Origin of the sequence: Paenibacillus sp. HB172176 (assembly GCF_011947265.1) — a bacterium.
In the GTDB taxonomy this organism is placed as follows: domain Bacteria; phylum Bacillota; class Bacilli; order Paenibacillales; family Paenibacillaceae; genus Pristimantibacillus.
Genome location: NZ_JAATHD010000011.1, coordinates 1 through 115,343, shown reverse-complemented (window position 1 = coordinate 115,343; position 115,343 = coordinate 1). Strand labels below are relative to the sequence as shown.

Sequence of the window (115,343 nt, the reverse complement as noted above, 5' to 3'; positions counted from 1 at the left end):
TGGAATGATGATCGCCCAGCGGGTATCCAGCAGGCCGAGATTGTTGACAAGCAGGAAGGTTGGAATCAAACCGCCTTCGAAGAACATCGTGAACACGATTCCGAACATGATGACATTCTTCCACATCACATCCCGACGCGACAAACCGTAAGCCGCCATGGCGGACAACACGATATTGATCGCAGTTCCTACAACGACATAGAACACAGTATTCAAATACGCAGTGCCTATATTGGGATTTTTGAACACCATTCGGTACGATTCCGCATCGAAGCCCTTCGGGTATAAGAGGAAGCCTCTGTTCTGCACCAACTGTCCGGGATCACTGAAGGAAGCGAACAGCACATAGACGAGAGGATATAAGGCCGCCAAGGACAGCAAGCATAGGGCCGCCACATTGAAGTAGCCAAAAATGCGTTCACCGGTTGTCTGCTTCATCACTGCGCCTCCTTACCATAATTTAGTCTCGCTCATCCTCTTCGAAATGGTGTTCGCGATGATGAGCAAGGTAAAGCTGATTAACGCATTGAACATGCCAACCGCTGCCGCATAGCTGTAATTCGTCTCCAATATTCCTTTGCGATACGTGTAAGTGGCAATAACATCAGCAGTATCGTACGTAATTGGATTATACATAAGCAGGATCTTCTCGCTGCCGACGGTCATTAGCTGTCCGATGTTCAGAATGAACAGAATAATAATCGTTGGCGCTATTCCCGGCAAGGTAACATTCCAGGTCTGCTTCCAGCGGCTCGCGCCGTCAATCTTCGCCGCTTCATAGATGGAAGGATCGATCGTTGATATGGCGGCCAAATATATAATGGAGCCCCAGCCGATGTTCTGCCATATGCCGGAGCCGATATACAAGGTTCGGAACCAGGATGCCTCTCTCATGAAGGCAACCGGCTCGGTGCCGATCAGGCTCGTAATGATATTGTTCACTAGGCCGTCTCTTGCCAGAAAGTCGAACATCATGCCGACAACGACGACAAGAGAGATAAAATGGGGCATATACGTGATCGTCTGCACAGCCCGCTTAAACTTGCTGTTTCTAACCTCATTGAGCAATAGCGCGAGCACAATGCCCGCCGGAAAGGCGAAGATTAAGCTCAATAAGCTGAGAAGAACCGTATTCTTCAAGATGCGGAAGAAGTAAAAGCTTCCGAAGAATTCTTTGAAATTATCGAAACCGATCCATGGGCTTCCGAGAAACCCGTCATTCACATAATAATCCTTGAAGGCAATCTGCATGCCATACATCGGGCCGTAATGAAAGAGCGCGAAATAAATGACGGCCGGACTCAGCATGAGATAAATCAGCTTATTCTTGTAGAAATCCTTGCGCACGCGATGACCGAAGCTTAACTTCTTCAATGCGCTGCTGCTTAATTCGCCAGTCGCGCGAATGGATGCTGAACCTGTTGTCTCCGCCTGCTCGCTTCTAATGACTGCCATGTGCATACTCCTCTCTGTAAGCCGCTTGGAAAGTCCGCGCCGAACTGTTCAAGGTCCGGCGCGGGAAAGCGTCAGCGTTAGCGCTTATTGAAGCGATCCAGCGCGTCTTGTTCAATCTTCACGACTTCGTCAATGCCCATCGACTTCAGAGTCTTCACATAGTCATCGAATTTATCCAGCGATTCGGAGCCCATAATGAATTTCAGCATCATCTCTTCACGGTATACCTTCAGATCCGTCATGATCGAAGCGACCTTGCGGCCTTCATCCGAAGTCAGAGTAACGAGCGGCATCTTCATGTCTGTGCCCGCTTTCTCCCAATTCACAAGAGCTTCCTTCTGGGAGTCAAGCGCCAAATATTGCTCGATATAACCGCGATCCTGCACGAACGGTCCGTTATAGGATGCGCGAATGTATTGCGACATCGCTTGCGTAATCGGCAAGCCGTCAGGATTGTTCATAATGACATCGGTATAGGTCGGCTCGCCGTTCTGCATCGTGAAGCTATCGCCTTCAACGCCGAAGTTGAATAGATTGTGACCCTCTGGTCCGTAAGCATAATCCAGCCATCTTACGATTTGTTCCGGATTTTTGGCGGCGGAAGTAATGGCCGCTCCAATGCCCGTATACGGGAAGTCGCGTTGTCCCCAGACGGCGTCTTCACCTTTGTTCAGAGTCGGATAAGGCGCGGAAATCAGCTCGAAGCTTGGATCATCTTTTTTCAGCCCCATATATTTGCCGATGCCGCTTCCCGTGTAGCTGACGAAGGCAAGCGTCTTGTCCGTCGTGATCTTTGAATCGCGCAATTGCGTGTCCATTGCGGCGAAATCCGGATCGAGAATGCCTTCCTTGTACCAACGGTTCATAAGCGTCAGATATTCCTTGTACGCAGGCTGCTCAGAGCCGTATTTCACAGTGCCGTTGTCATTATAGAATTCAAGCGGAATGCCGTAAGCGCCAATGAATGCGTTACCAATTCCAGTGTCGGACAAGGTTTGGAAGAATGGAGCCTGACCGCCGTTCATATCCTTGAACTTCAGCAGCATCGTCTCCCACTCGTCGATCGTGGTCGGAACCTCAAGACCCGCTTTGTCCAGCCAATCCTTGCGAATAATCGGACCGTAGAATACCATCAGCTTCTCGTCGCCGCGAATGAACGGGAAGGAATAGATATTCCCTTCATCGGTAGAGATCATCTTCTTAATCTCTGGATGCTCTTCCAGATAAGCTTTCAAATTCGGTGCGTACTGATCAATTAATTCATTCAAGCGAAGAATGGTGCCCGATTTAATTGCGTCGTCCGGACCGCGCGACACCGTCAGCCAGTTTCTCTCTATCACATCCGGCAGTTTCTTGGATGCAAGCATCAGATTGAATTGCTCGTCGATCTGCGAGCCTTCTCCCGAAGGATGGGTGAACTCAACTTTTGTTCCCGTCTCCTTCTCCAATTGCTGGTACAACTTGCTTTCTCCCAGATTGGCCATGGTAGCCGCCGCGTTCGGGTTAAGCTCTACCCAATAAGACAAGGAAGCGGGATAATCCGGTACGGTCGCCTCTCCTGTCGTGCCAGCGTCTGAGCTTGGCTTCGTTGTTTCAGCGTTTTGCTTGCCTCCATTATTATTGTTGTTGCTGGAGCATCCCGCCGTAATGACCGCCAGCAGGCAAATCATAACGAACACCGACTTCATCCATGCTTTTCCGCGTTTTCCATTCATACGTGTAACAATCCCCTCTCATCTTTAAATGATGATGCAGCCTGATTGGCTTGTTTCCATCGTATAGGCTGCGGCATGAATTTGAATACGGCTAATCCTTTAGAGAGGCTATTACAATGCTAGATTTGGGGCTATCCAATCTTTAGATGGACCGTCATTCTTCAAGAAAGCCCTTATTTTATGCGGTTTTACGAGCTTTGAGGCTCCACCATTTCACGATATTTGCCCGGCGTAATGCCTTCTGTTTTTTTGAAAACTCGGATCAGTCCGGTGTCATTGGTGAAGCCGACCTGCTGGGCGATTTGCGAAATCGTTAGAGCGCCCTCCGCCAAGTATGCTTTGGCTTGTTTAATTCGCAACCCTGTAATGACCTCGGTCAAATTTTGCCCGCTGTGCTTCTTATAGAAGGTTGACAAATAAGAGGGATTCAATCCGCAATATTCAGCAATGCTCGTCAGACTTAGCTCGTTGCTGGCGAAATGCTCTTCAATATAGGCTTGTATTTTCAAAAATTGCGCATCTCCGTGATCGGTTCTGTTCTCCTCCGCCTTCCGGCATATGATCTCATACATGCTCTTCAGCTTCTCCAGCATTTTCTCGGCGTTGCCGATCTTCGTCATCCACTTCACAGGATCCAGCTCGCCATCCAGAAATTGCTTCTCATCCAGGTGAAAAACGTTGAACAGCTTCATCACCGTGCTCATCAATTCCATGAACAGGCTCTTCCCCATCTCCGGCGATATGGCTCGGGTCTGGAAATTCGCTTGGAACACCTGATCCAGAACCTTGGACGCTTGCTGGTAATCGCCGCTCTTGGCGTAATTCATCAGTTGGGTTTCCGTTTCGATCGGATAGTAATAATAATGATGCTCCGTATTCTTGATCGCCTCGTAATAGATGATGACGCTCTGATCGGGCAAAAGCTTGTATTCCAGCGCCATCACCGCCTCCGCGTAAGCCCCGGCGATTCCATTCATCCCTTCGCTGAGGCTGCTGACCGCTATAGTGATGCTCGACAGGAATTTCTGCTCCACCTGCGTTTGCAACTGCTGCAGACGTTGATGCAGCTCATTCCCCGCGCCCGTCTTCGATAACGGATAATTAAGCAGAATGCCTACTCGATCCCTGTCCATTTCGATTGCATAGCCGTAGTCGTCAAGCAGTTCCTTGCTGAGATTAATAAGAATGAACCGCATCAGCGTCCATTCGCGCTCGGATTCGCCCTTCATAAATCTGCGGCAATCCTCGATCTGCAGAAGAATGACGCCGAAATGGGCGTGCTTGAAGCGCACGTTCATAAACTCGAAATCCTGCTCGGTCAGAGAGCGCGTGTCCACGTAGCCCTTCATCATCCTGCCGATAAAATCCGATTGAATAACGGCGGATTGCTGCGACAGCAGGCCCCGCATCGTTTTCTCTTCGTCGATTGAGGTCATCAGCTCGTCCCTGATGAAATCGAATTCATTGCGGATGCGCACGCCTCCCAAATTTTTGCCCTTCTTGATCGCATGGATGATTTCCCTGATTGGCCGATGATTCTTGTAGGCGAAATAATACGCCAGCGACATGCCCACAGCGAAGCAAATGAACACAAGCAGCAAAGCCAATGACTTCACTTCATTCACTTTCGCCATGAGAACGTCCTTCGGCAGCACCGAGATATAAGTCCAGTTATTCTGCATCGACTTCCGATACGAGATCATCATCTCGCCGTCCTCGGTCCGCATCGAGAAGTTGCCCACCGCCCCGTTCAGCTTCGAAGCGATAGAAGCCGTAAAGCCGTTATCCGGCTCCGTCGAGCTGATCAATTGATTCTGATCGTTCAGAATAAAATAATTCGCCGCCCGCTGATCCGCTTCCCTGAGCAGGTTAAGAATTTCCGACTCGTCGATCAATACGACGAAAGAGCCCTTCACATCCGTCGCATCCCCCATCGGCAGCGAGGTTACGACCGAGATCATATTCCGCTGCTTCAAGCCGTATTGTACGGGCTCGGAAGGGAGAAATGTTTTCATATGATAGGTTGACAATAGGTCCACCATTTCTTTGGACGTTCGGTTTTGATACAGCTCGATATGATTGAAGAACATATCCGAGTCCGTCTTGATCGTCCTTGTCAGAATTCGGTCCGGCTCCTTCAAATAAATATAATAATCATCAATGAAAGGACTCAAATTGCGGTAACGCTTAAAGCCTTTTATAAATTCGATATATTTGTATTCATCCAGATTCTCGTGATCGGATTCGCCGTACATGAGAATTTGCAAAGTCGGATCCAGCGTAATTTGAGAAGCCAGCTGATCGATTTCGTACATTCGATTGTCCAAGGTCAGCCGCGCTTTCTGAAGCAGGGTTTGATTGGATTCGTTCGCGTTTTCGATCATCGCTTGCTCCATCTTGTTGTACAACAGACTTCCAATAATAACAGGAATAAACAAGATACACATGAAGGACAACATCAGCTTGACGAATACCGATCTTCGGAAGGTTTCCCCTTCTCTGCGTCCCCTCTTCCAATGCATCATGACCATCCTCCTTCTTTTCCTTAGCCTTGGAGCAAACTTGCGATTTTTGCGTTCGCAGTCAGATACGTCCTCCCTCTAAATGTTAGCGTTTTCAGCTCATCATTCAATTATTATACTGATAATCAAATTCCATTACTATGTCAGAATTTATATATTCGCACTCAGATTGTTAGATTTTGGGTCGGGGAGGCGCATCGTTGCTTGCCATCGTCAACACACCATATCTCCCTATGATGAGTGGAATAAGCGCGCGCTGGGTTCCGTTAGCACAGGGAATGCCGCTTTTTGGCACAAATATACGAAGAGAACCTCTCGTTCCCAGTGGAAACGAGAGGTTCGGTATCGAAAATATCATTAAACATTGCCTGTTATCGGTCGCGTCGCGTCGAATCTATTGGTTTCTGCCCAAAAACCGCCAGAAGTTTTGATGGAAGAGATCATTCAAATCGCGTTTGATTTCATCTTCCGTTACTTGCCAGCCGCTGTCCTGCAGGCGCTCGTACTTATCTGCCAGCACATTGCCGATAATACGTCTCGAATGCTCCCACTTGTAGATGAGCTGCTCGAAGACGCGGCAATCCGAATGCTGCGGAATGACGGCCGTTCCAAGCAACTCAAGACGGAATCTCGTCATTTCCTCGACCATCGATTCAATATGAAGGAACCACCAGCAGCCGAATACCATCAAATTGCGGAACTTGCGCGCCAGAACGGTCAGTTCATGCTGATTTTCCCTCGCCAGCATCGTAATCAGGAATTTCTGGTCCGGATAACGGCGGCATAAAGCTTCCACTGCCGACACATCCGAGCGCATGCTCATGTCTCCGGCAAGTGACAAACCAGGATTAACCCGTCTGCGGACGCCGATCATAAGAGCGAATGGAATGCTGCGCTCCTGACAGACGGGTATCATAACCTCGTCGATCATCTTGCTGCGATGATCCTCGGCCGGATAGACGAAATCGCCGGGCATCGAAACGGCGAGATACAGGGCGTCCATGCGAACAATCCATTCGTTCAGGAAGCGGCGAGCCTCTTCCTTCGTGCGATCCGTCCAGGACGTCTCAACCCCGTAGCCGAGCGCTTGAAGCTCCTTAACGGCCGTTGGCCAATCATTCAGAAGCGTATCGACGCGAAGCGCCGCGAAGAATCTCTTGTCTTTCTTGCCGTTTCCAGCCTCCCAGACCTTTCGCTCAACCGCATCGAACGGGTCGTTCGTCATGACGATCTTCTCGACGCCGGCGATCTGCATCACCGCATCCACTTGCTCCTCCGTCGACTTCTCCGCGAAGGCCTTCCGGTAATCATCGAGATTACGGGAAGATATATCCATGCCCAAGCGATCCAGTATGGTGATGAAACCGTTCGCCGCTTCGCTGACCGGAGAATGGTCGAGGAAAAGGGCTTGCCAAATTTGATCCGCCTGCTCCCTCTTGCTTAGCGACCAGAATTTCTCGTATTCCTGGTCGGACCAGCGGAACGACTCCGAGATTAGATAATGATACGTTAGCAGCTCGTCAATTCCCCATAGCAGCAGCTCGCCGAATTCGGGCGCATACAGATGGGTGTGCATATCGGTAACCGGCATGGATGCGGCAAGCCGCTGCACCGTTTCGCGCAGCTCCGCCTTGCGGATTGCAGTTGCTTCGGTCATTTTGCTCAACTCCTCTGAACGTTAAATTTGAAAATTCCATATGTGCGGTGAAACATGAAACTATAGATTTCTGTAGACTTCCTGGTATACCGCTTCAAGCGAGACGCCATGCGCTCGCGCGGCTGCCGCAGCATCCTCATACTCGGGAGATTGCCGAAGCAATCGATCGCCATCGAGCGCTTGCTTCACGCGAATCGGACCGTAGCGGCTGTTCACTTCCATCCACTTGCGCTGCAATGCCCGCCGCTGCCACTCGCTGCTCCGGACGCCGATTGTGGAGGTCTCGAGAAGCAGAATATCCTCCAGTTTGGTTCTTTTCCCTTCATCGCTTAATACGGTAATCAAGATTCCGGGACGATTCTTCTTCATATACACGGGCGTGTAGAATACATCAAGCGCTCCCGCCGACAGCAGCTCGTCCATCGCGTGTCCAAGCGTTTCTCCCGTGCAATCATCCACTTGCGCCTCGAGTATAAAAATTTTCTCGCGCTGCGTCGTGGAGTGCGATGAGGGAATGGTTGCCGACGCGCTGGCGGCAAAGGATTGTTCGGCCTCGAATAAGACCGCCCTGACCACGTTCGGATGTTCAAAGTTCTTCGTTCCCGCGCCGTAGCCGATGCGTTCTATCGTGCCGGCGGGCATGGAGCCGAAGCCGGTCGCCAGAGCTTTCACGATGCCGGCGCCTGTCGGCGTCGTCAGCTCTCCCTTGGCTGTGAAAGTCGACAGCGGAATGCCGCGAAGCAGCTCAGCGGTAGCCGGCGCCGGAATCGGGTATAAACCGTGCGCCATGCGAAGTCTGCCTTCGCCCGTAGGTACGGGGGATACGATGATGGATCCTATGTTCAGATTCTCGAGCGCCAGGCAGACGCCGATAATGTCGAGGATCGAATCCATCGCCCCTACTTCGTGGAAATGAACATCCGCGGGATTCATGCCATGAATCTTGCCCTCCGCCTCGGCAATAAGCCGGAAGATCGCGAGACTTCTCTCCTTCACGCGCTCAGGCAGCCCGGACGCCGCGATCATGTCGAGAATATCCGATGCTCTGCGATGCTCATGCGAGTGAGCGTGGGAATGCGAGTGACTATGCTCGTGCGCATGGCCATGGTCAAGCGAATGATTGTGGTCATGCGTATGACCGTGGTCATGCGAGTGTGAGTGTCCATGATTATGCGCATGGTTATGTGCATGAGAATGATCGTCGCGGTTGTTTTCATGTGCTTGAGAAAGCTCATGCGTGTGACTATGATCATGACTATGATCGTGTGTATGAGAATGATCATGCGCATGTGAAAGCTCGTGATCATGATGTTCATGATGATGTGAATGCGTGTGTGTATGCTCGTGCGCGTGACTATGGCTTTGCACATGTTCATGCTCATGATCCTGCTCGAAGTCCAGCTTCAGCCATTTGGCCGTTATGCCGCGCCGATCTACGGTTTCGAACGCCATCGTGAATGGGTCGATCGGCAGCTGCTTCAATTGCCCGATTACATAATCGGGATCCGCGCCGAGATCGACCAAAGCGGATAACGTCATGTCTCCCGCAATGCCGGAGATGCAGTCGAGATAGATTTTCCTCATACCTAAGAGCCCTCCGCTACCAATTGAAGAATCGTCGCCGCTTGGAATGCAGCGCCGAAGCCGTTGTCGATATTGACGACCGATACGCCGGAAGCGCAGGACGTCAACATGGCGAGCATCGTCGTGACGCCTTGCAAATTAGCCCCATAGCCGACCGAGGTAGGCACGGCAATGACCGGCCTGCGTGCAAAACCGCCGACCACGCTGACAAGCGCGCCCTCCATTCCCGCTACCGCGATGATGACGGAAGCCTCACGGATGCGTTCTTTGTGGCTGAGCAGGCGCTCGATGCCCGCGACTCCGACATCATAGATGCGATCCACCTCGCAGCCCATCCATTCCGCCGTGCCGGCGGCTTCTTCCGCAACGGGAATATCCGATGTGCCGCCGGTCAGCACGGCAACCTTGCCGGGAAGCTTGCGTTCCTCTCCGCCAAGCGAGAGCAGGCGGGATGCCGCATCATAGCGGGCGTCGGAATAACGCAGCGCCACCCTGTCCGCCATCTCTTGCGAGGCCCTTGTCACAAGCGCTCTGCCGTGCACCTCGGCGAGACGCGAGAAGATCACCTCCACCTGGTCCACGGTCTTCCCGAGACCGAAGACAATCTCGGGAAAACCCGTGCGTTCCTCTCGTCCTACATCAAGCTTCGCGAAGCCCATATCCTCGAATTCGTTCATTGCGTCGCACCTCCATGCTGCAGCGCCTTGTTCATGCTGCCGCTGCGATAGCCGGTCAGATCCATCGATACGTAGACATAACCGAGCGATTTCAAACGCTCGGATATGCGATCCGCAGCCTTCAGCAGCTCCGCCATCGCGTCCGGCTCCACTTCAATTCTTGCCATGTCGCCATGGCTTCTTACGCGAACCTGACCGAAGCCGAGCGACCGGATATAACGCTCCGCTTCTCCGACCCGGCCAAGCTTCTCGATCGTAATTGTCTCCCCGTACGCAATGCGCGAAGAGAGACAAGCGAAGGACGGCTTGCTCCACGTAGGCAGTCCCTGCTCTCGAGACAGGTCGCGGATCTCTTCCTTGTACAAGCCGGCTTCCTGAAGAGGCCCTCTGACGCCATGCTCCTTGGCCGCTTTCATGCCGGGACGATGCTCGTTCATATCATCCGCAATCAGTCCGTATACAATATACTTATATTGTCCATCGGCTAGAAACGGCGCCAAATGCTCGAACAAGCTTTGTTTGCAGAAATAACAGCGATTCGCGTTGTTTTCCTTATAGCCGGGAATAGATAGCTCTGAGGTTTCGATAACCCGGTGATTCGCTCCGATTTGCTCCGCGAGCTTCTTGGCTTCCTCCAGCTCCTCGGTCGGATAGGTTTCCGAATCCGCTGTAACAGCCAATACACGATCTCTGCCCAGCGTTTTCACGGCTGTGTCGAGAAGAAAGGTGCTGTCCACTCCTCCGGAGAACGCCACCACTAGGGACTCCATTTCTCTCAGAATGCCCTGGAGCTTGATGTATTTGTCATGCATGCTTACCGCACCTCCCACTGTATTGCCGATTAGTTCGATCCTGCCGTTTCCCACGCTTCCAGCCGCGTAATATCTCTCATCTGACCTTTCAACTGTTCATAGAGACTGAGATAGATCGGCAGCAAGCTCTGATACCGCTCGGCGTTCGCCATGTTCGGTTCGTAGACGACCGCCCCTCCGTCCTTCCATCGCAGCAATTCACCCTCGCAGCCTTCGACGGCATACAAGCCCAACTGCGCCGCGCCGAGAGCGGAGCTTTCCACGGATTCCGGTATCGACACCGGCATGCCAAGCATATCCGCCATAATCTGGCACCATAGCGGGGAACGCGCGAAGCCTCCCGAGGCGCGAATTTCCTGCGGCGCTTCGCCCGCCTTTTTCATCAGATCCACAATCGCCGCGATTTGGAAAATAACCCCTTCCAGGGCAGCCCTCAGCATATGGGTCTCTTTATGCGCGAGCGTCAGGCCGAACATGACCCCCTTCGCTTCCCCATCCCAAAACGGCGCGCGCTCGCCGGAGAGCAGCGGCATGAACAGCAGGCCGTTCGCTCCCGCCGGAACCTCCGCCGCGAGCGGAATAATATCTTCCGCTCGCTTGCCGGGGAACAGCCGCTCCGAGATCCACTGCAGCACGATCGCGCCATTGTTGGACGGACCTCCGACGAGCCAATGCTCCTTCGCGAGCGCGTAGCAGAACAAGCGCCCTTGCGCGTCGAAGGTCGGCTGCTTCACCGACATACGCGCCGCGCTGGAGGTGCCGATCGTAACGGCCATAACGCCGTCCTCGACTGCTCCGATGCCGAGATTGGCGAGCACTCCGTCTTGCGCGCCCAGCACGAACGGGGTATCGACATTAAGCCCCATTCTGGCAGCCGCCCCAGGCAGCAAGCCACGAACCACCTCGGTTGTCGGCACCAGACGGGGCAGCTGCTCCGCGCGAATAGCCGCAACCTGCAGCGCCTCGGCGTCCCAGTCCAGCTTCTCCAGATTGAAGAGCCCCGTCGCGCTGGCAAGCGAATAATCCATCAAAGCATAACCGAACAGCTTGATCCACACATATTCCTTGATGCCGATAATGAGATGCGCGGCATCGAACAGCTCGGGGCGATTCTCCTTCATCCAGATCAGCTTTACGAGCGGCGACATCGGATGGATCGGCGTGCCTGTGCGGGAATAGATTGACACGCCTGTGCCGTTCTCCATCAAGCGTTGCGCTTGAATGGCGCTCCGCTGATCCGCCCATGTGATGCTCGGCGTCAGCAATCCGCCCCCTTCATCAAGCAGAATGAGGCTGTGATTTGCCGAGCTGAACGTCACGCAGATGATGTCTTCCCGCTTCCAGCCGCCGTCTGTCATTACCTTCACGATCGTATCCATGACCGCGTCGCTGATGATGTCGGGATCCTGCTCGGCATAGCCGGGCTGCGGCGTATTCAGCGGATAGCCGATCGCGTGGCTGTTGTAGATCCGCCCGCTAGCGTCGACCGCTAGCGTCTTCGCGGAGGTGGTGCCGATATCAACGGCTAATATAATGCCTGTTTCCTTGTTCATTTTGCCAAAAATCCTTCCTCGTCGAACTGCCATTCATAAGGACCTTCCAGTATCTCGATCCGATCGTTCGCCTTCGCTTCCTCGAGCATCGATTCGGAGATTTCAATGACGCCAAGATGCAGCGTATCCTTGATCCGTACGAGCCTGCAGGTCGTATAGTCGAGAATATTGCAGGTCTTGACCGCCGCCTTGATCGCGTCTCTGTCATTCGCGAGCGTGGTCGCTTGCTTCGTCGGCGCGCATACAGTGGAGGTCAGGCCGTTCGCATAAGTGCCCGGCCAATCCGTCTTGTCCACGAGTCGCTGGGTCGTGAAATCGGCTGTTCCTACGCCGTTCGCGTTGCCCTTCGATTCCGGCGTCAGATCCAGCACGACCATCTTGTTCACTTCAGGGCCGCCATGCGCATAAGGCGTCGGGTATCTTCCCGTAATATTCGGATCGGCGCCGTCGCCGCTTATGTTCTTGCCGATATAGTCCATAACGAGCACGTCGAATTCCTTGAACAGAATTTGCGGCAGGCGGCTCTTCGCTTCCACGAGAAGCTCCTTCTCGCGCGCTTCCATGATGTCGGGACCGAGCACTTCTACACGGCAAATTTGGTCAAAAGCGTTCTCCACCACGGCAACGCCGAACACGATCGGCAGCTTCTCAAGCATGATCCGGGCCATGGCCGGAACATTCTCCGCCATATATTTAAAGCCGAGCTGATGGCAGGCTTCCGCCCCCTTCTGCTTGCCAAGACCGATAGAGATCATCTTGAGCAGGCCGCTCTCAATTTCGCCGCGGAAGGCCGTATGCGGCTTGATGCGGTTAATGACGACGATGGCGTCCGCTTCGTCCACTGTAATCTTGTCGCAGTAGATCGGGAGTCCGTTCGGCAGACGATCCAGCAGCGCAACCTCCATCGAGGAGCGGACCGGACAGCCCATGCGCGCTTCGTCGATGCCGAGATGCGCCAGCACTTCGGTCTGCCCTTCCGCCGTCGCCCCGCCATGGCTGCCCATGCAAGGCACGATGAACGGCTCGGCTCCGATGCTCTTCAATTCGTCGATAACCGTCTTCGTCAGCTCGTTAATGCGCGAGATGCCACGGCTGCCGACGGCGACTGCAACCTTCTGGCCGGCTTTGACAGCCCCCATTCCGCTCGATGCGCGAAGCTGCTGCGACAGCTCGCCAAGCGGATCCTCCAGAATCGTGTCGTCGAAGGTTTGACGGATTTTGACCATCTTGGGGACGGGAATATGCTCAACAAGCTTGCGCAGAATATCACTCATATCGTAATCGCTCCATATCCGCCGTCTACGCGAAGGAACGAGCCCGTCACGAAGGAAGAAGCTTTCTCGGACGCGAGGTACACGACAGCGCCCTTCAGCTCATCCGGCGTGCCGAAGCGGTCCATCGGCGTATGGCGCATAATCGATTCGATGCGCTCCGGGGACAGAATCTTCTTGTTCTGCTCCGCGGGGAAGAAGCCCGGAATGATCGCGTTCACCCGAACGCGGCTTGGCGCGAATTCGCGCGCGAGGAATTGCGTCACCGAGTTGACGCCCGCCTTCGACGCGGAATAAGTGAATACGCGCGACAGCGGCGGATCCGAAGAAACGGAGGAGATGTTGATGATCGATCCGCCCTTCCCTTGATCAACCATATGCTTGCCGAACACCTGGCAGGCCAGAACGACGCTCTTCAGATTCACGTTCATGATGCGGTCCCATTCCTCCATCTCGAGCTCGAAGAACGGCGTCGCGCTGTTCGTACCCGAAGCGTTAATCAGCGTATCGACGCGTCCGCCCCATGCCAGCACATCCGCCAGCACCTTCTCCAGCTGCTCTTTGCTCGTGGCGTCCGCCTGGAAGGAGACGGCCGTGCCGCCGTTCTTCTCGATTTCCTCGCATACCGCCTTCGCCTTCTCCATATCGCGGCCGACGATCGCCACCTTCGAGCCGGCTTCCGCCAAGGCCGATGCCATCGCGCTTCCAAGCACGCCATTGCCGCCGATTACGACGGATACTGTATGGTCCAAATTAAACATGAATAATCCTCCATTCTATAATAACAACGTTGTTATTTTCATAATAAACGATTATACTTGACCTGTCTACTTCGAACAGATAAGGATTGCCAAGATTCCTAACGCTATTGTATCGAAAGCGCCTTTTCGTTAACCAAAGCAACCTGACAGCGTCCTTGAAAGCTTGCGTTTTGCTCTAACGGACATTTTGTCTTCTTAAACAGCTTTTTTCGCTGCCAATTTAATCTAACGGACATTTGGTCTCCTTAGCGATCGATTTGAACGCATATTCAACCAAATCAAACGGCTAAGAGGACAAAATGTCCGTTAAGAATCTGAGCTGGCTAAACCGAGCTTCTAAGGGGCGAAAATGTCCCTTACAGTCATGAGAAATCCTCTATCGAAGCCTTTCGAAGATAAGCGATAGCGCATTTTCGGATACTCCGAGAACTTATACAATCTTTTGTGATTACGAAGGAGGCAAGGCATGGTTACGATCAAAGATATCGCGGAACAAGCGGGCGTGAGCTTCTCCACCGTGTCCAAAGCGCTGCGGGACAGCCCGCTCGTGAAGCCCGGCACGAAAGCGCATATTCTGGCAATAGCGAAGGCTATGGGCTATCAGCCCAATCTCGCGGCGAGAAGTCTGGTGTCCAAGCGCAGCGGCGCCATCGGCATCGTGTGGCCGTCCATCGAACGCGCGGCCTTGTCTTCCTTGATTACGAAGCTCAGCAAGGAGCTGGAGCTGCAGCAATATGTAACTCTGCTGTCAATCAGCAATATCAGATCCGCTATTGAAACCTTCCGCCGCTATCAGCTTGACGCGATATTGATATTCGGCGATCAGAATCTCACTTCTGAAGATTTCGAGATGAATTCTCTGCATATCCCTATCCTGACCTACGGCGCTGCCGGCTATTCGCCCCATTCGGCCGTCGACGTAAATCGCGGGCAGGCTATCCGCCTTGCCGTTCGCCATCTTACCGAGCTTGGCCATCGGGATATCGCCTATGTCGGCATTCCGCATTCCTTGGACCCGCTTCAAGCCGTGAAGGCGGAAGCATTCCGCGAGGAACTCCTCGCCCTCGGACTCCCCTTTCGCGATTCGTCCATCCTCCGCATGGAAGGCTTGGACTTTCATGACGGCTACACCGCTGCCCGAACGATGCTGGAAGGAAACGACGGAACGCAGAGGCCCACAGCCATCATCAGCGGCGGCATCGATCTGACCCGAGGCATACTCCGGGCAGCGGGCGAGCAAGGTTTGCAAGTTCCCAGGGATTTATCCATTGTGAGCTACGACAATTTGCCTCAGATGGAGAGTCTTGAGGTGCCCGTAACCGCTGTCGGAGTCGCCATCTCCTCTATTGCCGATATCATCACCGCAACGCTGCTGGAGCTGATTGACTGCCCGGATGAAGTGAAAACCGTATATCTGGAGCCGGAACTGATCGTGAGAGCCTCGACTGCACGCCCTATCGCGTAAACGAACCGATTTTCTACAGCCTTATCTATGAACTTGAAAGGAGGATCATGCTCCGAGCGTGATTAAGCAGGAGAGCACGGCGCAAACAAAAGAAGAAAACAAGGCCGCCAACGCCCTCAGAGAATACTCCGAGGTTAATCAGCAGCCTGATGATTACATCTATAATCCCGTTCCCCTACTCTTGCGCCAATCTCTCGCGAAGATACTTCTTCACATCCGCCGACAGATCCTCGCGCTCCAAAGCAAAATCGATCGTCGCTTGCACGAAGCCGAGCTTATCGCCGACATCATGCCGCTTGCCATCGAAATTAAGCGCAGTAAGCGGCTTGATCCGATTCAATTCCTGCAGTGAATCCGTCAGTTGGATTTCCCCGCCCTTGCCGGGCTTTGCGACAGCCAATAAGCCGAATATCGCCGGATCGAGCACATATCGGCCTACAACCGCCAAATTGGAAGGCGCCTGTCCAGGAGCCGGCTTCTCAACGATATCAAGCACTCTGGACACTTTGTCGTCATTGTCTCCAATGTCCACAATACCGTATTTGTGCGTCTGGTCCCAAGGCACCTCCATCACCGCGACAACCGAGGATTGCGTTTCTTCATAGACATCCATCATCTGACGCAAGCATGGCGGATCCGAGACCAGAATATCATCGCCCAGCAGTACTGCGAACGGGTCGTCCGCTATGAATCTGCGCGAGCAAAGAACAGCATGCCCGAGTCCGAGCGGTTCCTTCTGCCTCACATAATAAATATCCGCGAGCTGAGAGATATCCTTCACGATGGAGAGCATCGTCTCATTGTTCCTCGCCTCAAGCTCCGCTTCCAGCTCCACCGATTTGTCGAAATGATCCTCGATCGCCCGCTTGTGTCTGCCGCTGACAATAATAATGCTTTCGATGCCCGATCGAACCGCTTCCTCCACAATATATTGAATGGCAGGCTTGTCGATCAGCGGCAGCATCTCCTTCGGCTGAGCTTTGGTAGCCGGAAGGAAACGCGTTCCGAGTCCGCCAGCAGGGATAATGGCTTTACGAATTTTATTGTCCACAGGATCATTGCCCCTCTCTATAAAGATGCTGTAAATCTACTCTTATGTACGCACTTTATCCATCATACCTTTTTTTGACTCTGCTTGCTAATCTTCAAAGCAAAATGAAGATTGGATGAACTGTATTTACTTCAATTACAGTTCGTGATACATTTAAGTCAGCAGAACAATCGTTGTTCCAACTTCCCTATTTTCAAGGAGTGATTCCTATGCACAAAACGATTATAATCGGTACCGGTCCCGCCGGACTTACCGCAGCCATCTATCTGGCCCGGGCGAATATGGAGCCGCTCGTTATCGAAGGCTGGCAGCCCGGCGGACAATTGACGACGACGACCGAAGTTGAAAACTTTCCGGGGTTCCCCGAAGGCATTCTGGGAAGCGAATTGATGTCGAATATGCGCAAGCAGGCGCAGCGATTCGGAGCGACGTTCAAGACGGGCTCCGTGAAAAGCGTCGATCTCAGCAAGCGCCCCTATACGCTCGAAGTGGAAGGACTCGGCGAATTACAAGCCGAATCGATCATCATCTCGACTGGAGCATCCGCGAAATATATGGGCGTGCCCGGCGAGCAGGACAATATCGGCCGCGGTGTCAGCACCTGCGCAACCTGCGACGGATTCTTCTTCCGGGGCAAAAAGATTATTGTGGTTGGCGGAGGAGATTCCGCGATGGAGGAAGCAGGCTTCCTTACCCGTTTCGCTAGCGAAGTGCGGCTGGTGCATCGCCGCGACGAGCTTCGCGCTTCGAAGATCATGCAGGACCGCGCGCAAGCGAACGAGAAAATCAGTTGGAGCCTGAACCGCACGCCGCTGGAAATTGTCGCAGGCGACAAAGGCCTGCAGGGGCTCCGCGTGCGCAACAACGAAACGGGCGAGGAAGAGCTTCTGGCAGCGGACGGCGTGTTCGTCGCCATCGGCCATACGCCGAACACCGGCTTCCTGGGCGGACAGATTGATACCGACGAACAAGGCTATATCCTTGTGAAGCCAGGCACCTCCGAGACGAATATTCCAGGCGTGTACGCCTGCGGCGACGTGCAGGACCATACGTATCGACAAGCGATTACCGCCGCCGGCAGCGGCTGCATGGCCGCGCTCGACTGCGAACGCTTCCTGGAGGCGGAGGCCCATAAGAACGCATCTATAACCGTTTAATCGAGTCTACATGATTAATCGAATAGAATATTGAATGATAGAGGCTGCTCCAGAGGTCATTAATGACAAGGGGCAGTCCTCTTTGTTTGCTGCGGCATTTTAAATTTCATATTGAAGACGCTCCATACAGATTACTTTCACAATATAGAAGCCTTTATTAAGGAAGAAGCAGCAAGCCTGCGCATTCAATCTGATTCGATGGTTCTCCTGATTGGCTCCGGCTCGTTTCCGAGAATGCCATTATTCCTGGCAAAACAAACGGGAGCCCGTACTTTAAAAGAAACGATAACTAACATCCATTACAGGAGACTGCTGCTGTCAGGTGCCAAAATCAAAATCGGGATAAACGTAGGGCGTCTCCGCCGGATCGATTCGCTTAATCTTCGTCGCTTTAATAACAATAATTTCATTCTCCATATAAGTTGTTACATCCAGCTTGCCTGTCACGGAAATCCATTCATCCTCATCGTACTCATTCGCCCTCGGCCATTGAATTAATAGACCGTACGGCAAGGCGTCAGCCGAGCAGCAGGTCATGGCGAATCGGCCTACAACGAGCTGGTCCTTATTCATATCTTCCTCTCTGTACGTAAATCCGCTTAAAGTCACTCCCTTGCCCATAAAAGCATCGCGATACAAATCCAGGGTTGTTAAGGTTTCGATAAATTGCTTCTCCGGCACAACAATGGAATCGAGCTTATACAGCTCTTTTCCATACTTGGCATAATCCTCCGTGTATTCGTCGAAGGTGAATAATTGATCAAGCTCCGAGTTTTGGAGATCATCTTTGGTTAAACTCTGATTGTCGCCTTCGGCCGTAGGCGAAAGTGTTGGAGCAGGGATAACAGGAGCGCTGTCCGCAATCTTAAGCCTGGCCGTATCTGTTCTGGCAACGGAGTTTTCCAATCTTGCGATCGACTCGCTTCCGCCCAGACTAATCCCCTTCTTGGCTGCCATCGCGCTGCCGAGCGTGCCTGAAGGCATAAGAAACACGAGCAGCAACGGCAGTATGAATAAACTGTAGGAAATGACATTTTTCCATCCAGACTTGGACGGAGTATGATCATGGCCGCAATCGCATTCGTCTGCCTCCCGTTGCCGTCCCTTCTTCAGTGCGGCATAAATTTGAAAAACAGCCAGCGCATATACCCCAATAGCCGACAGTTTAACGTACATCATCATTCGCGGAGCAATATACAGCTTAATATCGCCGTTGTTGATCAAGAACACGATGATCAGGGTAAACCCGGTATAGATCGCAGCTTTAAGTATATGATGCCTCATAGTATACCTCCTATTATCCAGCAGCTAATGCCTGTCAAGACCACAATAAGCAAGGTAAGCGCTGCTACAAACTTCAGTCGGAACGAGGAGAGCAGCATAAGCAGATTCTTGACATCCATCATCGGGCCCAAAACCAAAAACGCCAATATTGGACCGGAGTGAAAGATGCCCGTGAACGAAGCGGCAATAAAAGAATCCGATGTCGAGCAAATCGAGAGAACGAATGCAAAAGCCATCATGAATAGATAGGATAATACCGCATGATCGGCAAATTGCACAAACATCTCCCTGCTGACTACCGTTTGCATCATGGCGGTGAGCAAAGCCCCGAACAGCAAATATTTGCCCATGTCAAAAAATTCCTCTGACGCATGCGACAAGGCTGATCCTATTTTGGCAAAAAATCCGCTTGGCCTTGCTTCGTGCTCATGAGAGCGAGGAGGATGAGAATGCGTGTGCGAATGTGGCTTAGAATGTGCTTCTCGTTGCAAATGTTCGGTCTCCCCCGTTGTTCGACTCTCCTTCAACGGACTCTTCTTCATAAAGGCGTATAAGATAAATCCGATCGCCGCCGCCACCGCATACCCGAGAATCATTCTGGCATACGCGATCTCTGGCGTTGCGCGAAATGCTGTGAAGGTGGAGGCGTAGACGACAGGATTAACGATGGGGCCTGCGAGCAAATAGACAATCCCCATATAGGACGGCATTCCCTTGCGTATCAGCCTGCGTATGACGGGGATCATGCCGCATTCGCAAAGCGGAAACACCACGCCCAGCAAGCCGCCTATCAGCACGCCGGCGACTGGATTCTTAGGGGCAAATCTGCGTATGAAAGCATCGCTTACGAATACTTGTATCAAAGATGAGAATAATACCCCGATGAGTATAAAGGGCAGCGCCTCCAGCAAAATGCTAATGAATACGATTTTGAAGGATTGCAAAGCCGCCGCGTGTATCCAGTCCAGGTTGAACTGCCCCTGAAAAAAAATCATTGCAATCATGCCCATAATGATGATGGACAGCCCCGCAATAATGGAATTGAATACCCCTTGACGCAATACAACGCCTCCTTTCACCGACATTTAAAAGTAAACATTACGATTAACTTATCCAGTATATTCTATGTTCTGTCACCTGACAATAGGACAATCCTGTTGTGAGAAATTTCTCATATACGACAGATAGGACTTACTTGAACAAGGAAAATGGTAAAACGGGTTTTTAAACTTCGTAATTATGGGTAAAGATAAGGAGCACAGTAATAAAGGATTATTCAAAGGAGGATTCATATGACAACAACTACACCTGCAAAAACCGTTCAAACACTTCTAAATCGCCAAGTGGCGAACTGGAGCGTGCTTTTCATCAAACTCCACAATTATCATTGGTATGTGAAGGGACCTCAGTTCTTCACGCTGCATGTGAAGTTTCAAGAACTGTACGAGGAATCGGCAGTCATCGTAGATGATCTTGCAGAGCGGCTGCTGGCGATTGGCGGCCAGCCGATTGCCACCATGAAGAAGATTCTGGAGGAATCCAGCATCAAAGAGGCGACTGGAAAAGAGGATGCTGCCGGGATGGTGAGCCAACTGATCAAGGATTTCTCGACGGTTATCGAGGAACTGAAGGAAGGCATGTCGGCTGCGGAAGAGAAGAATGACGATACAACCGCAGATATGCTGCTCGCGATACATAAATCGTTGGAGAAGCATGTATGGATGCTGAGCGCGTTCAACGAGTAAGCGGAGGTTTATAGATATGGAATAAATGAACGGCATGGGCTAAGGCGCCCATGCCGTTCATTTGCGGTGCAAGCAAGGTGAAACAACGTTGCCTTCACAAGCAGCATTAGAGAAAACTGGTTTCGATCGGGGTTTCTGCCGCATTCGGAAATTCATCAGCAAATTGACTCCAATCCTGCTTCATTTCCTCATCCGTCAACAAGCAGGCATCCAGACTTGAAATCAGTTGCTTGCGATCCATCTCGATGCCGATAAAAACAACTTTATTAATCCGATCGCCATAATCAGGATCCCATGTTTCAGAAAGCTCGGAATCTTCCTCCAACACTGTTGCCCGTTCTTCCGGAGGCAGCGCCGCAATCCAATAACCGGAAGGACCAATTTGAATCGACGGACCCGCCTGACTAAAGCTTTGCCCCATTTCATTCCTTGTGGCTAACCACATCATTCCCTTGGCGCGCACCACCTCGGCCGGCCAGTCCTCCATCCACGCCATTAAACGTTCGGGATGGAATGGCCGCACTCTTTCATAAACAAATGAAGAAATTCCGTATTCTTCCGTTTCCGGTGTATGAACCGGCTTCTCCAGCTCCTTCAGCCATCCGGCCGATAGACTAGCCTCTTCGAAATCGAACAGTTCCGTATTTAGAATGTCGGTTGGATTGACATTTCCCTTAACGATCCGAATCAGCTTGGCTCTCGGCTGAAGCTTGCGAAGCACGCCTTCGAGCTCATCCAGCTCCTCTTCGGCAATGAGATCGCATTTGTTCAGCAGCAGGACATCGCAAAATTCAATTTGATCAATAAGCAGATCGACTACCTCTCGCGTATCTTCCTCTCCGACCGCCTGGTTTCGTTCGAGCAATGTCTCTCCGGAGGAAAAGTCATGCCAGAACCGATAAGCGTCCACAACGGTGACCAAGCAGTCCAGCCGACACAACCGGGATAAATCAATTCCTTGTTCTTCGTCAATATAAGTAAAGGTTTGAGCAACTGGAACCGGCTCTCCAACGCCTGTGGATTCGATCAAAATATAATCGAAGCGATTTTCTTTGGCTAATTGCTCAACCTCTCGGAGCAAATCTTCGCGAAGCGTGCAGCAGATGCAGCCATTGGACATTTCCACAAGCTTCTCATCGGTGCGAGAGAGTCCGCCCCCTTCTTTGATCAGCGAGGCATCGATATTCACTTCGCTCAGATCATTGACAATGACAGCAATTTTTAGCCCCAGCCGATTGTTTAGCACATGGTTAAGCACTGTCGTTTTCCCGACGCCCAGATAACCGCTGAGCACGGTGACTGGTATTTTGGATTGACTCATTTCTTCACCTTATCCTTATCTTTATTCATTAAGGGCTTTCTTTAAAGCCTCGAGATTATTTTTCATAATGCCAATGTAGTCCAGGTTGTTTTTTTGCTCCTCGTCGGTCAATCCTTCGAGCGGGTTAAGCACATCTGTTTTGGCGCCGATCTCATCCGCTACCACTTGGGCGATCTTCGGTTCGACAAGTGTTTCGAAAAAAATCGTTTTCACTTGATTCTCCTTGGCGAATGCTATAATATTCGCCAGATCGTCCGGAGCCGGTTCCTGTTCGGGAGAAAGCCCCGCGATTGGCACTTGTGTCAGCCCATATTGTTTGGCCAAGTAGCCGAATGCCGCATGCTGGGTTACAAATTCTTTGCGTTTGACATCTTTCAATCCCGCTTTGTACGTCTCGTCCAGCTCTTGAAGCTTCGCGATGTAGGCATCCGCATTTTTCTTATAGGCATCCTTATTAGCCGGATCGGCTTGCTCGAATGCTGCTTCAATGGAAGCGACTTCCTTCTGGGCCAGCACAGGATCGAGCCAAACATGCGGATCGAGAATGGGTCCTTCTTCCTCGTGCGCGTGTTCCTCTTCTCCTTCTTCTTCTTCCGGAAGACCTTCCATGAGCGAAATGCCATTGCTCGCTTCCACGACAACGCGCTTGTCATTGGCAGCGCTGGAAAGCGCATCGTCGACCCAGCCTTCCACAATTCCGTTGTACACGAAAATATCCGCTTCCTTCACCTTCACCATATCCTGCGCGCTCGGCTCCCAATCATGCGGCTCCGCGCCCGCCGGAATAAGCGCAGTGACATTCGCATACTCGCCTCCGACCTGTCTGCTGAATTCATACATCGGGTAGAAGGTGGTCACTACATTCAGTTTGTCGCCATCATTCGAATTAGCATTATTCTCGTTATTTCCGCATCCTGCCAGCAATACAACTAACCCTACTGATAAAAACATTGATTTCTTGAACCATTTCCGCATGCTTGCACATCCCCCAATAATCATTCGTTTATTATTCCTTCATTTCATTAATGCCGAGACATTTCTTTGACAGCCATGTGTCCGTGAATAGGCAATTCTTTCTCCTTCTCCTTGCTCCGGGTTCTCTTGCTGATTTCAAACAGGGCCTTCCTGACGCCGATTCCTGCCACCAGAATGATTAACAGCACAAAAGCAATCGTACCGCCGGGCGGCGTACTGAAGGCATAGGATGCTGAAAGCCCGGAAAAAACGCCAGTCAATCCGATTCCCATTGAGATAAATAACGCCGCCGAAAAACTCGGAGCGATACGGATTGCGAGCGCCGCAGGAAGCACAATAAGCGCCGACACCAGGAGAACCCCAACGATCGGCATAGCCGCCGCGACGATCATCCCCGTCAGTACGCTAAAACCGAGCGAAATCCATTTGACCGGAAGACCGTTCGTCTTCGCCGTTTCCTCATCGAACGTCATTTGATAGAGCGGCCTGCGCAAAAGATAGAAAAAAAGTCCGCCGATTAAAGCTACGAACGCCATGACAAGCAGTTCGGTTCGATTCACGGCCACTACCGATCCGAATAAGTAAGAAGAGAAGCTCTTATTCAGACTCTTGTTCAGACTCATCAATATGACAGCCGACGATAGACCGCCGACCATAATAATTGCAACGGATACTTCGCTATACGTTTTATATGATCTGCGAAGATATTCAACCGCTACAGCTCCGACGACAGCAACGACAAAGCCGCCCAAGGTTGGATCGATATGCAAGTATACCCCGCCGGCGACACCGGCCAGAGAAACATGCGAGAGCATATCGGCCATTAAAGCCTGCCTCCGCAGCATAAGATAAACGCCCAGCGTAGAGGCCAACAGGGCGATTATCCCGCCGGCACAAAATGCCCGTTGCATGAAGTCGTAGTGCAGCATTTCCACCGCCCATCCTCCCTCCTCTCGAGCGTAATGATTCGACTGAGGTAGCTCTCCGCCTCCTGCAAGCCGTGCGTGACCATAATGACCGTTCGTCCAGATTCGTTTGCCTGACGATGCAGCAATTCATAGAAGCCGAGACGACTTTCCATATCCATCCCCGTGGCAGGTTCGTCGAGCACCAACAAATCGGGCTCCTGCGCCAAGGCGCGCGCTATACAGATTTTTTGCTTTTGTCCGCCAGACAGCTCGCCGATCTTCCGTTGACGAAGCTCCCACATCCCCACTTGTCGAAGCGCCTGCTCGGTGAGCCTGTAATCCTCAGCGTTCAGCTTGCGCAGCCAGGATCCCCTCGTATGTCTGGCAGAACGGACAAACTCGAAAATCGTGCTTGGGAATGCGCCGTTAAATGCCGCAATCTGTTGAGGAACATAGCCGATCGTCAATTTTTCCCCTTGCGCATTTTTTGAAGCAAGCTGTATCTTTCCTTTCCAAGGCTTGAGCAGACCCAACATAAGCTTGAGCAGCGTTGTTTTTGCCGCCCCGTTCTGTCCCGTTACAGCGACAAACTCACCGGAGAGGATTTGAATATTCGCATCCTCCAGACAAGGAACGTCCTGATAGCCAAACTCAACATCCTGCAAGGAAACCATTAGCATGTCATTCTCTTCCTTCCTGCCTTCGCCATCCCTTTCATAGGCGTTCTCAAAGGACAGCACAGCCGCTTTGCCTAGTACGTAATCATTACGATTTGCATTCAAGAAAAAATCCGAGTTCCCTCGGATAAATCGTAATGTTTACGTACAACATTGTAACAAGTTCATGTTCTTTCGTCAATGCTAACTTAGAAGAGCTCTCCAAATGTTACGTTTGGTCAGCTTGACATCCTTCGCAAATGCCATAAACCTCAAAGCGATGACGCAATATTTTATAGCTCCCAGGCAGCTCCGGCCCTTGATCCATTGGGCAATAATCAAAGTCCAGCGTTTTTTCGCAATTGACGCAAATCAAATGATGATGATGATGCGGCGCACAGTTTTCTCGAAACTTCAGTCCGCCTTCCATAAAATAAAAATGCTCCAGAACGCCCATATCGCTTAACATGCGAAGATTGCGATAAACGGTGTCAAAGCTGACGCTGGGATATTGAACCGCCATTTGATCATAAACATCCTTGGGCGACAAATAACCATCATCATCGACAAAAATTTGCGCCAGCATTTTCCGCTGTTCGGTCACCCGCCAACCGTTTCTGGACATCGTCTCCAGCATGTCTTTCACCCTGTTGCGCTTTTCCTCCATATCATTTCGTCCCCTTCTCTGACAGTATATAGATACGGTTCTTGCATTCGCTCCGTTTGCGGCATGCCGTCTTTGTATTTTAGCAAGAAAAGGGGGCTTTTGTCATATCACAAAATCTGAAGCCGTTCTAAAACGTTGGCAGCGGATCGTTTAAGGAACGCCAGACACTTTTCATTTCGGCTTCCGTTAATAACGTTTTATCCAATGATCGAATAATTTTCTCCTTGTCCAGTCCTACCCCGATAAACACAAGCTTGGTCACCCGATCACCCCACTCCTCGTCCCAATCTGGCGATTTGGGAAATTCATGTTCACTTCCGAAGTAGGTGCTCCGCTCCTCTGCGGACAACGCGGCCACCCATAAGCCTGCCGGCGAAAGCTGCCGCGAGACGCCTGCCTGGCTGAAGGAAATCGCCATATTATTTCGGGTAGCCACCCACATGATGCCCTTGGAGCGAACAATCTCCTTCGGCCACTTCCCCATCCATTGAAGCAACCGTTCAGGATGAAACGGTTGCTTGCGCGTGTATACAAACGATGAGATGCCGTATTCTTCAGTTTCGGGCGTATGATGCTCCTTCTGCAGTTCTTGGATCCAGCCGGCGGATTGACTTGCAACCTCGAAATCAAATAGACCTGTATTCAAAATCTCTTTCGGATCAATCTTTCCCTGACTGGTGCGAATAATTTTGGCCCTCGGCTGCAAACCCCTGAGAGCGGCTTCCAGCTTAAGCAATTCAGCTTCGCTTACCATATCGCATTTGTTAATAATCAGTACATCGCAAAACTCCACCTGATCAGTCAGGAGATGAACAACGCCTCTCGTATCGCCATCTCCCGCCTCCTGCTTCCGATCCATTAATGTTTCCGGGGAATTGAAATCCTGCCAGAAGTGATAGGCGTCCACCACTGTAACCATGCAGTCCAAACGGGTTAGCTTGGATAGATCGATCTCCTGCTCCTCGTCGATGTAAGTAAAGGTTTGCGCAACAGGCAGCGGTTCGCCGATCCCGGTCGATTCAATCAGGATGTAGTCGAAGCGCTTCTCCCGAGCCAGCCGCTCGACCTCCTGAAGCAAGTCATCGCGAAGCGTGCAGCAGATGCAGCCGTTGGACATCTCCACCAGCTTCTCCTCTGTACGGCTCAAACCTCCGCCGTCCCGAACCAGATCGGCATCGATATTGACTTCGCTCAAATCATTGACAATGACAGCTACCTTCAGACCTTCCCGATTATTCAGCACATGATTCAATAGAGTCGTTTTTCCTGCACCTAAATAACCGCTCAGTACAGTTACGGGGATTTTCACTTCCTCTTCCTTGATGGGCACGCTCATGCTTCCTTCAACTCCTGCTTCTATTAGTAATGTAACTTGGCCTTTGAGCCGGGACCGCCTTAGGCTGCCACAAGCACGATAACTCCTGTTGATACGAGAGACGTAAGAGCTTGTTTGCCAGCCAGCGAAGCTGCAAATGACCAGCCGAGCTCCTTTCTTACCGTCCATAATGTCACCAGACAAGCGGTCAATGTGGAAGCCAGATACACCAGCGCAAACACTTGACCCGCATGCAGCGACTGCAACAATCCGCCTTCCCCTTGATTCAAAATCAGTAATCCGTCCTTGCGCAAAATAGAGAAGATAACGCCGCTTGCCGCCTCTGCAGGCAAGTGAAACCATTGCAGGACAGGCCCCGCGGCTTGGGACATCCAATCCAGAATGCCAGTCAGTTGCAGGACGGCAGCCGTCAAACAAATGATAATAAAGATGGGCATCGCCTGAAGCAGAAATTGCTTGATCACCGTACGCACCCGCCAGCTGACAGCGCGCAGTTCCGGCTTCTGCAGGAAGGTTTTGGTTTCGTACACTGGCGCGGCAAGCTGACCCGATGCTCCGTTCCAAAAACGCGTATGCAAAGCGCCAACAAAGCCTAGCGCAGCGATATACGGGACAAACAGCAACGGATGGCCGGCCGATCCAAACACCGACAAGGAAGCGCCGATCTGATAGCTGCATGCGGAACCGAATGTGATCAGCGATACGCATGATTTGCGGGTACACGCGCTGCATGCCCGGCTTTGGAATACCGCCACGACGTTGCAGCCGAAACCGGATAAGACAGGAATCAGATCGCGGCCGCTCAGGCCGACACGACGCATCCACACGTCCAACGAGTCGGTGATTCGATCCTTGATCCCGCTCTCCTCCGCCAGCGCGACGCTGACGCCGAGCAGCAGCACGACCGGGAACGCCCACAGAAAGGAATACCAGCCCAGCGTGACGATGCCGTAATCCCCAACGATCAGCGACTGCCAAATCAGGGGCGCGTCGTCAAACAGCGATTTGACCTCATCGATCACGCTGCTGTCTACAATTGGCTGCAGCCATGTCGACAGCAGGTAAGCAAGCAGTACCGGAACGGCGAATAGCAGGAGTGTCATCAGGAGCGACAAGGGCCGCCCCCACACGGGATGCTCGAACCAGGTCGATTGCGGTTGTACGCTCGGAAAGTTCGGTTTCAGCAATTCCTTGGCCTTGGGTCGAATCGGCTTTGCGATGGCCAGCGACAGGAGCAGCTCCGTTCTACCCGCTTCCGTCAACCGGCGCGCATCCGCCGTACGGACGGGAATGCCCAGCCAACCGCCGTAATATCGCGCCAGCTCCGTCAGATTTGCAGACATTTTATCCGCAAATGTCAGGACGAGAACCGCCCGTTTGCCCCCCACCCGCGCGGCCTCCAGCAGCAGCGGCAGCTCCACGGAGGCATGTGTGGCGCGCACGACAAGCACGACTATATCCGCATCGGTGACAGCCCCGACAGCCTCCTGCGTTGTTCGGCTGTCATCCTTGGCCCTGATGCCGGGCAAATCCGCAAGGTCGAGTTCAGCGGTCAAATGCCCGGTTCGTGACTGAATGGTCGAACCGCGAAAATTAGCTTCCTCCCCCGTTTCCTCCCCGGTGAGCCCGCGAAACAGCGCCGATTTGCCGGAGGATTCGAAGCCGATCAACACCGCCGTGCGCGGTTTTTCCAGCGCTTGGGTCAGCATGTGCAATCCTCCCCGCAGCAGCTCAGATCAGTCAGCATCATCCCCTGTTTGCGATATTCTTCCAATGGCTGCGCGTTCAGCCCAAGCCGCTCTGCAAGAGCTGCCGCCACCACGCCAAACCGTTGCCTGAATTTATAGATGAAGCAAAATAACAGATCGCCGTGCGTCACACTCGGACCGCTGACGAATAGCCCTGATGTTGTCGTCGATTCGTCATGCTCGGTAAGCAGCGTCACGCCGCTGGCGTCTTGCTCGAATAAATGTTGGATCATTCCCAGACTGCCTTTGAAGCCTGTGGCCAATATGGGCGGATAGCTCGCCTTTACGAATTGACTGTCACCGGAAGCGTCCTCGCAGTAGACCAGGTATCCCCCGTCATCAGCCGGTTCAATCCAGTGCACCTCATAACCGGCCAACAGCTCAATCGAATCGTCTTCCATTTCCTTCAGGCGATCCTTCGTGTAAGGCGACAGCTCGACGCTTGGGTCGCTGCTGCCCTTCTCCGTCCAGCGGCCGCTTCGGTCGATCAACGTCACCTTTTTCCCCAACCGGCTCAGATGAACCGCCGCGTCAGCACCGCTCTCGTAGCCGCCAATGACGACGATTTCTTCGCCCTCCACCTCCCGCCACTCCCGAATCAGGCTGTTATGGAGTGCGTATTCCGCTCCGGGAAACCCGTCCAGACGCGGATACTGAAATTCCCCGGCCGCCCAGATCACGTATCGGCTGCGCATCTTTCCTTGCGACGTGTCCAGCTCGAAGCCGCCTTCCGGCAGCGGCTCGATCGCGGTGACATCCACACCAGTTCGCACTGGAAGCTTTTTATACTCGGCTACGGCATGTAGATAGTCCGCATACTCCTCACCCGAAGGATGCTCCGTCCCGAGCGTATAAGCAGGGGATGTTCTCAGGGCAATCGCGTTAAGATCGATCATTCCATAAGCATTGCTCGTAAAGGATGGTGTAATCATGCGCATTTCCTGCGGCCACATGAGGAAGGAAGAACCAATCTCTCCCCTTTCGAGAATGCAGAATCGTTCGACTCCCAGCTCCTGCAACGCACATCCCATTCCGATGCCCGCCGCGCCTCCACCTACTATTAAACAATCAAAAATGTCCAAGTCTCACCCTCCAATTATATGTAATTATTACGATTATTCGTGATGAAACGATTATGTCTTGAGGATTATAATCTCGGAACGCGTCCTCTCTCTTTATTAGTAATAATTACGATTATTATAGCAAGTGTACACCTCCGTTGCAAACCATTTCTTGATCCATAGCTTATTCTTTGAAATTTCCATTTTTCATTTACACTCATGGATATTAATGGTACTGTTGGATCGTTAAAACTAAAGGGGAGATAGTTATTCGGAAACACAATTCTTACTGTCTCCCCTATATCAGAGGATGTTTAATTTATGAACAGGCTCCTTTTCGTTGTTCAATTTGCATTGAAATCCTTACTAAGAAAAAAGATCCACACGCTTCTACTATGCCTGGTTACTACATTAAGTCTTATTCTCCCGTATAGCGGCATTCTTGCTTTTAATGTATTGAATCAAATGTTTATACAGACGATTGTCCCAGGCTATGAAAATATTCAATCACTGCAAATCAATTCCGAGTGGTATCTGCAAGAAGGGAAAGACGCCCTTCAAAAAATGATGGTATCTGAGCCGCATCAGAAATCAGTCGTGTACTCCAGCAGCATAGGAACATTAACGGATAAAGGATACTCCACCCCCTCCTATTTAATGCTGGATCCAGAAGGATTGGATTTATTGAATATCCATGTTAGTGAAGGACGTAAATTTACGAAAGCTGAAACAGATATGGAACAACGCGTCGCGTTGATTAGCGAAACCTATTCAAAAAAAATAGATTACAACACGAAATCTAAGCTATACATTGATGGTCTGGCTTTTGATATTATAGGAATTTATCAAGATAAAGGAAAAAGCGTAATTTTGCCCTTTTCCACTTATTTGCGCTGGAAAACAGAAAGATTAAAAGAATCCCTTGAACTATATATAAAAACCGAGAATTCGAATCTCGTAGCGCAAATAAGTGATCGCTACGGGCATGAAATAATAAGAATCACATCATTAAAAGATAAGATAAATAAAAATATGAAGTCCTCAAACCAACTGAGGACTTTCATCTATGTCGTGGTCTGCGTAATATTTGCATATAGCCTAATCAATATATTAAGTTACCTGAAATTTAAAATATTACACGAATTTCATCAAATAACCGTTCAAATTTTACAAGGCGCGCAGAAGAAGTGGATTATCATTAAGCTGATGCTAGAATATGTATACATTTTCATGGCAAGCAGCCTCTTCCTTTCAATTCTTCATTTCCCTATTATTAAAGCGCTAAATCATTTTTATATCTACCCTCATTTAGAGCTTATAGAATGTGTTTATTATTTGTCTTACCTTTTCTTGATTTATCTGATGATAGGTTTACTCAGCCTATACCCTGTTTTCCGGCTGCGACCAGCTATTTCACAGCGAATGGAGGGATTCTAAATCATGCGTTACCTATGTGTCCGCGCTTGGAGACGTTTCGCGATAAGATGGAGGTTATCGCTTATCGTTATCATTCAACTCTCCTTATCACTGATTGTATTATCCTGTTTTCTTAATTCGACTCTTTCCCTTCAATCCATGTATGAAGGGTTGGAACATAAGCTATCAAAGAATACCTATAAAGTTGTACCCGTCAGAAATCAAGTCTCTATTGTCAATGATACGATCATCTCTACATCTATGCCATTCACACCTCTTATTTATGAGAGAGTCCGCGAACACGCAAAAAGCGACGCAGAGGTCACTTGGTATTTGATCGCTCCAAGGACGCTCGTATACAATAAAGGTTTAGAATCGGTTTATTGTATGTATGTATCCCCAAATTACTTTGATTTTTTTCCCAATCTGCAAATGAAAGATAAGATTAATGCCGACAAAACAGCAATATATCTCTCTTCATGGCTTTCAGAAAAACTAAAAAGCGGAGCCTACTTTGTAGAAAACAAACAGAATGAATCCCAGAAGTCTGCCTTTAGTGGAAATGCCTTATTAGAACACTCCACTGTTTTTGATGCGGGTTCGGATACCCTGCTTATCGAACATAACGAAAATTTACAAAAAAGCGTTGATATGAAAAATGTCATCCTTATCCCGATGGATTACTTTTCAGTATTTTATCGCTACGAGGCGGTAGATCTCTCATTTATCAGTGTTAAAGAGGTTGGAAATGGTAATTTCATGCAAGGACTTCAACGTCTGTCTGTTTATCTTAATGAAGAAGCAAATGCTGACTTTCACTATTCTATACGTTCCGAACTGGATGACATTATGCACGTAACCGAAATGGCTCGTTTGACCTCTCATGGGTTCATCTATATTTCTTTGCTGTCGCTGCTCCTATTAATTTTAGGTTATATCGGTCTTCAAATTCAGTACTTCCACTCACGCATGCAAGAGTTTGCAGCCTGTTTTATCTGCGGATCCAAATTATATCAGTTGTGCATCGAGATATTCGTGGAAACACTATTTAAAGTCATCCCCGCCTTGTTTGTATCTGTACTTTGCACTCATGTTATCGGGGGATATATTAAACCTACCATGAGTTTACCTTACCAAGTGCATTGGCAGACTGATGTTGTAAGCGGCGTAATTGTACTTGGTTTTGCCCTTATCTCGACTCTTCCAGTTATATTGCGATTAATAACAACAAATTTACGTCATACATTATCGGAGGTTTAGAAATGATTCATCTCTCCAATATCTCGAAAAAATTCCAATGGAACGGTGTAAATGAGCATGTGTTAAAAGAGGTAAAACTGAACATACAAACAGGGGATTTTGTTACGCTTATGGGGACCTCCGGATCGGGAAAAACAACATTATTAAACTTGATCGGATTGCTTGACTCCTACGATAAAGGAGAATATGTGCTAAATGATATTTCCATTGGCAGCCTTAACCGATCTCAAATCAAGCAATTGAGAACTGAACTATTCGGATATATATTTCAAAAATTTCACTTGATCGCGGATTTGACTGCACTTGAAAACGTAGAAATGCCGCTTGGATACAGCAACTGGAAATCCTCCGTTCGAAAAGAGAGAGCATTAGAATGTTTAACAGCCGTAGGACTTAAAGATCATTGTAATAAAAAACCAAATGAGTTGTCAGGAGGCCAACAACAACGAGTAGCAATCGCAAGGGCCATCGTTAAATCACCAAAAATATTATTGGCAGATGAGCCTACAGGCAACTTGGATGAAGAAAACACTCAAACCATTATTTCTTTGTTGAAAGATATTAATATCAAAAGCAAATGCACGCTTATTATCGCTACTCATGATAAGGAAGTTGCTCAAAATGCCGATTATGGTCTGATTATACGAGATGGGTTAGTCATGTCACCTAACTACAGCCGGATGAAGTGATCAGCATGAAGCATAACACTGGAGAAATTCCATTTCAGACAGCAAATCGAGTAAATCTGTCAAGAAGCCGCTCAATAATGAATGGCTTCTTGACAGTGAGCGAGCTTCATCCTATCTTTTCTGTCAACTTGATTACGCAGTTCCCCAATACTTCCCCGCCCCAAGCCGCAGTCATATGATCGCCGTCGTTAAGAGCAGCCACGCCTGCCGGGGTGCCCGTGAAGATCAGATCTCCGGGTCCGAGACCATAATTAGCTTCAATGAAACGGATCTGCTCTTCGATCGTGAATATCATGTCCTTCGCGCAGCCCTTCTGGGCCAGCTCCTCATTGCGATGCAGTGTGAATTCGACCTCGTTTAATGGCTTCATTCCGGGGAACGCGATCCACTTACCGATCGGCGCGGAATTTTTGAAGCCTTTGGCCGCCAGCCACGGATGTCCCTTCGCCTTCAGCTTCGACTGCACATCGCGCAAGGTCAGGTCGAGCCCCAGCGTCATCGCATCAATGGCTTCATCGACAGCGCATCCCGGCGAGTAGCCCTCACCGATTCTCAGCACGATTTCCAGTTCGAAATGAACCTCTCCGACATCCCCGGGAAGCGTAATGACGTTGCCGTTCATCGCCTGAACAGCATGAGTCGGCTTTGTGAATACCATCGGCGAGGTCGGAACCTCGTTGCCAAGCTCCAGCGCATGCAGCCGGTAATTGCGCCCGATGCAATAGATATTTCGGATGGAACCTGGCAATTCTGAGCGATTGCCTCCACTACTGCTGATGGTATTGCTCATGTTGTTATTGTCGTTCATGCTTGGATCCTCGCCTCGCCTTCATTGTTCATCTTACATTGTTCACTTTTTAACGTTCACATTTCACAGTTCTTCATCCTATAAAAACTTCATTTTCTCTCTGTTATAATCTCTTCTGCGCCTCGATCTGCTCGGCCAGCTCGTTCAATTCCGTCCATCTGTCCATGAGCTGCTCCACCTTCTCCTCCAACTGCTGCTGCTCTGCGGCAAGCTCCTGAAGCTTCACGGAATCGCTGCTGAAATCAACCATGAGCTGCTGCACCTTCTCCAGCTGGGATTCGGCATCTGCGATCCAATCGTCAATCTGCTCGAAATCCCGCTGATCCTTGTAGGACATCTTCAGCGGTTTCGGCTTGGCTTGCTGATTCGCGCCGCCTCCGTTTGTGTTTGCGGCTGCATTCGAATTCGTTGCGCTGACTGCGTTGGAGGCTCCGCCAGACTTGCCTGCTGAGGCTGTATCAGACTTCTTCGCCTCACTCGAATCGCCTTGCATATATTTGCTCCTATATTCCTGATAATCCGTATAATTGCCCGTATGCTGCAGAATTCCCGATTCCTCGAAAGCGATGATTTTGTCGACCGTGCGATCCAGGAAATAACGATCATGGGAGACAACGAACACAACTCCCGGGAAATCGTCTAAATAATCCTCCAGCACGGTTAAGGTCGCGATATCCAAATCATTGGTAGGCTCGTCCAGCATAAGGACATTCGGAGCATTCATGAGCATACGCAGCAACTGAAGCCGTCGTTTCTCTCCTCCGGACAGCTTGCCGATCGGCGTCCATTGCATCGTAGATGTGAACAGGAATCGCTCCAGCATCTGACTCGCGGAAATCATCGAGCCGTCCGCTGTTTTCACTTGCTCGGCGCCTTCGCGGATATATTCAATTACTCGCAAATTCGGGTCCATCTCCTCGCGTTCTTGCGAGAACCATCCGATTTTGACGGTCAGGCCCAGCTCTACTTTGCCGGAGTCCGGCTCCAGGCGTCCTCCCAGCATTTTTAATAGGGTGGACTTTCCGCTGCCATTCCGGCCCACGATGCCGACTCGATCCTCAGGAACGGCGATATAGTCGAAATCGCTGATCAAGGTCCGGTTGCCATAACCTTTCGTCACGCCTTCCGCCCCCAGAATCTTCTTGCCGAGTCTGGAGGAGGCAACGGACAGCTCCAGCTTGCCCGTCCCTTCCTTGGGACCTGCGGATTTCAAAGCCTCGAATCGATCGATACGGGCCTTCTGCTTCGTCGTCCTCGCCTTCGCCCCGCGCCGCATCCAAGCCAGCTCATTGCGCAGCAAATTCTGGCGCTTATCCTCTGCCGCAGCCTCCCGCTCCTCCCGCTCCAGCTTCAGCTCCAGGAAACGGCTATAGTTCGCTTGATAGAAATGCACGTTCCCGCGATCCAGCTCAATCATGCGGTTGCTGACGCGATCCAGGAAATAACGGTCATGCGTAATCATCAGCAGCGCGCCGCGCCTCTTCTGCAGCATGCCTTCAAGCCAGGCTACCGACTCGTTGTCGATATGGTTCGTAGGCTCGTCCAGAATCAACACATCGGATGGCAGCAGCAAGGCCGCCGCCATGGCTACCCGCTTGCGCTGACCGCCGGACAAGGTCCCGACCTTAGCGTCGTATTGCTGAATGCCAAGCTTCGACAGCGCCGTTTTGGCTTCGCTCTCCAGACTCCAGGCATTCCGCTCATCCATTCCCTGATTCGCTTTCATCAAGTCGGCTTGAGCCTTCTCGTTGCCCGGGTTCAGCTCAAGCGCCTCCATTGCAGCCGCATAGGCTTGCACCGCCCGCAGCTCGGGCGATTCGCCGCCTAATACATGCTCCAGCACCGTTTCATTCTTGTCGAACACAGGGTCCTGCGCGAGCATGCGGACGACGACCCGGCTGCCAATCGAAATCTGGCCCGAATCCGGCTGCTCAAGCCCGGCTATCACCTTCAGAAGCGTCGACTTTCCCGTTCCATTCACGCCTATAATGCCGATATGATCGCCGTCCTCGACGCCGAAGGTAACGTCTTCGAACAACAGCTTCTCGCCATAGCTCTTCGTAATATGCTCCACGGATAATAAATGCATCGCTGTACCTCTTCATTTCTTAGGATTATAGCCTGTCGCTTATGCATATATCATACCACAAAGAAGAGCCGGACATGGACGATGCCAAGCCAGCTCTTCCTATCTTCACGTAGAGAGACGCGCATTGTGAGGCCGAACCGCAGCTTCTGCCGCCTTTTAGCGTCGAACGTACTTTTATAGCCTCTACATGCTCTTCCCCTTAGCGTTTGCCAATCATATTCTCCGGGCGAACGTACTCGTCGAATTGCTCGGAGGTGAGCAGGCCGCTCGCGATAGCAGACTCTTTCAGAGTCAGGCCCTTCTTATGCGCATTCTTCGCGATTGCTGCCGCGTTCTCATAACCGATATGCGGATTCAGCGCTGTAACGAGCATCAGGGATTGATCCAGGTTGCGCTTGATCGCCTCTTCGTTCGGCTCGATGCCCACAACGCAATTGTTATTGAAGGAAATCATGCCGTCCGCCAATAGCGCGATGGATTGCATGAAATTGTACAGGATGACCGGCTTGAATACGTTCAACTCGAAGTTGCCTTGACTCGCAGCCATGCCGATTGCCGTGTCGTTGCCGATGACCTGGCATACCGCCATCGTAAGCGCTTCGCTCTGGGTAGGATTGACCTTGCCCGGCATAATCGAGCTGCCCGGCTCGTTCTCGGGAATCGAAATTTCGCCGATGCCGCAGCGAGGTCCGCTTGCCAGCCATCTGACATCGTTGGCGATCTTCATCAAATCGGCGGCGAGCGCCTTGATCGCGCCATGCGTGTAGACCATCTGGTCGTGGCTCGTCAGGGAGTGGAATTTGTTCGCAGCGGTGACGAAGGTCTCGCCAGTCAGTGCTGTTACTTCCTCGGCAACGGCAACCGCATAGTCCGGATGCGCATTAAGTCCCGTGCCCACAGCCGTGCCGCCAAGCGCAAGTTCTCTCATCGTATCCACGCTCTGCACCAGCATCGCGCGCGTTCTGTCGAGCATGGAGTACCAGCCGCTGATTTCCTGACCAAGCGTAATCGGCGTTGCATCCTGGAGATGCGTGCGTCCGATCTTCACTAGATCCGCGAACTGCTCCGCTTTCGCGTGAAGCGTGTCGTTCAGCAAATCCAATGCGGGGAGCAACCGATCTCCGATAGAAATAACGCCGGCGATGTGCATGGCAGCCGGGAAGGTGTCGTTCGAGCTCTGCGAACGGTTTACGTCGTCATTCGGATGAACTCGGGTTGCGCTGCCGCGTTCCGCAAGCAGTTGATTCGCGCGATGCGCCACCACTTCGTTCACGTTCATATTCGTCTGCGTGCCGCTGCCAGTCTGCCAGACGACTAACGGGAATTGATCATTCCACTTGCCGCTCAAAATTTCGTCAACCGCTTCGCCGATTACTCCGGCCTTCTCCTCGTCGAGCACGCCAAGCTTGCGGTTCGCGAAGGCCGAAGCCTTCTTCACGATCGCCATCGCATACACGACCTCGATTGGCATGCGCTCGCCGCTAATCTTGAAATTCTGCAAGCTTCGCTGCGTCTGCGCGCCCCACAGCTTGTCCGCCGGAACCTTGATTTCACCCATTGTATCCTTCTCAATCCGATATTCCATTCCTTAACGACTCCTTTGCTTCTGAAAATAACTAATCACGATTCATTGGCCCGCTCTTGATTGCCCTTACGCTTGCTTCGCTTCCTTATATGCCGCGATATATGCAGCCGCTTTCTTCTCGATCAACGTCAAATCGCCGGTTTTGACCGCTTCCTTCGTCAGATCCGAACCGATGCCCACCGCTACCGCGCCTGCTTTCACCCAGTCCTTCAGGTTGTCCAGCGATACGCCGCCTGTCGGCATCACATTCGCCTGCGGCAACGGTCCTTTGATCGAAGGAATAACGCTTGGCGAATAGAGATTGCCCGGGAACAGCTTCACGATATCCGCTCCAAGCTCCATCGCATTCTGAATTTCCTGAATCGTCATCGTTCCCGGCATGACCGGAACCGCATAACGATTGCACAGCTTGATCGTGTCGGGGTTAAGCGCGGGAGCAACCACATACTCCGCTCCGGCTAGTATGGCCGCTCGAGCCGTTTCCGGATCGAGCACCGTTCCTACGCCGATAATCGCGTAATTGTCGGCATCAAGGGGAGCCGAGCTGGAATATTCCTTCGAAAGCTGCTCGATGGCGCGAAGCGCATACGGCACCGTCATCGTAATTTCAATCGCTTTGATGCCGCCCTTGATTGCGCGGCGCGCCATTTCCGCGACTTCCTCGGGCGAATCGGCCCGAAGCACGGCAACAACCCCCGCCTCGGCTAGCTGCTGCAAAATCTTTATTTTCTTCATTCGGCAATCCTTCTTTCCCTATGTATGAAAGTGATATCATAATTCCATGGCAACAAAGCCTGTCTATGCTGTCAGCTCATAATCTTCTACAATTATAGACTTTTTCAATCGCTCCAACAACTCTACAGCACCAAAACTCATCTCTCAGTCCGCTCTATTTCTTGTAATCAATCTCCAGAAACCTCTCTACCTCTGTCTCCCAGCGTTCCTTGACGAATGAAACATGCAGCGGATGCGTGTTATACGCTTCATAATCAGCCTGATTGGCAAATTCCATCGAAAATCCGAAATCATACTCATTCTTGACGCTCACCTGCCGGAGCACTTGAAATTCACTCACGCTTTCGATTGAAGACAGAATCCGCTCTCCATCCTCCAGAAATTGACGCTCTCGTTCAGAGCCCCTCTCATGCTTCAAGCTGAATATAACGGAATGCAGAATCCAATCTTTATTCTTCTCCAACATCGCCAATAACTCCTCCATTCTCATAAAACAAGGTGCATCCGGCCTCCTCGGCCGCAATGCACCATGCTTCTATCTCTTCTTATTTAACTATGCCGCTAAGCACATCGTCAATGATAAGATTGCTGGCGACCGGGCCGTAGTACAGCCAACCGGAGTTTTCCGGCATCTCGTAGATTTTCTTGTTCTTCACGGCAGGAATGTCTTGGTAGACTGTATCGTTGAGCAAATCCGCCGGCGTGCTGCCATTGTACGTCACGAGAAGCAGGTTGTCCGCATCGAGCTTCGCAAGTTTCTCCGGCGTAATTAAGTTCCAGTTCGCGGTGGACCCTTCCGAGATCTCCTTCACGACCTCGGGCACCTTCACGCCAAGATCCTTGTACAGCACGGCGCCGCTGGAGTACGTGTCGCTCACCATGTAGAATTTATCGGCAATATACCAGAGAACTGCCGCGGATTCGCCCGGAATGACCGACTGAAGCTTCGTCTTCGCGTCGCTCGCTTTGGCATTATACGCGTCAAGCACCTCTTGCGCCTTGTCCTCCATGCCGAGAACCTCGCCGATCTTCAACAGCGCTCCGTGCCAATCGCTGTTCACTTCGTCGCCAAGCGTGTAGGTTGGCGCGATTTTGTTATATTGCTCGTATTTGTCGCCTTCAACCGATGAAGAAGTACCCGTGATAATAAGATCCGGCTCAAAGCTCATCACTGCTTCATACGGAAGATCGGATGGAATCGTCGGGATGCCTTCCAGTTCCTTCTGCAAATAGTCCTGAACGCCTTTCGAGGTGCTCCATTGAGCAGCAGGCTTCACGCCAAGCGCAACGAGATAATCCTCCAGATAGGAGGCGATAATATGCTGCGGATTGGCAGGCACCTTCACTTCATGGCCGAGGCCGTCCGTCAGCGTGCGCTCTGTCGCAGGAGCTTCAGTTGCCGTTGCCGTCGGCTCTGTCGTCGCTGCGCTGTTGTTCGCCGCGTTGTTACTTTGATTATTCACGGTATTGCCATTATCATTGCTGCCGCATGCGGACAATAAGAGCGATGCTGCCAATACCGAACTGCAAATGCCTACGTAACTTCTCTTGGTCATTTTGAACTTCGACACGATTGTTTCCCCCTATGATGCTTCTCAATTGGATGAAAATAACTATCATTGCTTTTTTGCTTCTTCCTTCAAACTCCAACAATGATATCAATTCTCATTATCAATGTCAAATCGGAAGAAACGGCATTACTAGCTATTCAATCAGGGGGTACTGCTCAATGAAAGCAGAACTATTTCATGAAGCAACAGGAGTCAGAGCTCGAGCTGTAGCGTTGAAATTGCAACGTTGCAGCACCGCGACCGACTCGAGTCCGCACTGTAGCGCTGATAATCTCCGTTATATAGAACTTGTACGATTATTCAAGCGTTCTTCGCCTTGCGCCCCGTCAACGCAAAAAATACCACAAGCGCCGCCAGCACGAACAGCGAGATCACAAGCGCGAGCGGCAGCGCCGTCCCCTCGCCGCCAAGTCCGACAAGCGGCGCCGCTATGCCTCCGAATACGAACGACAGCAGGCCAAGCAGCGCCGAGGCGCTTCCCGCGCTCTGCCCCTGTTCCTGCAACGCCAATGAAACCGTCGTTGTCGATACGATCCCAACGCTGGAAACGAGCAAGAAGAACGCGATGCAGACGAATGTCAGTCCCCATCCTGCCCATACTGCAAACAGAAGCAAAGCAGCTCCGGTCGACGAGAGACAGAGTCCCGCCCCCAGCATGCCGCGCGCTGAGAACCTGCCGGCCAATCGGCCTGTCAACTGGCTGGCCGCAATAATGCCGGCTCCGTTCATCGCGAAGATCAGGCTGAAGCCTCGCGGAGTAACGCCGTAGATATCCTGCACAACGAAGGAAGAGCCCGAAATATACGCGAACATGGCGGCCATAATGAGTCCTTGCGTCAAAGCGTAACCCATAAACGCCGAGTCTGTAAGCAAGCGCCGGAATATAAGCAAGGTATTGCGCATTCCTCCTCTCGACCTGCGCTCCTCCGGCAGCGATTCCTTAAGGCCGAACCAAATGGCGGCTAGCAGCAGCAAGCCCGTTCCGCATAAGACGGCAAATACCCCGCGCCATGAAGTATATACGAGAACCTCTGCGCCGATAATAGGCGCTAATATGGGAGCAGCGCCATTCACGAGCATCAGGAGCGCAAGGAACTTCGTCAGCTCTACGCCGGAATAGAGATCGCGAACGCTTGCGCGCGAGATGACGATGCCCGCCGCGCCGGCAAAGCCTTGAAGGAATCGCAGCGCAATAAACAACCACACATTCGGCGCGAACACGCAGCATAGCGACGCTGCGGCGTAGATGAACAGGCCGATTAGCAGCGGCATCCGCCGGCCCCGCACATCGCTGATCGGCCCTATGATGAGTTGTCCGAGCGCGATGCCAATCATGCAGGTCGTCAAACTGAGCTGGCTGAGCGAAGGCGAGGCGTCAAGGGCCTTCGCCAGCGATGGCAGCGCCGGCAAATACATATCGATGCTGAGCGGCGCGATTGCGGATAGAGAGCCGAGAAGAACGGCGATTATAAAGGTTCCCCGTCTCGAGGCCGATATTTCCATTTTTTGCAAAGCTTTCATTCAGCGATTTCCTTTCCAAATCCAATTACATAAAAATAAATAATAGAATGCCAACGATAAAGCAATAATAAGCAAAATACCCCAAGTTGCCCTTTTCCATTATATTCATCAGCCATTTCATCGAGAAATAGGTCGTAACCAGCGTTGCTGCAAACGCGAGAATATAAGGCAGCAGCAGCGAGCTGAATTCAGGGTCGCTCGTAATATCCGACAAGCCGAGCACAATGCCGCCAAGGCTGACGGGAATATAGAGCATGAAGGAAAAGCGAAGCGCCGTCTCCTGCTTCATGCCGACCGCCACCGATGCGATGACCGTCGCTCCCGAGCGGCTGATGCCCGGAATGAGAGCGACAGCCTGAGCCAGGCCGACAAGCAGCGCGTCCCTCGTACGAAGATCGCCGTCGCGCTTCTTGCCCCGCAGATTGCGGATGAGCCACAGCGCGCAGCCGGTAATGAGCAAGGTAATGGCTACCGTATGTACGGATGTGAAAATCCTTTCAATATCGTCCTTGAACAAAACGCCGATTACGCCTGCGGGAATCGTCCCGATGATGACATAAACGATGAACATGAAATCGGATCGGTATTCCCTCTTGCGGGTAAGCGCGAATTGCGCTCCATTCACGATCAATTTGCCAATAACGCTGCGATAAATAACGAGAATGGCGAGCAAGGAAGCCGTGTTAAGCAGCACCTCCAGCGACAAGCCGTTCTGCTCTACGTCGAGCAGCTTCTGCGCGACCACCAAGTGCCCGCTTGATGATACGGGAATCGGCTCCGTCACGCCCTGCACAATGCCCAATACGAAATATTTCAGCCACAACCAAGTATCTGTCATCTCCAGCCATCCTCCCAATCCTGCAACTCTTCTATATTATTTTCTAAAATAGTATAAACGATAAAAGCGCGGATGAGAAACGGCGCGAATACCTAATTCTTGTTCGAGTTGCTGCGGGGGAAGAGCATTGCGGCAGAATTTCTGGTAAAATAAAAGCTGCAGCTTACTATCGGAGGTTTTGACATTTGGACTATATTGTATTGGATATTGAATTTAACGGTCGAAAATTCGCCAGCGAGCTTCCGATGGAAGTTATTGAAATAGGCGCGGTGAGACTGGATTCCTCTCTGCAAGCCGTCGATGAATTCACCGCCTTTATCAAACCGGTGTATTTCGCCAAGCTTAACTCCTTCATTCAGAAAAAAACGGGCATCCCTCAGGAAGCCATCAATACCGCAGAGCGTTTCCCCAGCGTCATTAAAAATTTCTTATCCTGGCTGAGCCGCAGCCCCGATCCGCTTATCATTACCTGGGGCGGAGAGGATCTGAAGCGGATTGTGCTCGATACGCGCATGCATAAGATGGATGATCATTATTGGATGACCACCCCTTATTACGACCTGCTGAAGGGCTTTCTCCGTTATCGCGGATTGACGAACGACGTCAGCGTAGAGGCGGCCTTGCTGGAGCTTGGCTTGTCTTCGGACGGCTCTGCGCATCGCGCGCTCGATGACGCCAGAATGACGGCGGATATATTCCGCGCCGCCTATCCCCATCTCGATTTCAGCTACCGACAGCATTATAAGGACCTCTACACGAATGCGAAGGAACGCCGCCTGATCAAAAACGCGGTGCGGTTGCTGCGTTCCCAGAAGGTGGAGCCGACTTGGGAGGCATTCGTCGAGAAGGTGCTGAAGGATAAGGCGGCGCTGGAAAATCCGAAGAAAGCGGCGGAGATGCAGGAATACTTTGCCTCAGAGCTGTTCAAGAAGCCAAAGCCTGCGGCGGCGAAAGCGAAGGAAAAAGAACGCACAGACTCCGGAGCAAGCGACGATACCGATTTGTCGGCAAACCAGGTTGACGATAGCGCGGTCAATAGCGCCGCCTTAGAGAAGAACGCTGGAGCTCACTCGGAGACAAGCTCTGAAGAGACCTCACAGGAGTAGTTCCGGATAATCGGGACAGCTCTTGTGCTCGTTTTCGAGCCTCCAGAATTACTTTATGCAACTATAGCCCTACTCTTTCAGAGCAACCGCCCTCCGAGAAGAGCCGCGGCCAGCTCTACAGCGAGAGCGGCGGTGCGTTTGCCTTGATCAAGCGACGGATTCAGCTCCACGATATCCAGCGAACCTATCTTGCCCGAAGCTCCGAACAACTCCATCGCGAGCCTTGCTTCCCGATAGATGATGCCGCCCGGCACAGGCGTGCCAACCCCTGGAGCTTCGAGCGGATCGAGCGAATCCATATCAAGACTGAGATGCACCGCATCGGTACCGTCATCCGCTATGGCCAGCGCCCGCGCCGCTGCCTCCTCCATGCCCAATCTGTCTATCTCCCTCATCGTGAAGCAATGAATGCCGGAGGACTTGATGAATTCCCTCTCTCCCTCATCCAAATCCCGGGCTCCGACCAGCACAATGTTCTTGGGATCGATCAATCTGCTGCCCACGCCAATATCCGTCAGTTTGAACACGCCAAGTCCCATGGCAATCGCCAACACCATGCCATGCATATTTCCGCTCGGAGTTGTTCGTTCCGTGTTAAGATCGCCATGCGCGTCCAGCCATATAACCCCAAGCCTATTATGACAGCGCGACAACCCCGCGAGCGTGCCAATAGCTGTGCTGTGATCGCCCCCGAGCAGAATGGGAAAGGCTGATCGGCGGACAGCTTGCTCCACGCTGTCCGCCGTCAGCCTGCTCATATGTTCAACCTCATGCTTGTTCTTTATTGCTGTCCAAATAACATCTCGCTTGGAAGGAGCTTCTGCGCATTGCAAATCCTCAGAGCTCTTCGATTCATACTGTTGTCGCTTGGGAGCTGACTCTTCTTCCCACGCTTCATTCAACTGTGATCCGGCGTCAGCTTCCTGTCCCCCAACTTCACTCAGTAGCGACGACTCCTCGTCTGCCCCCGGTCGCATAGATCCAGATCTCTGCGTCTCGTTATCTCCCCCCTGTCGTTCAGCCCAAATCCGCTGCAGATCGTCGTCTGCCAGTTGCCGATCGACAATACCGATCTGAGCCGTTGCTGCGTCAACCCATTCGCATGGCTCCAGCTTATGTCCCAGCCGACTCAGCCGTTCAATCAACCCTGCTCCCAGCAAGGCCTGGGGTCCAAGCTCCGTTCCGGCCACGCCCGCCCCCTTACCGAACGGTACGGCGATTGGCAAGATGCGCCTCCCGGCATGGGCGACACTTACACACCCTTCTCTAGACACCGCACCCACGCTTACATCCGACTTTACACTTTCTTTCGGCTTCTCACTCTCCTTCATGGCTGTAATCGGCTTTTCGCTCGTATCCAGCTTTCCCTTTGCACCGGGCTTCCCGCTCACATCCGACATCACGCCCGTATCCGGTTTCCCGTTTGCATCCTGCTTATCGCCTGTATACAGCCTGTAGCTCACATCTGACTTCACACCCTCTTTCAACTTCCTCTTCCCACTCGATCCCCTCTTCGTGTGCTCGTTATCTTCCATCCGCTCTCCCTCCTCGCCCCATGAAGATTGTGTTCCAGCCGTTCAAGAGCCATGAAGCACTCTGGAGAGCCGTTCGACGGCATAATCCAGCTCGCTTCTCGTAATGACAAGCGGCGGAGCAAGCCGGATAATATGCTCATGCGTCTCCTTGCACAAGAGTCCCTCATTCATCAATTTCTCGCAAAAGGGTCTGGCCGGCGCGTCGAGCACAATTCCGACGAACAAGCCCCTTCCTCTAATCTCGACGATGTGCGTCGATTTCAGCCTGGACAGCCGCTCCATAAGCTCAAAGCCAAGCTCGAGCGAACGCTCGGCAAGCCTTTCGTCTTCCAAGACATCGAGCGCCGCCGATGCCACGGCGCAAGCGAGTGGGTTGCCGCCGAAGGTCGAGCCATGCGAGCCCGGCTCGAATACGCCCATAATCTCTCGATCAGCAGCAATCGCGGAGATCGGCACAACTCCGCCGCCAAGCGCTTTGCCGAGAATGAATATATCCGGGTCCACGCCCTCCCATTCGACCGCAAATTTCTTGCCGGTTCGGCCGAAGCCGGTCTGAATTTCATCAGCCGCAAGCAACACTCCGTTATCCTTGCATAGCTTCGCCGCCGCTGCCAGATATCCGTCCGGCGGCATGACAATGCCCGCCTCTCCCTGAATCGGCTCGATCAGCAAAGCGGCGGTATACGGGGTAATCGCTCCTCTCAGAGCTTCGATATCTCCATAAGGAACGCTCCGGAAGCCCGGCGTAAACGGCCCGAAGCGGTATTTGTACAGATCGGTGGAAGAAAGCGAGGTTGCCGTAATGGTGCGACCGTGGAAATTGCCTTCGCAGACGATAATCTCGGCTTTGTTCTCGGGAACGCCTTTGTGGCGGTACGCCCAGCGCCGAGCCGCCTTGATGGCGGTCTCCACCGCCTCCGCCCCCGTGTTCATCGCCAGAATGTTGGAATTGCCGGTATACTTCGACAGCTTCTCGTAGAACGGCCCCGACACTTCGTTGTGGAACGCCCGGGAAGTAAGCGTCACCTTATCCGCCTGCTCTTTCAGCGCGGCAATAATGCGGGGATGTCGATGTCCTTGATTCAGCGCGGAATAAGCGCTTAGCATATCCATGTACCTCTTGCCCGACGAATCCGTTACCCAAACGCCTTCCGCTTGCGAAATCGCCACAGGAAGCGGCTCATAATTACGCGCCCCGTATTGCTCGGCCTGGCGAATCGACTGCGGGATGTTCTCTGTATCCATGGAGGTTCCTCCTTCATGCTGCTCTCTTGGATGCCTATATCCTAGTCTATTCACCTAAGCGCAGAAGCGAACCCTCTTCTGAGCAACCTTCCGCGAGATTCTCTAATCTCCGGCCGTCAGCAATCCCCGATTTACCTTGTCCTGAACAATGCGAAGCCGCACGAAGAAGCCGATCGCCGCAGCGGTCAAGCCGATAATTATCCCAATCCAGAGCCCGTAAGGCCCAAACTCCGAATATTCGGCAAGCAGATAACCCGAAGGAATCCCGATTATCCAATAGGCGGTTAAAGCAATGAAGAACGGAATTCGCACATCCTTGTAGCCTCTCAGAATGCCAAGCATAGAGGATTGCAGAACATCGGACAGTTGGTAAAAGATCGAAACCACCATAAACTCGGCGGCTAGAACCGCGAGCTCCTCATCTCCGTTGTAGAGCAAGGCAATCTGCTCGCGGAACAGAAGCAGAACCATCGCGCAAAGCATCATATACAGAACGCCAAGCCCGATTCCGAGCAAGCTGTACTTGCGCGCCGCCTTCAGTCTGCCGCCGCCGAACGAATAGCCCACAAGAATCGTAAGGCCCATCGATATGCTGAGCGGAACCATGAAGATCAGCGTCGAGAAGCTAAGCGCGATTTGATGCGCCGCAACCGTCATGGTTGAGAACATTTTGCCCATCAACAACGTCACGAAAGCAAATATGCTTACCTCGAAGAAGATCGAGAAGCCGATGGGGATGCCGATGCCGAGAATGTCGCGCCAAGCCCGAAGAGACGGCCTTGCCCAGCTCGCGAACAAACGAAATCCTCTGAGCGCCTGCACGCGAAAAACCATTCCAATGCTGACGAAGAGAATAATCCAATACGTCGCCGCAGTCGCGTAGCCCGCCCCGATGCCACCTAGCTCGGGAACGCCCAGCTTGCCGAAGATAAAGATATAATTGAGTGCGACATTGAACGGTATTGCAATCAAAATAATAATCATCGAAATACGCGTCAGTCCGAGCGCATCGAAGAAATAGCGAAACACGTTCGCGGCGAACATTGGAATGATTCCTGCTGCCAGCGCGATTAGATAATACGTCGCGACATGGCGCACCTGCTCGCCAAGCTCCATCCAGCCAATAACCGGCTTCAGCAGCGCCGCCCCCGCCGCAGCCACGATGATCGCAATCGCAACCGATACATAGAGACTCTGATGAATCGCACCCGTGATCTTCTCCTTCCGATCACCGCCCATTAATTGCGCCACGATAGGAGACACTGCCATCAGAATACCGTTGATGCCGGCCATGATCGGAAGCCAGAGGCTCGACCCTATCGCAACGCCGGCAAGATCATCCTCGCTGACACGGCCCGACATGATCGTATCCGATAAATTGAGCGCGTACATTCCGAGCTGCGTAATCATGATCGGCCATATGATTTTGAGAAAAAGTCTCAATCTTTCTTTCCAAGTATCTGCGTGATGCATAGTTCCCCAACCTCCAAGAACAGAGAGAACGCCCATCCCAAGGGACAGGCGCTCCTCTGTCGTGTATGCTTGCCGGAATCTGTCGGTCCGTTAAACGTCCGCTATGTGCTATCGTTTCGGCGAGAGCTTCACGTATTCATCCGAAAGCTTCATCAGACTCATAATATAATCATAGTCGTCTCGATATTGACTGAAATCCGCCACGGGCTCCAGCGTGTTAATATCATACGCGGTGCCGTCATCGAAGCCGGTTCCCGGAACGAACATAATGTCGTCGTTGAAGAAGGAGCCTGTCGGCATATAATAGCGCATGCCGATGACATTGTTCGATGTGTTCAGCAAATCGCGGCCGAACACTGTGTACCCTTCGTCCTTCAGATTCAGACCAAGCAGGTTCGCAAGCGTCGGCATAATATCGACCTGTCCGCCAACCTTCGTCGAGGTCTGACCCTCAATGCCGGGCACATGAATGATGAGCGGAATGTTGAAGCGGCTGAGACGCTCCTCGTACTTCATGCCAAGCGTCTGCTCGACCCATGCGGGGTCGTTGTCCTTCGTCTGCATGCCGAAGTGGTCGCCGTAGATGACCAGAACCGTATTATCGTACATGCCTTTATCCTTCAGCGCCTGAATGAAATCGCCAATGGCTTTGTCCGTATATTTCGCAGCTTCAATATAATGCCCGAGCTGCTTGCCTTCCAGTTCCGCAGGAAGCTTGATTTCCCGGAACTCTTCCGGAATGACGAAAGGATGATGACTGGATGCCGTAATAAACTGCGCGTAAAATGGCGTATTCTTGTCATGCAGCGAGGACAGCTTCTCCATGCCGACGCGGTAGAGCTCTTCGTCCGAAGCGCCGAACGCGTTGAATTTGTCATCCGTGAAGCTTGGTTTATCGTAATATTTTGTGAAGCCCAGCGCCGGATACAGATCGTTCCGGTTCCAGAACGTCACATCGTTCACGTGAAACGTATTCGATACATAATTATATTTCGCAAGCAATCTTGGCATACTAGGAATCGCGCGGTCTCCGTAGCCCTTCGACATGGCGATGTCGCCTGTCGGATAGATGCCGGTATTCGATAGGAATTCGGCGTCGGAAGTATTTCCCGGTCCAATCTGCTGGAACACATTCGAGAAATAAAAGCTGTTCTTGATGAGGTCATCCAGCACGGGAGTAACCTTCTGACCGTCGATGTCCATGCCGACCAGGATGTCCTGGAAGGATTCCATCTGTATGACAACGACGTTCATGCCCTTCGCCACGCCGAAGAAGCTGTTGCTGCCGGCCTCCACCTTCGCCCCGACGCCAGTCAAATAATCGCTTTCCAACTGCTCGAGCGCTGCTTGCGTCTCGTTAACGGATCCGTCGGCGATCGCTTCATTCTCGATCCGCGCGTTGATCGCAGTCGCCACCTGATAATTAAGCACGCCGAGTCTCTCCGACTGCACAAGTTCATTGGAGATATCGTGGTTGGCGCGAATATAAAGCGCCGATGCGCCGATCGTCAGAAGCAGCGCAATCGCGACGTACAGCGGCTTGCCCACCCGAGTGCTCTTCGTTACCCGGTTCTTGCTTCTTAGCGTAACCGCATAGAGTAATGCCAATACCACAAAATCAACAAAAAACAAATAATCCTTCGTTTGAATCGTAGCCGTTACGCTGTCCTGCACCTGACCGAGCTGATTCGCGCCCGACAAAGCCGTATACGTCGGCATGGAACCGTAGAAGGTGAAGTAAACGGTACACGCAAACAGCAGCAGGGACATGACAATGTTAAATATCGTGAACACGGTCATCTTCCAATTGACCGATGTCAATAACTCAAGAACGAACATAAGCGTCAGGATGGCCGCCGCATCCGAGAACAATCGCACGATCTCTACATTGTCGAATACGAAATGGCGGAAAAGCATTATTTTCAACATAACCAGTATAAAGGTCGTCCAGAAGGTAGACCTTCGGACGGTATTCATGATGGCAACCAAGTGTTTCACTCTCCTTAATAGATACTCCCAGGACTACTCGAACAAAAGAAAAACCGTCCCCTTGCGACGGTTCTTATCATTATGAAATGTTAAGTTAATATTAACGCATCCCTCTTCAGAAATAAATAGGGAACTGCAGACAATCCATCCAATTCACAATATCGACAATGTCGAGCAGAATTGAGAAATGGACATATTAGGCTTTGTCATAACGGCACTCTTTCGCTATAATAAAAACATATGTTCGGAGACGAATTCATGATAGAGAAGGAGTGTCTATATTCATATGAAGCTGGTGTCATGGAATGTGAACGGGCTGCGGGCCTGTGTGACCAAAGGATACATGGATTATTTCAAGGCAGTTGACGCAGATATCTTCTGCCTGCAAGAAACGAAGCTGCAAGGGGGTCAGATCGAAATGGAGCTTGGGGACGATTATGAGCTCTATTGGAACTATGCGGAGAAGAAGGGATACTCGGGTACGGCTGTCTTCACGCGGAAGAAGCCCCTTTCCGTTCACTACGGCATGGAGGATAATTACGAACCCGAGGGTCGAATGATTACACTGGAGTTCGAGGCGTTCTACTTGGTTACGGTTTATACGCCGAACGCGAAGCGCGATCTTGCAAGGCTCGAGTACCGTCTGGAGTGGGAAGCGAGATTCCAGCGCTATTTGAAGGAGCTTGACGCGAAGAAACCGGTCATTGTATGCGGGGATCTCAATGTGGCGCATCAAGCGATTGATTTGAAAAATCCGAAATCGAACGAAGGCAATTCCGGTTTCACGCCCGAGGAGCGCGCCTGCATGACGGAGCTGCTGAATGCAGGCTTCACCGACTCGTTCCGCCATCTCTATCCCGATCAGACCGGAGCTTATTCGTGGTGGTCCTATATGCCGAAGATCCGGGAGCGGAATGTGGGCTGGCGGATCGACTATTTCCTCGTGTCGGACAGGCTGGCAGAGTCGATCTCGGCAGCTGGCATCGACGCGCATGTGATGGGAAGCGATCATTGTCCGGTGACGCTGGAGCTGGGGGCTTTTGAGCTGGATAAACTGAATTTGGAGGCTCCTTAATTGGAAGGTTTAGTCCTTTCTTTGAGTTGAAGTTGAACACTTTAAAAGTGAGAGAACAAGCAGAGGCAAGGGGCGCGCCCCTTGCTTCTTTGCAGTCTTGCTATTCTGCTGTTCTTCTGTGTTCTTCTGTTCTTCTGTTCTTCTGTTCCTCAGTTCTTCTATGTTCTGCATTTCTGCATTTCTGCAGTTCGCTAGCAATTCGTCGCTTGTTGCTCGTCCCAACTATCCAATTCCTGCAAATATCCATCCTTTCAAAACGCTTAAACTTACCTCATACAAATTCCTGCAAATATCCATCAATCCTATCTTCACGATCCAGTAATAAGTCAATTCAGCGAAAATTACTGGATATTTGCATCATTTTACGAAAAATAAGCCAATTGAGCGAGAAAGCCTGTATATTTGCAGGATTTCAGAGGATCAGAGGATTAGAGGGATCAGGTGATCAGACAATTGTGGATCAGAAGATCAGAAAGATCGCTCCGTCAATCACTCTCTCAATCCTTCAACACCTCAACCTTGGCATCATAAATTCGGAACATCGTTTTGTAGCCCGATTCATCGACCTTGATGCCGACATCGAGTCTGCCCGTCAGTTGAAGCGGGGCTGAGGTATAACGAAGCTTGTCACTGTCCTTCACGAACACGATCATAATTTTGTTCCAATAGGTCTCGTCGCCGTTGTCGAACGGGCATTCCGCGCCAGGCTCGGGTATGAGCAAGAACCAATTGTTCTCGAACGACATGACCTCGCCCATAAAGCCTTTAATCTGAACGGTCTTGTTCGCTTCAGAAAGATCCCAGAACGCGTCCGAAGGCGTGCTTTGATCCTCGTTGTCGAAGAAGCCGTTCCATGATATTGGAGTATACTTCTTGCTCGAAGCAACTGTTGCAGCAGGAACCGATGTTGCCAAGGGAGCCGCTGATGACTCGGACGGTGATCGCTCCTCGGCAACCGGTGTCGCTGATGGCCCGGAAGGAGCTTGTGTCACGGCAGGCGTTTTCGTTGGCGCCTCCGAAGGTGATTGCGACACGGCAGGCGACGATGCCGATTCAGCAGTTGTCGATTGCGCCTCCGTAGTTGACGATGTCGACGCTGCAGTTGTCGATTGCGCTTCCGCAGTCGACGTCGCTGGCGACTCAGATGTCGGTGTCGCCTCTTCATTCGGCGACAATGAAGGGACAGCATGCGCCTCCGCAGTCGAGCTCGCTGACGCTCTGGCATTCATCTGGGGCTCCGAATCAAGCACCATCGCCTCATCACCAATCTCGGCTTGCTTCGTCACGCCCCCAGCGACCGCCTTCTCACCCAAAGCATCAATGAAAGTGCCCGCTTCCTCCCCATCCTGCTGCTTGCCGCATCCTGATGCCGCCATAATAGAAGCGGCCACAGCCAGTATAATCATTCTCTTGAACATTCTCGATTTGCCAGTCATGTCTCTATTCCTCCTCTCTTAAGCTTTGAACAGCGTTAACGCATCTGACTGGTATACTTTCAAAGAAGGACCAAGCGACGCGACGGCTCCGACGAGGAGCGCGGCAAGCACTAACAGGGTCTCGCCGTCCGCCCAATTCCAGGCTTGCAGCAAGACGCCCGTTTGCGCGAAGACCGCATCGCTGAACAGCGCGGCGAGCAGATGGCCGAGCAGCAGTCCGAACACGACGCCTAAGGCAGTAAGCATAAGCCCTTCTCCAACGAGACTCGACATAATGTACATTCTCGATTTGCCAATCAATCGCAGCAGTCCAACTTCCCGTTGCTTCTCTTGAATAGATGCGATGAGCGCGAGCAGCAAAGTCACGGCCGATAGCAGCATACAGACGAGCATCACAATCGATAGTAATTGCGATCCGCTGTCGACCATATTCAGCACATCGGCAATCGCTTTGCTGGAATAGACCGCTTGAACATGGTCGATGGCGTCATATTTCAGCTTCATCGTCTGGGCTCCCATTAACGAACGAGGTTTAATTAGGATCGCAGTGACTTCCTTATGCTCATCCGCATCGGGATGCACAGCCCAGGCATACTCCATCGTGGTGAAGATGCCTCGGTCATCCGGCGTATTCAGCTTCGGCAGAATGCCTACAACCCGGTAGCTGAAGCTGGCATGCTCGTCATGACCCTCTTCCTCCCCTTCGTCGAAGGATTCCACTCCATGCTCTACAAGTCCGTGAGCTCCTGCAAACGTGTCGCCGACCTTCAGATGCAACGCTTTCGCGACGGAATACCCTACTGTAACTTCCCCAAGCTGCGAATACAGCCTTCCTTGGGACAGCTTGCGATTCTCGTATCGGGTCGGAAAATAAGCCGCATCGACGCCGATAATCCGATAGCCGTCATGATTGTCTCCCATTGTCACGCCGAATGCCGCTTGGGCCTCAGAGCTGTTCTTGGCATCCTCCAAGACGCTCAGCGGAATGTTGTCGACAGGAGCGCCTACCCGATAGAATGTGCTGAGCACAAGCTGCGTATCGCTTCCATCCGCGCCGACAACAAGATCGAATGGGCCATAGCCCTTCTCGGCGCTCTGCTCTACTCCTGCCTGACTCATGAGCAGCAACGCGAACAAAGCGACCGTGACCATGACCGCGAATATAGTCAGCAGCGACAATAGATAACGATGTCTCATGCTTCTCCACACATAATGAAGCGCGTTCATGCCTCTGCCCCTCTCAGCGATGCAAAGAAATCGCTATGCTCCCGCGAGCGCGAGCTTGCAAGACATCGATTGATATCGCCAATGTGAATGATGGATTCGAACAACTCCGCCAAATGAAGATCATGCGTAACCGCGACAAGGGTCGACCTCTTCTCCGCACATACTTGAATCAGCAAGTTCATGATGGAGGAAGCGGTCTCCCAATCGAGGCTTCCCGTCGGTTCGTCAGCAAGAACCAGCTTCGGCTCGTTAATAAGCGCCCGAATGATGGCCACCCGCTGCTGTTGTCCTCTGGAGAGCTGGGAAGGCAGCTGATTCATACGATCTGCGAGGCCGACTCTGGCGAACCATTCCCGCAACAGCGCATTCCTCTCCCCTTTAGTCATCCTTCTAGTCAGAGCAAGCTCGATATTTTGCTTCACGGTCAGGGATGGGATCAAATAAAAATCTTGAAATACATAGCCGATATTACGCGCTCGGAACGCGTCTCTTTCCCGTTCCTTCATACCCCTTACCGGTTGCCCCGCCACTTCAATCTCCCCATCGTCGGCGGCAATTACGCCACCTAGCAAATGCAGCAACGTGCTCTTACCGCTGCCGCTTGGACCGATTATAGCTGCTTGCCTGCCTTCATCGAACGTCCAATCCTCCACGTCGATGATAGGTACCCCTCGCCCCTGCAGACGATAGGACTTCATAAGCGAGCGAAGTCGGATGATTTCCCCCATAATTCTTCTCCTTTCAAGCAAAAAGCATATTGAAGAGCACATTCAGCAAAACGGACAGGAGAGCAACTGCCGCCCCTGTCCGTATCCCTTCCACAATTTCCATGCTAGTCATTCCTGCAAAGCACTCGCTGCCTTAATCGGCATTACTTCACGATTCGCTCCGACAAGGAATCCCAAGTCATGCTCATGCCTGTCAATTGGTTGAAAGCGTCAAGCGTCAGATACAGCTTGCCGTTGTCGATATCGCTGTGCAAACCGGAATCAGTTCCGTTAATCAGCACCACGCCATTATCCAGTTGAACGCTCAGCTCAGCGCCATTATAGGAAATAACTGCCGTGCGCGTGCCGCTGTTCCACTCCACGCTGCCGCCCAGACTCTCTGCAAGCGCCTTGGCCGGGAACATGATTTCATTGTCTCTGGTTTGCTTGAATTTCGGATACATATACTTCGCTTGCATCATAGCCGACGCGGCATCCAGGTCGACTCCGATAACTTCCGCAGATGTTTTCGCGATTTGCGTATTGTCGATTTGCCCTTTCACCTTATCGGCAATCGGGCCGTAAGCCCATACGCCCACGTCAACAGCTGTGTGCCCGTGTCCGCTCCAACCGACCAAGAGTCGCGAGCTCACAACCTCGTTATAACCGCCCTCGCGGCCATAGGAGGAACCGTCGCCTGCTAGAATACGCTCAGCTTCTTCATCCGTCAAATCTTTAATCCAAGTGTTCGCCGCAACGATCTTCTTCACATCGGCAATCGTTTCAGCATCCTTCAACGAGCTTGCGATTGATTCGGAGGAATGCAGCTGCTTGTCCCACAGATCCACATTCAGTTCATAAATATTATCGATGGCAAGCGACAGTCCGCCTGTCTCATGGTCAGCGGTAATCACAACCGAAGTGTTGCCGTCCTTCTTCGCGAAATCCATAGCCACTTTCACAGCCGCATCGAAATCCAGCATTTCTTGAACAGTTGTAGGGAAATCGTTCGCATGCGAGGCATGGTCGATGCGTCCGCCCTCGATCATCATCGCGAAGCCGTCCTCATCCTGCGACAGCAGCTCGATCGCCTTCGACGTCATGTCGGCAAGCGAAGGGATGTCTTCCGTGCGATCTGGCGTATAAGCCACATGCGAGCTTCCGAACAAACCAAGCGCCATGCCGCTGTCGGCAGGCAGCGCATTAAGGCTTGCCGCGTCACTTACGTAGTTGTAGCCCTTTGCCTCGAAGTCGCCGATAATGCTGCCGTCTGGGCGTTTGCCCTTCTCGTCTTTTCCCAGGAAATAAGCGCTGCCGCCGCCGAACAGTACATCCACGCCGCTATCGAGATATTGCGATGCAATCGCCACCTCGTTATCGCGGCTTCTCACATGAGACGCGAACACGGCCGGCGTCGCGTGCGTGATTCTGGCCGTCGTCACGAGCCCCGTCGCTTTGCCAGCCATCTCGGCCGCTTCAATTGTTGAAGCGTATGGCTTGGCGATATCCTCATTCGAAATCGAGATTGCCGCGTTATACGTTTTGTTGCCTGTCGCGAAGGCCGTTCCCGCCGATGCCGAATCCGTTACCGCTCCGGATACGACTGTGCCGCCGTCTTCTCCGCGATCCGCATAGGTGGTCGCTTGTCCCACATAATAATCATCCAGCGTCAGATGATCGATGCCCTTGTTGTACATAAGATAATCGCGGGCTGCCGTTACTTGCGCAGGGCCCATTCCGTCGCCGATAAGAACGATCAGATTTTTGGAAGGCGCCTCGTTTGCGGGAGCCGCATCCTCCGCGGCCATTGCCGTCGAGGAAAGCACAGATAAGGAAAGGCAGCTTGCAAGAGCGGTATTCAGCATCTTCTTCTTCAAAATAAAATCCCTCCATACCAATCAATGTATTAAGTGCATTGACTGTAGTATGGAGGAACAACGTAATCCCCATATTAACGTTTTGTGGATATTTGGTAAATATCCGTCCGCCGATCGCGGAAATTAAGCACCTCGCCGGATTTCCGATAACGCTGAAGCGTCTCGATATCAACCTCCGCCATGATGACCGTCTCCGTATTTTCGCTGCATTCGCCTGCAATGCCGTCACGCGGGAACAGTGGATCAGCGGGCGTATAGATGCCGGATTGGGCGTACTGAATATCAACGTTATCGACATGCGTCAGATTTCCGACCGTGCCGGCTGTAACGGTATATATCTGGTTCTCGATTGCCCTTGCCTGAGCGCAGTATTTCACGCGAAGGAAGGTTTGTCTATCCTCGGCGCAGAACGGGACGAATAGAATCTGCGCGCCCTCCTGCGCCACCATGCGAGAAATTTCGGGATATTCGATATCTCCGCTGAGCTGAATCGATATTTTGCCGCAATCCGTTTCGAAGACTTCGAGCGTGTTGCCTCCGTTGATGCCCCACCATTTCCGCTCGTTCGGCGAGATATGCAGCTTGTATTGCTGCGCGATGGAGCCGTCGCGGCGGAATAGATGCGCCACGCTGTACATGCGGTTGTTGATCTCCATGAAATGCGAGCCGCCGATAATATTGACATTGTACTTCACCGCGAGATCCGAGAACAGCTCCATATACGCTTCCGTGAACGTGCTGAGCTTGCGCACCGCAAGACTGGGCGAGCGCTCGTCGAGGAACGAGAGCAGCTGCATCGTGAAGTTTTCCGGGAACACGGCGAAATCCGATTTGTAATCCGAAGCCACATCGACATAATGCTCGCATTGCGTCGCAAATTCATCGAAGGAGTCGATCTTCTTCATCATATATTGCACCACGCAGATACGTACGGGGAAGGAGAGCTTGTAATGAATTTTGCTAATGCTGGGCTTGTAATCGATATTGTTCCATTCCAAGAGCGCCGCATAATGCATCGAATCCTGATCATCCGGCAAATAATTCGTAATGATTCGCTTGAGCGTGAAGCCGTTCATCATCTGGAACGTCAGCACGGGATCGTATATATTCTGCTGAAGCACTTCCTCCGCGTACGCGCGAGGAGACATCTTGTCGCTATAGGAATGATAACCGGGAAGTCGGCCGCCGACAATTATGCTCTTCAAATTCATTTGCTCCGCAAGAAGCTTGCGCGCCTCATAGAGCCTGCGCCCAATCTTCATTCTGCGGTATTCGGGATGCACCATAACCTCCATGCCGTACAGATTCTCGCCGCGCGGATTATGATTGCGAATATAGCCGTCGTCTGTAATTTCGGAGTAGGTATGCTGCTCCAGATAATCTTCGAAATTCACAATCAGGCTCGAGCAGGAGCCGATGATCTCGCCATCGAGCTCGATGCAGATTTGTCCTTCCGGGAACAGCTTCAAATGACTTTCGAGCTGATCGAACTTCCATGGGTCCATGTTGGGAAAACAAATATTTTGAAGCTTGATAATGGCGGGGAAATCCCGGCGTTCAATGTTCCGAACAATCATCTTCTTCTCAAACTGCGATATCTGGTCGCTTGTCATTGCGTATCCCTCATTCGGCATTTATTGGTATGACACTCTATTTATACTCCTGTGAAAAAATGATATACCTTCTTCTATTTTAAACATGCCGACAACGTTTGAATCACTGCTGCGACGCTCTTTCCTTAATCCTCTTCCGTCTTCACCCATGGAGAATACAGAATACGTCCCCTTCTTCGAATCTTGGCATTCACAGTAATATCGAGCTTGGCCTCCGGCAGAATTTGCCGGCTCCACTTGTCCTCAATCGCGCTCCATACCCTTGGATGTCGATCGTCCAGCGTGTTGCCGAAGGAGAATATATCCACTTTCCAATCCATTGCTGTTTTTTTGAAAGAAGCCTCAATTTCCGATCGTACCGTAGCAGCGAATTGCTCCTCAAGATAAGACAAGTACCTCTGATCAATGACTTTGAATTGATTTGTCAAATCCGCAATATCAAGATTCGTCTTAATATTGATTTTAATAATCGGAATGTCTCCATCGTAGCTCACATTTGCCTTGCGATGAATTTTGCCTGACACCTCCAACGTCACATAACAATCCTTATTCTCATCCATGCATGGCACGCGGACGACTGCGCTCTTCATTTCATTCGTCACCCACAGTAAGCCACGAGTTTCCCTCTTGTTCAATGTGCCGATCATCTTGGTTTCTCTGAAGACAGCCGTTCCTTCAACAAAAAACAAATTGGATTGTTTGGAATCCTTTCCCTGATAAGATTTGATGCCAACCTTCTCCTCGTCGTAATCCTTCTGTTCATACATCTTGATAATCGGCAGGTAGGGCTGACCGCCCTTGGGATGACTGAGATTGTAAGTAAACTCATTAAAGCTGACAGACGGAGCTTCCGCTTCGATTGGCGAATACTTGAATTGATTATGGAGCAGCTTCGCCGACATGGATGTAATATCCGGCTTCGTCTCCAGTATGTCCTTCGCTCTTCCTTTCACTACCGCAACCAAAGCTGTATTGCGTAATTCGGGATCGGTGAAGAAAAATTCGAAATATTCCTGCACGCCATTCTTGGCTGCCTTCTCGCTAATGAGGATAATTTTCAAATGCGACCAAAACACTTTTACGCCCATAATCTTCACATACTCGCGGACCGCCTCGAAGGTCGTTTTGCCCGATACGCTCAAGCTCTTCGACTTATCCTCGCCGCTGGAAGTAGTCTGCGGCTTTAACGCCTCTAGAACGGGAGATTGGACGGTAATGACGACTTCGCCTCTTTCATTCATATCTATGCCAACCGCCAGAGCGTAATCAACCATGTTCGATTCTCTTAAATTCCAACAGCCGCTTAACGACATTGTCAGGAAGATGCAGATGAATACTTGAATGAGCTTAATCATCGCAGCTTTCCTTCCCTTCGCAACAAGCTCATTCCCCATAAGCATACAAGCATCAGTATGGAGTAGACTGGAAACACAATCGCTTTGAAGGATTCTACCTCAATGACCGCATCCAACAAATTTTGAGGCATGAGGGAACAGAAATATATAATAACGCAAACGGGGATGCGGATTGAATTATAATTCTTCAAATCAAACCATTGCCTCCATCCTTCGCAGCTTGCATACATGGACAAAGCCGCCTTGGAGAGAATAATGAACATCCAGACAACGAGAAAGATGAACTCCAGATGCTCTATAGAGTCAAACAAAGTAATATCGCGGATCAACTCGATAACCGGAAATATGGTTCTTTTGATATGCGAAGTGCTCATCGTCGACAAAACAACTAAAAATGTACTGAGAAACAAAACGCTCACCCATCCATTCACATACAAGAGCGATTGAAATAAGGCTTGACGATTGCGTACATGCCGATAAATAAAAAAGAGGACAGCGGCCTCTGCAAATCCGCCAAATATAAACAGCGTCCCGTCGAAAAAACCAAAAAAAGTACTGTCTAGCACCGGCTGCAATCTTGTTAGTTGCGAATTACTGAGAGACAGCGCGTAGAGAACCGTAATCATAACAGCTGAAAAAGGCATGATGAGTTGACTCCACCTTGCTACTGTCGTTATGCCTCCGCCAAGCATGTGATATTGCATAAAAATGATACAGATAATAATGATCTCTCGCGGAGTCTCGGGAAGAATCAGCAATGTGAAGAGATCCGCAACAAGCCGATTCGTAAAAGACATAAACAATAAGAGTGGGATTAGTATGAAGACAGCGGAGAATATCCGGCCTCCAACTAAGCCAAGACATTGGCTTGCGTAAACAATCAATTGATCATCCGATTGCTTCATACGCCCAATAACCGCCATCACCAGCCATGCATAACCACAGAAGAATAACATCGCCGCCAGAATGCTTAACCAACCCGTATGATTGGAGGTATGAACCAATACCCTGGGCATAGAAAAGAAAATAGATCCGAAAATATAAAAGGTAATTAAAATAATCAACTGTTTATTGGTAATTTGATTAGACACAGCCGCGCTCCTCTCTTAATTCCTCTTGGATCGCCTTACCATTTGCTGGGGCTTGAGAAATCCGGGTCTTCTCAGTTGAAGAAATCCCGGTTTCTTCAGCAGCAAAGAATCATCAATCTCTCCCAGCTTGTCCGGAGTGAATGCCGTCATATAAGGAATGCCAAAGGAATGTATTCTAACCATATGAATGAGAATTAGCGAGCAACCGACTATGATGCCGAACAACCCCATTGTTCCAGCCAAAATCATCATCGGAAATCGAAGCATTCTTAACGCCAGCGCTGATTGATAACTTGGAATAACAAAGGATCCGATAGCCGTGAAGGACACAATAACCGTAAGCACCGGTCCGATCAAATTCGCCTGAACAGCCGCTTGACCTATGACGAGCGCACCTACAATGCCTATCGTTTGTCCGAACGATCCCGGCATTCGAATGCTCGCTTCCCGAAGCAATTCGAACGTCGTTTCGATCAGGAAGGCTTCGACTAGCGTCGGGAACGGCACCCCGGTTCGATTGGCAGCCATCATGATCATCAATTCAGTCGGAACCATCTCTTGATGGAACGAAGATACCGCAATATAGATCGAAGGCAGAAGAAGAGCTATAATCAGAGCCAGCACTCTTATCCAACGTATGAACGTGGCGAAGTAAAACTTCGTGTAGTAATCGTCGTTGGAGAACATCGTCTCAGCGAAGGTTATGGGCATATAGAGAGCAAATGGCGTTCCATCGACTAGTACCGCAACCCTTCCCTCCATGATGGCCGCCGCCGTTCGGTCAACTCTCTCCGTATAGGCAATTTGCGGGAAAGGAGACCATGGCTGATCCTCCAGAATTTCTGCAAGCTGGCTGCTGTCCACAAGCATGTCGCCGTCAAATTCGTCAAGTCGTCGTTTCACCTCATCCACCATTTTCGGGTTCACCACATCTTCCAAATACATAACGGTCACACAAGTCTTGCTTCGCTTTCCAGCATGTTCGGTTGCGACAACAAGCCTGCTGTCCTTAATTCGTCTTCTGAGTAAAGCCGTATTGACACGGAGCACCTCATTGAATGAATCCTGCGGTCCCAATATACTGCTCTCAGTAGCAGGTGCGCTGACCGCGCGATGTTCCCATCCTTCGGTGCATATAATAATGACCTCTTCAAAACCATCAATGAGTATAATCGTGCTTGAATTAATTAGATGCTCCAGAGCTTCCTCCATTGAATTACTTCGAAGAATTGCGCCTGTGGAAATCTTGCCGCTCACCTCTGCCGGGGAACCTGTTACGGGTTTCCAGGCTAATAGAGGCTGCAGAATGTATTCATTAATAATTAATCTGTCCGCCAAGCCGTCCATATACAACACCGCCATCCGGCATTGCACGGAATCGACGTCGGATTCCGCAATCATCTCTCGTATAATCAATTCCGCAGAACCATGCAGCGAATTCTTGATACTCATCAGATTTCTAGACAAGTCTTTATCTAATGAAAATTGGTAACCATCACGCATCGAAATACCCCCGTCCCATGCGTATAACCGCAATCATATAGTTATGAAAAAAGTGGGCAATGACGGGAAAATAGCCGCAAATATAAACAATCAACAATGCTATCGAAAAGGCGCTAAGCGACACGTACGCTACCCTTTCGTTCTTGGCTTCAGTCTTGCGCGGGTAAGCAATGAACAACAACGAACATATAGTGACAACCATTACAACCATTCCATTCAACTCCAAGAATGAATTAACAACACTCTTGGATAGATTGCCCTAATTATCCGAAAATAACAAAAAGACGACCGTCATTCCCGGATAAACCGGAATGAAAATCGTCTTCGCTATCATCTCAAACGGCAAAATGATCGAACATTAAATCGAACATCAAAATGAAAAAATGGAGACTATCTCTTTCGTCACATAAGGGAAGCTGTAACAGAATGCAAAAATGCCAAGCAGACTTCCTGCTAGTACTCGAGGATACCGAGATTCATAATGTCTCACCACTCCAACTAGCCCCGCGATAATAATTAGGACTGATGCGATTACCGGCCAATAGAAGCCCTGATTGCCGGCAGACCATTCAGGAATGCCCAGCCAATTGAACAAATAACTTGCCATGGAATGCTGCAGATAATCTTGCGCAAGCATCAGCGTGCCGACCGCCGTTATTATAATGCCGATAATGCCCTTATTCATGTTATCACCTCTAGAAGTGTCATTCCCAACCATTTGGATTCTCTTCTACTCATCCATTCAAATCCTCCTTGTTTCGTCTAACGATTATACTTTCGTCCAAGTCGTCCTGACATACCCAAGCTTCATGCCGATGCGCTCCATATTGCGGTGGCTCTGCGAGAGGAACGCGCATTGTCCAACCACAAGACGGCAATCATGGCGATAGGCTTCTGACACTCGATGCTTCAATAAAGCTTGCTGAAGCCCTTTGCCTCTGAATTCGGGCAAGGTTGCGGCGAAGGTCAACGATGCTGTTCCATCCTTCATGAACATAACACCGACAGCGGCTGGCACATCATCATAGTAAGCCAAATAGAATGACCATTCATATTGCTCAAGCAGCACTTTATTATTTTGCGCAACATGCGGTATGCCTCCATCTGGCAGTCCCGTTCCTTTGCAGTGAATGGCCGCATAGAGATTAATTTGATCCTCTCGCAACGCTTCTATTCGAATTGAACCTGAATCCGTCTCTTCATCACCAAACCATTTCGGCTCCATATACAGGGAATTGTGAAAGCCGGACTGATAGTATCCCCGATCGGCCAAGGCTCTTAGAAGCTTCTGATTGGCAAAGGAAGGCACAATCTCGAATTGAGCCTTCCGGTCCCTCGCCTGATAGAAATCGAGGATTGAATCGAACTGTTCAATATCCTCGCTCCGCAAGCCTTTCACCGTGTTGAAGGATGGCCAGGGCATCGTCTTGCTGTAATAACAAACCGCATTGCCGAAGCGCCTGACTTCTGCTCCTTCAGGATTATTCGGTCTGTTCTGAATCGCTTCCATTCGATTGCTCATATAATCGATCTCGGACAGCTCGATCTCTGTCACTAAATCGGCAGAAGGCATGATACCGTTCATATAGCAACTCTCCCAGAATTAAGTTATAAAAATTATGGCTGTTCATAGGCATTTGTTATTTTCCACTTGCCTCATGCATGTAAGCCATTCTAAGCGTATCCTTCACATCATGCATGATCCAAACGGATACGAGAATATAAACGGCAAGAACCACAACAGCCCCGCTAGAAGAAATCCACCATCTTTTACGAGCATTCATGAAGTTGCCCCCTGGCGATTAAAGTGAAGAGAAAATATCAATGATCTGAATGATTAACGATCCATACTTATCGTCTCGGGATCCTATTCGTTCTCGTTAATAATGGAATATTGCAGCACATCGATAAATTCGCCTTTCACACAGAGCGCTTTGCGAATTCTGCCTTCAAGCTGCATCCCGGCCTTCTCCATCACTCGGAATGAACCAATATTATCCGGATGGCAGCGCGCCTCGACTCGGATAAGATGAAGCTCGTCGAAGGCAAATCGAATTAATCGCCGAGCAATCTCCGACATCAGACCTTGATTCCAAAATTCGTTGGACATCGCATATGCAAGCTCCGCCTTTGCCAGCTTATTGTCCCAATTAATAAAGCTGCAGCTGCCAATTAGCTTGTTTGTCTCTTTGTGCTGGATGCCCCAGGGCCCAATCTTGTCTATGGCGTATTTATTCAGAATTAGCTCAATGAACACCCTCGAATCCTCTGACGTCTGATGCGGATACCAAGACGTATACCGAGAAACCTCAGGAACTTTGCAATAACGGAACATATCCTCGGCATCCTCATGACGAATCTGTCTTAGAAGCGTCCTATCCGTCTCCAACACCGGGAACGGATCAAAATGTTCTTCAATGGTTTTCATTTAATTAATCCCCTTTGTTATTCAAAAGCAGGTGCAGCGTAGAATGCTCTACTTGTTCTTATTCCTTAATTCATATAGCAGAAAGACAATTAGTGCAATGAATATTATTGTACAAAGCTGTATAGCAGCTGTTGACAAACTAAAACTCATATTTGGAGCCTCCTGATACGAAATATCTAATCTATTGCTGCACCTCCGTTTTAATCCATCCCGCCTCGCCAAGAAAATCGGCTCTACTTAATCCTATTTCGCCCAAGAAGCTTCGAAGATTGGTAATCGTGCCATCATGAGCAATGATGAAGACACGGACAGCGCCCAAGCTCTTGATCCAAGCAAATAAATCGCCGGCATAGTTGCGGAATTGTGCATCCGGCATTGTGTTCACACCTGTATGCCAAAGGCTGGTATCTGCTTTATTTTGAATGGTAAAATCGGGATGCTCTCGCTCTATCTTCTCAAGCGGATAAACATCATCGCATCGCACATGCATCGTCAGAGGATCTTCCGGCATAGGAAACATTCTTGGACCAACAACAGGGTGAACAAACTTCCTGGGTTCATTCAAATGCTCGGTAAGAAGATTAGCTGTCTCTATCGTTCTTAGCGTAGGACTGACGATGAAGATATCATGGATCGTAAAATTGAATATCCCCTTCAACGCTCGTACTTGCTCCTTACCCTTGTCCGTCAATCTTGGATTCACGACATTCAACCGATCAGGGACATTCGTATTGTGCACGCCTTGCCCATGTCGAATAAAGATAAGTTTCATCTTCGCCACCTCCTTCGGAAGAAGATTATTTCTTGAACAGAAAGGCAAATAGTCCAACAAAAGCGCCTATCGCGAGAATAAAGGATCCTGCCACCGTGCTTAGTTCCGCTTCTTCGTCAGAAAATCCCGCAATGATAAAGCCGCCGACAAGAACCAATAGAATCGCGAATAGCAAAGTCTCTGTCAAGGTCCTACTCGCCCTTCGACTCAATAACAGTGGTCTTATCGCCATATAAATGAGAGCAAGAAAGATAATTAGAGGAATGATGTATGCAATGATGATCATGATTTGCGACTCCTTCAGTTATTCAGATAACTTCCTGCTTATAGTCGTGTAAGCTCTGTTAATCGCGGTTACATAGAACTGAACAATTCTAGTGTTGTAACAAGTCGTAAATAACCCAAGTAAAACCATAACAACGCCGCTCCAAAACGTAAATGCAGGAATGTGGTCCGTATTCATCCCCTGCTCACGTATGATTTGAATTGCCGCAGCATTAATCGATATAGCTCGAACCTCAGTCATGACTTTACAAACATCATCATAATGGATGCGACAAGTATAATGAGCATGCCCAATACGAACGCAACCAAATAGCTTTTCAACAAATTGAAGCAGCCTGTAGGTTCATTGGTAAACGTGAAAAAATGACTGATTGCCGCGGCAATCATCGCCAATAAAGAACTAACTCTGTTCGAATTAAATTTTTTCGTCGATATGAGAATGTTTATGTTCCGTGCGCCTTACTTCCTTCCTGAGCATCTGAACCTCGTTTATTAGATTATCGATTTTCCTGGAGGTTCTCGATGAGTCAATCGCATAGCGAATGATTATAATAAGAGCAGTACCAACAACGGCTATTAACAAAATTAACAACGCCAGCATGGCAGCATCCATACGCTCACTCCTCGCTTCAGTCTGATTCCCAGTGTTCAAAGTCACCCGTTTCGAAGATGATGTCGCCATTTCGGTCCGTTGCCCGAATCGTTATTGGCAAATGCAGTCTTGCCCCCTGCTTTACATACCATATTCTGATTCCGTTGCTTTCCACTATCGTTGCAGCCTTATACCCCTCGCTTACGGCAATAACTTGAGTGATTAACGAATCTTGCACTGTTCCATAGAGCATGCTAAACATATTGTCTTCTTTGCCATGCCAGGTAAGAGCATCCTCAGAATAGATACTGTCATAGCCGCTTGTTTGAATGAGCTTAATACCGTCTTCTTTATCTACAAACCAGCCGATTCCCAATTTATTTCTTTTCGTTCGATAGAAGGAAATGATCTCGTCCCCGACCAACTGTGAATATAACAATTTACTAAAGTTGCTATCATGAGCTCTTAACTGCTTTGTCATTTGAGCAGTCGCTCCATTAGGATGTGAGCAACTGCACAATGCAATAATGAACAGAACGGGGATAATAACGTATAATAATTTTGAATTCACCGCCACTTCACATCCGTTTGCCTGAATTGATAAATCAAATACGCCATCAGCGCAATGATTTCAATGAGTACAACTGGCGTCTTATCAGCACAAAATAGATAAACAAAAAATCACTCCCTTTTCCAGATCATTGCGTAGGCTCATCAGGAAATTTTAGAATCATCTGCTTAGTGACTTCGTTTTCAGTCCATTCGAGCAACAGAGTTGATCGTTGGATGAAATCCTCCATTTTATCTTTACTGTCGAACAGATAGTAACCATAAAGTTCATGGGTATCGTCAGGTTTTAATTCTCCGTTGTCACTGCCTTGACCGCCGGTGCCCCTTATATAGGAAAATGGAGTTGCTGCACGAAATGCAGCTTGAAAGTTTTTCGCAGATTCCTCTCCTCTATTCTCAAGATTGATTGAGTATCGAATCACCCAGTTTCCATTCTCCGCATCAGGTTCGATTGCTCGAATCGCGTTGATTTCGGTTATTTCTTCGTATTGAATCGAATTCCATAGATTAACTTTATGGGATACATCGAGTTGGTCAAACGCTTGGTCCTTGGTGTTATTAGTGTTATTTGCACTGCATCCAGCAGCAAGAATGAAAAGTATGGAGACAATGGCAACAAAAAACCTCCTATTCATAACGATCACCTAAATCCTTGTATATTTTTGAAATAGAAATCACCATTTTTGTCCGTCTGTAAAATTGAATTTCTAACCGTTCTCCGCCCTTAAACTCTCTCACGAAGTTATCCCTGATTCCAAGCTTCCTCGTTTTCCCTTCGGAATCTTCTACCGTTATTTTTCTGTAACCCTTTTTAATTAATCTGGCTTGCATGGTTAAATAATCATGCTTCATTAGATCAAGCACAATCATGGTGTCAAGGTACAAAATAATCGCTACCGCAGGCGCAAAAAAATAAAGCAAAAAAAGGGGCGAGTCATGTAATAAAATAAAATAGACATTCCAAGCTACAATCAAGATATTAAACATGGAAAGCCCGAATTGAATTTTCAAATCTTTGTCCGCTCGTGCTTTAATCATGTTTCCATCCTCTCATTTCAATTCGAAGCCAGCCTACTGCAGCCTCAAGTAGCAATTTGGACAATACTCATCGTCAAGGCGTATCTTTGGACAGATTGGAATTGTTGATGGCTTCTTTTATGACAAAATACAATATGATTAAAAGAATAACAGGGATTAAGATTGCCATTCCGCGCTTCACTCCTGTCTTTAGCCCAAATCATGCTTAACATGGTTCATTGAGCTTTCTGTGTCTTTACACCAACATCTAATTCTCCATCATTTCCAAATTTAAATCTAATTGTACCACTATCTTCCACCCCGAAGAACCCTGTCGAGCGAAAAATGGCAGATAAATCTGAGCAGCAAGTGTGAGTGTCTCTACAATGAACATATTGTTCAACATCCATGAAGATGTTGAACTTATCATGGAATTTCTCCCGTATAATTAGCTCACCATACCCTGAATGACTCAATGAACAGGAAAAACTACCCTATATTTCCTTCGAATGCCCTCCTGAGACGAGATTCTAAAGAATATGCTGGACTTATCCCAGTATATTTGCGAAACAGCGATCATTTCCTGAATTATACTGGAGAAATTCCTGTATAACTTGTTTGGATACCTGGAACCGTCCACTTGGGACCAAGATTCTTCAACTAAAATATTGAATCGTTTTCTTGAGACCAAAAAAATCCCTATTTAAGTAGCCCCAATTCGTGCATGCCCTCAACGTATATGTAGTAAACGACAAAAAAGCCCCGCCGGTTGCAGCTGGGCCTTAACAAGGCCTCTGACACCGACAGGGCTGCTATTCATATCCGTCTTGCATGAGCTTCCACGCATCTCTTACTTGTTCCGCATGACTGCCACCGAGACGCATTAGCGTCTCCATTACTAACGACGTTGCATCATTTCCATTGTAAATCGCGTTTAACCTATGTTATCCCTCTGCAACGAGCTCCTCCGTTCCGCTTTCGGCCGAACGATATACGGCTTCAAGCGCGGCGATCACGCCTCGACCGTACTCGGGAGTACAAGCCGTTTCACTATGGGAATGGATTGCTGCCAGAAGATCCTCGTACTGCAGCTCGAATGCATCCTGATTGTGCGGAACCTCGAGTTGCTCATACGGACCTCCTTTGCTCATCCACAAGGAGTTTCCGGTATGAAGGCGAAGCATCCCCTTCGTACATAGAATTTCGGTCTCATTACGAGCCGTACCGAGATAACCCGACTGCATGATCGTCGCAGGTATGCCGTTCTCGAGCTCGAGATAGACGGCTCCGCTTCCTTCCACATTGCCCCGCTGCCCATGGCGGCTGACGGAAGCTTTTACCTTATGAACGGCGCTTCCTGTGAGCCATTGAATCTTGTCGATAGAATGCGCGCCGAGATTCGCCAGAATGCCGCCCCCCGACATCTCTTTCGTCAGAAACCACTCCGGCCGCGATTGTTGGAAATAGTTCGCATGGCGAACATCATGAATCATGACCAGTTCGCCAAGCTCGCCGCTGTCCAGAATCTGCTTCGCCAAGCGATTTTCCGCCATATAATGCTGGGTGTGTCCGATCAGGATGCGAATGTCATGCTTCCGGCCCGCTTCGATAATACGATCGCATTCCTCGGTCGACAGCGCCATCGGCTTCTCGAGCATGAGATGACAGCCTCTCTCCGCCGCATACAACGCTGTCTCGAGATGCAGGAAATGCGGCAAGGCGATCGCCGCCACGTCGGGCTTCTCCTGCTCGAACATTTCCTTATAATCGACATAGGCCCGAATCCCGTACTTAGCGGCAATTACCTCGGCTTTCGAACGATCGATATCCACAATAGCGCCATTCACGAAGCCCTCTGTCGCCTCAATTGCCTTCAGATGATGCTCCGCAATTGCTCCAGCTCCTAACAGCGCTACTTTCAATTGCTTTGTATTCATATCCGTCCCCCTCTCGATTCTTGAATTCAATTACATGATAAGTTGTGCGAAATACGAACGGACACCAGTGCTCTTATTCGCATCAAAAACCACCATTTGTCACTTTAAACGGACACCAGCGCTTTTATTTGCCTCCAGATACCGAAATCACAGACGTTTTTCACACAATAAGGGCTGTAGTGTCCGTAAAAATTGCGATTTCATGTTTTTCAGCCCAATAAGGGCTGTGGTGTCCATTAAAGTTAGTCCGCTCCCTTTATTTGCTACTATTGGCGTTCCCGCTGCGACGTTAGTGCTGATTTCCAGCTCTATTGGCGTTCCGGCTCCGACGTTCCCTCTATTAGTGCTGATTTCCAGCTCTAATGAGGTCCAAGAGGCAGCGTTCCCTGGTGACTGGATGCGTGCTCGCAAAGTGAAGATTCTTAGGTCATTTTCGAATCAACCGCCAAGCGGCTCACTCTCGGACTTATCCGGCTTACGATTTCATGTGTGATGGAATCCGACCAACGAGCGACCTGCTCTGCCGAGATACTAAGTCCATCAGATTCTCCAATGAAGGTTACGATGTCTCCTTCCTGCGCATCCAGCGCCTCGGTCACATCCAGCATTAACTGATCCATGCAAATGCGTCCCGCTATCTTCGCAAGGCGTCCGCGTACAATCGCATAGCCAATATTAGACAGACTTCGCGGCATTCCGTCGGCATATCCAATCGGAACTACGGCAATCCGGCTTGGCCGATCGGCCCGGAAGCTGCCGCCGTAGCTTACCCTCGCGCCAGGCTCCACATCATGCAGCAGCACAATCTTGCTTCTCAGTTGCATGACAGGTTCCAGCGGCTTGCTCGGCGGCGGAACATGCTCCGAAGTTACCATGCCGTACAGGCCAAGTCCGACGCGAACCATATCCAGATGCATATGCGGATAACGGAGCGCGGCGGCGGTATTGCAGCAATGCTTCTCTGCAATTGGCCCCGCAAGCTCCTCCAGTTGTCTGACCATCTCCATGAATCGGCCAAACTGTCTTTCCGCCAAGCTTCCATCCGCATGGTCGGCGCTCGCGAGATGGGTAAATATGCCTTCCACCATCACCTTCGAGGAGCCCCGCGTCTTCTCCAGCAGCCGAAATGCTTCCGCCGATGTCGAAACGCCCAGTCGGGTCATGCCGGAATCGAGCTTCAAGTGGATTCTCGCAACTTTGCCTGAACGCTCCGCCGCTTCGACAACAGCTTCGATGACATCCGCATGGCAGACGGTGAGAGTGATCCCCTTTCGAACAGCCGCTTCGACAGCCTGTGGCGGCGTATAGCCCAGCACTTGTATCCCGGCCTGAACGCCTGCTTTGCGCAGCAGCAACGCTTCATCCAGAATCGCAACCCCGAGCCGGTCCGCACCGCCTTCGATGGCCGCTTCGGCAATGGTCTCAATGCCATGACCATAGCCATCCGCTTTCACGACAGCCATGAATCGGCAATTCGGCTGCATCTGCTGCCGGAAAGCGCGAATATTGCTCCGCACAGCTTTCGGCGATATCTCCGTCCAGGTCGGACGATGGAGCTTCTCCACCTGTGATGAAAGCGTTCCGCTGCCGTACATCGTCATGCAGGCAGCAATCCTTCTTCCACCGCGGCGCAGGTTTGACCCAGCGCTTCGGCAACTGCCGGGTGCGTGAGCAGCCCCCCAGCCGTATTCACCCCTCCGTATAAAGCCGAGCTTGTCTTCACTGCGCCTTGAATGCCATGCTGGGCAATCAGTCTCGCATAAGGAAGCGTTGCGTTCGTAAGCGCCATTGTCGAGGTGCGCGGCACCGCCCCTGGCATGTTCGCGACAGCGTAATGCACCACGCCGTACTTTGTATACGTAGGGTCGGCATAGGTTGTCTTGCGATCAATGGTGGCGAATATGCCTCCTTGATCAATGGCGACATCGACGATGACCGAGCCCGCCCTCATGCTCTTCACCACCTCTTCGCTGACGAGAGTAGGCGCTTTGCCTCCCGGCAGCAGCACGGCGCCAATTGCCAGATCGGCATCCCCGACATGCTCGGCGATGGACCCCGCATCCGACATCAGCACCTCGGCGCGGGAGCCGAACAAGGAGCTCAACATCCTCAGCCTGTCCGGGTTTTGCTCCAGAATGACGACATTCGCGCCAAGACCCGACGCGATTAACGCCGCATTCATGCCGACAACCCCGCCGCCGATAACCGTCACCTTGCCGCGTCTCACCCCAGGTACGCCTCCGAGCAGAATGCCGATTCCGCCAAGCTGCTTCTCCAGCAGACGGGCGCCAATTTGCGCCGCCATTCTGCCCGCCACTTCGCTCATCGGCATCAGCAAGGGCAGCGAATTATCCTTGTATACCGTCTCATAAGCAATCGCCGTTACCTTGCTGTCAATCAAGGCTTGAGTCAGCTTCGGCTCCACCGCAAGATGGAGGTACGTGAACAGAATCAAGCCCTCGCGGAAATAGCCGAACTCCGACGCTTGCGGCTCCTTCACCTTCATGACCATCTCGGAGATCGACCACAGCTCTGCGACATCCTTCAATATTGCGGCGCCCGCCAAAGCATAATCCTCATTCGCATAGCCGCTTCCGCTGCCCGCTTCGCTCTGCACATAGACCTCATGACCCAGCTGAACAAGCTCCTTGACCCCTGCCGGCGTCAACGAAACTCGATTCTCGTTCATTAGTATTTCCTGCGGTATTCCGATTCTCATCCTACTATCCCCTATCTCTCGTTAATCGCTATTGCAGACAATCTCTCTCCCGCGAACAACCGTGTGAAGAAGCTCATAATCCTCATCGACCACAATGAAATCCGCATCCTTCCCCGCTTCCAACGTCCCTTTCCTGGCAGCCACTCCAATTTGCCGCGCCGGTGTCAACGTGAAGGCAGAGATCACATCCTCCAGTTCCATTCCCGTAAAATAAATCGTATTCCGCAGCGCCTCCAGCATCGTAAGCGAGCTCCCTGCAAGCGAAGAGCCGTCGGCCAGTTGAATAAGGCCGTTCCTCATGACAAGATGGCCGTAATCGCCGTCCGGCAAGCCCGCGCATTTCACCGCGTCCGTAATCATGCAGATGCGATCTTGCCCCTTCGTCTGAAAAGCCAGCTTTACGATATCCCTATGCACATGATGACCGTCGGCTATCAGTTCAATCGTCAGCTCGGGCAGCAGCAAGCCTGCTCCCGCCGCACCCGGATCACGATGATGCAGCGGCCGCATCCCGTTGAAGTGATGCGTTGTATGCGTGACTCCTTGCATAACCGCTTGCTTCATCTCATCGAAGGCAGCGTCCGTATGGCCTGCCGAAACCGTAATTCCCCGTTGCCGCATTCGTCTGACAGCCTCGAGTCCTCCCGGCAGCTCCGGCGCGATTGTCGCGAGTCGAATATGTCCGCCTGCAGCCGCAATCAAGCATTCGATCTGCTCCCAATCCGGATTTAGCAACACCTCCTTGCTCTGCGCGCCCGCTCTCCGCTCATTCAGGAAGGGCCCCTCCAGATGAATGCCAAGCAGCTCCGCTCCCGACAAAGTAGAGTCCATCTCTGCCGCAATCGCGAGCAGAACCTCCTCAAGTCTCGCAATAGGGGCAGATTCCGTCGTAGCCAGAAAGCCGGTTGTGCCGTGACGGGCATGGAAGAGACTCATCCCCTCCAGCTCCCTCCGACTGCCTCCCATCGCTTCGAAGCCGTTCCCACCATGCACATGAACATCGATAAGGCCGGGCAGAACAAGTCTTCCCCGAAGATCTATGCGTTTTACAATTGAATCCTCAGGAACAGATGAACAATATGCCTGTACCGCATCAGAGACATCAAGCTCCTGCCGACTAGTGGACGAATTGGTGTTCATTGCGCCAATCTCCACAATGACTCCCTCTGAATCGACTAGCAGATTGCTATTCTCTCGCAAGCCCTGCGAAGTTAGAATCGAAGCATTTTCCCAAAGCGTAAAGCTAGAGTCCGCTTGTTTTTCCGGCTGCCAATCACCCATTCCCATCACCAGCAGCTTGCTCTAATGTCTTGTCCGAAGGGCTGATATTGGCGCGGCTCTTCACAATGGCGCCGACCGGAGCCGGTATCGTGCCATGACAAAGCTCATCATTAGTTTCCTTCATCCATTCGTCAAGATGAATGCTCAGCTCCTCGTATATTTTCTGATAGCGATGATCTGAAGCGACATTTCTCGTTTCATAGGGATCCAGCGCAAGATCATAGAGTTGGACCTTCTCGGCCTTCTCTCCGCTGAAGCCTCTCTCCAGCCACCATGACTTCGAGGGACTGTCGTCAATATTGCACAGCACCTTGCGGTCGTCGGGCCCATACAAGCGAATGAGCTTGTAACGCTCCGACCGAATGCATCTTGACGGCTCATAGGCGACATGATAGTTCGTTTCGGCGAATATGAACGACTTCTCCCTCATGCCGGTGCCTGTTGCCAATGGCAGCAAGGAGCAGCCTTGCAAACCGGCTGGCGGCTTGGAGCCAATCAGCTCGCAAATTGTCGGGAAGATATCCAGATGGGACACCTGACTGTCTATGGTTGTGCCCTCTCCTATTCCGCAAGCCGCTGGCCATTTCACAAGGAGAGAAACACCGATTCCCGTATCCTTCAGCTGACCTTTCATCTCAGGGAACGCCGGTCCATGATCCGTTGTGTAGATAATCATCGTCTCATCGGCTATGCCCGCCTCCTCCACGCTTCTCAGCAGCAGACCGACGCAATGATCCATCACTTTGGCGGAATCGATGAATTGCGCCATATCTGATCGGGTTTCCGCGTGATCTCCCAGCGGATAAGGAGGCATTACCGTATTCGGATCAACCTCTCCGAATTCGGGCGCCTTCGGAAATCCTGCGCCAGACCTATGCGTATGGAAGAGTCCCAGCGACAGGAAGAAGGGCTTGCCGTCTCCCTTGCTGCGAACATAGTCAGCCGCTAGCTCGGCACTGAGCACATCCCGCTCAGTCGCATCCTTGCCAGTATTGACTTTGTTCAAGTCAAGTCCGTAGCCCAGCTCTTCGGTATGCGACGGCGCAATCTCGTGCTGCACCCCGCTCAGTACCGTGTCATAGCCTTGCTCTTGCAAGTAGTTGGCCAGATGCCGCTTCGGTTGATTGAGATGAAAGCCAAGATGCGAAAGGCCAATCATGCCATTCGAGTGCGGAGTCATCCCTGACAACAACGCCGATCTGCTCGGCGAGCAAGTCGGACAAGCCGAGAAGGCTTTGCGGAACAGCGTGCCTTCGTCCGACAGCTTCTGCAAATTCGGCGTCGGTACTCGATAGCCATAAGGCTCGATCCAGCGCCCAGTATCATGGGAATGCATATAGATGATATTCATAATCTGCTCCTCTCTCTCCCTCGTATACGTTCCACCTTGATGCCGATGCGATTATAGCTTCATTTCCACACTGAAAGAATCCGTCCATCTATCGCCGACCTCTTCCATCTTCGTCAGCATGCCTTGTTTCAACTTCATAATGACGCTCTCATAGTCGGACACTTCTGCAAGATTCATCAAAGCATGACGATCCTTCCGGAAATCATAGAGTTCCTCTCGAGCGCGATACTGGAAAAACTTGACCCGCTGCTCGATTTGCTCATCTTCCTTCGCCGCTTCCACCATCGCTTGGAAGGTCAAGCCGCTTTGCGATTCATTCTTGAACACCGTCTCCCCATCCGACCATCCGTTGTAAATATAGCCGAACTCGCGGTTCTGATAGCAGCGCATCTCAAAGTCATTCTTGCCCGACGTCTCATGGAATACCGTGAACACCGCGTCTCTTCCCGATTGCTCCTCCCCTTTCAGCACGGGCAAGAAAGAGCTCCCGTCCAAGCCGTCAATCCCCTTGAGGCCAGCCGCCTCCATAATCGTGGGCATGAAATCAATGCCCGAGATCATATGGCAATCATCCACCGTGCCCGGATCGATTCGTCCCGGCCACTTCACAATCCACGGCGTCTTCGTGCTGTTCAGATAACAATTCGTCTTCGCATAAGGGAAGGCCATGCCATTGTCGCTCAGGAACATGACCATCGTCTCTTCCTCCAAGCCGGATTCCTGCAATGCCCGCAAAATTTCGCCAACTGTCTCGTCGAGGCGATGAACGGAGGTGAAATACTGCGCGACTTCCTTCCTCACATCAGCAATATTCGGCAGAAATCCCGGCACCTCGACCTCTTCCGGGGAGTAGGTTCTGCTCGCTTCCGTAGGATGGCCGAACATGTTCAACTCCTGCTCGCTGCCCGCGAACGGGCGATGCGGATCATGCGAATTCGCCATGAGGAAGAACGGCTTCCCTCGCTTCTTCGCATGCTCCAGAAATCCCCTCACATGCTCGTAATAGGCTTTCGGCGATCTCCCCAGGCCATTTTCTTCATCCATCGTTCGTATATATTCATCCCAGCAAAATTTCTCCTTCGGAGCGATATGATCTTCCTTGCCGATAATGCCGTTATAATAGCCGGCCTCGCTCAGCTGCTCTTGAAGCGTCGAAACATCGCGGCTGATCGGCCCGAATCCTCTGGCGCCGTTGCGCTCGGGATATCTGCCTGTCATCAGCACCGAACGCGAGGGCTGGCAAACGGCAATCGTGACATGAGCATGCTCGAATCGAATGCCTTCCGCCGCCAATCGATCAATATGAGGCGTAACATCATCCACCTTGCAGCCGTATGCGCCGACGGAATCATAATTAAGGTCATCCGCTGTAATGAATAAGAAATTCGTCTTCACCTTCCGTTCACTCCTCGCCCAGATTTAGAATCGAATAACAGCGCCCAGATCAGGCAGCGTTGTCGAACGAATGGATTTCTCTGACCTGAAAGCCTCTATTAATTCCGGCAAATCGAAACAGCATAGCACACCATGCATATGAAGCCGGACATCGTACTTGTAGAAGCGCGTTTCCACCATGTCTGCGAATGAAACAGGAATGTCCACTAATTCGATCGAGTCCACCCGATCATCGATAATTCCCGCAAGCAGCGCGTAGATGGCCGCAAAGCCTTTGCCGGCTATGCGAATCTTCGATTCCGGCTGTTCTTGCCTAATGTAATCGACCGCCCGCAGCAGATCGAATACGCGCATCCCGGCAAGCGGAGCGCCCAGCATTCTGGCGTCGCAGCCCAGCTTGTATTCCGTGCCGAACATGACGTCGAAGCCTCTGCCGTTCACCGCGCGGCTGCGGAACGCGCCCGTCCCCCTCGGGTCGAATGCCAGAACCTGACTATTGGCTGTAAGAAGCTCCATCCATTCATGCTCCATGTGAATGGCGTTCGCCCCTTCATCCAACACAAGAAGCGTCACGCCGTCCAACTCCGCGCCTTCGCGCCTGACCCATGTTCCGCCGACCGTTATATCCGGCTCGCTGAAGAAGAAGATATCCTCCTTGAGATACGCTTCGTCCTTATTGTTGCCGGACCGATCCGCCCGCGAAGAATGAATGCTTCGCAGGTAGATGCGGCTCGCGCAGACCGGCATATTGAGCCACTGCCGGATTTCCGCCTTCCATAGCTCCGTCTCCTTGTTTGTCCTCGCATTATCCTCCTTCAGCTGCGGAAGTCTTCGGGCGTTCACGGCTTGAATGGATACAGCATCGTCGAATTCGCCCAACACTTGGCCGCTTCCCGTACATTGCAAAGTCAAGGTTCGCTCGGGAACAGGAGGAACCCCCCGCTTCTCCTCTCGCAACGAACCCGTTCCTGTCGCTTGCTCATTGGTCAATCGGGTCAGCGTTTCTGCGTCCTTCGTGACTGCGAATTTTTCCATTGAGCCATTGGCCTTCTTGCCGAAGAACTGCTCCGCGAACCAAGGCACGACCATTCCCCGCAGCTCATCGTTATACGAATGGGTGCCCTTGGCGAGCGCCAGCTCGATATTCTCTTCCTTGCCGAATAGCCTGTAAACCTTCTTCGCTTTCGCAAGGCTGTCCAAGGTGCCTTCCAAACAGAAGAAATCCGATTCCACTGCTCCGATTAGAACCGGCTTTGGCGCGAATAATGTAATATAGTCGTCGTAATCCATGCCGGCGGCAATGGCTCCGTCCAGAATTTGCTCGCCATCCTGGGGCTGTCCTGTCTTCATATAAGCTTCACGCGAAGTGATGTACGTGCATGGTGCGGCTGCGGCAATGCGTTCATCCATCATCATGGCCATTAGCGTCTGAATTCCGCCGCCGGAATTGCCCGTTACACCGATTCTGGATGAATCAATTTCCTCCAGTTCGCAGAGATAATCGACCGCCCGGATAAGATCCCAGACGAAATAACGCAGAATATGACTGCCAGCCAGCTCGCATTGCAAGCCGAGATAGGTATGCTCCGCATGCCAGCGCACGAGCGTGCGTCCGAGCTCAGGCACGTAGCCTTGCATCCTCTCCCCCTGCGAGATCGGATCGACGGCCAGCACCGCCATCCCGCTGCGCACCAGATCGATGCATACCTTCTGATAGATCGGCGCCGCTTTTCCCGCTTCGATATGACCGCAAGCAAACAGAACGGCAGGCAAAGGGCCGGCAGCTCCTATTGGCAAATATAAATTAGCCGTCACATAGACGCCTGGTAAGCTTTGAAACACAATCTTGCGGATTTTATAGCCGTCTCGCTCGAGCTCTCCTGTGCAATTCGCATGAAGCGGCGATTTCACAAGCGGCAGACCGCCGATCATTTCCTCGAAATAGTGAAGCAGCCTCGTTCGCCTCTCCTCGAATTTCACAATTGAATCAATTGCGCGCTTCTCCTCGTCCGTACGTTTGATTTCTTCCAAGGAACGCCGGAGCAGATAGCTCGGCAATTGCGTCTCTACATCATAGTACCCGCTCGCGAATGGTCCTAATCCCATCGTTATGCCTCCGCTCTATATAGAAAATCGGCGGCTTCCGACAATGACGAATGTCGAAGGAAGCCGCCTCTCACTCGCCTTATTGCAAGGCTTCAATATACTCAGCCATGTCGATGGTTTGACCTGTAACGCGCGATTGCTCGGCGGCGAAAGCGATCAGATGGCTTCGCGCCGACACGCTTCCGGAGGATTTCCCCATCGTGTCGCCCCGCTCAAGCTGCTCGATAAACTCGATCATGAGCCGGGTATCCGCGCCGTTATGGCCTCCTTCGATTTGCTGCGGATGAATCTTGTAGCGCTCGCCAGTGAACAGAATGATCTCGAATTCATTGCGCTTGTCGTAAGCGCGTATTTCGCCATTGGTACCCATGATCTTGAGCGTTCTCGTATTCTCCGTCGAGAAGGCCGACATCGTGAAGGAAACGGAGACTTCATTATCGAACGCCAGGTTGACGACCTGATGATCGACGACATTATTATCGCAGCGATAGACGCAGCGTCCATAGGGGCCGTCCTTCAGCGCTGCCCATCTCGCTTCCATCGTAGGCGTCAGCGATACCACATTCTGCGGCCAGTCATCCTTCTCGTTGTAATACCATTTCAGTGCGGAGAATGCGCATTCATGCTCGACCTTGCAGCCATCCGTACACCGTGCTGTAGACCCCTCCGGAGCATTCTCTTCCTTGAAGAAGGTCAAGCCGCCGAATGAGGACACCTTCTCGCAATTGCCGCCGACAATATTCGCAATCATATCCATATCATGGCAGCATTTCGCCAGAATCATCGGACTTGTCTCATCCGATCTGCGCCAATTGCCTCGAACGAAGCTGTGCGCCTGATGCCAATAGCCTACGTTCTCTGTCCATTGAATATTCATAATCCGGCCGATAATCTTGCTGTCCGTCAATTCCTTCAGCTTGCTGAAGAACGGAGAATAACGCATGGAATGGCATACAGTCAGCAGCTTGCCGAGCTCCTCCGCCTTCCGCCCCATCTCCAACGCTTCTCGCGGATCCGTGGCCATCGGCTTCTCAAGCAAAATGTCGTAGCCGATCTCCAGCGCCTTCATTGTCGGCTTGTAATGATCTTTATCCTGCGTGCAGATCAGCAGCGCACGGCAAATTTGCGGTTGATCGAGCAGTTCCTCCCAGCTCTTGAATACGCGTTCCGGCGGGATGTTGTGCTCCTTCGCGAATCTTGCGCGACGTTCCTCATTGGGCTCGGCCACCGCGACGAACTTGATTTCATTCGGACGTCTCAGCGCGTAGCTGGCAAGGGCGAACATCCCCCTGCCGCCTGCTCCGAGCAATGCTGCTTCTATCATAAGCGTACACTTCCTGTCTTATAGAGTATAAGTATGAGCTCGATAAAGCTGTAAAGCTGATCTTTAAAGCTATTCTATCCCTTCACCGATCCAAGCAGAACGCCCTTCACGAAGTACTTCTGCAGGAAAGGGTACAAGAGCAGAATCGGCAATGTGCTGACAAGAATCGTCGCAAATTTGAGTGCATCCGATACTACGATTTCTCCCCCCGCAGCTGCCTGTGACATCATCTGCTCATCGATCTTGCCCTTAATAATCAGATCGCGCAATATAATCGTTAAAGGAAAATGCTCCGGCGATCTCAGATACAAAATTGCCTTGAAGAAGTTGTTCCATAGCCCCACCGCTTCGAACAAGCCAATCGCCGCATACACCGGCTTTGATAGAGGCATGACGATACGGAAGAATAAACCAATATCATGCAAGCCGTCGATTCGACCGGAATCGTACAGCTCCTCCGGCAAGCCTTCGAAGAAGGTGCGGAAAACGAGCAGATTGAACGTGCTGACTGCGCCGGGCAGCACCATTGCCCAGATCGAGTCCAGCATATGAAGCTCCTTCACAACGAGGAAGCTTGGAATCATGCCGCCGCTGAACAGAATTGTGAATACAATGAGCAGCATTAGCGGCTTGCGCAGAATCATTCGCTTCTGCGACATGGCGAATGCGCCCATAGAGGTAATGATCAGGGAAATAACCGTTCCTACAGCGGTGTACAACACCGTGTTTTTGTAGCCTGTGCCAATGCGATCATCTTTGAATACCGTTTGATACCATTCCAAAGTAAAGCCCTTCGGCCACCACGACACTTCATTTCTCATAACAAAGATATCGCTGGAGAAGGAAACCGTAATCATATACCAGAAGGGATAAGCCGTCACCAGCACCAGCACCAGCATAATCATAATATTGGCAATATCAAATGGACCTGTCTTTCGCTTCATACCTTCCCCTCCTTTACCATAGACTGGTTTCCTTCGTTCTGCGCGCAATGAAATTCGCGGTAACGATGAGCACGAAGCCGACTACTCCGTTGAAAACGCCGATGGCGGTCGCATAACTGAAATTGCCTTGCTGAATGCCTACGCGATACGTATATGTGGAAAAAATATCGGCGGTATCATATACCATGGGCGTGGCTAGCAGGAACACCTTTTCAAATCCGGTGCCGAGCAATCCGCCAATATTCAGAATAAGCAAAACGATTATGACAGGAACGATGCCTGGAATAGATACATGCCACATTTTGCGGAAACGACTTGCGCCATCAAGCTCCGCCGCTTCATAGAGACTCGGGTCGATCGATGTAAGAGCAGCCAGATAAATAATCGTCCCCCACCCTATTCCCTGCCATATGCCCGAAGTCACATAAATGGATCTGAACATGCTTGACAAGGACATAAAGTAGATCGGCTCGATGCCGAATAACCCTAATATGTTATTGATGAGTCCCCCGTCGGGAGACAGGAATAACACGACCATACTAACAATGACAACATTGGATATAAAATGAGGCAGATAACTGACCGTTTGCACAAAACGTTTAAACACAACATGACGAAGCTCGTTAAGCAGTAAAGCCAAAATAATAGGAGCGGGGAATCCGAAAATCAAGGAGTATAAGCCAATCAAAAACGTATTTCGCAACAATACCGGAAAATCGGGGTTATCAAAAATAAAGGTGCTGAAATATTTCAGGCCCACCCAGTCGCTGGCCCAGACGCCTTTAAACACATTGTAGTCCTTGAAGGCGACAACCACGCCGAACATGGGCAAATATTCGAATATCAAATAATAAAGCGCTGCCGGCAGAAACAATAGGATTAAGTACTTGCTGTCGTCCAGACGCTTCCATACCGAACTCATAGAAGTCCGTCGCATAGTGGACCTCCCCCTCTCATGATGCGTGAAAAGCTTGCCGCAGAAGCTGGAAGCTTAATGTCTCCCGCCCCTGCGGTACAAGCGTGTTTAACGCCCGCTTTTCAAATTATCAGGAACTTGCTTCTTATTGCTGCCTAGCCCATGCCTCTTCGTAGACTGCCAATACATCGTCCAAGCCTAAATCCTCGATGCCTTTCACATAGGCGTCCCAGTCGCTCATCGGTTTCTGTCCGATAATGAATTTGCTCACATTTTCATTAACATACTTGCCGATGGCCTGCGATTTCAGCGTAATCTTGTCTCGCTCATCCGCTGTGAATACGACTGTTTCCTCGGCAGGAGCAACATACTTCGCAGCTTCCAGATATGATTCCTTCGTTTCATCGTTGAACAAGGCGATATTCGCGTCATTGTCGAACCACATATTCGTTCCAGCTGTTCTCAATCCGAAATCGATGGAGCGAACATTCGTATCGCTGACAACTGGAAGGTATTGATTCTTGCCGTCTACCTTCTCATAGGTCACGCCTTCCTTGCCCCAGCTTACCATTTCGCGAGCTTCATCCGTGTACAACGAATCCAGGAATTTAAAAGCTGCTTCTTTGTTCTTCGAAGTTGAAGTCACCGTCAATCCTTCTTGGAAAATAAACTTGGAACCGTTGACGCCTTCATGACCTGCCCCTCCTGGAGGAGCAAAAGCAGCCATTTTGAAATCTGGATTTGTCGGTCTGACCAGACTGTTATAGGAATCGATATTATTGATATATCCGTAGGTAATAAATGTTTTGTCCGTCGTAATCATTTCATTCTTCTTGTTGCCGTTCAGGTTGCCGAATTCCTTCGGAATCAAGCCTTCCTGATACGCCTTTGCCAAGAATTCTACGGCTTGACGATAGTTGTCTTCCGCCGGACCAAATTTCCACTTGCCCTCATCATTGTTGTAATAGAAGGTGTTGTTGCTGCCATAGCTCAAGGAAATATAATTCATCTGACCAAAGCCGGGAATATAGAGCGGATAGCTGTCCGGATAAATTTCCTTCAGCTTCTTCAGCGTTTCATAAAGCTCATCATAGGTTTTCGGAATATTCAAATTATTCTTCTTGAAAATATCTTCTCGGTACATCCAGAGACCGTCATAATCGCCATAAGCGCCTTCCGCCGGAGTCATGTACAGCTTGCCGTCGGAGGACAACAATTTGTTCACTACTTCTTGATGCTCGTCCATCCAGGCCTTCATATTCGGCATTTCATCCAGATGCTCATTCAAATCCACAAGCGCTCCGTCTTCCCCGTACTGATGGATAATATCGGGACCGGACATCCACATCATATCCGGCATATCGCCAGATGCGACAACGAGCGGAATCGCTTCCCACCAATTGCCTTGGTAGCCGGTTACGGTAAGGTCTACATTCGCATAGTCTTCAAGCAATTGATATACAAGCCAATCTTCTTTCAGCGGCCATGATGCCGCGCTCTGCACGATCATCGAGAGTTTGGCCGGAGGACCTTTCACTTCTTCAGTCGGCGCTGCTGTCGCTGTATCCGATGAACTGCTTGGGGCGACTGTCGGGTTATTGCCGCCGTTGTTATTATTGGATGAACAAGCGGCAAGCATAGATACTAATAATACGAATACGGCAAGAATCGTTACCTGTTTACGCATACATGTACTCCCCTTCACTATGTGTTTTCCTTACAATTCAATCATAGAACAACCTCATGCCGCATGGATACATACCAATTCATACAATGCTAGATCGTTATTGCCTAGTTCTAAAGGATCAATTTCCGAACAATGTGAGGTATTTGCTAATTTCATGTAAAGATCGGTTCACCCAGGTATAAGATGGTTTGCTCCCTCCATCTGACATTTCCCGTTATAATAAGAAGAGAAGCGTTGCAGAGGGGGTACGGCATGACGTTTATGAGAAGGCTTGTCCATTTGATATCGGATCGTTCCATCTTATCGAAATTGATTATCAGCTTATTCATCATCGTTTTCCCATTATATGCCTTTAATTATATGATTAATCAGATTGCCGCCGACAAGAATCGGGAGGAAATTTCGCAAGCATTGAAAAATTCCGTTCATTCCTATAATAATATTATCGATGGCGAACTGGTCCGCCTGCAGCAAATGCTCAATCAAAGCGCCCTGGATATCGCTGTTTCGCATGTTGCTGTCATTCATCCTGATGCGACCTATTCCGAACGCTCAGACTTCTTCGCGATGGTGCGCGACAATCTGAATCGCATCCACTATTCGACTCGCTTCATCTCCGAGACCATGGCTTATCTGCCCTTGCTGGACTCTACCCTTTCCATTACCGGGAATGGAACTGACACATTTGATGGGGATAAAGTGGCCGCATTGAGCCAGACATCCCAGCCCTTCATCGAATGGCAGAACAAGCTTTACATGACGGTGCCTTTCATTACGAATCAGACGAATAATAACGGTATGTTTATTCTTGCGGTCGAAATTTCAAGAGAAACGATTAGATCCTATTTGTCCAAAATAATGAATTTTGAACGAGGCGGCACCTTATATTATTCACCAGGCGAGGATTGGCAAATCGCAACGCATGGGACGGACTCGATCGCAGGCGATATTCGTGCCTATTTAACCGAGCATCCCGTTAATCGGGCGGATGGTGTGGCTCCTGTTGTGCAATCCGCCACCTTTCAAGGCGAGCCTTATTTCATCGTGAGCCAATCATCCAACAATCAGAACACTATGCTTGTGGCCTACGCGCCGGAATCCGAAATATTCGGCTCCCTCAGCATTTATCATGAGCTATTCTATTCGATGTCCATCCTGTCAGGGCTCATTATTATCTTATTCTCGATCTGGCTGTACAAGCTCATTCACAAGCCGCTTCGCAGCCTGGTGAACGGGTTCCGCAAGGTCGAGATCGGCAAGCTGGATTTCGAGCTCGTGCATCAGAACAAGGATGAATTCGGATACTTGTACCATCGTTTCAATGATATGCTTCGCAATCTGAACAACTTGATCAATGTCGTTTACGAACAGAAGATTTTGAATGAACGTTCGGAGCTTAAGCGGCTGCAGTCTCAAATCAATCCGCATTTTCTCTATAACAATTTCTTCGTGCTGAAACGGCTCATACGCTCCGGACAGAAGGACAAGGCAACGACCTTCGCCGACTATCTCGGACGCTATTTCCAATTCGTCACCCGCAACGCAGCCGACGAGATCTCTCTGGAGGAAGATGTTCAGCATGCCAGAACCTATGTCGATATCCAGACCGTGTGCTTCGATCAGAGAATCTCGGTGCAATTCAATCCGGTGCCGAAGGAAATTTCGAAAATGCTGGTTCCGCGGCTCATTCTTCAACCGCTGCTCGAGAACAGCTACTCCCATGCATTCGAGAGACAGCTTTCCGAAGGCATGCTGCTTGTGAAGTTCCATGTAGATGAACGCTATATTCTAATAACAGTAGAAGACAACGGCAAGCATTTGAGCGATGCAGCAATCGATGTTCTCTCGACAAAGCTTCATCAATCGCATATTCAGACAGAGGAGAGTACGGGATTATTGAATGTTCATCGCCGCATCCGTTTGAAATTCGGGGCTAATTCAGGCATTTCCGTGGACCGAAGCTCGCTTGGCGGCTTGCGTACGCAAATCTACATCGACAGAGAGGAAGTGAGACTGGATGCTGAAGCTGCTAATCGTGGATGATATGCCGGTTATCACCGATGGACTGTATGAGTTATTTCAAGAGGAAGAGACGCTCTCGCTGGAGGTCTATCGCGCTTATTCCGCGCCTGAGGCGCTCGCGCTGCTGGACAATGAACGCATGGACATCCTAGTATCCGACATCAAGATGCCCGAGATGACCGGACTTGAGATGCTGTCCGAGATTAATAAGCGTTGGCCGAGCTGCCTCGTTATCTTCTTGACGAGCTATCATGACTTCGATTTTGCCAAGGAAGCCGTTACACTGGGCGGCTTCGATTTCATATTGAAGACGGAAGGCGACGAGCGCATTATTCAAGCGGTTCGCAAGGCGGCAGAGGAAGTGGAGAAAATTCGCGAGGCGGAGCAGCTTCGAATGAAAGCGGAGGCCAAATACAAGCAGGCGCTTCCAACGCTTCAGAAGGCGTTCGTTCAGGAGCTGCTGCATGGCAGGCATATCAATGACCGTATCCGGAGCGAGCAGTTCCGCATTCTGGATATCAGTCTGGATGCCAATCTGCCGTCCTATCTCTTCTTGGCGAGAATCGACGGCTGGAAGCCTTCGTTGCTGTGGGCGGACAAAGCGCTGCTGATCTATGCGGTCAACAACATTATCGATGAATTCCTGCATTCGAAGGTTCATATGATAACGTTGCAGCTCGATTCCTCCCATATCCTCGGCATATGGCAGCCGATAACGAACGATTATGATTCGAAGGAATACAGCAAAGCGCTTCGCTTCTTCTATGGAACCTTGGAGACGATTCAGAATACGGGCAGAGACCTGCTTCAGCTCGAGCTGTCCTTCCTCCAAAGCGCCTCCCCTTGCAACTGGAGCGAGGCCGGCGAGAAGCTGCAAAGCCTGGAGCTGCTTATGCAGCGCGGCATTGGACTGAATCGCGAGCTGCTGACGACCGACGAAGAGCTTCAGAACAATCTCGATCGCAGAAGCCCTTCGGAGGAAGCCGAGGTGCAGCCCCTTGTTTTCCTGCGGATGATGCAGTTCTCTTCCTTGTCCGGCCTGCTTGCGAGCGGCAAGCAGGATGAGTTCTTCGAGCTGTACGACGAGCTCGACGAGACGATTGAAGATGCCGGCGACATTCCTTCGCTGAAGCTGGAATGCCTGCACTTCCTCGCTTCGGTTTTTCTGGGCTATATTAATCGCCGCAGACTGTACCGCACTCTCAAGGAATCCTGGAACATGGATAAGCTGCTCAAGCTGGAAGAGAATCCCGACTGGAAAAGCTATGCCTCCTACTACCGGAATTTGGCCGCCTTCTTGTTCGAGCATTCCTCCGATGAGCAGGAGAATCGCTCCATCCGGTTGATTCAGGATATTCAGCAATATATACGCGCGCATCTCAGCGAGGATCTGTCGCTTACCAGACTTGGCGAATATGCCCATCTTAATCCGACTTATCTGTCCCGGCTGTACAAGCAAATCACAGGCAAAGGCATCTCCGATGACATTCTGGAAGCGCGCATTGAGAGAGCCAAGACCTTGCTTGAGGAAGGCGATCGCAAGATCCATGAAATCGCCGAGGATATCGGCTATCATTCCGGCATCGCCTTCACCCGCTTCTTCAAGAAGAATATGAACATTACGCCTCAGGAATACAGGGATATGCAGAACAACCGCTAGATGACATCAGCCTTGCGTCGAAGGCTGAAGAGGACATGCATCGACGAAATGGCCTTAGAACGGCTCATCCAATAGCCTGAATCCTCCGGCGCCGTGCAGCATGCCGCCATCATCTGCATAATCCAATATCGCCCGCCTGAGCCCCGTATCCCTGCTCGCCGTTTTCCTGTCGAGCTTAGCCGAACCGAATACACGCGAATAGGTCTCTCCCTCATCCGACAGCAAGGGGAATAGATGGAACAAGCGCTGGAAATTCACGATATTGGAAGTCGCCGGCAAGATCTTCTCGAATTGCGCATCCAACAGCCAGGATGAGCAAGTGAAGGCGAAGGGCTTGCGATTCGGGAAATAGTGCCGGTAGAAAGCGGTCGCCTCCTTCATCGATGCGATGCAAGCATCCCGCGACATCCTGCTCCCTTCCGGAATATGAACATCGAGCACAAGGTTATCGCGTTCCAGCGCCAGTTCATATTCGGAGCCAGGAGCTTCGATCAATGACGGATTGGCTGTGCCGTCGGGGCGAATGACATGCCCGATGTATGCCTTATCCGTCCTCTTGTAAGCCGCCGTCCAGCTTCCCTCCGACTGCTCCTTGCGGTTCGTGCCGTTCACGAGACCGTCGCTGCGAAATTCGACGCCGGCTTCAGACAGAACGATTAAGTCCTCCTTATCCTGTTTGTTCCGCAATACCTTAACGGGATGCCTGAACTTCTCCATTACGAACTGCAATCTGCCAAGCCGAAACAAACGCCCTCCGATATGATACAGCAGCCACGGAAGATTATCGAGACCGGCTGCTCCATGTGATTTTTCATAATGCTTCATCCAAATGCGCAAATCATCCATGGTGTGGAGCAGCAGCTCTTGGGGCAGTTCCAACGAGCGATAATAAGCTTTTGTCCAATCCAGCAGCAGAACGACGAGCAGAACGGCGTATAAACCGCTGCCCGTTCCAAGCGATTCCTCGAGCAGCGCCTGCTTCGCCTGTACGCTCGCCGGAAGCTCCCTGAACACCTCGACAAATTCAGCCGGATCAAGCCGCAGGCCGTACATCTTCAATTGGCATTCCAGAAGAAACTTCCAGAGCGTGTCTTCAGCGCGAACCAGCTTGGACGCGGCTCGCAATTGTTCGATTACATCCTGCTCCAGCCCGAAGATCGCGTTGATTTCTTCCAGATGCCGCTCCGTGAAGAGCTCCTCTTCATTTCTAAGCCATGTTTCCTGCATAGCATCAACTCCCCGTGCAAATTAGAACAAAGCTGGCTTGAACGTCCAAGCCTGCAGTCGCGACATCTCCACAATATTGCGAACCTGCAAGCTCTCTGGGAAGATAACCCAATACCTGCTCCATTCGCCGTCATTCGCCGCATAATCCGCCGCGGCAAGTCTGCCCTCCATCAGCTCCACTTCTTCATTCGGCGCAACATTGTCGCGGATCATGGTCGCCATCGCGCAGGTCACCGAGACGGGATTAACGGGTTCGCCTCCGATAACAAACGCGTTCGGCATTTGCTTGAAGCCGCACACCGTCGGAAGGTCTTGGCTTATGGCTTGCATAATCGCCGAAGCGGTGAACGTTCTTGGCTCCGCATCAACCTTCTTCTCGATTGCCGCGGCGCCCCCGGTCGTCTGATTAGAAACAGGCTCGAAGGCCTTCTCCGGACCATAGATCAGCTCTGGGATCGGTTCCTCGCCAAGCAGATACTGTCTGAACACCCAGAACAGCTCGCCCGGCGAAAGCGTCAAATCTCCTAGTTCCCCATAATTCAAATCCGTCCGGACTTGAGCAGCGAAGCCGCGAATCTCTTCCTTCGTCAACATGCGCGAGTTTGATTTTTCCATAGCCAGCAATTGCTGAATGCCAATATATTCGACATGCTCGAGGGATAAGGTATAATCCAGGAATAAGCCAAACTGCTCCAAATAAAACGCCATTTTGCCCTCGGGATGCTGCTTCGGCTTCACCCATTCCTCCCTCGGCGGGTTATTGCCCTTGGCGAAGTTCACGGCATCCCAGAATTCGGAGAATACGAATTCCGTCGGGTGGTAGAATAGGCTGATGAATCCAATCTCTTCATCCATCTGCGCGTCGCAAAGCTCGTGAAATTTCCGCTTGCCGCTCTCCAACATATCCTCCTTCAGAGGAATGCTCATAATGCCGGTCAGCGCAGTCATATTGAGCAAGCCGCCGTACCAGAACGGACGGCCGCCATAGTCTACTTGATTATGGCTGTCGAGGTAGACGGGAATGCCCCATTTGCGAAGCACGGCGAAGGGATGAGGCGCCCAGGCCAGGCCGGGTTGTCCATAGCAGAGGGCGGGCTGTTCCGTAATGCGCAGCAAATCCTCGAAGCCGCCGCCTTCTCTGCGTTCGAACTCCTCGGCCCCTTCGCGGAAACCAAGCGGCTCCAAATATTCGGTCGTAACCGGATGAACGCTGTGAAGATCAGTATGATAGCCGACCTCATGCGCCTTCAATCGCCGAATAAGATCATGACGTCCGCGTCGCTCGAGCATTCGGATCTTCTCACCGACAAGCTTGAAGATACCGGTGATGCCTCTGCTGTCGAGCAGATCAAGCAAGCCCTCAAGGCCGGCTTCCGATTCCTCGCTGACGAAGTCCTCCACATCGAGCCAGAATAGAATTTTGATTGGTGTCCCGTTTATCGTCATCGCTCCGCGCCTCCTCCAGAGTTTACCTGATCTCCCGACTTTGCTGACAATAGCTCGTTAAGCTTCTCCCGTTTGCGCAGCAGCCACTCCGCTTCCTTCGGGTAGCTCTTGAAAGTAAAAGCTTCATTCAGATCCTCTTCCAGCCATCGCAGCACCTCGGCGCGTCCAAGTCTCGATTCCAGCAATTGCAACGCCCTTAAATCCTGAAGCGCTTCGAAGAACACCTCCAGCCGAATCGATTCAATCGGTCCTTCCTTGCCGGGATAGACGAGAAACGGATCTCCGGAAGGGAAGGCATGTCCCGCATCCGTCACGCGGAACGGATCGATTGGCCGTTTGGAATATTGAGAATGCCAGAAGTTATAGCCCCAATGCAGGAAGCCGCTCATCTCGTACTTGTACAGCTGCCAGCCCAGGATGCGGTTGCGGGCGGAAGGCTGATTGAAGTAGCGGTTCGACACGAATTTGTTCTGCGCGCAGCAATAATAGCACCAGAGATCCTCCGTCTCATTCGCGAGGAAGGGCTCAAGATGATTCGTGGCGACGATCGGCTTCTTCACAAGGCCCTGCTCATAGAAGGTGTAATCGGACAGCGCATCGACGACGGGAAAGTCGGACAAGTGCTTGTACACGATCGCAGCCGCGCTCTTATAGGATTCCAGATGCTGCGTCGTCGGCTCATCGGAGATATGAAAACAGCATTTCTCCGCCACGCCTCGCTGCCGTATGAATGCTGTCAGCTCCGGCAGGAATTGATTCAGGAACTCGGTATAGGCCTCGCCGTGCGCATCCGTATCCCAACCGAAGACTCGCTGCTCCGAGCCGCTTATGGACGCGATTATTTTCGGTGCATGATTCGCCCCCCACTGCGTGAACAAATGCGAAAATTCAAAGAATTGAATTCCCTTGCTCTCGCAAAGCTCCATCCATCGCGCCAGACGCTCGAACGAGAAACGATAATGGCCGTCAGCCAGAACTTCAACCCCCACCAGTTGAACGGTAGGACGCTCACCCCCGACCTCTGTATCAAGAGGGGGCGTGAACAACGGCGTTAGTATCATATTGATGCCATGCCGAGCAGCCGTTTCTACGTACGTCGAGATGAGCCTCCAATGCGCTTCGCTGAATGCTTCTACGCCGTACTGAGTCAACAAACAGTCAGTATGGAACCATTCCGTATGAATGAGCGTTTGCGGAGGCAGCGCCTCCGGCAGAACATGCAGCAGGAAGGCTTCACTGCCTAATGAAATCCCTTCTTGGTTCTCGAAATGAATCGTGATGCGATGACTGCCTGCTTCTGCGATTTCCGAGATTGGCACCGTGACCCATACGGCGCGCCATTGCCCGGGAATGGCAATCGCTTGCTGCTCCTCCGGCGGATACAGCGGATCGGGATAAAGTCCGGGCGATGTGCGCAATACATTGTCGTCATGCTCGGAGTAGCAAGGAAGCTCGGACGGTACCAGTCCGACTGACCTTACAGCAATTTCCGCTTGCAGCGTTGTTTCCGTTCGTATCAACAATGGCTTTATCATGGCATTCGGACGAAAGGCGACTTGGAAAGAGTAGGTTTCGCCCCGCAATGCGGTGGCTTCCTTCCATATCGGGGCCTGCAACTCCTCATCGGCGAACACCTTCTCCAGCGAACTGATCAATCTGGTCTCCATCTTGCGTTCCTCTGTTGGCATTTGCATATCTCCTCCTGTTCGGTTTCATTATATCCCTATTCCTTAACCGGACATATTAACCGTTCCGAACCTTTCTATACCCTTGTTTACAAGTTAGAGGCTTCTTCTGCTTTTCTAATTCGATAGCTCACGAAAGCGAGCTTCTTGCTATCCGGAGACCATGAATTGACATTCAGCGTCCCTTGCCCGCCGAACAGGTTAACGATTGTTCGATAAGCGCCGCCTTCGCTTGGCATCAGCCTGATTTCCACCTCTTTGCACGGGGGATGATCGCCTGGCGCAACATCGCCCTTGCGATACGCTATATAAGCTGTCAGCTTCCCGTCAGGCGATAGATGCGGAAACCAACTGTTGCTTTCATCCTTTGTCATTTGCGTCTGCTCGCTGCCGTCAGCCTTCATCCGCCATATCTGCATGAGACCGGAGCGTACGGAGTTGAACCAAATATATTGACCGTCAGGCGAATATTCAGGTCCATCATCCAGACCTGGCGAATCTGTCAATTGTCGCTCGACTCCGCCGACTGCGGGAATCGTATAGATATCGTATTGCCCGTTTCGTTCCGCGCAGTAAGCCAACGTATGTCCATCCGGCGACCAGCCGTGAAGATAGCTTGGACCCATCGGAGTCAGCAGCACGGGATTGCCGTCACCCATCCCAAGCACATAAATGCGGGATTTATTGTCCTCCGCCGTAGCATGGCTGATTGCGATCCGATCATTATCCGGAGACAGCACATGATCATTATTGCATCGAACGGCAAAACCGGTGTCGATCCGCTTACTTTCCTTCGAGCCAAGATCGAAGATGAATAGCTTGCCGTCACTGTTATAGATGAGACTCCTGCCATCGCTTGTCCAATTCGGCGCCTCGATGACATATCCGAATTCGGCGATAACCTCACGCTTCCCCGTTTGCACATCCACGATTTCAAGAAAACTTGCATTTGCGCTTCCTTTATCGGCTTCTTCTACTAGCAATGCTTCATTGTTCATGAGGCGCTTTCAACTCCAATCTCAGAATTTCCAAACCAAAATTTGATATCCAATCAGTCGTCTCCCTCACGGGAAGGAGATAACGCTAACCTCTTTTTCAAATGACTCCGCTCCTGTGCATCGGGATACGAACAGCCCCGTCTTCTTTTCGCCGCTCCCATTCGTAAATTTTTTCATATCGATGCTCTTGCAATCAAATGTCAGAATCTCCCCATTCGAGAAAGCATCTCTCGAAGCATCGATTCGCACGTGAACGATGTTCCCATCTGATCTAAAGTCGTATAGGACATAGCCACCCTCGAATGTTTGGGCAACAACAACCAAAAAATCCCCCTTCTGTTGCTTGAATCTCATTGCTAATCGCTCCGCTGCCGCAATCTCTTCCTTATCAAATGGCGAAGTAATCAATGTTTGATATCTCATAGGAGCTTTGTGGCCGTCCGACAAACCTGGCCAGACCAGAATAAAACAGACGATCACAGTTAGAATCGCTATACCTGTTTTCATAGCCGTCATTCTTCCTCTTGCATCATTCATTCAGATAACCCTGCTGCACCGATTTCTGTATGATGCCTTGTGCGTAATCCCACAGCTTCTCAGAACCGTTTGCAATCTCGGCATTGCGCTTCATCACTTGTCCGCTCGTAATGCCATACTTCTTCCACGTATGCCCTTCATTCAGATGATTGTGAATGAGCGGCTGCAGCCGGTCTAACGAGCTGGCAAACTTCGCTTCCTTCGTCTCTTTCTTCTCGAATTCCAGCCACAGCTCAATGAGCTCTTGCGCCTGGTCGCTTGGCAGCAAACCGAATATTCGCTTGGCCGCCGCATTCTCCCGCTCCCACTTGTCCTCATGTCCCAACGCATCATACGCAAAGGTATCGCCGGCGTCGATCTCGACAATATCATGAACGAGCAGCATCTTGATTACCTTCAACAGATCGACCTCTTGGTTAGCCTGTCCGCTGAGCACCAGCGCCATCATTGCCAGATGCCATGAATGCTCCGCATCGTTCTCCAATCTCTCGCCATGAATCGTTTTCGTCTTGCGCTCAATGTTTTTCAGCTTATCAATTTCTATAAGGAACTCCATCTGCTTCAAAAATTCGTTATCCAATTCATCACTCCTAGTTGAATGCGATCCCATTACCTAAATCATCTTTCGCTTGCTGGAACGGTAAGCTTGCCTTTCATAGGCTCCTATTCCTTATCCTCGAAGAAGACAATCCGATTGCCGAATGGATCGATAAGCCTGACTTCTTCGCTGCCCCATGGCGTCTCTACTAATCCCGGTCGCGAGAAGCCATGCCGCTTCGCAATCAACTCCCGTTGAAGCTCCCTGACGCCGCTTACTTCAATGCGAACGGCAGAGCCTGGACAAGCATCGCCGTAATGCTCCGTCAGATGGATTCGGAGACCATCCCTGGAAACCTGCATGTACAGCGGAAGCCCAGGCTCGAAGCGATGCTCGAAGTCTAATTGAAAACCGAGATAATCCAGGTAGAAATCCTTTGCCTTCGCCTCGTCAAAGATACGAAGCAAGGGAATAATATGATGCAGAGTAGTCACCCTATCGCCCCATTTTCGCGCAAATAATAAATGTAATCCGTGGATAAACCTTTGCAGCCCGCTTCGCTTAGCATCACGGCAACATTGCCGCGGTGATAGGTGCCATGATTCACCATATGCAGCATGAGATCCTTCAGCGTGTTCTCGAAGCTCTTCCCTTCTGTGTTGCGGTATGCGATGATTCGATCCATGTCGGACTGCTCCGCGAGGAATTCCGCGACCGTCTCATGGAGGTTATCCAATTCATGCTTTGCCTCGCTTACCGTGCCGAAGGTCGTCGCTCCTATGGCTGGAAGAGAGCTTCCAATTAATCGATTAAACCAACTGATATCGATATCATAAATATGTCCGAATACCCTTCCAAGATTTGAGAAGGAACCATGAAGCGTAGTCAGAAAGATATCCGCCGGCTGCTTCTCAATGTGAGCAAGGAGCTTGCGGTTCGCCCACACATGGTAGTCATGCAATTGCTGGATTTCATGCTTCATCCCATTTCACCTCGCATGTAGTGTAGCGTTTATTCTCATAAATCAAAGCATTCAACTGGTTGCCGAACGCGCAGCCTCCATCGATTCCGATTTTATCCTCTCCGAACCACACATCCGAAGAGCCGTGTATATCCTTCGCCTGAGTGTGGCCGAAGATAACCGTCTTCTGCGCCTTTGTCGGCCAGCAAATAAAATCGTTCTTTATATACATGAAGTCGCCTTCCGGCTGTTCTCTCCATTCCGTGTATGCCGGATTCAGTCCCGCATGAACATAAATGTGCTGACGATCTTCATGGTATAAAGGTAACTGGGCAAGGAATTCGATATGCTCCGGGTAGCGTTCGAGAATGTGCTTCTTCGCTCGTGAAAGGCTTGCTTGATCGATCTCTTTCATCGTAAAATCACAATAGCTTTGCAAGGTAGCAAGTCCCCCATGCTCCGCGAACTTTAATTGTATGGACTCATCTCCGCTTCTTACCAAATCGACGAAGCGCTAATCATGATGGTTCTCTTCATTAAGCTTAACCTCCCGCAAACTCAAATCGATGAATGCCGAAATCGGTAATGGAGGATTGGAGGAGCTTCTCCCGCAACGGATGAAGATCCGGCGTAAAACGGATGTCGATATTCATCGCAGCCAGTTGCTCGAGTCCATTCTCGATAATGGACTTCTGCAACGGAGTAACCTCTTGCTCGGAGATATAATAGCCCGCTGTTTCGTCAAACAAGGTGAAGGTTGAGGCAGGCAGCTCATAGCGAAATAGTGGATATTGCAGAATCCTTGACAGCCAGCGATTCTCGATCGTAAGGACAATTTCAGAGGTTGTTGGACCGAAAAAGCGCGAAGCATCCTCTTCCAATACAGATTGGCTCCTGCGATACACGATGCGCGGACAATTTCGAGGCAAGTAGAAGGTGAATTGATGCTCCTCGTCAATCGCCCACACAACCGGAGGCATGTTTTTGCGATTTTCTTTGACACGTGGATGGAAGATCGTAATGTTGTCCTCTTCGCTGAAATGGTATAAGCGCATATCGCTACTCCTTCGCTTTATATCGTTCCTTGAATTCCGATTTCGTCATGCCGTAATAGATTTCGTCGAAATACTCCCCTCCCGAGTAAATCATGCTCCTTAATCTGCCCTCCTGCACAAATCCCATCTTCTCATGAAGCTTAATGGAAGCTGGATTGAACGAGTAGACATGGGGCGTCACCTTCTGGTAATTCAGCTCGTCGAAATAGAACCGCAGGACCGTCTCAATCATTTCCTGAGCATAACCCTTCGACCGATGCTCCGGCAGAAGAGCAATGCCGTATTTGAACGTGCCGTTTCTTCTGTTGCAAGCAAAGGTCTCAATGGTCCCAACCGGCTGCCCTTCTTCATTCTCAGCTACGAAACGGAAAGCGTCCCCGATCTTTCCCTTGGCCTCGCCTTCAAACCACTTGGACTGACGCTCCGGCGATTGCGGCAATTGAAGCTCGTTCACATTCCGAGCAATCTCGTCATCGAAGGCCTGAAACAAGATCAAGTCGGAAGCCTTCATCGCTCTAAGCAGCAGCTTGTCTGATCTCCAATATTGTAATGTCATCGCGATCTCCTTTTTATGGATATTATTCAAGTATAGCATTTGCCATATGGATGTGGATAGCTGGATGAAGCGCGATCGCGAGTCGATTTATGCATATAACAAAACACGAGCTCATGATACTGGTGGAGGGTGAACCTATGAACCTATTCGAGGAACAATGTGAGAGTTGCAAGTGGAGGCTGAAAACAATTTAAGAAGATAAGCCTAACTGCAAAAAGGCCTGGAGCATGCAACATTAGAATTTCTGCGTAAGGTATGGTATCCTGCCGTCGGTAATTTTAATGATCTTCATCCTGAATATGAGGTTCGAGATCTCGGAAACGGATTTCGTTATCTGGATCTTGCCTCTATGCCAGAAAGAAGATTCAACTGTTTGCAAACAATTGGTACTCTCTTTTGTGGGGAAGTTTCTATCAATGACTGTTCCATTTGAGTTAAGCTGGGGAGAAGCTGAAGCTGTGAGATTTGCGCGCTCAGTTCCGTTAGCGCTAATCTAGATATTCGGCAATAATGATTCCTCATAATCAAATGCAGAGACGATCTACAACATTCATTGGGATCCTTTCTGATTTTGAGCATAAATCGCAGACTATTTCAGCCTTCCCTTTAATCCTTCAAAGTTGTTTAATTAAGGACTGTTTGGCGTTAGACAGACAAGTTCTAACCGGACTTTATGCTATTGCAAAAATGGCTGAAGCAGCTCGCCTGACGAATTCGAGCGTTGGCTAAGATCAACACTGTTATACCAGTGAGGTATTTGCTCATGAGATTTTTCAGAAAACTAAAAACACTGTCTGCCTTGGCTAATGTATACGTTGGACGCGCAAATGATAAGTGCCTTAGCTAAAATAATACTTGGAGTCTGTCAGAAGGAAGGATTCGGATAACTTTTCAGACATCTCTCGTTTATATACAAAATAGTAATAATATATTCCCAAGAAAATCCCTCCCAGACCCGATCCACGGGTCCGAAAGGGCATTCGTACCAGCTCCGCTTATTGCGCCAGAACATTCAAAACCGCCTTAACCGCCTCGGCTCTCGTCGCGAATTCGTTCGGCGCGAAGCGATTGCCTCCCCTGCCGCGAATCAGTCCATGCTCGGCTGCCGCCGCAGCATAGCTTCCCGCCCAGGACGGGATCTGCTCCGCGTCGGCGAAGGAAGAGCGAGCATTCGCCTCGGGCTCGATACCCAGCGCGCGGACCAGCATCGCTGTCATCTCCGTGCGTGTGATCTCTCGACCGGCCCGGAACGTACGATCTTCGTATCCCTGCATGATGCGAGCCGCAACCGTCGCTTCGACGGACAAGCGAGCCCAGGCGGGAATGGCTGCTTCATCGATGAAGCCGCCGTCAGGCCCGCCATCGCCCTTCACCCCAAGCGCGCGTATGAGCATCGCGGCGAACTCGGCCCTTGTGACGGAGAGCTGCGGCCGGAACGTCCCGTCGGGGTAGCCGTTCACGAAGCCAAGCGTCGCGGCGGAGCGAATGGCCGCTTCCGCCCAATGCCCGGCGATGTCCTTGAAGAGAGCGGGCAAGTCCACCTCCGCCGTCGAGATGGTCCGGTCAACTGCGTAAGAATTTTTAACCAGTTCCGAATCGACCAGGTTCACGGCGCTCAGCGTCATATCCGCGTCGCCTTGGCCAATCCGCCGGAACGTCAACGTAGCCAACTTAACATCCCCTGACAGCCCCGCAGCCTTTCCGATTTTGGTGAACGCATAGATGAGCCGATTCTCCTTCTCGACCGGCGCTTTGAATCCGTTCAAGTCGTTCGCGCTCTCAGCCAGCTTCAGGATGCTGGTATCGTATGCGAAGTTCAATTCGTACGCGTATGCATCAACCAGATTCTTCGCCGTCACGACGACTTGATAATTCCCGCTGTCCGCAAGCTGCGTCATCTCCAGCCGAAAGTCCGGACCCCCTTCGGCATTCGCCGTCCCGGGAGCGCCGGCCGCTGGCAAGACAATCAACAGAATAGCTGCGCATGCGATCAAATACATTCTTCTAATCATGAAGCTCATCCTCTCCGCATGATGCACACATGTCTCTGCGTTGAAAAACAGGGAGGCGACTCACGCCTCCCTGCCTGTCTCTATTGCTGCAGCCAATCGTCCAGAATCATCTGGGCGATTGCGGCCAGCGTCTGGATGTCGATCATGCCGTTGTTTAAGACATCGGCCGCTTCAATGTCGCTCCAGGAAGCATCCGAGCTCGTCACGCCGAGATAGCTTGCGATAATCGAGAGATCCGCAATGGAGAGTTTCGTCGCTCCCTCCACCAGCGTAATGATGCTGTTCTTCAGCGTCTGAACCGCAGCGTTCAGATCCACCGCGGCTTGATCGACTTGGGATTGGCTAGCCCCTGCGTCCGAATTCACGGACTGTGCCGAGCCGATCGCCGCCTGCAGCGCGCTTCTTGCGCTTGCCGGATATTGGCCCAGCTTCGTGCCTTCCGGCGCCAAGCTGTACTGTGCCTGAGCCGCTGCTATAGCCGCTGTCAGCGCATCCTTATCCGCTTCTGTCACAATGACAATTGACAAGTCGTCGGACGCTTGCGAAATATCGAATTCGGCGATCGTGCCGTTCGTCGATACGTCGAATTGGCTCAGCGACACCGTCGTGCTGCCAACAGCGGCATCAGACTTCACCTTGCCGTGCAAGCGGAACAAGTCGTCGGTCTCATCGACCGCGTTCGCTGCGCCGTCGCTCGCCATCAGCACGAGAATCTGGCCAAGCTCCGGCTTGATGGCCGTACCGATGACGTTGAAATTTGCTCTCAGCGATTCGATCGCCGACTCGGCCAAGGCCGTGCCTTCCGTGTCGAATTCCAGCTTCGCCGGATCGTATTCGACCACGGCCTGCAAGGTCGTGAAGCCGTCCGACGGATCCACCACGCCAATCGTCAGGTCCGCATTCCCGCCCGGACTTAGCGATCCGCCGCTGCCATGGATGACGCCGCTGCCGGTGACTTCTACTGGTTCCTCCTCCGAGGCGACCGCAAGTCCAATCTTCTCCCGGCTCAGCACCAGGTTGTCGAAATATCGCTCCTGATCCTGAGGCGTCCCGGCGTTCCAGTAATTCTCGAGCGAGAACCAGTTCAGTCCGTAACCCGCATTGGGACCGATCTCATAGCTTCCGATCCAGTTCAGGTCGTAGATGCCGACTTCCAACTGATCGTCGATCCACAGCTCATAGACGCCGTTGCTCTGTCCCGGATCATTGAGCTTCACATGAGCTTCGACCGCATACCATTCACCTACATGGCCCGCGTCGAACATCGGCGTGTCCGTGGCTCCTCCATTGAACCAGCGCAGATTGTCGAAGTCGTTCCACATGGTGGACTGAAGGACGCCTGCCGCATCCGTTCCGCTGGCAGGCGCCGCCGCCAGACGGTTCGTGTCTGCTGCGCTCCATACGTGAGCAATCATCGACTGCGCCCAGTTGGCGTCTTGCATGCTCGAGATGCGAGCCATTTTGTCTCCTCCGCCGCCCGTCCAGTCTTCCTGATTCTTCACATAAAAGCGGGCATACACCTCTGTCAGGTCTTCGTCCTCGGCGGCAACGGGATCGAGGTACGCGCTCGGCGTCCGTCCGTATGCCAGCTTCAGGGCGCCGGTATCATGCTGCTCGCCGTCCTCCGCCTGGAACTCCGCCTTCATGCCGGAGGATCCGCCAAGTCCGACATCACTCGTCCGGTAAAACTGGGAAGGGCTCGTATGCTCGAAATATTGATCCATCCGGTCCGATTCGAAGTCGTCGCAGAACAGCCATGCCGATTTCGGACTCGCACACTCGTCGACGAAGAACGGTTCCTCATGCACGACATTGACCGTGTAGGTCTTCACGGTCGTGCCGTCCTGCGCTGTTACGACGATGCTCGTCTGCGAGCCGCTCACGGTATAGGCGACGTTATCCCCATGCGCCGCGCCGTCTACCGTCATGGCGGCCAGCGCATCGGACAGCACCGGCGTCAGGTCGGACGTCGCAACGCCGTCCTCCAGCTTCAGCTCATACTCGGTTACCGCCGAATTGAAGGCAGGTACCAGCTTGCCGACGGTAGGGTTCAGGCTTTTCAGATTCGCGTTGTTCGTCACGACCTGTCCGGCTTCGCCGATGGCGCTGCGGCTCAGCACCATGTTGTCGAAGGCGTGGTACTCGTTGTCTCCGCCAGGCACGCCGATCTGATTGTTCGTATTGTAGATTTCGACTGCATTAATGCCGTAATTCTCGTAGCTGCCGACCCAGTCGATGCCGGTCTTGCTCGATTCGAGCTCGCCGTCGATCGACAGCTCGTAGACGCCGTTCGCCACGCCGGGATCATTAAGCTTGGCATGAACTTCGATCCTGTGCCAATCGCCCGCCGAGTCCGGATGCATGATCGGCGTCGTTCCCTCGAGCGTATCGGACAGCACGGCGCCCGTCGGATTGCCGCTGCCGTCGAATTGACCGGTGTAGAGCTCCGAATTCAGGATGCCGTCCGCATCAGGGTAATTGATGTTGATGCGCATGAAGGGCGTGTCGCCCGGTCCGTAGCCGTACACTTGCGCCAGCGGCCCGTTGTTAATCGGGGTATCCCCGGTCGCCTCGGTATTGTTGCGCAGGTAGAAGCGCCAATACAGATCGCGATGGATCTCGTCGGGATCGCCTGCCGGGATATAAGCTTCCTCGTCCGGCGTCTTCCCGAACGCCAGCTTCAGCCAGGTGCCGCTCGGGTCGGTCACCGGGTCCCCGTCGTAGTGGCCGTAATAAGACGTCATCGCCCTAGACGCCTCCATGCCTGTATTTTGAATGCCGAATCGTCCCCAGCGATTAAAGTAATCGTAATATTGATCCAGACGATTCTCCTGGAAGTCGTCGCAGAAGATCCAGTCCGGCTGCGCAACGCTGCATTCGTTGATGATCAGCTCCGTCGGATTGACGTACGTCTCGAACTTCTCGCGCACGGAAGCAGGGGCGTCATCCATGATCACAACGTTGTCGTACCACAGATTCCACGGCGTGCCGTTGTATTGATCGCTGGTGTAGTCCGCGAAACTGACCGCTCTGAACTCGTTGGAGTTAAGATCGTTGCGGTTCTTGACGTTCGTGGCGTGCAAGGTCGGAACGCCGTCAATCAGGATCATATATTCGCCGTCGCGGTTGCCATTCGAGTTATACTTCATGAAAGCTTCGTACGTATGCCACTCACCGTCCTTCGGATCGAACGGCCCGCTGCTGGTTTCGACGACGACATCCGGATCACTATGCGTGCCGTTATAGTCGATGATGGTCGCCGTGTCGTTGCCGATGCTCGATCCATTGCCGTACGACAGGGTTTTGAGCACGTCCTCCCAATAGTCCAGGCCGAAGGTCGTATTGGCATACCCATACGTGGAGGCCGGCTGAATCTGCTTGCCGAACAGCTTCAGAAATTTGCTTCCGCCCGAAGGATTGTCCATGCGGAAATCGAATTTCACGTACACCTGGGACACGTTGTCGCGCGAAATCGTACGTGCGAGATAATGGTTGCCTTGCCCGGTAATCGGCACCTTGGCGGCATGCGAGCCGTCCACGCCGCCCGTCTGATCGACTTCAATGTCGGAGATCCCGCGCCAGCCATGGTTCATCGGCACGTCCGTATAGTTCTCGAAGTCATCCTCGAACAGCACTTGAGGCGGATCGCTTGGATGCACGGCTTCGGGGATGGCCGGGGCCACCTTCTCGCGGCTCAGCACCATATTGTCGTAATTGCGGTATTGAAGCGGTGTATCGGTTGCGCTATTGTAATTGCTGATCTGCACGGCGTTGAAGCCGTAGTCCTCGTAGCTGCCGAACCAGTCGATATTGTCCTGTCGGAAAATAACCCGCTCGTTGGCCCACAGCTCGTACACGCCGTTGCTCTGGCCGGGATCGTTCAGCTTGACGTGAGCTTCCACCGCGTTCCACTCGCTGTTGTCCTCCAGACGAAGCAGCGGATATTCGGTAACGGTGAGGCCGCTTCCCTGTATGCCGGTCGGCACGCCGTTCCCGTCGAAGGCCGCCGTGCGGTACGAGGTGGAGACATCGCCGCTGGATACGTCGATGCTGATCTGGGCGATGACCAGATCATCCGGTCCGTAGGCGTAGAGCTTCGCGAGCTCGCCGTTCGTTCCGACCGACCAGTCCTCGTCGTTCTTCACGTAGAAGCGCCAATAGAATTCCTGCACGACCTCGTCGGGATCTCCTGCCGGCAGATAGGTCGCGTTGTCCGGCGTCTTGCCGAATGCGAAACCCAGATTGCCGGGGCGCGAATACGAGCCCTGGAATTGGGCGAGCATCGAGGCTGAGCCGTCAATGCCTCCGTCTGTCGCAAGACCGAACGTGCTCGGTTTATTTTGCAAATAATAGCTGCTTAGCCTGTCCTGCTCGAAGTCGTCGCAGAACAGCCACGCCGTCTGAATCGCGTCGCATTCGTTAACCGTCGGCTCGTCGGCCATCGCCGCGTGCGGAGGCAAGAACGGAATAAGCAGCAGCACCGCGAACACAATCATAGAGCAGCGGACAAGCAGCATGCGTTTGTTTGGAAGTACCATGGTGAATATTCCTCCCTTATCCGATTATTCTGTCGGTTGCCATGCGGGGCGGATGCGATTCTGGGGTTGAAAGGTCTCTCGTTATCGATTCCTCCTATTCGGGCTGGATTGCACGCAACGCGATGAATTCCGTCTCAGTATACGTCCGCCTTGCGTTTCGTGGATATAAACGCATATGAATATAGCAACATCGGCGTTAACGGAAATGGCGAATGGAAGAGGAAGAGAACTTAACCGCTGCGGATTGAGTTAACCAATATTAACGAGTCTCTCATTGTGTCTTGCAAACGCCTTGGCAGCGTGTATGATTTCAAATAGTAGAAGAGCAGCAAAGCTTGCTCTCATACCAAATCATAGGAGTGGTTATGCTGCAAGAGATGTCGATTCTGGCGGAGGCGATGCAGCTGACGGGGCTTCAAGCCGCAAGCTCCGAGTCCACGATTAACGAGAATCTGCTTGACTCCTTCATAGATGCATCATCCGTATCCAGTTGGGCAAGAAGCGGCGTGTCGGACAGTGTGCTGGCAGGCATCGTGACGGGGAGAGACGGAGCAGGCTAGCTCCGCAAGCTTCAATAACCCGTGCGGAAGTCGCCGCCATGATACAACGATTATTGCAGAAAGCCGAACTGATCCAAGCTCGGGGAATATTCCGGCATTTGACGTAATAGGACCTCAAATTCCTACAGTAAAGAGGAATTTGAGGTCCTTCTTCTTTGAGGTCCTTCTGCATGGTTAGGAACAGCTTCTCGCCTCAGGCGTCCCTCCGCTGATGCTCAGAATATGGCCGGCTTCAGCGTCCACGTCTGCAGCCTCGACATGCGCATCGTGTTGGTGACATCCTGATTTTCCGGGAAAATGATCCATCGATTCGGCCAATTCATGTTATCCTTCACATGCCTCATGGTCGCAAGGCTCGCTTCCCGCAGCGACACCGTATCTTCCCCGGACAAGCCGCCGCGAATCATCTCCGCCATTGCGCAGTACATGGTCTCCGGGCTGACAACCGCATCCCCGACGTTGAACGAATCCGGCAGCTGCCGAAATTCGAACACGCTCGGCCATTCGGCTCGCAGCGCCGCCAGTGCGTCCGCCGCCGTTGCCGTGCCCGCCGCAAAGCCCTCCGCGACGACCGCATCGAACGGCCGCTGAGGTCCGTAGACGAGCTCGGGCAGCGCCTCCTCGCCAAGCAGGAATTGCCGGAACGCCCAGAACAGCTCGCCGGGCGACAGACTGACGTCGCCGTCCACGACGAAGTCGACTTCCGTCCCGACCGAGGAGGCGTAACGGAGAACCTCCTCCTTCGTCAATACCCGCGTCTTCGTTCGCTCCAGCTCAAGGAGCTCCTTGTTCCCGATATACGACACATTCCCCTTGCTCAAGGTGTAATCGATGAACTGGCCGACCTGCTCCAGCGCGCTCTCCATGACGCCGTCCCCATACTTCGGCGGCTTCACCCATTCGGATTTGGGCGGATTTTTGCCCCTCGCGAAGTTGACGGCATCCCAATATTGCTCGAACACGAATTCGGTCGGATGGTAGAACATGCTGATGAAGGCCGTCTCTTCGTCCTTCTGCGCCTCGCACAATTCGTCGAAGCGGCGGGTCATCCGGCCGAGCAAGTCGTCTCCCATAGGGATATGCATCAGGCCCGTCAGCGAGGTCATGCTCAGCAGACCGCCGTACCAGAACGGCTTCCCGTCAATGTCGATTTCGTAGAAATTGTTCAAATAGACCGGAACGCCCCAATGGTTCAGGGTCGCATAGGTCTGCGGCGCCCAGGATAACCCAGGCTGCCCGTAGCAGAGCGCGTCCTGTCCGGTGATCCGCCGCACGTCGGCGAAGCCTTGCTCTTCCCTGCGCGCGAATTCCTCCGCTCCTTCGCGGAAATCGAACTTCTCCAGATAGGTCGTCACGACCGGAGGCAAGCTGTGGAAATCCGTATGATACCCGACTTCGTGACCCGCCAGCCGATCAAGGATGTCGCGCCGTCCGCGGCGCTCCAGCATGCGCGTCTTCTCCCCGACCAGCTTGAAGATGCCGATGACGCCTCGGCTGTCGAGAACATCGAGAAGTCCGAGGAACGCCTCCTCGGACTCTTCGTTAATGAAATCCTCCACGTCGAACCAGAACAAAATCTTGACCGAACCCATATCCAATCTCCTCCTTATAGTGCGTGTTCAAAAAGTTCGGTTTTCAGCATCATAGCGTATGCTTACGATGCAGCGTTTTTTCAAAACGCTTCCGAAGATTGGATGAAGGTAGAAACTGAGGAGCGGAGCGTAGTTGAAGCTACGTGAGCACCTGAAATGTTTCCGAAGGAAACATACTTCGAAAGCATACGCTTAGTTTCGTCTGAATTCAATATTCGATGTCGAATATGCTCCTTGGCATACTTCGTGATGGAAAGCGGACTTTTTGAACAACCTCTTATAGTTGTTGCAAATGCTTCAAATCATTGCAAAACCGGCGCGTCCATGAACGGCCGCGCCGACTTTGCTATTATCCTTTGACCGATCCAAGCATAACGCCTTTGACAAAATATTTCTGCAGAAACGGATACAGCATCAGAATCGGCAGCGTGCTGACGATGATCGTGGCGAACTTGAGCGCGTCCGTCGTGACCAGATCGCCGCCTGCGGACGATTGCGCCGCCATCTCGCTATCCAGCTGACCTGCGATGATCAGATCCCTCAGAATCATCGTCAGCGGGAACAACTCCGGATTGCGCAGATAGAGAATCCCGCTGTAGAAATTGTTCCAGAGCCCCACCGCGGCGAACAGCCCGATGGCCGCGTAGACCGGCTTGGAGAGCGGGACGACGATCCGGAAGAAGAGCCCGATGTCCTGCAACCCGTCGATGCGCCCGGCGTCGAACAGTTCCTCCGGCAGCTCTTCGAAGAACGTTCGGAACACGAGCAGGTTGAACGCGCTGACCGAGCCTGGCAATACCATTGCCCATACCGTATTCAGCAGGCCAAGCTCCTTCACGACGAGGAAGCTCGGAATCATGCCTCCGCTGAACAGGATCGTGAACACGATCGCCATCATGAACGCTCTGCGGTGCACCAGCTTGCGCTGCGACAAGGCGAATGCGCCTGAAGACGTGACGATCAGGGAAATGATCGTACCAAGCACGGTGTAGATCACCGTATTGCGGTAACCGGTACCGATCCGGGGATCGTGGAACACCGTCTCGTACCATCCCGTCGTCAGGTTCACCGGCCAGAATGAAACCTTGCCCTGCATGATCGCGAGCTCGCCGCTTAGCGAGACGCTGATCATATACCAGAAAGGATAGACGGTCGCCGCCATCAGCCCAATCATGACCGCAACGTTCATGAAGTCGAACGCGCCGATTTTCTTCTTCATCTTCTCCCTCCTACCATAAGCTGGTCTCCCGCGTTCGCTTGGCAAGCCAGTTCGCTCCAACGATCAACAGGAACCCGACGACGCCGTTGAAGACGCCGATGGCCGTCGCGTAGCTGAATCTGCCTTGCAGAAGTCCGACCCGGTACGTGTAAGTCGAGAAGATGTCCGCCGTATCGTACACGAGCGGATTGTACAGCAGGAACACCTTCTCGAAGCCCGTTCCGAGCAAACCGCCGATGTTCAGGATCAGCATGATGATCGTGATCGGCACGATGCCGGGAAGCGAGATATGAATCGTCTTCCGCCACCGGCTCGCCCCGTCGAGCTCCGCCGCCTCGTACAGATTCGGATCAATTGTGGTCAGCGCGGCCAGATAGATGATCGTGCCCCAGCCGATGCCTTGCCAGATGCCGGAGGAGATGTAGATCGTACGGAACATCTCCGGCAATGACATGAAATAGATCGGTTCAACCCCGAACAGGCCGAGAAAGCGATTCACGATGCCTCCGTCCGGCGAGAGGAAGATAAGCACCATGCTGACGATAATGACGTTCGAGATGAAATGCGGCAGATAGCTGACCGTTTGCACCAGCCGTTTGAACGCCATGTTCCGCAGTTCGTTGAGCAGCAGGGCCAGGACGATCGGCGCCGGGAAGCCCCAGAGCAGACTGTAGACGCCGATCAACACCGTGTTGCGAAGCAAAGGCAGGAAATCCGGATTGTCGAACAGAAAGATTTTGAAATATTTCAATCCAACCCACTCGCTGGCCCATACGCCGGCGAATGTATTGTAATCCTTGAAGGCGACCACAATGCCGAACATGGGACCATATTCAAAGATCGCAAAGTAGATGAAGGTCGGCAACAGCAGCAGCAGCAAGAACCTGCTGTCGCGCAGCCTCTGCCAATATGGTCTTTGTTTCATCGCACGCAGTCCTCCCCGATCTTATTGCTGCGAACGGGCGTATGCCTGTTCGTATACCTTCAGCACGTCGTTCAGGCCAAGATTATCGAGCCCCTTCACATAATCGTCCCACTCGCTCATCGGACGCTGCCCAATGATGAATTTGCTGATGTTTTCCGACGTGTATTTGCCGATGGCATCCTTCTTGATCGCGATCGAATCGGCTTCGTCCTTCGTGAACACCGCGACTTCGGAGGCCGGCGCGATATGCTTGCTCGCTTCTTCGTAAGCGGCCTTCGTCTCGTCGTTAAAGAGCGCAAGATTCGCGTCGTTATCGAACCAAGCGTCTACGCCAGCCGTACGGATGCCGTATTTGGTCGCTCTCGTCGCGGTATCCGTAATATCCGCCATATATTGATTGACGCCGTTCACTTTTTCGAACGTCACGCCTTCCTTGCCCCAGCTTGCGATCTCGCGGCCTTTCTCCGTGAACAGGGAGTCGATGAACCGGAAAGCTGCTTCCTTGTTCTTGGATGTCGTGGTGACCGTCAAGCCTTCCTGGAACAGGAACTGGGTGCCGTGTACCCCTTCGTGGCCGTCTCCGCCCGGCGGTGTGAACTGCGCGATTTTGAAATCCGGATTCTGCGCCCGCGCCAGATTGTTGTAAGTGTCGATATGGCCGATGTAGCCATAGACGACGAATGATTTGTCGGTCGTGACCATTTCGTTCCGCTTGTTGCTGTCGAGATTGCCGAATTCCTGCGGAATCAGCTTCGCCTTGTAGGCGTCGACCAGGAATTGCAGCGCCTGCTTGTAGCTGTCTTCGGTCGGGCCGAAGCGCCATTCCTTCGCTTCGTTGTTGTAATAATACGTGTTCTCCGTGCCGAAGCTGTACGCGATTTGATTGAGCGCGCCCCAGTCCGGCACATAGAGCGGATAGCTGTCCGGATACAATTCCTTCAGCTTGACCAGGACATCATAGAATTCATCGTACGTCTTCGGCATTTCGAGATTGTTTTTCTTGAATATATCTTCCCTGTAGAGCCACAGGCCATCCCAATCGCCGAAGGCGCCTTGCGCGGGATGCATGTACAGCTTGCCGTCGTAAGAGAGCAGAGCGTCGGTTATTTCTTTGTGATCGTCGATCCACGCTTTCAGGTTCGGCATCTGATCCATATAGTCGAGCAGGTTGACCAGCGCTCCTTCGCTGCCGAACTGATGAATAATATCCGGTCCCGACATCCACATCAGGTCGGGCATGTCGCCGGAAGCGACGACAAGCGGGATGGCTTCCCACCAGTTGCCTTGATAACCGCTGACGTCCAGTTCGACGTTCGCGTTCTTTCCGAGCTCTTGGTAGACCAGCCAATCCTTCTGCAGCGGATACGCCGGATGGTTCTGAACGATCATGGACAGCTTCGTCGGCGGCTCTGCCGGTTCGCTAGGCCCCTTCGTAATCGGCTTGTCCGTGCTTGCGGTATTGCCTGGTTCGTTGCTGACGTTCCCGTTCCCGTTGTTGCCCGAGGAACAGGCCGCGATCGACACGAGAACCAGAACGAGGCTGATCATCATTGCCATTTTTCTGAACATGTAGCTTCTCCCCTTCATTACGAATTCGGATGGTTAATGCGCTGCCGATATCTAAATTATAATTCAGGCTTAGGGGGGCTGAATATAAACCGATTGCGACCAGGCTGCATCCCCATTATCCAATTCATCTCGAATGCCGCCGGCTCCCGAAGCATCAAGTGTCAATCGGTTAAGACAGGTTGAAGATGGTTAGCGCCTGCCGCAGCGGATCGTCTGCTATAATGAGGTATCGGCTCGCATATTGAACGGGGAGGCATGTGAAGTGCTGACGAAGAGGAAGAGCATCCGCAGATTATTCATGGACCGGACAATTCTGACGAAGCTGATCGTCACGCTGCTCATTGTCATCGCCCCGCTCTATATCTTCAACTATTACGTCAACGATATCGGCGCTCGCAAGAATCGTCAGGAGATTGAACGAACGCTTACCGGCTCCGTGCAAGCCTACCAGAATATTCTCGACAACGAGTTTCTGAAAATCCAGCAATTATTGAAGCAACGCGCGCTGGATATCGCGATTGCCCATGCGGAAATCATCGGGCCCGATCTTCTTCCCGTGGAACGTACGGGATTCTTGCGCGATGTGCGAACGCAGCTCAGCAGCCTTCAATATTCAACAAGCTTCATTTCGGAGACGGAAGCCTACCTTCCTCTCTTCGACCTCGTCATCACCGTATCGGACGAAGGCATCAAGCCGTTCGATTCCGTGGCCTTCGAGACGCTCAAGAAGCAGGGCAAGCCTTTTGTCGCCTATCGGGACAACCTGTACATGAACCTGCCTTTCATAACGGACAGCGCGGATAGTTCCCGAACCGGCATGTTCATTCTGGCGGTTCAGATTTCGGAAGACCGAATCTCGTCCTATCTATCGAAGATTATGAATTACAACCGCGGCGAGGCGCTGCTGTTCGACCGGAACAACTCCTGGCATATCGGGACCGGCCGCGAGGACGAGATCGGCGCCACGATCAGGAGCGAGCTTCTCTCGCTGAATCAGGAGCGCTTCGAACCCCATGTCGTGACGAGGGTCGTTGACGGCGAACCCTATCTCATCATCTATCAGGTTTCGTCCGACGATACCATTCTCGCGGCCTACGCCCCGGTAGACGAAATTTACGAGCCCGTCAGTATCTACAAAAAGTTTTTCGCGGCCATGTCCTTCTTGTCGATCGTTATCATCGTGCTGTTCTCGACCGGCTTGTATCGCTTGATTCACAAGCCGCTGAAGAGCTTGGTGCAAGCGTTCCGGAAAGTCGAGCTCGGCCAGCTTCAGTATACGCTCGTCCCCCAATCAGAGGACGAATTCGGCTATCTCTACCGGCGCTTCAATACGATGACCGAAACGCTGAATGATATGATTCATGTGGCTTACGAGCAGAAGCTGCTTCAGCAGCGCTCGGAGCTGAAACGGCTTCAATCGCAGATCAACCCCCATTTCCTGTACAACAATCTCTTCGTCCTGCAGCGTCTCATCCGTTCGAAGCGCAATGACGAGGCGATGCGGATCGCCGAGTATCTCGGACGGTACTTCCAGTTTGTCACGCGGAACTCTCTCGACGAGATCACGCTCGAGGAAGAATTGCTGCACGCCAAAACCTACGTCGACATTCAAGCGATCTGCTTTGAACAACGCGTCACGGTTATCTTCGAGCCTGTTCCAGACGAGATCAAGAAAATGATGATTCCCCGTCTCATCGTCCAGCCGCTGCTGGAAAATTGCTTCATCCACGTCTTCGAGAAGGAACTCGTGGACGGCGTGCTGTCGGTATCCTATTATGCGGACGTTGACTTCGTCCGGATTTCCGTCGAGGACAGCGGCACCGGAGAAGATCCCGGGGACGGTCTCGTCGAGAAGCTGAGAGCCTATCTGGTCAGCGGAGATCAGAGAGTGGAGGAAAGCACGGGTATCATTAACGTGCATCGGAGGCTGCAATTGAAATACGGCGAGGAATCCGGACTTCGCATCGATCGAGGCGTTCTTGGCGGGCTTAACATGCAAATCGTCATTAGAAGGGGATGATCGGATATGCTGAAACTATTAATCGTCGACGATATGAGAGTCATCGCGGATGGCCTGCACGACCTGTTTGTCGAAGAGTCGGACGGAAGGCTGGAGGTGTATAAGGCGTATTCCGCTCCGCAGGCGCTCTCCGTCATGGACGGCCACGGAATCGATATCATCGTGTCGGATATCAAGATGCCGAAGATGTCCGGCATTGAGATGCTGAGAGAGGTCAAGAGGCGTCTGCCCGCGTGCAAAGTCATCTTCCTGACGAGCTACCAGGATTTCGAATTCGCGCGCGAGGCCGTTACGCTCGGAAGCTACGACTTCATCCTGAAGACGGAAGGAGACAAACGGATCCTCGAGGCGGTGAACAAAGCGGCCGAGGAATTGCTCGAAGAGCGGGAGAATCGGGAACTCGTCGCGAGCGCCAAGCAGCAGTTCAAGATCATTCTGCCGTCGCTTCAACGCGACTTCCTGCTCGAGCTGCTGCACGGCAAGTCGATCGGCGAACGGGAGCTGACCGAACAATTCCATGCTCTCGACATCGAGTTGCGTCCCGCGTCGCCAGTCCGCTTGCTCGTTGCGAGGATCGACAGATGGAAGCAGTCCATGACGTGGTCCGACCGGGCGCTGCTGCTCTATTCCGCGCGGAACATCATGGATGAGTACTTGGGCGGCAATCTGCGCTTGGCCATGGTGAACCTGGATGCCTCCCATATCGTCGGCTTGTGGCAGCCGGTCGACGAATTGGAGGATGTTCGGGAATCGGAGCGCTCGTTCCGCCATGTCTACGGCATTCTCGAGACGATTCAGAATACATGCCGCGTCATGCTCAAGCTTCGGATTTCCATGGTGCTCGGCAGCTCGGCGACTCCTTGGAACGAGGCGGCAGAGAAGCTTCAGCAGCTCGAATTCCTGATGCAGAACGGAATCGGCCTGAACCACGAGCTGCTGATTACGGAGCACGAATTACGAAGCAACCGCTCCCGTCGGCAGCTGCCGCCCGCCGGCGCCTCTTCCTCGGACATGTTCCTGCGGCTTGCGAAGTATTCCGCCATGCCGGGTCTGCTGGCGCTGGGCAAGAAGGAGGAATTTCTCTCGCAGCTCGAAGATCTGTTCGTCCTCGTCGGAGACGTCAGCGAGCACGAAGGACTCGTGCTCGAGACGAAGCACTTCCTGGGCTACCTGTTTCTCGGCCATATCAATCGAAAGCAGCTTGTCTCGGAAGTCTCGGAGCAATTCGGAGCGTTGGCGCCGGACCCAGCGGACGATTGGACGACGTACGCCAGCCGTTGCCGCGAGCTCGCGTTATTTCTGTTCGAATGCACGCTGAACGATTCCGAGAACCATTCGAATCGGCTGATTCAGGATGTTCAGCTCTACATCGCGGAGCATATGCATCATGATCTCTCCCTGACCCGCCTCGGCGAGCACGTGCATCTCCATCCGACGTATCTGTCCAGGCTGTACAAGCAAGTGACGGGCAAGTCCATCTCCGATCACATCATGGAAGCCAGGATCGATCGGGCCAAGTATCTCATCCTGCACAGCAACAAGCGAATGAACGAGATCGCGACCGAGGTTGGCTATCAGTCCGGCATCGCATTCAATCGGTTTTTCAAAAAAATCATGAACATCGCTCCGCAGGAGTATCGAGATTTGCTGCAGCACCGATCAACGTCGGGCAGACAAGCTTCTACGCATGGTTCAAGCGAATAAGCTGAAACAGCCGAATGAAGACTCATGCGCCTTGGATAACGTATCAATGCATTAATCGCCGAATAAATAATGGGTTGGAATGTTCACCAACACCTTGCCAATCAGCTGCTGCTTCGCTACAAAAGGAGTAGGCCATAGATGGGAATCGAAGCTGTTGTTCCGATTATCCCCCAGGAAGAAATAATGATCAGCCGGAACCGTGACCGGACCAAAGCTGTAATTCATTTGTTGCTCCAGATACGTTTCAGTCACCTTCTCGCCGTTCCGATAGAGATACCCTTCCTTAATCTGAATCGTATCGCCTGGTAATCCGATTAATCTCTTAACGAATCTTGTATGCTCCTCACCCTCAACCGGAGGATAGAACACAACAATATCTCCATGCTCCAGATGCGTGATTCCCATTAGCTTCTCTACCACGACGCGATCCTGCAATTGAATCGTCGGCAGCATGGAGCCCGATGGCACCAGCATGGCTTCAGCGACATACGTTCGAATAAGGAGCGAGCAAACCACTGCGATAAGAATGCTAGGCAGCCAGCTTTTGATGAAATTTTTCATAATGGATCACCTCTTAATCTCTTAATCCTCGCTCATTCCATTAACTTCCCATCCTTGTCGTACATTTTGTAATGACGAAATTCATAGCTGCCTGTGCTGGATTCGGGAAGAGTGATCCATTTCACATTCGATATGTCTGGATTCATGTCCGCTTCCATCCTTTCACCGTTCACATCAACCTGCAGCTTCGATATTCCATTGCGACTCTTCGAAATAATCATCATGGAACGTTTTTCTGTGCCGAAGAGAGTGGGCAAGAATACAGCATATTTATCGTCCTCGTGAGACTCTACTTGTTGCCATGTATAATTGCCATCCTTGTTCTTATGAAATTCAATGCTTGAGGGAGTCTGATCGGATAAAAAGCCTGCGACTCTGTAATCCCCAAAGTCACGAACATCAAGAAGAATAACTTCTGCATGCTCATAGCCATCAATAGAATGAATAACGTTCACAATCGACTCCCGATCATTGCCGTATACCTTCTTCTCTTGATCGAGTAATTGAATGGCGAATGTGATTCCGAGCATCATAATGCCAACGATAATTAGCTTATTTCTCCACATCCTCCGTCAACCTCCTCGCTGCTTCTTCACTTCCTCGATGAGAATGTCCAGTTTCTCCGATAATAACTATAGCTGCCACCTCGTTTCTTAATGATCCTATAACGGAATACGATATTCCGAATTAAGCTCCACGATGTGCTCGCCTTGATTGAATACCCAACAGAACTCGAAGCTGTCGCCTACATATTTCGTTCGCTTCCGTATATCTGGTACAATAATGGAGTCCATATGACTGATTATCGTCGCTTCCATCTCCCGAAGCCGCTCGAGCGTACGGGTCGCCATATCGTGGGCCGCCTCTTCTTCAAGCGTCTGGCGGAAATAAATCAGCGCTGTTTCTTCCTCGGACAGTCCGTCTTCGAGAGGCGTACCCGAGCCGCGAAACACCTCTTTCACAACCTTGATCCAATCGTCCACCAAATTCATTGTAATTTCATACATCCTATCAACTCCTTGCTTTGCTTAATCCAGCTTGTTTGCATTTAGAATTAGGTTCTTTAGTTCGCTTAACTTGTTGATTCGATAGTTAGCTTTAGAGAAATCATGTGTTTTTGTGAAGTCGTTATGAACAATCACACAGTCGATACCAGCCGCCACGGCAGAGTTCAACCCTCTGTTTGAATCCTCTACAACCAAGGTTTCTTTCGGGGTAGCCCCTAAGCGCTTTAGACCGGTCAAATATGGTTCCGGGTGCGGTTTCGTGTGCTCGTAGTCTTCGCGAACAAGGACGAAATCCATGAATTGTACAATCTGGCGCTTTTCATGAATGAGTTGAAAATCCGCATGCTTTGAGGTCGTCACGATGGCCATGCGGACATACTTTGACAATTCGGCCAGAGTTTCTACTACACCTTCAATCTCTATGGCTTCTGTTCGCAAATATTCTTGATAATAAACATTTCGGACCTCACGCTGCCTGTTAATGGTTTGTTCATCAATGCCTGCTGCCCTGGCTTGAGCCCAAGTACCCAGTGACTGAGTCATGTCGCGGAGATATTGATCTTTATCCAATCTGAATCCAATGTCAGCCAGAGCACGCTCTCCCGCTTTGTAATACCAGAACTCAGTATCAACCAGGACACCATCATGATCAAAGAGTATATACTTTTTCATTATCCTGTTCTCCTTACTCAGTTGCAACTATACGTAAAACACGGGTCGATAATCACGGGTTCATTGGGTTAGGTGGTTTCTAATCTGAAGGATATAATACCTGGTGGGAATTATTAACCTGCCAACAGATTAGTGAAGTACTGTCTTTCACGTGATCATTCATGATGTCTTCTAAGACCATTCTTAGATTTTTATGAATCTCTTGTTCATTGACAAAGCTATTATAAAGATTGCAGGAAGACTGATACTTCCCGTTTTCGCAATCCAATAATCCATCAGTTGATAATAAAATAAGATTGACTCCTTGTCTTAACTGTCTCCTGCCTGAACTGTAACAAGGCACTTGCAGATCAAATGTATTGACTTGTCCTATCCATTCAAAAAACTGCCTTTGATTGAGTCCATATTGATGAAACTTAGCTAATTCAGGATGGAATAAATAGCCCATACAGTCACCAATTGATAACCACCAAATAAATGCCCCTTTTTGGAAGATAAATAAGCATGAAGTTTCTCCATTGATTGTTCGGCATTGGTTTCTAAAAGGTTCCTCTGATAGAATGCTAACTATGTAGGGCTCCAAATCTTTAAACACGTTTTCTGAATTGCAAATCTCAATGATCTCATCTCTATTGTCTTTTAGTACTTCTATTACTATCTTTGCACTCTCTGAGCTATTATGTGCATCCAAAAGCACAGCAAATACCCAGTTTTTCTCTAGTGATTGAATACAGTAAATTGCATCCTCATTCTTAAGAGCTCCGACTTTTGTGCTGCCGCCAAAACAACCAATTTGAATATGACCAAGAGATGTAATAAATATCTCATCCAGATACTTCTGTTCAGACCCTATCCATTCAAACTCCATTGAAATTCCTCCAAAATGCATTTTTTGCAATTCCGCCTAACGATTGTGTATTCACTAATTTTTACTGCCTTAAACGATCGTAGAGTGACTGCGACGCGTTTCAGTTTTCTTTATACTTTTACACGTCCCGACGGGCTTAGAGGGCTGAATATGGTGTTAATCGAAGGAAGTTCTGGAAGCAGCCATTGCATTTAACGCGTTCTCAAAATAGCTATATACTTCATCTGCAATTCCCAGAAACTCCTCAATAAGTACATTTTTACTATCCAAGTAACAAGCATACAGATAATTAACTAAATCAGAGTCAATCTCGCAATAGTCTAATATGGCATTCTTCATCTTAATCATGTCATCTTGCCATACACCTGTATCTTCTAAAACCAAAGAGTATAAAGCACGAATTAATCTCTTTGAGTAGCCTTTAATATATCTGTTCTTCATTGTGTCATCACTAGCATTAGAAAGTAAACAATGTACACGATCTACTTCCTTCTTGGTCTCTGTATTTAAGTCTAAAATGAACTCTGGAGAAATAATTATCGGCGGTACTTCTTCACCAACGTCATGACCATATATGCAAACACATATTATCTTAATCCAAAAACCCCATTCATTCGGTTTGCTTAAAACATCGTCAATCGAGCAAATTGTCGTATCAATCTTAGTTACTACAGGATATTCTTCCAAAAGCCTGTCTTTAATATTTGACAATTTTTCATAATCAATATCTTTGGGATTTTCACATACAATAGTAAAGTCTGCATCTGACTTAAAAGGTACAGCAGTTCCTTTTGGAATCGAGCCACACATATAAACGCTATGAATCTTACCTTTAAATTCGGTAAGCATATTATCTACATACTTATCTACTGGACAGTAAAAAGTTTTACATCATTAAGAAGCAAGGAAATCGGCGTCCTGCTGGGCCGCTTTCTGCTTGGAACGAATAATTTGAGTTAGCG

The 115,343-nt window shown here is 51.1% G+C and carries 98 protein-coding genes and 1 pseudogene (1 of these 99 running past the window's edge); 14 read left to right on the top strand and 85 right to left on the bottom strand.

Annotated features, from left to right (window positions below; all coding sequences use genetic code 11):
- The 11 genes from HFP08_RS15810 to HFP08_RS15760 all read right to left on the bottom strand — a co-directional run.
- Nucleotides 1–438: the 5' end (the start) of a carbohydrate ABC transporter permease gene (locus HFP08_RS15810; RefSeq protein ID WP_168121563.1), read on the bottom strand. It extends 438 nt beyond the left edge of the window; the window shows 438 of its 876 coding nt (coding positions 1–438); it begins with the start codon at nt 436–438; its stop codon lies beyond the left edge, outside the window.
- Nucleotides 439–450: 12 nt separating this feature from the next.
- Nucleotides 451–1,308 (bottom strand): ABC transporter permease, encoded by an 858-nt coding sequence (locus HFP08_RS15805; RefSeq protein ID WP_240941472.1) that lies wholly within the window; start codon nt 1,306–1,308, stop codon nt 451–453.
- Between the two features lie 224 nt (nt 1,309–1,532).
- Complete coding sequence (locus HFP08_RS15800) at nt 1,533–3,170, bottom strand: extracellular solute-binding protein (protein ID WP_240941453.1); 1,638 nt, start codon at nt 3,168–3,170, stop codon at nt 1,533–1,535.
- A gap of 188 nt (nt 3,171–3,358) precedes the next feature.
- Complete coding sequence (locus HFP08_RS15795) at nt 3,359–5,695, bottom strand: helix-turn-helix domain-containing protein (RefSeq protein WP_168121561.1); 2,337 nt, start codon at nt 5,693–5,695, stop codon at nt 3,359–3,361.
- 391 nt (nt 5,696–6,086) lie between these two features.
- Nucleotides 6,087–7,349: a glucuronate isomerase gene (locus tag HFP08_RS15790; protein ID WP_168121560.1), complete on the bottom strand. Its 1,263-nt coding sequence runs from the start codon at nt 7,347–7,349 to the stop codon at nt 6,087–6,089.
- 60 nt (nt 7,350–7,409) lie between these two features.
- On the bottom strand, nt 7,410–8,933 hold the full coding sequence (larC, locus tag HFP08_RS15785) for a nickel pincer cofactor biosynthesis protein LarC (RefSeq protein WP_168121559.1): 1,524 nt from the start codon (nt 8,931–8,933) through the stop codon (nt 7,410–7,412).
- Nucleotides 8,934–8,935: 2 nt separating this feature from the next.
- Nucleotides 8,936–9,610, bottom strand: a complete 675-nt coding sequence (larB, locus tag HFP08_RS15780; protein ID WP_168121558.1) for a nickel pincer cofactor biosynthesis protein LarB — start codon at nt 9,608–9,610, stop codon at nt 8,936–8,938.
- Nucleotides 9,607–10,422: an ATP-dependent sacrificial sulfur transferase LarE gene (larE, locus tag HFP08_RS15775; RefSeq protein ID WP_168121557.1), complete on the bottom strand. Its 816-nt coding sequence runs from the start codon at nt 10,420–10,422 to the stop codon at nt 9,607–9,609. Before larE ends, larB begins: the two co-directional genes overlap by 4 nt.
- Before the next feature lie 29 nt (nt 10,423–10,451).
- On the bottom strand, nt 10,452–11,975 hold the full coding sequence (locus HFP08_RS15770) for a gluconokinase (protein WP_168121556.1): 1,524 nt from the start codon (nt 11,973–11,975) through the stop codon (nt 10,452–10,454).
- The gene (locus HFP08_RS15765) at nt 11,972–13,249 is read right to left on the bottom strand and encodes a nickel pincer cofactor-dependent isomerase, group 22 (RefSeq protein WP_168121555.1); all 1,278 of its coding nucleotides are present in this window, start codon (nt 13,247–13,249) and stop codon (nt 11,972–11,974) included. The genes HFP08_RS15770 and HFP08_RS15765 overlap by 4 nt, the downstream gene beginning before the upstream one ends.
- Nucleotides 13,246–14,007 (bottom strand): SDR family oxidoreductase, encoded by a 762-nt coding sequence (locus tag HFP08_RS15760; protein WP_168121554.1) that lies wholly within the window; start codon nt 14,005–14,007, stop codon nt 13,246–13,248. Before HFP08_RS15760 ends, HFP08_RS15765 begins: the two co-directional genes overlap by 4 nt.
- A gap of 466 nt (nt 14,008–14,473) precedes the next feature.
- On the opposite strand from HFP08_RS15760, the gene HFP08_RS15755 reads away from it, so the two are divergent.
- Nucleotides 14,474–15,472: a LacI family DNA-binding transcriptional regulator gene (locus HFP08_RS15755; RefSeq protein ID WP_168121553.1), complete on the top strand. Its 999-nt coding sequence runs from the start codon at nt 14,474–14,476 to the stop codon at nt 15,470–15,472.
- 175 nt (nt 15,473–15,647) lie between these two features.
- On the opposite strand, the gene galU is transcribed toward HFP08_RS15755, so the two are convergent.
- Nucleotides 15,648–16,523 carry a UTP--glucose-1-phosphate uridylyltransferase GalU gene (gene galU, locus HFP08_RS15750; RefSeq protein ID WP_168121552.1) on the bottom strand — a complete coding sequence of 292 codons (876 nt, stop codon included), beginning with the start codon at nt 16,521–16,523 and terminating at the stop codon, nt 15,648–15,650.
- Nucleotides 16,524–16,732: 209 nt separating this feature from the next.
- On the opposite strand from galU, the gene trxB reads away from it, so the two are divergent.
- Complete coding sequence (trxB, locus tag HFP08_RS15745; RefSeq protein WP_168121551.1) at nt 16,733–17,680, top strand: thioredoxin-disulfide reductase; 948 nt, start codon at nt 16,733–16,735, stop codon at nt 17,678–17,680.
- Nucleotides 17,681–17,998: 318 nt separating this feature from the next.
- Here the strand turns inward: trxB and HFP08_RS15740 are convergent, their stop codons facing one another.
- Entirely contained in the window at nt 17,999–18,964 is a 966-nt protein-coding gene (locus HFP08_RS15740; protein WP_168121550.1) for a TIGR03943 family putative permease subunit, read from the bottom strand.
- Nucleotides 18,961–20,025, bottom strand: coding sequence for a permease (locus tag HFP08_RS15735; RefSeq protein ID WP_240941447.1), 1,065 nt, complete (start codon nt 20,023–20,025; stop codon nt 18,961–18,963). The genes HFP08_RS15740 and HFP08_RS15735 overlap by 4 nt, the downstream gene beginning before the upstream one ends.
- A 231-nt stretch (nt 20,026–20,256) precedes the next feature.
- Here HFP08_RS15735 and HFP08_RS15730 point away from each other — a divergent pair, with 231 nt between their 5' ends.
- Entirely contained in the window at nt 20,257–20,709 is a 453-nt protein-coding gene (locus HFP08_RS15730) for a Dps family protein (protein WP_168121548.1), read from the top strand.
- A 106-nt stretch (nt 20,710–20,815) separates the two neighbouring features.
- Here HFP08_RS15730 and HFP08_RS15725 read toward each other — a convergent pair whose 3' ends face one another.
- The 8 genes from HFP08_RS15725 to HFP08_RS15690 form a co-directional block, all read right to left on the bottom strand.
- Nucleotides 20,816–22,030 (bottom strand): GTP-binding protein, encoded by a 1,215-nt coding sequence (locus HFP08_RS15725; protein ID WP_168121547.1) that lies wholly within the window; start codon nt 22,028–22,030, stop codon nt 20,816–20,818.
- Between the two features lie 21 nt (nt 22,031–22,051).
- A complete protein-coding gene (locus HFP08_RS15720; protein WP_168121546.1) occupies nt 22,052–23,005 on the bottom strand; it encodes a metal ABC transporter substrate-binding protein in 954 nt (317 codons plus the stop codon).
- Between the two features lie 47 nt (nt 23,006–23,052).
- Nucleotides 23,053–23,940 carry a metal ABC transporter permease gene (locus HFP08_RS15715; protein WP_168121545.1) on the bottom strand — a complete coding sequence of 296 codons (888 nt, stop codon included), beginning with the start codon at nt 23,938–23,940 and terminating at the stop codon, nt 23,053–23,055.
- Nucleotides 23,886–24,593 (bottom strand): metal ABC transporter ATP-binding protein, encoded by a 708-nt coding sequence (locus HFP08_RS15710; protein ID WP_168121616.1) that lies wholly within the window; start codon nt 24,591–24,593, stop codon nt 23,886–23,888. Before HFP08_RS15710 ends, HFP08_RS15715 begins: the two co-directional genes overlap by 55 nt.
- A gap of 205 nt (nt 24,594–24,798) precedes the next feature.
- On the bottom strand, nt 24,799–25,236 hold the full coding sequence (locus HFP08_RS15705) for a Fur family transcriptional regulator (protein ID WP_168121544.1): 438 nt from the start codon (nt 25,234–25,236) through the stop codon (nt 24,799–24,801).
- Nucleotides 25,237–25,363: 127 nt separating this feature from the next.
- Nucleotides 25,364–26,572 (bottom strand): GTP-binding protein, encoded by a 1,209-nt coding sequence (locus HFP08_RS15700; RefSeq protein WP_168121543.1) that lies wholly within the window; start codon nt 26,570–26,572, stop codon nt 25,364–25,366.
- 59 nt (nt 26,573–26,631) lie between these two features.
- Nucleotides 26,632–28,281 (bottom strand): nucleoside recognition domain-containing protein, encoded by a 1,650-nt coding sequence (locus HFP08_RS15695; protein ID WP_168121542.1) that lies wholly within the window; start codon nt 28,279–28,281, stop codon nt 26,632–26,634.
- Nucleotides 28,275–29,402, bottom strand: a complete 1,128-nt coding sequence (locus tag HFP08_RS15690; RefSeq protein WP_168121541.1) for an NAD(P)/FAD-dependent oxidoreductase — start codon at nt 29,400–29,402, stop codon at nt 28,275–28,277. The genes HFP08_RS15695 and HFP08_RS15690 overlap by 7 nt, the downstream gene beginning before the upstream one ends.
- A 300-nt stretch (nt 29,403–29,702) precedes the next feature.
- Between HFP08_RS15690 and HFP08_RS15685 the strand changes: the two genes are divergently transcribed.
- The 3 genes from HFP08_RS15685 to HFP08_RS15675 are packed head-to-tail and all read left to right on the top strand — an operon-like array spanning nt 29,703 to nt 32,746.
- On the top strand, nt 29,703–30,818 hold the full coding sequence (locus HFP08_RS15685) for an ABC transporter permease (protein ID WP_168121540.1): 1,116 nt from the start codon (nt 29,703–29,705) through the stop codon (nt 30,816–30,818).
- Nucleotides 30,819–30,821: 3 nt separating this feature from the next.
- On the top strand, nt 30,822–32,057 hold the full coding sequence (locus HFP08_RS15680) for an FtsX-like permease family protein (RefSeq protein WP_168121539.1): 1,236 nt from the start codon (nt 30,822–30,824) through the stop codon (nt 32,055–32,057).
- A 2-nt stretch (nt 32,058–32,059) separates the two neighbouring features.
- Complete coding sequence (locus HFP08_RS15675; protein ID WP_168121538.1) at nt 32,060–32,746, top strand: ABC transporter ATP-binding protein; 687 nt, start codon at nt 32,060–32,062, stop codon at nt 32,744–32,746.
- 106 nt (nt 32,747–32,852) lie between these two features.
- Here HFP08_RS15675 and HFP08_RS15670 read toward each other — a convergent pair whose 3' ends face one another.
- From HFP08_RS15670 to HFP08_RS15635, 8 genes are all read right to left on the bottom strand, one after another.
- Nucleotides 32,853–33,536, bottom strand: coding sequence for a fumarylacetoacetate hydrolase family protein (locus tag HFP08_RS15670; RefSeq protein WP_481856577.1), 684 nt, complete (start codon nt 33,534–33,536; stop codon nt 32,853–32,855).
- 121 nt (nt 33,537–33,657) lie between these two features.
- On the bottom strand, nt 33,658–35,643 hold the full coding sequence (locus tag HFP08_RS15665; protein ID WP_168121537.1) for an ABC-F family ATP-binding cassette domain-containing protein: 1,986 nt from the start codon (nt 35,641–35,643) through the stop codon (nt 33,658–33,660).
- Nucleotides 35,644–35,842: 199 nt separating this feature from the next.
- The gene (fumC, locus tag HFP08_RS15660) at nt 35,843–37,228 is read right to left on the bottom strand and encodes a class II fumarate hydratase (RefSeq protein ID WP_168121536.1); all 1,386 of its coding nucleotides are present in this window, start codon (nt 37,226–37,228) and stop codon (nt 35,843–35,845) included.
- A gap of 66 nt (nt 37,229–37,294) precedes the next feature.
- Complete coding sequence (locus HFP08_RS15655) at nt 37,295–37,963, bottom strand: bifunctional 2-keto-4-hydroxyglutarate aldolase/2-keto-3-deoxy-6-phosphogluconate aldolase (protein WP_168121535.1); 669 nt, start codon at nt 37,961–37,963, stop codon at nt 37,295–37,297.
- A gap of 154 nt (nt 37,964–38,117) precedes the next feature.
- Nucleotides 38,118–38,429: a Dabb family protein gene (locus HFP08_RS15650; protein WP_168121534.1), complete on the bottom strand. Its 312-nt coding sequence runs from the start codon at nt 38,427–38,429 to the stop codon at nt 38,118–38,120.
- A gap of 79 nt (nt 38,430–38,508) precedes the next feature.
- Nucleotides 38,509–39,534 (bottom strand): ABC transporter substrate-binding protein, encoded by a 1,026-nt coding sequence (locus HFP08_RS15645; protein ID WP_240941444.1) that lies wholly within the window; start codon nt 39,532–39,534, stop codon nt 38,509–38,511.
- Between the two features lie 300 nt (nt 39,535–39,834).
- On the bottom strand, nt 39,835–41,055 hold the full coding sequence (locus HFP08_RS15640) for a multidrug effflux MFS transporter (protein WP_240941442.1): 1,221 nt from the start codon (nt 41,053–41,055) through the stop codon (nt 39,835–39,837).
- Nucleotides 41,056–41,080: 25 nt separating this feature from the next.
- Nucleotides 41,081–41,893, bottom strand: a complete 813-nt coding sequence (locus tag HFP08_RS15635; RefSeq protein ID WP_168121533.1) for an undecaprenyl-diphosphate phosphatase — start codon at nt 41,891–41,893, stop codon at nt 41,081–41,083.
- Nucleotides 41,894–42,078: 185 nt separating this feature from the next.
- Here HFP08_RS15635 and HFP08_RS15630 point away from each other — a divergent pair, with 185 nt between their 5' ends.
- Complete coding sequence (locus HFP08_RS15630; RefSeq protein WP_168121532.1) at nt 42,079–42,999, top strand: 3'-5' exonuclease; 921 nt, start codon at nt 42,079–42,081, stop codon at nt 42,997–42,999.
- A gap of 77 nt (nt 43,000–43,076) precedes the next feature.
- Here the strand turns inward: HFP08_RS15630 and rocF are convergent, their stop codons facing one another.
- From rocF to HFP08_RS15610, 4 genes are all read right to left on the bottom strand, one after another.
- A complete protein-coding gene (gene rocF / locus HFP08_RS15625; protein ID WP_168121531.1) occupies nt 43,077–44,534 on the bottom strand; it encodes an arginase in 1,458 nt (485 codons plus the stop codon).
- 42 nt (nt 44,535–44,576) lie between these two features.
- Nucleotides 44,577–45,779 (bottom strand): ornithine--oxo-acid transaminase, encoded by a 1,203-nt coding sequence (rocD, locus tag HFP08_RS15620; RefSeq protein ID WP_168121530.1) that lies wholly within the window; start codon nt 45,777–45,779, stop codon nt 44,577–44,579.
- A 102-nt stretch (nt 45,780–45,881) separates the two neighbouring features.
- Entirely contained in the window at nt 45,882–47,252 is a 1,371-nt protein-coding gene (locus tag HFP08_RS15615; RefSeq protein ID WP_168121529.1) for an MATE family efflux transporter, read from the bottom strand.
- 108 nt (nt 47,253–47,360) lie between these two features.
- Nucleotides 47,361–49,241 (bottom strand): LTA synthase family protein, encoded by a 1,881-nt coding sequence (locus HFP08_RS15610; RefSeq protein ID WP_346768739.1) that lies wholly within the window; start codon nt 49,239–49,241, stop codon nt 47,361–47,363.
- 286 nt (nt 49,242–49,527) lie between these two features.
- On the opposite strand from HFP08_RS15610, the gene HFP08_RS15605 reads away from it, so the two are divergent.
- The gene (locus HFP08_RS15605) at nt 49,528–50,316 is read left to right on the top strand and encodes an exodeoxyribonuclease III (RefSeq protein ID WP_168121528.1); all 789 of its coding nucleotides are present in this window, start codon (nt 49,528–49,530) and stop codon (nt 50,314–50,316) included.
- Between the two features lie 497 nt (nt 50,317–50,813).
- Here the strand turns inward: HFP08_RS15605 and HFP08_RS15600 are convergent, their stop codons facing one another.
- The 28 genes from HFP08_RS15600 to HFP08_RS15465 all read right to left on the bottom strand — a co-directional run bounded on the left by HFP08_RS15600 (nt 50,814) and on the right by HFP08_RS15465 (nt 82,449).
- Nucleotides 50,814–51,752, bottom strand: a complete 939-nt coding sequence (locus tag HFP08_RS15600; RefSeq protein ID WP_168121527.1) for a hypothetical protein — start codon at nt 51,750–51,752, stop codon at nt 50,814–50,816.
- Nucleotides 51,753–51,770: 18 nt separating this feature from the next.
- Complete coding sequence (locus HFP08_RS15595; RefSeq protein WP_168121526.1) at nt 51,771–52,979, bottom strand: ABC transporter permease; 1,209 nt, start codon at nt 52,977–52,979, stop codon at nt 51,771–51,773.
- Nucleotides 52,976–53,707 (bottom strand): ABC transporter ATP-binding protein, encoded by a 732-nt coding sequence (locus HFP08_RS15590; protein WP_240941440.1) that lies wholly within the window; start codon nt 53,705–53,707, stop codon nt 52,976–52,978. Before HFP08_RS15590 ends, HFP08_RS15595 begins: the two co-directional genes overlap by 4 nt.
- Nucleotides 53,708–53,850: 143 nt before the next feature.
- Nucleotides 53,851–55,566: an alkaline phosphatase gene (locus tag HFP08_RS15585; protein ID WP_481856576.1), complete on the bottom strand. Its 1,716-nt coding sequence runs from the start codon at nt 55,564–55,566 to the stop codon at nt 53,851–53,853.
- Nucleotides 55,567–55,637: 71 nt separating this feature from the next.
- Nucleotides 55,638–57,176 (bottom strand): bifunctional GNAT family N-acetyltransferase/carbon-nitrogen hydrolase family protein, encoded by a 1,539-nt coding sequence (locus HFP08_RS15580; protein ID WP_168121525.1) that lies wholly within the window; start codon nt 57,174–57,176, stop codon nt 55,638–55,640.
- A 125-nt stretch (nt 57,177–57,301) separates the two neighbouring features.
- Nucleotides 57,302–58,531, bottom strand: coding sequence for a Ger(x)C family spore germination protein (locus HFP08_RS15575; RefSeq protein WP_168121524.1), 1,230 nt, complete (start codon nt 58,529–58,531; stop codon nt 57,302–57,304).
- Complete coding sequence (locus tag HFP08_RS15570; protein ID WP_168121523.1) at nt 58,528–59,622, bottom strand: GerAB/ArcD/ProY family transporter; 1,095 nt, start codon at nt 59,620–59,622, stop codon at nt 58,528–58,530. The genes HFP08_RS15575 and HFP08_RS15570 overlap by 4 nt, the downstream gene beginning before the upstream one ends.
- Nucleotides 59,623–59,637: 15 nt before the next feature.
- Nucleotides 59,638–61,125 (bottom strand): spore germination protein, encoded by a 1,488-nt coding sequence (locus tag HFP08_RS15565; protein WP_168121522.1) that lies wholly within the window; start codon nt 61,123–61,125, stop codon nt 59,638–59,640.
- A gap of 370 nt (nt 61,126–61,495) precedes the next feature.
- The gene (locus tag HFP08_RS15560) at nt 61,496–61,810 is read right to left on the bottom strand and encodes a hypothetical protein (RefSeq protein WP_168121521.1); all 315 of its coding nucleotides are present in this window, start codon (nt 61,808–61,810) and stop codon (nt 61,496–61,498) included.
- 84 nt (nt 61,811–61,894) lie between these two features.
- The gene (locus HFP08_RS15555; RefSeq protein WP_168121520.1) at nt 61,895–62,710 is read right to left on the bottom strand and encodes a GNAT family N-acetyltransferase; all 816 of its coding nucleotides are present in this window, start codon (nt 62,708–62,710) and stop codon (nt 61,895–61,897) included.
- A gap of 55 nt (nt 62,711–62,765) precedes the next feature.
- The gene (locus HFP08_RS15550) at nt 62,766–62,909 is read right to left on the bottom strand and encodes an SPW repeat protein (protein ID WP_168121519.1); all 144 of its coding nucleotides are present in this window, start codon (nt 62,907–62,909) and stop codon (nt 62,766–62,768) included.
- A gap of 83 nt (nt 62,910–62,992) precedes the next feature.
- On the bottom strand, nt 62,993–63,553 hold the full coding sequence (locus HFP08_RS15545) for a GNAT family N-acetyltransferase (RefSeq protein ID WP_168121518.1): 561 nt from the start codon (nt 63,551–63,553) through the stop codon (nt 62,993–62,995).
- Between the two features lie 181 nt (nt 63,554–63,734).
- The gene (locus HFP08_RS15540) at nt 63,735–64,325 is read right to left on the bottom strand and encodes a phosphoglycerate mutase family protein (protein ID WP_168121517.1); all 591 of its coding nucleotides are present in this window, start codon (nt 64,323–64,325) and stop codon (nt 63,735–63,737) included.
- A gap of 25 nt (nt 64,326–64,350) precedes the next feature.
- A complete protein-coding gene (locus tag HFP08_RS15535) occupies nt 64,351–64,611 on the bottom strand; it encodes a hypothetical protein (protein WP_168121516.1) in 261 nt (86 codons plus the stop codon).
- Nucleotides 64,612–65,239: 628 nt separating this feature from the next.
- Nucleotides 65,240–65,683, bottom strand: a complete 444-nt coding sequence (locus HFP08_RS15530) for a hypothetical protein (protein ID WP_168121515.1) — start codon at nt 65,681–65,683, stop codon at nt 65,240–65,242.
- Nucleotides 65,684–65,900: 217 nt separating this feature from the next.
- Nucleotides 65,901–66,407: a hypothetical protein gene (locus HFP08_RS15525; RefSeq protein ID WP_168121514.1), complete on the bottom strand. Its 507-nt coding sequence runs from the start codon at nt 66,405–66,407 to the stop codon at nt 65,901–65,903.
- Nucleotides 66,400–66,810 (bottom strand): hypothetical protein, encoded by a 411-nt coding sequence (locus HFP08_RS15520; RefSeq protein ID WP_168121513.1) that lies wholly within the window; start codon nt 66,808–66,810, stop codon nt 66,400–66,402. The genes HFP08_RS15525 and HFP08_RS15520 overlap by 8 nt, the downstream gene beginning before the upstream one ends.
- Nucleotides 66,811–67,733: 923 nt before the next feature.
- Nucleotides 67,734–68,726: a Gfo/Idh/MocA family protein gene (locus HFP08_RS15515; protein ID WP_168121512.1), complete on the bottom strand. Its 993-nt coding sequence runs from the start codon at nt 68,724–68,726 to the stop codon at nt 67,734–67,736.
- Nucleotides 68,727–69,148: 422 nt separating this feature from the next.
- The gene (gene alr / locus HFP08_RS15510) at nt 69,149–70,327 is read right to left on the bottom strand and encodes an alanine racemase (RefSeq protein WP_168121511.1); all 1,179 of its coding nucleotides are present in this window, start codon (nt 70,325–70,327) and stop codon (nt 69,149–69,151) included.
- A complete protein-coding gene (gene ald, locus HFP08_RS15505) occupies nt 70,324–71,445 on the bottom strand; it encodes an alanine dehydrogenase (RefSeq protein WP_168121510.1) in 1,122 nt (373 codons plus the stop codon). Before ald ends, alr begins: the two co-directional genes overlap by 4 nt.
- Before the next feature lie 21 nt (nt 71,446–71,466).
- The gene (nagA, locus tag HFP08_RS15500) at nt 71,467–72,732 is read right to left on the bottom strand and encodes an N-acetylglucosamine-6-phosphate deacetylase (protein WP_240941470.1); all 1,266 of its coding nucleotides are present in this window, start codon (nt 72,730–72,732) and stop codon (nt 71,467–71,469) included.
- On the bottom strand, nt 72,719–74,077 hold the full coding sequence (locus HFP08_RS15495) for a sulfatase family protein (protein WP_168121508.1): 1,359 nt from the start codon (nt 74,075–74,077) through the stop codon (nt 72,719–72,721). Before HFP08_RS15495 ends, nagA begins: the two co-directional genes overlap by 14 nt.
- 51 nt (nt 74,078–74,128) lie before the next feature.
- Nucleotides 74,129–75,472, bottom strand: a complete 1,344-nt coding sequence (locus HFP08_RS15490; protein ID WP_168121507.1) for a sulfatase family protein — start codon at nt 75,470–75,472, stop codon at nt 74,129–74,131.
- 24 nt (nt 75,473–75,496) lie between these two features.
- Complete coding sequence (locus tag HFP08_RS15485) at nt 75,497–77,578, bottom strand: alpha/beta hydrolase family protein (protein ID WP_168121506.1); 2,082 nt, start codon at nt 77,576–77,578, stop codon at nt 75,497–75,499.
- Between the two features lie 79 nt (nt 77,579–77,657).
- A complete protein-coding gene (locus tag HFP08_RS15480) occupies nt 77,658–78,902 on the bottom strand; it encodes a Gfo/Idh/MocA family protein (RefSeq protein WP_168121505.1) in 1,245 nt (414 codons plus the stop codon).
- A gap of 74 nt (nt 78,903–78,976) precedes the next feature.
- Complete coding sequence (locus HFP08_RS15475) at nt 78,977–79,846, bottom strand: carbohydrate ABC transporter permease (RefSeq protein ID WP_168121504.1); 870 nt, start codon at nt 79,844–79,846, stop codon at nt 78,977–78,979.
- A gap of 13 nt (nt 79,847–79,859) precedes the next feature.
- Complete coding sequence (locus HFP08_RS15470) at nt 79,860–80,783, bottom strand: ABC transporter permease (RefSeq protein ID WP_206109263.1); 924 nt, start codon at nt 80,781–80,783, stop codon at nt 79,860–79,862.
- A gap of 124 nt (nt 80,784–80,907) precedes the next feature.
- Nucleotides 80,908–82,449 (bottom strand): extracellular solute-binding protein, encoded by a 1,542-nt coding sequence (locus HFP08_RS15465; RefSeq protein WP_168121503.1) that lies wholly within the window; start codon nt 82,447–82,449, stop codon nt 80,908–80,910.
- A 252-nt stretch (nt 82,450–82,701) separates the two neighbouring features.
- On the opposite strand from HFP08_RS15465, the gene HFP08_RS15460 reads away from it, so the two are divergent.
- On the top strand, nt 82,702–84,492 hold the full coding sequence (locus tag HFP08_RS15460; RefSeq protein ID WP_168121502.1) for a sensor histidine kinase: 1,791 nt from the start codon (nt 82,702–82,704) through the stop codon (nt 84,490–84,492).
- The gene (locus tag HFP08_RS15455) at nt 84,467–86,131 is read left to right on the top strand and encodes a response regulator (protein ID WP_168121501.1); all 1,665 of its coding nucleotides are present in this window, start codon (nt 84,467–84,469) and stop codon (nt 86,129–86,131) included. The genes HFP08_RS15460 and HFP08_RS15455 overlap by 26 nt, the downstream gene beginning before the upstream one ends.
- A gap of 54 nt (nt 86,132–86,185) precedes the next feature.
- Here HFP08_RS15455 and HFP08_RS15450 read toward each other — a convergent pair whose 3' ends face one another.
- The 11 genes from HFP08_RS15450 to HFP08_RS15400 all read right to left on the bottom strand — a co-directional run bounded on the left by HFP08_RS15450 (nt 86,186) and on the right by HFP08_RS15400 (nt 95,134).
- Nucleotides 86,186–87,358, bottom strand: a complete 1,173-nt coding sequence (locus HFP08_RS15450; protein ID WP_168121500.1) for an acyltransferase domain-containing protein — start codon at nt 87,356–87,358, stop codon at nt 86,186–86,188.
- A gap of 21 nt (nt 87,359–87,379) precedes the next feature.
- A complete protein-coding gene (locus HFP08_RS15445; RefSeq protein WP_168121499.1) occupies nt 87,380–88,804 on the bottom strand; it encodes a hypothetical protein in 1,425 nt (474 codons plus the stop codon).
- Nucleotides 88,801–90,492, bottom strand: coding sequence for a DUF4091 domain-containing protein (locus HFP08_RS15440; protein WP_240941439.1), 1,692 nt, complete (start codon nt 90,490–90,492; stop codon nt 88,801–88,803). The genes HFP08_RS15445 and HFP08_RS15440 overlap by 4 nt, the downstream gene beginning before the upstream one ends.
- Before the next feature lie 86 nt (nt 90,493–90,578).
- Nucleotides 90,579–91,487 carry a TolB family protein gene (locus tag HFP08_RS15435; protein WP_168121498.1) on the bottom strand — a complete coding sequence of 303 codons (909 nt, stop codon included), beginning with the start codon at nt 91,485–91,487 and terminating at the stop codon, nt 90,579–90,581.
- A gap of 66 nt (nt 91,488–91,553) precedes the next feature.
- Nucleotides 91,554–92,024: a DUF4362 domain-containing protein gene (locus HFP08_RS15430; RefSeq protein ID WP_168121497.1), complete on the bottom strand. Its 471-nt coding sequence runs from the start codon at nt 92,022–92,024 to the stop codon at nt 91,554–91,556.
- On the bottom strand, nt 92,017–92,634 hold the full coding sequence (locus HFP08_RS15425) for an HD domain-containing protein (protein ID WP_206109262.1): 618 nt from the start codon (nt 92,632–92,634) through the stop codon (nt 92,017–92,019). The genes HFP08_RS15430 and HFP08_RS15425 overlap by 8 nt, the downstream gene beginning before the upstream one ends.
- A 53-nt stretch (nt 92,635–92,687) precedes the next feature.
- The gene (locus HFP08_RS15420) at nt 92,688–93,056 is read right to left on the bottom strand and encodes a glyoxalase superfamily protein (protein WP_240941437.1); all 369 of its coding nucleotides are present in this window, start codon (nt 93,054–93,056) and stop codon (nt 92,688–92,690) included.
- Nucleotides 93,053–93,544, bottom strand: a complete 492-nt coding sequence (locus HFP08_RS15415; RefSeq protein ID WP_168121495.1) for a DinB family protein — start codon at nt 93,542–93,544, stop codon at nt 93,053–93,055. Before HFP08_RS15415 ends, HFP08_RS15420 begins: the two co-directional genes overlap by 4 nt.
- Nucleotides 93,534–93,962: a hypothetical protein gene (locus HFP08_RS15410; RefSeq protein WP_168121494.1), complete on the bottom strand. Its 429-nt coding sequence runs from the start codon at nt 93,960–93,962 to the stop codon at nt 93,534–93,536. The genes HFP08_RS15415 and HFP08_RS15410 overlap by 11 nt, the downstream gene beginning before the upstream one ends.
- A 103-nt stretch (nt 93,963–94,065) precedes the next feature.
- Nucleotides 94,066–94,578, bottom strand: a complete 513-nt coding sequence (locus HFP08_RS15405) for a DUF6886 family protein (RefSeq protein WP_168121493.1) — start codon at nt 94,576–94,578, stop codon at nt 94,066–94,068.
- A gap of 4 nt (nt 94,579–94,582) precedes the next feature.
- Nucleotides 94,583–95,134 carry a GNAT family N-acetyltransferase gene (locus HFP08_RS15400; protein WP_168121492.1) on the bottom strand — a complete coding sequence of 184 codons (552 nt, stop codon included), beginning with the start codon at nt 95,132–95,134 and terminating at the stop codon, nt 94,583–94,585.
- A 208-nt stretch (nt 95,135–95,342) separates the two neighbouring features.
- Here HFP08_RS15400 and HFP08_RS29745 point away from each other — a divergent pair.
- A pseudogene (locus tag HFP08_RS29745) lies at nt 95,343–95,607 on the top strand (transcriptional regulator); the annotation flags it as partial.
- 522 nt (nt 95,608–96,129) lie between these two features.
- Here HFP08_RS29745 and HFP08_RS15395 read toward each other — a convergent pair.
- Complete coding sequence (locus HFP08_RS15395) at nt 96,130–97,146, bottom strand: S-layer homology domain-containing protein (protein ID WP_168121491.1); 1,017 nt, start codon at nt 97,144–97,146, stop codon at nt 96,130–96,132.
- An 80-nt stretch (nt 97,147–97,226) separates the two neighbouring features.
- Nucleotides 97,227–101,684, bottom strand: coding sequence for a cohesin domain-containing protein (locus tag HFP08_RS15390; RefSeq protein ID WP_168121490.1), 4,458 nt, complete (start codon nt 101,682–101,684; stop codon nt 97,227–97,229).
- 365 nt (nt 101,685–102,049) lie between these two features.
- Here HFP08_RS15390 and HFP08_RS15385 point away from each other — a divergent pair, with 365 nt between their 5' ends.
- Nucleotides 102,050–102,244: a hypothetical protein gene (locus HFP08_RS15385; RefSeq protein ID WP_168121489.1), complete on the top strand. Its 195-nt coding sequence runs from the start codon at nt 102,050–102,052 to the stop codon at nt 102,242–102,244.
- Nucleotides 102,245–102,459: 215 nt separating this feature from the next.
- On the opposite strand, the gene HFP08_RS15380 is transcribed toward HFP08_RS15385, so the two are convergent.
- The 4 genes from HFP08_RS15380 to HFP08_RS15365 form a co-directional block, all read right to left on the bottom strand.
- Complete coding sequence (locus tag HFP08_RS15380) at nt 102,460–103,836, bottom strand: polysaccharide deacetylase family protein (protein ID WP_168121488.1); 1,377 nt, start codon at nt 103,834–103,836, stop codon at nt 102,460–102,462.
- Nucleotides 103,837–104,185: 349 nt separating this feature from the next.
- Nucleotides 104,186–105,055, bottom strand: coding sequence for a carbohydrate ABC transporter permease (locus tag HFP08_RS15375; protein WP_168121487.1), 870 nt, complete (start codon nt 105,053–105,055; stop codon nt 104,186–104,188).
- Nucleotides 105,056–105,065: 10 nt separating this feature from the next.
- Entirely contained in the window at nt 105,066–105,980 is a 915-nt protein-coding gene (locus HFP08_RS15370; protein ID WP_168121486.1) for an ABC transporter permease, read from the bottom strand.
- A 21-nt stretch (nt 105,981–106,001) separates the two neighbouring features.
- Nucleotides 106,002–107,549, bottom strand: coding sequence for an extracellular solute-binding protein (locus tag HFP08_RS15365; protein WP_168121485.1), 1,548 nt, complete (start codon nt 107,547–107,549; stop codon nt 106,002–106,004).
- A 262-nt stretch (nt 107,550–107,811) separates the two neighbouring features.
- Here HFP08_RS15365 and HFP08_RS15360 point away from each other — a divergent pair, with 262 nt between their 5' ends.
- Both HFP08_RS15360 and HFP08_RS15355 read left to right on the top strand, forming a co-directional pair.
- A complete protein-coding gene (locus HFP08_RS15360; protein ID WP_168121484.1) occupies nt 107,812–109,569 on the top strand; it encodes a sensor histidine kinase in 1,758 nt (585 codons plus the stop codon).
- Between the two features lie 6 nt (nt 109,570–109,575).
- Entirely contained in the window at nt 109,576–111,273 is a 1,698-nt protein-coding gene (locus tag HFP08_RS15355; protein WP_168121483.1) for a response regulator, read from the top strand.
- Between the two features lie 51 nt (nt 111,274–111,324).
- On the opposite strand, the gene lepB is transcribed toward HFP08_RS15355, so the two are convergent.
- The 6 genes from lepB to HFP08_RS15325 form a co-directional block, all read right to left on the bottom strand.
- Entirely contained in the window at nt 111,325–111,834 is a 510-nt protein-coding gene (lepB, locus tag HFP08_RS15350; RefSeq protein WP_168121482.1) for a signal peptidase I, read from the bottom strand.
- Between the two features lie 32 nt (nt 111,835–111,866).
- On the bottom strand, nt 111,867–112,400 hold the full coding sequence (locus tag HFP08_RS15345; protein WP_168121481.1) for a hypothetical protein: 534 nt from the start codon (nt 112,398–112,400) through the stop codon (nt 111,867–111,869).
- A gap of 96 nt (nt 112,401–112,496) precedes the next feature.
- Nucleotides 112,497–112,841: a hypothetical protein gene (locus HFP08_RS15340; protein ID WP_168121480.1), complete on the bottom strand. Its 345-nt coding sequence runs from the start codon at nt 112,839–112,841 to the stop codon at nt 112,497–112,499.
- A gap of 21 nt (nt 112,842–112,862) precedes the next feature.
- Entirely contained in the window at nt 112,863–113,513 is a 651-nt protein-coding gene (locus HFP08_RS15335) for an HAD family hydrolase (protein WP_168121479.1), read from the bottom strand.
- 79 nt (nt 113,514–113,592) lie between these two features.
- Entirely contained in the window at nt 113,593–114,381 is a 789-nt protein-coding gene (locus tag HFP08_RS15330) for a PP2C family serine/threonine-protein phosphatase (protein ID WP_168121478.1), read from the bottom strand.
- A gap of 156 nt (nt 114,382–114,537) precedes the next feature.
- Nucleotides 114,538–115,230, bottom strand: a complete 693-nt coding sequence (locus HFP08_RS15325; RefSeq protein ID WP_168121477.1) for a nucleotidyltransferase domain-containing protein — start codon at nt 115,228–115,230, stop codon at nt 114,538–114,540.
- Nucleotides 115,231–115,343: the final 113 nt, after the last annotated feature.

What these genes read in the sequence shown, in the direction of transcription:
- rocF (WP_168121531.1), bottom strand. Translation starts at nt 44,534, where the DNA reads ATGGAAGATAACGAGCACACGAAGAGGGGATCGAGTGGGAAGAGGAAG.
- HFP08_RS15805 (WP_240941472.1), bottom strand. Translation starts at nt 1,308, where the DNA reads ATGCTGAGTCCGGCCGTCATTTATTTCGCGCTCTTTCATTACGGCCCG.
- HFP08_RS15795 (WP_168121561.1), bottom strand. Translation starts at nt 5,695, where the DNA reads ATGATGCATTGGAAGAGGGGACGCAGAGAAGGGGAAACCTTCCGAAGA.
- ald (WP_168121510.1), bottom strand. Translation starts at nt 71,445, where the DNA reads ATGAGAATCGGAATACCGCAGGAAATACTAATGAACGAGAATCGAGTT.
- HFP08_RS15380 (WP_168121488.1), bottom strand. Translation starts at nt 103,836, where the DNA reads ATGGGTTCGGTCAAGATTTTGTTCTGGTTCGACGTGGAGGATTTCATT.
- HFP08_RS15575 (WP_168121524.1), bottom strand. Translation starts at nt 58,531, where the DNA reads ATGATTAAGCTCATTCAAGTATTCATCTGCATCTTCCTGACAATGTCG.
- HFP08_RS15595 (WP_168121526.1), bottom strand. Translation starts at nt 52,979, where the DNA reads ATGAACGCGCTTCATTATGTGTGGAGAAGCATGAGACATCGTTATCTA.
- lepB (WP_168121482.1), bottom strand. Translation starts at nt 111,834, where the DNA reads ATGAAAAATTTCATCAAAAGCTGGCTGCCTAGCATTCTTATCGCAGTG.
- HFP08_RS15600 (WP_168121527.1), bottom strand. Translation starts at nt 51,752, where the DNA reads ATGACTGGCAAATCGAGAATGTTCAAGAGAATGATTATACTGGCTGTG.
- HFP08_RS15475 (WP_168121504.1), bottom strand. Translation starts at nt 79,846, where the DNA reads ATGAAGCGAAAGACAGGTCCATTTGATATTGCCAATATTATGATTATG.
- HFP08_RS15485 (WP_168121506.1), bottom strand. Translation starts at nt 77,578, where the DNA reads ATGGGATTAGGACCATTCGCGAGCGGGTACTATGATGTAGAGACGCAA.
- HFP08_RS15375 (WP_168121487.1), bottom strand. Translation starts at nt 105,055, where the DNA reads ATGAAGAAGAAAATCGGCGCGTTCGACTTCATGAACGTTGCGGTCATG.
- HFP08_RS15725 (WP_168121547.1), bottom strand. Translation starts at nt 22,030, where the DNA reads ATGAGTCAATCCAAAATACCAGTCACCGTGCTCAGCGGTTATCTGGGC.
- HFP08_RS15650 (WP_168121534.1), bottom strand. Translation starts at nt 38,429, where the DNA reads ATGTTGGAGAAGAATAAAGATTGGATTCTGCATTCCGTTATATTCAGC.
- HFP08_RS15340 (WP_168121480.1), bottom strand. Translation starts at nt 112,841, where the DNA reads ATGTATGAAATTACAATGAATTTGGTGGACGATTGGATCAAGGTTGTG.
- HFP08_RS15445 (WP_168121499.1), bottom strand. Translation starts at nt 88,804, where the DNA reads ATGACGATAAACGGGACACCAATCAAAATTCTATTCTGGCTCGATGTG.
- larC (WP_168121559.1), bottom strand. Translation starts at nt 8,933, where the DNA reads ATGAGGAAAATCTATCTCGACTGCATCTCCGGCATTGCGGGAGACATG.
- HFP08_RS15550 (WP_168121519.1), bottom strand. Translation starts at nt 62,909, where the DNA reads ATGAATGCTCGTAAAAGATGGTGGATTTCTTCTAGCGGGGCTGTTGTG.
- HFP08_RS15480 (WP_168121505.1), bottom strand. Translation starts at nt 78,902, where the DNA reads ATGATAGAAGCAGCATTGCTCGGAGCAGGCGGCAGGGGGATGTTCGCC.
- HFP08_RS15740 (WP_168121550.1), bottom strand. Translation starts at nt 18,964, where the DNA reads ATGAGGCATCATATACTTAAAGCTGCGATCTATACCGGGTTTACCCTG.
- HFP08_RS15355 (WP_168121483.1), top strand. Translation starts at nt 109,576, where the DNA reads ATGCTGAAACTATTAATCGTCGACGATATGAGAGTCATCGCGGATGGC.
- HFP08_RS15730 (WP_168121548.1), top strand. Translation starts at nt 20,257, where the DNA reads ATGACAACAACTACACCTGCAAAAACCGTTCAAACACTTCTAAATCGC.
- HFP08_RS15395 (WP_168121491.1), bottom strand. Translation starts at nt 97,146, where the DNA reads ATGATTAGAAGAATGTATTTGATCGCATGCGCAGCTATTCTGTTGATT.
- HFP08_RS15640 (WP_240941442.1), bottom strand. Translation starts at nt 41,055, where the DNA reads ATGAAAGCTTTGCAAAAAATGGAAATATCGGCCTCGAGACGGGGAACC.
- HFP08_RS15465 (WP_168121503.1), bottom strand. Translation starts at nt 82,449, where the DNA reads ATGCGTAAACAGGTAACGATTCTTGCCGTATTCGTATTATTAGTATCT.
- HFP08_RS15435 (WP_168121498.1), bottom strand. Translation starts at nt 91,487, where the DNA reads ATGAACAATGAAGCATTGCTAGTAGAAGAAGCCGATAAAGGAAGCGCA.
- larE (WP_168121557.1), bottom strand. Translation starts at nt 10,422, where the DNA reads ATGCATGACAAATACATCAAGCTCCAGGGCATTCTGAGAGAAATGGAG.
- HFP08_RS15675 (WP_168121538.1), top strand. Translation starts at nt 32,060, where the DNA reads ATGATTCATCTCTCCAATATCTCGAAAAAATTCCAATGGAACGGTGTA.
- HFP08_RS15565 (WP_168121522.1), bottom strand. Translation starts at nt 61,125, where the DNA reads ATGCGTGATGGTTACCAATTTTCATTAGATAAAGACTTGTCTAGAAAT.
- HFP08_RS15555 (WP_168121520.1), bottom strand. Translation starts at nt 62,710, where the DNA reads ATGAACGGTATCATGCCTTCTGCCGATTTAGTGACAGAGATCGAGCTG.
- HFP08_RS15720 (WP_168121546.1), bottom strand. Translation starts at nt 23,005, where the DNA reads ATGCGGAAATGGTTCAAGAAATCAATGTTTTTATCAGTAGGGTTAGTT.
- rocD (WP_168121530.1), bottom strand. Translation starts at nt 45,779, where the DNA reads ATGGATACAGAGAACATCCCGCAGTCGATTCGCCAGGCCGAGCAATAC.
- HFP08_RS15705 (WP_168121544.1), bottom strand. Translation starts at nt 25,236, where the DNA reads ATGGAGGAAAAGCGCAACAGGGTGAAAGACATGCTGGAGACGATGTCC.
- HFP08_RS15530 (WP_168121515.1), bottom strand. Translation starts at nt 65,683, where the DNA reads ATGACAAAGCAGTTAAGAGCTCATGATAGCAACTTTAGTAAATTGTTA.
- HFP08_RS15515 (WP_168121512.1), bottom strand. Translation starts at nt 68,726, where the DNA reads ATGAATACAAAGCAATTGAAAGTAGCGCTGTTAGGAGCTGGAGCAATT.
- HFP08_RS15605 (WP_168121528.1), top strand. Translation starts at nt 49,528, where the DNA reads ATGAAGCTGGTGTCATGGAATGTGAACGGGCTGCGGGCCTGTGTGACC.
- larB (WP_168121558.1), bottom strand. Translation starts at nt 9,610, where the DNA reads ATGAACGAATTCGAGGATATGGGCTTCGCGAAGCTTGATGTAGGACGA.
- HFP08_RS15765 (WP_168121555.1), bottom strand. Translation starts at nt 13,249, where the DNA reads ATGAGTGATATTCTGCGCAAGCTTGTTGAGCATATTCCCGTCCCCAAG.
- HFP08_RS15400 (WP_168121492.1), bottom strand. Translation starts at nt 95,134, where the DNA reads ATGACATTACAATATTGGAGATCAGACAAGCTGCTGCTTAGAGCGATG.
- HFP08_RS15665 (WP_168121537.1), bottom strand. Translation starts at nt 35,643, where the DNA reads ATGCATTTATTATCCGTGGAGCATATTACGAAGAGCTATGGCGAGAAG.
- HFP08_RS15700 (WP_168121543.1), bottom strand. Translation starts at nt 26,572, where the DNA reads ATGAGCGTGCCCATCAAGGAAGAGGAAGTGAAAATCCCCGTAACTGTA.
- HFP08_RS15760 (WP_168121554.1), bottom strand. Translation starts at nt 14,007, where the DNA reads ATGTTTAATTTGGACCATACAGTATCCGTCGTAATCGGCGGCAATGGC.
- HFP08_RS15540 (WP_168121517.1), bottom strand. Translation starts at nt 64,325, where the DNA reads ATGAAACTTATCTTTATTCGACATGGGCAAGGCGTGCACAATACGAAT.
- HFP08_RS15385 (WP_168121489.1), top strand. Translation starts at nt 102,050, where the DNA reads ATGCTGCAAGAGATGTCGATTCTGGCGGAGGCGATGCAGCTGACGGGG.
- HFP08_RS15580 (WP_168121525.1), bottom strand. Translation starts at nt 57,176, where the DNA reads ATGACAAGCGACCAGATATCGCAGTTTGAGAAGAAGATGATTGTTCGG.
- HFP08_RS15615 (WP_168121529.1), bottom strand. Translation starts at nt 47,252, where the DNA reads ATGCATCACGCAGATACTTGGAAAGAAAGATTGAGACTTTTTCTCAAA.
- HFP08_RS15430 (WP_168121497.1), bottom strand. Translation starts at nt 92,024, where the DNA reads ATGAATGATGCAAGAGGAAGAATGACGGCTATGAAAACAGGTATAGCG.
- HFP08_RS15770 (WP_168121556.1), bottom strand. Translation starts at nt 11,975, where the DNA reads ATGAACAAGGAAACAGGCATTATATTAGCCGTTGATATCGGCACCACC.
- HFP08_RS15635 (WP_168121533.1), bottom strand. Translation starts at nt 41,893, where the DNA reads ATGACAGATACTTGGTTGTGGCTGAAATATTTCGTATTGGGCATTGTG.
- nagA (WP_240941470.1), bottom strand. Translation starts at nt 72,732, where the DNA reads ATGGGAATGGGTGATTGGCAGCCGGAAAAACAAGCGGACTCTAGCTTT.
- HFP08_RS15680 (WP_168121539.1), top strand. Translation starts at nt 30,822, where the DNA reads ATGCGTTACCTATGTGTCCGCGCTTGGAGACGTTTCGCGATAAGATGG.
- HFP08_RS15535 (WP_168121516.1), bottom strand. Translation starts at nt 64,611, where the DNA reads ATGATCATCATTGCATACATCATTCCTCTAATTATCTTTCTTGCTCTC.
- HFP08_RS15755 (WP_168121553.1), top strand. Translation starts at nt 14,474, where the DNA reads ATGGTTACGATCAAAGATATCGCGGAACAAGCGGGCGTGAGCTTCTCC.
- HFP08_RS15790 (WP_168121560.1), bottom strand. Translation starts at nt 7,349, where the DNA reads ATGACCGAAGCAACTGCAATCCGCAAGGCGGAGCTGCGCGAAACGGTG.
- HFP08_RS15800 (WP_240941453.1), bottom strand. Translation starts at nt 3,170, where the DNA reads ATGAATGGAAAACGCGGAAAAGCATGGATGAAGTCGGTGTTCGTTATG.
- HFP08_RS15370 (WP_168121486.1), bottom strand. Translation starts at nt 105,980, where the DNA reads ATGAAACAAAGACCATATTGGCAGAGGCTGCGCGACAGCAGGTTCTTG.
- HFP08_RS15415 (WP_168121495.1), bottom strand. Translation starts at nt 93,544, where the DNA reads ATGAAGCATGAAATCCAGCAATTGCATGACTACCATGTGTGGGCGAAC.
- HFP08_RS15525 (WP_168121514.1), bottom strand. Translation starts at nt 66,407, where the DNA reads ATGAATAGGAGGTTTTTTGTTGCCATTGTCTCCATACTTTTCATTCTT.
- HFP08_RS15365 (WP_168121485.1), bottom strand. Translation starts at nt 107,549, where the DNA reads ATGTTCAGAAAAATGGCAATGATGATCAGCCTCGTTCTGGTTCTCGTG.
- HFP08_RS15405 (WP_168121493.1), bottom strand. Translation starts at nt 94,578, where the DNA reads ATGCGCTTATACCATTTCAGCGAAGAGGACAACATTACGATCTTCCAT.
- HFP08_RS15330 (WP_168121478.1), bottom strand. Translation starts at nt 114,381, where the DNA reads ATGGAGTTTGAATGGATAGGGTCTGAACAGAAGTATCTGGATGAGATA.
- fumC (WP_168121536.1), bottom strand. Translation starts at nt 37,228, where the DNA reads ATGGAATATCGGATTGAGAAGGATACAATGGGTGAAATCAAGGTTCCG.
- HFP08_RS15470 (WP_206109263.1), bottom strand. Translation starts at nt 80,783, where the DNA reads ATGCGACGGACTTCTATGAGTTCGGTATGGAAGCGTCTGGACGACAGC.
- HFP08_RS15710 (WP_168121616.1), bottom strand. Translation starts at nt 24,593, where the DNA reads ATGCTAATGGTTTCCTTGCAGGATGTTGAGTTTGGCTATCAGGACGTT.
- HFP08_RS15345 (WP_168121481.1), bottom strand. Translation starts at nt 112,400, where the DNA reads ATGTGGAGAAATAAGCTAATTATCGTTGGCATTATGATGCTCGGAATC.
- HFP08_RS15685 (WP_168121540.1), top strand. Translation starts at nt 29,703, where the DNA reads ATGAACAGGCTCCTTTTCGTTGTTCAATTTGCATTGAAATCCTTACTA.
- trxB (WP_168121551.1), top strand. Translation starts at nt 16,733, where the DNA reads ATGCACAAAACGATTATAATCGGTACCGGTCCCGCCGGACTTACCGCA.
- HFP08_RS15495 (WP_168121508.1), bottom strand. Translation starts at nt 74,077, where the DNA reads ATGAATATCATCTATATGCATTCCCATGATACTGGGCGCTGGATCGAG.
- HFP08_RS15425 (WP_206109262.1), bottom strand. Translation starts at nt 92,634, where the DNA reads ATGGGATCGCATTCAACTAGGAGTGATGAATTGGATAACGAATTTTTG.
- HFP08_RS15390 (WP_168121490.1), bottom strand. Translation starts at nt 101,684, where the DNA reads ATGGTACTTCCAAACAAACGCATGCTGCTTGTCCGCTGCTCTATGATT.
- HFP08_RS15655 (WP_168121535.1), bottom strand. Translation starts at nt 37,963, where the DNA reads ATGAAGAAAATAAAGATTTTGCAGCAGCTAGCCGAGGCGGGGGTTGTT.
- HFP08_RS15560 (WP_168121521.1), bottom strand. Translation starts at nt 61,810, where the DNA reads ATGAATAAGGGCATTATCGGCATTATAATAACGGCGGTCGGCACGCTG.
- HFP08_RS15325 (WP_168121477.1), bottom strand. Translation starts at nt 115,230, where the DNA reads ATGCTTACCGAATTTAAAGGTAAGATTCATAGCGTTTATATGTGTGGC.
- alr (WP_168121511.1), bottom strand. Translation starts at nt 70,327, where the DNA reads ATGACGATGTACGGCAGCGGAACGCTTTCATCACAGGTGGAGAAGCTC.
- HFP08_RS15455 (WP_168121501.1), top strand. Translation starts at nt 84,467, where the DNA reads ATGCTGAAGCTGCTAATCGTGGATGATATGCCGGTTATCACCGATGGA.
- HFP08_RS15335 (WP_168121479.1), bottom strand. Translation starts at nt 113,513, where the DNA reads ATGAAAAAGTATATACTCTTTGATCATGATGGTGTCCTGGTTGATACT.
- HFP08_RS15670 (WP_481856577.1), bottom strand. Translation starts at nt 33,536, where the DNA reads ATGAGCAATACCATCAGCAGTAGTGGAGGCAATCGCTCAGAATTGCCA.
- HFP08_RS15590 (WP_240941440.1), bottom strand. Translation starts at nt 53,707, where the DNA reads ATGGGGGAAATCATCCGACTTCGCTCGCTTATGAAGTCCTATCGTCTG.
- HFP08_RS15440 (WP_240941439.1), bottom strand. Translation starts at nt 90,492, where the DNA reads ATGCCAACAGAGGAACGCAAGATGGAGACCAGATTGATCAGTTCGCTG.
- HFP08_RS15520 (WP_168121513.1), bottom strand. Translation starts at nt 66,810, where the DNA reads ATGATTAAAGCACGAGCGGACAAAGATTTGAAAATTCAATTCGGGCTT.
- HFP08_RS15545 (WP_168121518.1), bottom strand. Translation starts at nt 63,553, where the DNA reads ATGAAAACCATTGAAGAACATTTTGATCCGTTCCCGGTGTTGGAGACG.
- HFP08_RS15695 (WP_168121542.1), bottom strand. Translation starts at nt 28,281, where the DNA reads ATGCTGACCCAAGCGCTGGAAAAACCGCGCACGGCGGTGTTGATCGGC.
- HFP08_RS15450 (WP_168121500.1), bottom strand. Translation starts at nt 87,358, where the DNA reads ATGCAGGAAACATGGCTTAGAAATGAAGAGGAGCTCTTCACGGAGCGG.
- HFP08_RS15460 (WP_168121502.1), top strand. Translation starts at nt 82,702, where the DNA reads ATGACGTTTATGAGAAGGCTTGTCCATTTGATATCGGATCGTTCCATC.